96 protein-coding genes and 4 tRNA genes (2 of these 100 only partly in view) are annotated in these 115,343 nt (G+C 34.1%); 50 read left to right on the forward strand and 50 right to left on the reverse strand.

Going from position 1 to position 115,343, the window contains the following annotated elements:
* The 4 genes from ABZP37_RS06440 to ABZP37_RS06455 form a co-directional block, all read right to left on the reverse strand.
* Positions 1-70 carry the 5' end (the start) of an isoprenyl transferase gene (locus ABZP37_RS06440; RefSeq protein WP_366186606.1) on the reverse strand. It extends 671 nt beyond the left edge of the window, so only the first 70 of its 741 coding nucleotides appear in the window; it begins with the start codon at positions 68-70; the stop codon falls past the left edge of the window.
* Positions 71-72: 2 nt separating this feature from the next.
* Complete coding sequence (locus tag ABZP37_RS06445; RefSeq protein ID WP_366186607.1) at positions 73-756, reverse strand: DUF6089 family protein; 684 nt, start codon at positions 754-756, stop codon at positions 73-75.
* A gap of 177 nt (positions 757-933) precedes the next feature.
* Positions 934-1,818 (reverse strand): NAD kinase, encoded by an 885-nt coding sequence (locus ABZP37_RS06450; RefSeq protein WP_366186609.1) that lies wholly within the window; start codon positions 1,816-1,818, stop codon positions 934-936.
* A gap of 58 nt (positions 1,819-1,876) precedes the next feature.
* Entirely contained in the window at positions 1,877-2,533 is a 657-nt protein-coding gene (locus ABZP37_RS06455; RefSeq protein ID WP_366186611.1) for a CBS domain-containing protein, read from the reverse strand.
* A gap of 118 nt (positions 2,534-2,651) precedes the next feature.
* Here ABZP37_RS06455 and ABZP37_RS06460 point away from each other — a divergent pair, with 118 nt between their 5' ends.
* From ABZP37_RS06460 to ABZP37_RS06540, 17 genes are all read left to right on the forward strand, one after another.
* Positions 2,652-3,365, forward strand: a complete 714-nt coding sequence (locus ABZP37_RS06460; protein WP_366186613.1) for a pyridoxine 5'-phosphate synthase — start codon at positions 2,652-2,654, stop codon at positions 3,363-3,365.
* A 163-nt stretch (positions 3,366-3,528) separates the two neighbouring features.
* On the forward strand, positions 3,529-4,290 hold the full coding sequence (locus tag ABZP37_RS06465; RefSeq protein ID WP_366186615.1) for an alpha/beta fold hydrolase: 762 nt from the start codon (positions 3,529-3,531) through the stop codon (positions 4,288-4,290).
* Positions 4,291-4,407: 117 nt separating this feature from the next.
* Complete coding sequence (locus tag ABZP37_RS06470) at positions 4,408-4,749, forward strand: phage holin family protein (protein WP_366186617.1); 342 nt, start codon at positions 4,408-4,410, stop codon at positions 4,747-4,749.
* Positions 4,750-4,820: 71 nt separating this feature from the next.
* Complete coding sequence (locus ABZP37_RS06475; RefSeq protein WP_366186618.1) at positions 4,821-5,195, forward strand: hypothetical protein; 375 nt, start codon at positions 4,821-4,823, stop codon at positions 5,193-5,195.
* A gap of 192 nt (positions 5,196-5,387) precedes the next feature.
* Positions 5,388-5,729: a cation transporter gene (locus ABZP37_RS06480; RefSeq protein WP_366186620.1), complete on the forward strand. Its 342-nt coding sequence runs from the start codon at positions 5,388-5,390 to the stop codon at positions 5,727-5,729.
* 134 nt (positions 5,730-5,863) lie between these two features.
* On the forward strand, positions 5,864-9,688 hold the full coding sequence (locus tag ABZP37_RS06485) for an efflux RND transporter permease subunit (RefSeq protein ID WP_366186622.1): 3,825 nt from the start codon (positions 5,864-5,866) through the stop codon (positions 9,686-9,688).
* Positions 9,681-10,901: a TolC family protein gene (locus ABZP37_RS06490; RefSeq protein ID WP_366186624.1), complete on the forward strand. Its 1,221-nt coding sequence runs from the start codon at positions 9,681-9,683 to the stop codon at positions 10,899-10,901. The genes ABZP37_RS06485 and ABZP37_RS06490 overlap by 8 nt, the downstream gene beginning before the upstream one ends.
* Before the next feature lie 2 nt (positions 10,902-10,903).
* The gene (locus ABZP37_RS06495; RefSeq protein ID WP_366186626.1) at positions 10,904-12,673 is read left to right on the forward strand and encodes an efflux RND transporter periplasmic adaptor subunit; all 1,770 of its coding nucleotides are present in this window, start codon (positions 10,904-10,906) and stop codon (positions 12,671-12,673) included.
* Positions 12,674-12,700: 27 nt separating this feature from the next.
* Positions 12,701-13,315, forward strand: a complete 615-nt coding sequence (locus tag ABZP37_RS06500; protein ID WP_366186628.1) for a DUF3347 domain-containing protein — start codon at positions 12,701-12,703, stop codon at positions 13,313-13,315.
* Positions 13,316-13,765 (forward strand): heme-binding domain-containing protein, encoded by a 450-nt coding sequence (locus ABZP37_RS06505; RefSeq protein WP_366186630.1) that lies wholly within the window; start codon positions 13,316-13,318, stop codon positions 13,763-13,765. It begins immediately after the preceding gene.
* A gap of 11 nt (positions 13,766-13,776) precedes the next feature.
* On the forward strand, positions 13,777-14,313 hold the full coding sequence (locus ABZP37_RS06510) for a DUF3347 domain-containing protein (RefSeq protein ID WP_366186632.1): 537 nt from the start codon (positions 13,777-13,779) through the stop codon (positions 14,311-14,313).
* A gap of 279 nt (positions 14,314-14,592) precedes the next feature.
* Positions 14,593-15,153, forward strand: coding sequence for an AraC family transcriptional regulator (locus ABZP37_RS06515; protein WP_366186634.1), 561 nt, complete (start codon positions 14,593-14,595; stop codon positions 15,151-15,153).
* 85 nt (positions 15,154-15,238) lie between these two features.
* Positions 15,239-15,514: a heavy metal-associated domain-containing protein gene (locus tag ABZP37_RS06520; RefSeq protein WP_366186636.1), complete on the forward strand. Its 276-nt coding sequence runs from the start codon at positions 15,239-15,241 to the stop codon at positions 15,512-15,514.
* Between the two features lie 332 nt (positions 15,515-15,846).
* Complete coding sequence (locus tag ABZP37_RS06525) at positions 15,847-16,251, forward strand: hypothetical protein (RefSeq protein WP_366186638.1); 405 nt, start codon at positions 15,847-15,849, stop codon at positions 16,249-16,251.
* Positions 16,252-16,486: 235 nt separating this feature from the next.
* Positions 16,487-16,930 carry a hypothetical protein gene (locus ABZP37_RS06530; RefSeq protein WP_366186639.1) on the forward strand — a complete coding sequence of 148 codons (444 nt, stop codon included), beginning with the start codon at positions 16,487-16,489 and terminating at the stop codon, positions 16,928-16,930.
* A 604-nt stretch (positions 16,931-17,534) separates the two neighbouring features.
* Positions 17,535-20,072, forward strand: coding sequence for a heavy metal translocating P-type ATPase (locus tag ABZP37_RS06535; RefSeq protein ID WP_366187487.1), 2,538 nt, complete (start codon positions 17,535-17,537; stop codon positions 20,070-20,072).
* A 2-nt stretch (positions 20,073-20,074) separates the two neighbouring features.
* Positions 20,075-22,714 carry a multicopper oxidase domain-containing protein gene (locus ABZP37_RS06540; protein WP_366186641.1) on the forward strand — a complete coding sequence of 880 codons (2,640 nt, stop codon included), beginning with the start codon at positions 20,075-20,077 and terminating at the stop codon, positions 22,712-22,714.
* Positions 22,715-22,948: 234 nt separating this feature from the next.
* On the opposite strand, the gene ABZP37_RS06545 is transcribed toward ABZP37_RS06540, so the two are convergent.
* Complete coding sequence (locus ABZP37_RS06545; RefSeq protein WP_366186643.1) at positions 22,949-25,165, reverse strand: nitric-oxide reductase large subunit; 2,217 nt, start codon at positions 25,163-25,165, stop codon at positions 22,949-22,951.
* A 19-nt stretch (positions 25,166-25,184) separates the two neighbouring features.
* A complete protein-coding gene (locus tag ABZP37_RS06550) occupies positions 25,185-25,520 on the reverse strand; it encodes a cupin (RefSeq protein ID WP_366186645.1) in 336 nt (111 codons plus the stop codon).
* A gap of 392 nt (positions 25,521-25,912) precedes the next feature.
* Here ABZP37_RS06550 and ABZP37_RS06555 point away from each other — a divergent pair, with 392 nt between their 5' ends.
* A complete protein-coding gene (locus ABZP37_RS06555; RefSeq protein WP_366186647.1) occupies positions 25,913-26,728 on the forward strand; it encodes an MOSC N-terminal beta barrel domain-containing protein in 816 nt (271 codons plus the stop codon).
* A 67-nt stretch (positions 26,729-26,795) separates the two neighbouring features.
* Here the strand turns inward: ABZP37_RS06555 and ABZP37_RS06560 are convergent, their stop codons facing one another.
* Together ABZP37_RS06560 and ABZP37_RS06565 are read right to left on the reverse strand one after the other, a co-directional pair.
* Positions 26,796-27,188, reverse strand: a complete 393-nt coding sequence (locus ABZP37_RS06560; protein WP_366186649.1) for a response regulator — start codon at positions 27,186-27,188, stop codon at positions 26,796-26,798.
* The gene (locus ABZP37_RS06565; RefSeq protein WP_366186651.1) at positions 27,175-29,586 is read right to left on the reverse strand and encodes a PAS domain S-box protein; all 2,412 of its coding nucleotides are present in this window, start codon (positions 29,584-29,586) and stop codon (positions 27,175-27,177) included. Before ABZP37_RS06565 ends, ABZP37_RS06560 begins: the two co-directional genes overlap by 14 nt.
* A gap of 354 nt (positions 29,587-29,940) precedes the next feature.
* Here ABZP37_RS06565 and ABZP37_RS06570 point away from each other — a divergent pair, with 354 nt between their 5' ends.
* From ABZP37_RS06570 to clpX, 3 genes are all read left to right on the forward strand, one after another.
* The gene (locus ABZP37_RS06570) at positions 29,941-31,266 is read left to right on the forward strand and encodes a trigger factor (protein ID WP_366186653.1); all 1,326 of its coding nucleotides are present in this window, start codon (positions 29,941-29,943) and stop codon (positions 31,264-31,266) included.
* A 252-nt stretch (positions 31,267-31,518) separates the two neighbouring features.
* Positions 31,519-32,193 carry an ATP-dependent Clp endopeptidase proteolytic subunit ClpP gene (gene clpP, locus ABZP37_RS06575; RefSeq protein WP_366186655.1) on the forward strand — a complete coding sequence of 225 codons (675 nt, stop codon included), beginning with the start codon at positions 31,519-31,521 and terminating at the stop codon, positions 32,191-32,193.
* 77 nt (positions 32,194-32,270) lie between these two features.
* Positions 32,271-33,503, forward strand: coding sequence for an ATP-dependent Clp protease ATP-binding subunit ClpX (clpX, locus tag ABZP37_RS06580; RefSeq protein ID WP_366186657.1), 1,233 nt, complete (start codon positions 32,271-32,273; stop codon positions 33,501-33,503).
* Positions 33,504-33,740: 237 nt separating this feature from the next.
* On the opposite strand, the gene ABZP37_RS06585 is transcribed toward clpX, so the two are convergent.
* The 6 genes from ABZP37_RS06585 to ABZP37_RS06610 all read right to left on the reverse strand — a co-directional run bounded on the left by ABZP37_RS06585 (position 33,741) and on the right by ABZP37_RS06610 (position 46,827).
* A complete protein-coding gene (locus ABZP37_RS06585; RefSeq protein ID WP_366186659.1) occupies positions 33,741-34,580 on the reverse strand; it encodes a T9SS type A sorting domain-containing protein in 840 nt (279 codons plus the stop codon).
* A gap of 164 nt (positions 34,581-34,744) precedes the next feature.
* Positions 34,745-35,878, reverse strand: coding sequence for a glycoside hydrolase family 5 protein (locus ABZP37_RS06590; RefSeq protein WP_366186661.1), 1,134 nt, complete (start codon positions 35,876-35,878; stop codon positions 34,745-34,747).
* Between the two features lie 39 nt (positions 35,879-35,917).
* Positions 35,918-37,780: a glycoside hydrolase family 2 TIM barrel-domain containing protein gene (locus ABZP37_RS06595; RefSeq protein ID WP_366186663.1), complete on the reverse strand. Its 1,863-nt coding sequence runs from the start codon at positions 37,778-37,780 to the stop codon at positions 35,918-35,920.
* 29 nt (positions 37,781-37,809) lie between these two features.
* Positions 37,810-39,423, reverse strand: a complete 1,614-nt coding sequence (locus ABZP37_RS06600; RefSeq protein ID WP_366186665.1) for a RagB/SusD family nutrient uptake outer membrane protein — start codon at positions 39,421-39,423, stop codon at positions 37,810-37,812.
* A gap of 43 nt (positions 39,424-39,466) precedes the next feature.
* Positions 39,467-42,478 carry a TonB-dependent receptor gene (locus ABZP37_RS06605; protein ID WP_366186667.1) on the reverse strand — a complete coding sequence of 1,004 codons (3,012 nt, stop codon included), beginning with the start codon at positions 42,476-42,478 and terminating at the stop codon, positions 39,467-39,469.
* Between the two features lie 212 nt (positions 42,479-42,690).
* Positions 42,691-46,827: a two-component regulator propeller domain-containing protein gene (locus ABZP37_RS06610; RefSeq protein WP_366186669.1), complete on the reverse strand. Its 4,137-nt coding sequence runs from the start codon at positions 46,825-46,827 to the stop codon at positions 42,691-42,693.
* A 622-nt stretch (positions 46,828-47,449) separates the two neighbouring features.
* On the opposite strand from ABZP37_RS06610, the gene ABZP37_RS06615 reads away from it, so the two are divergent.
* The 5 genes from ABZP37_RS06615 (at position 47,450) to serB (ending at position 56,583) form a co-directional block, all read left to right on the forward strand.
* Positions 47,450-48,877, forward strand: a complete 1,428-nt coding sequence (locus ABZP37_RS06615) for a carbohydrate-binding protein (RefSeq protein ID WP_366186671.1) — start codon at positions 47,450-47,452, stop codon at positions 48,875-48,877.
* A gap of 101 nt (positions 48,878-48,978) precedes the next feature.
* Positions 48,979-51,261, forward strand: a complete 2,283-nt coding sequence (gene bglX, locus ABZP37_RS06620) for a beta-glucosidase BglX (RefSeq protein WP_366186673.1) — start codon at positions 48,979-48,981, stop codon at positions 51,259-51,261.
* A 205-nt stretch (positions 51,262-51,466) separates the two neighbouring features.
* Positions 51,467-52,930, forward strand: a complete 1,464-nt coding sequence (locus tag ABZP37_RS06625) for a hypothetical protein (protein WP_366186675.1) — start codon at positions 51,467-51,469, stop codon at positions 52,928-52,930.
* Between the two features lie 29 nt (positions 52,931-52,959).
* The gene (locus ABZP37_RS06630) at positions 52,960-55,161 is read left to right on the forward strand and encodes a glycoside hydrolase family 3 N-terminal domain-containing protein (RefSeq protein ID WP_366186677.1); all 2,202 of its coding nucleotides are present in this window, start codon (positions 52,960-52,962) and stop codon (positions 55,159-55,161) included.
* Between the two features lie 183 nt (positions 55,162-55,344).
* Complete coding sequence (gene serB, locus ABZP37_RS06635) at positions 55,345-56,583, forward strand: phosphoserine phosphatase SerB (protein WP_366186679.1); 1,239 nt, start codon at positions 55,345-55,347, stop codon at positions 56,581-56,583.
* Positions 56,584-57,226: 643 nt separating this feature from the next.
* Here serB and ABZP37_RS06640 read toward each other — a convergent pair.
* On the reverse strand, positions 57,227-57,364 hold the full coding sequence (locus ABZP37_RS06640; protein WP_366186681.1) for a hypothetical protein: 138 nt from the start codon (positions 57,362-57,364) through the stop codon (positions 57,227-57,229).
* The gene (locus tag ABZP37_RS06645) at positions 57,361-58,887 is read right to left on the reverse strand and encodes a GH3 auxin-responsive promoter family protein (RefSeq protein WP_366186682.1); all 1,527 of its coding nucleotides are present in this window, start codon (positions 58,885-58,887) and stop codon (positions 57,361-57,363) included. Before ABZP37_RS06645 ends, ABZP37_RS06640 begins: the two co-directional genes overlap by 4 nt.
* Positions 58,888-58,975: 88 nt before the next feature.
* Here ABZP37_RS06645 and ABZP37_RS06650 point away from each other — a divergent pair, with 88 nt between their 5' ends.
* From ABZP37_RS06650 to ABZP37_RS06670, 5 genes are all read left to right on the forward strand, one after another.
* Positions 58,976-59,770 (forward strand): DUF2797 domain-containing protein, encoded by a 795-nt coding sequence (locus ABZP37_RS06650; RefSeq protein ID WP_366186683.1) that lies wholly within the window; start codon positions 58,976-58,978, stop codon positions 59,768-59,770.
* 291 nt (positions 59,771-60,061) lie between these two features.
* Positions 60,062-60,541, forward strand: coding sequence for a hypothetical protein (locus ABZP37_RS06655; RefSeq protein WP_366186685.1), 480 nt, complete (start codon positions 60,062-60,064; stop codon positions 60,539-60,541).
* 146 nt (positions 60,542-60,687) lie between these two features.
* Positions 60,688-60,849, forward strand: coding sequence for a hypothetical protein (locus ABZP37_RS06660; RefSeq protein ID WP_366186687.1), 162 nt, complete (start codon positions 60,688-60,690; stop codon positions 60,847-60,849).
* A 252-nt stretch (positions 60,850-61,101) separates the two neighbouring features.
* On the forward strand, positions 61,102-61,995 hold the full coding sequence (locus ABZP37_RS06665) for an IS1595 family transposase (protein ID WP_366182858.1): 894 nt from the start codon (positions 61,102-61,104) through the stop codon (positions 61,993-61,995).
* Between the two features lie 55 nt (positions 61,996-62,050).
* Entirely contained in the window at positions 62,051-62,638 is a 588-nt protein-coding gene (locus ABZP37_RS06670) for a hypothetical protein (protein WP_366186689.1), read from the forward strand.
* Between the two features lie 230 nt (positions 62,639-62,868).
* On the opposite strand, the gene ABZP37_RS06675 is transcribed toward ABZP37_RS06670, so the two are convergent.
* Both ABZP37_RS06675 and sppA read right to left on the reverse strand, forming a co-directional pair.
* Complete coding sequence (locus ABZP37_RS06675; RefSeq protein ID WP_366186691.1) at positions 62,869-65,502, reverse strand: AsmA-like C-terminal region-containing protein; 2,634 nt, start codon at positions 65,500-65,502, stop codon at positions 62,869-62,871.
* A gap of 84 nt (positions 65,503-65,586) precedes the next feature.
* Complete coding sequence (gene sppA / locus ABZP37_RS06680; RefSeq protein ID WP_366186692.1) at positions 65,587-67,347, reverse strand: signal peptide peptidase SppA; 1,761 nt, start codon at positions 67,345-67,347, stop codon at positions 65,587-65,589.
* 137 nt (positions 67,348-67,484) lie between these two features.
* On the opposite strand from sppA, the gene folK reads away from it, so the two are divergent.
* On the forward strand, positions 67,485-67,994 hold the full coding sequence (gene folK, locus ABZP37_RS06685; protein WP_366186694.1) for a 2-amino-4-hydroxy-6-hydroxymethyldihydropteridine diphosphokinase: 510 nt from the start codon (positions 67,485-67,487) through the stop codon (positions 67,992-67,994).
* A 4-nt stretch (positions 67,995-67,998) separates the two neighbouring features.
* On the opposite strand, the gene ABZP37_RS06690 is transcribed toward folK, so the two are convergent.
* Both ABZP37_RS06690 and ABZP37_RS06695 read right to left on the reverse strand, forming a co-directional pair.
* Positions 67,999-68,535 (reverse strand): RNA methyltransferase, encoded by a 537-nt coding sequence (locus ABZP37_RS06690; RefSeq protein WP_366186696.1) that lies wholly within the window; start codon positions 68,533-68,535, stop codon positions 67,999-68,001.
* A gap of 66 nt (positions 68,536-68,601) precedes the next feature.
* Positions 68,602-69,057 carry a DUF1573 domain-containing protein gene (locus ABZP37_RS06695; RefSeq protein ID WP_366186698.1) on the reverse strand — a complete coding sequence of 152 codons (456 nt, stop codon included), beginning with the start codon at positions 69,055-69,057 and terminating at the stop codon, positions 68,602-68,604.
* Between the two features lie 165 nt (positions 69,058-69,222).
* On the opposite strand from ABZP37_RS06695, the gene mutS reads away from it, so the two are divergent.
* The 4 genes from mutS (at position 69,223) to ABZP37_RS06715 (ending at position 72,715) form a co-directional block, all read left to right on the forward strand.
* Positions 69,223-71,829 (forward strand): DNA mismatch repair protein MutS, encoded by a 2,607-nt coding sequence (gene mutS / locus ABZP37_RS06700; protein WP_366186700.1) that lies wholly within the window; start codon positions 69,223-69,225, stop codon positions 71,827-71,829.
* A gap of 145 nt (positions 71,830-71,974) precedes the next feature.
* Positions 71,975-72,047, forward strand: a tRNA-Gly gene (locus ABZP37_RS06705).
* Positions 72,048-72,168: 121 nt separating this feature from the next.
* Positions 72,169-72,254: transfer RNA gene (locus ABZP37_RS06710), tRNA-Leu, on the forward strand.
* Positions 72,255-72,367: 113 nt separating this feature from the next.
* Complete coding sequence (locus ABZP37_RS06715; RefSeq protein WP_366186702.1) at positions 72,368-72,715, forward strand: DUF1508 domain-containing protein; 348 nt, start codon at positions 72,368-72,370, stop codon at positions 72,713-72,715.
* A gap of 167 nt (positions 72,716-72,882) precedes the next feature.
* Here ABZP37_RS06715 and ABZP37_RS06720 read toward each other — a convergent pair whose 3' ends face one another.
* Both ABZP37_RS06720 and ABZP37_RS06725 read right to left on the reverse strand, forming a co-directional pair.
* The gene (locus ABZP37_RS06720; protein ID WP_366186704.1) at positions 72,883-73,071 is read right to left on the reverse strand and encodes a hypothetical protein; all 189 of its coding nucleotides are present in this window, start codon (positions 73,069-73,071) and stop codon (positions 72,883-72,885) included.
* A gap of 295 nt (positions 73,072-73,366) precedes the next feature.
* Positions 73,367-74,596 carry a glycosyltransferase N-terminal domain-containing protein gene (locus ABZP37_RS06725; RefSeq protein WP_366186706.1) on the reverse strand — a complete coding sequence of 410 codons (1,230 nt, stop codon included), beginning with the start codon at positions 74,594-74,596 and terminating at the stop codon, positions 73,367-73,369.
* A 150-nt stretch (positions 74,597-74,746) separates the two neighbouring features.
* Here ABZP37_RS06725 and ABZP37_RS06730 point away from each other — a divergent pair, with 150 nt between their 5' ends.
* Positions 74,747-75,877, forward strand: coding sequence for a DegT/DnrJ/EryC1/StrS family aminotransferase (locus ABZP37_RS06730; RefSeq protein WP_366186708.1), 1,131 nt, complete (start codon positions 74,747-74,749; stop codon positions 75,875-75,877).
* A gap of 509 nt (positions 75,878-76,386) precedes the next feature.
* On the opposite strand, the gene fabD is transcribed toward ABZP37_RS06730, so the two are convergent.
* The 9 genes from fabD to ABZP37_RS06775 form a co-directional block, all read right to left on the reverse strand.
* A complete protein-coding gene (gene fabD / locus ABZP37_RS06735; RefSeq protein WP_366186709.1) occupies positions 76,387-77,259 on the reverse strand; it encodes an ACP S-malonyltransferase in 873 nt (290 codons plus the stop codon).
* Between the two features lie 308 nt (positions 77,260-77,567).
* Entirely contained in the window at positions 77,568-77,798 is a 231-nt protein-coding gene (locus ABZP37_RS06740; RefSeq protein WP_366186710.1) for a (4Fe-4S)-binding protein, read from the reverse strand.
* Between the two features lie 2 nt (positions 77,799-77,800).
* Positions 77,801-78,208 carry an OsmC family protein gene (locus ABZP37_RS06745; RefSeq protein ID WP_366186712.1) on the reverse strand — a complete coding sequence of 136 codons (408 nt, stop codon included), beginning with the start codon at positions 78,206-78,208 and terminating at the stop codon, positions 77,801-77,803.
* A gap of 28 nt (positions 78,209-78,236) precedes the next feature.
* Positions 78,237-78,479 carry a GNAT family N-acetyltransferase gene (locus tag ABZP37_RS06750; protein WP_366187488.1) on the reverse strand — a complete coding sequence of 81 codons (243 nt, stop codon included), beginning with the start codon at positions 78,477-78,479 and terminating at the stop codon, positions 78,237-78,239.
* 60 nt (positions 78,480-78,539) lie between these two features.
* Positions 78,540-79,256 carry a pirin family protein gene (locus tag ABZP37_RS06755; protein WP_366186714.1) on the reverse strand — a complete coding sequence of 239 codons (717 nt, stop codon included), beginning with the start codon at positions 79,254-79,256 and terminating at the stop codon, positions 78,540-78,542.
* Positions 79,257-79,492: 236 nt separating this feature from the next.
* Positions 79,493-80,068 carry a Crp/Fnr family transcriptional regulator gene (locus tag ABZP37_RS06760; protein ID WP_366186715.1) on the reverse strand — a complete coding sequence of 192 codons (576 nt, stop codon included), beginning with the start codon at positions 80,066-80,068 and terminating at the stop codon, positions 79,493-79,495.
* Between the two features lie 72 nt (positions 80,069-80,140).
* The gene (locus tag ABZP37_RS06765) at positions 80,141-80,275 is read right to left on the reverse strand and encodes a hypothetical protein (protein ID WP_366186717.1); all 135 of its coding nucleotides are present in this window, start codon (positions 80,273-80,275) and stop codon (positions 80,141-80,143) included.
* A gap of 159 nt (positions 80,276-80,434) precedes the next feature.
* On the reverse strand, positions 80,435-80,896 hold the full coding sequence (locus ABZP37_RS06770) for a PA2169 family four-helix-bundle protein (protein WP_366186719.1): 462 nt from the start codon (positions 80,894-80,896) through the stop codon (positions 80,435-80,437).
* A gap of 646 nt (positions 80,897-81,542) precedes the next feature.
* On the reverse strand, positions 81,543-81,908 hold the full coding sequence (locus tag ABZP37_RS06775) for a DUF983 domain-containing protein (RefSeq protein WP_366186721.1): 366 nt from the start codon (positions 81,906-81,908) through the stop codon (positions 81,543-81,545).
* 87 nt (positions 81,909-81,995) lie between these two features.
* On the opposite strand from ABZP37_RS06775, the gene ABZP37_RS06780 reads away from it, so the two are divergent.
* Both ABZP37_RS06780 and ABZP37_RS06785 read left to right on the forward strand, forming a co-directional pair.
* Entirely contained in the window at positions 81,996-82,859 is an 864-nt protein-coding gene (locus tag ABZP37_RS06780) for a helix-turn-helix transcriptional regulator (RefSeq protein WP_366186723.1), read from the forward strand.
* Positions 82,860-83,110: 251 nt separating this feature from the next.
* Positions 83,111-83,407, forward strand: a complete 297-nt coding sequence (locus ABZP37_RS06785; RefSeq protein WP_366186725.1) for a Dabb family protein — start codon at positions 83,111-83,113, stop codon at positions 83,405-83,407.
* Positions 83,408-83,742: 335 nt separating this feature from the next.
* On the opposite strand, the gene ABZP37_RS06790 is transcribed toward ABZP37_RS06785, so the two are convergent.
* The 3 genes from ABZP37_RS06790 to ABZP37_RS06800 all read right to left on the reverse strand — a co-directional run bounded on the left by ABZP37_RS06790 (position 83,743) and on the right by ABZP37_RS06800 (position 86,969).
* Entirely contained in the window at positions 83,743-84,252 is a 510-nt protein-coding gene (locus tag ABZP37_RS06790) for a hypothetical protein (protein ID WP_366186727.1), read from the reverse strand.
* A 360-nt stretch (positions 84,253-84,612) separates the two neighbouring features.
* Positions 84,613-85,803, reverse strand: a complete 1,191-nt coding sequence (locus tag ABZP37_RS06795; RefSeq protein WP_366186729.1) for a pyridoxal phosphate-dependent aminotransferase — start codon at positions 85,801-85,803, stop codon at positions 84,613-84,615.
* Between the two features lie 68 nt (positions 85,804-85,871).
* Complete coding sequence (locus ABZP37_RS06800; protein ID WP_366186731.1) at positions 85,872-86,969, reverse strand: acyl-CoA desaturase; 1,098 nt, start codon at positions 86,967-86,969, stop codon at positions 85,872-85,874.
* A 112-nt stretch (positions 86,970-87,081) separates the two neighbouring features.
* Between ABZP37_RS06800 and rsmG the strand changes: the two genes are divergently transcribed.
* Positions 87,082-87,711 carry a 16S rRNA (guanine(527)-N(7))-methyltransferase RsmG gene (gene rsmG, locus ABZP37_RS06805; protein WP_366186733.1) on the forward strand — a complete coding sequence of 210 codons (630 nt, stop codon included), beginning with the start codon at positions 87,082-87,084 and terminating at the stop codon, positions 87,709-87,711.
* Between the two features lie 27 nt (positions 87,712-87,738).
* A complete protein-coding gene (locus ABZP37_RS06810) occupies positions 87,739-88,449 on the forward strand; it encodes a glycosyltransferase family 2 protein (RefSeq protein WP_366186735.1) in 711 nt (236 codons plus the stop codon).
* A 76-nt stretch (positions 88,450-88,525) separates the two neighbouring features.
* Here ABZP37_RS06810 and pruA read toward each other — a convergent pair whose 3' ends face one another.
* The 13 genes from pruA to ABZP37_RS06875 form a co-directional block, all read right to left on the reverse strand.
* Positions 88,526-90,154: an L-glutamate gamma-semialdehyde dehydrogenase gene (gene pruA / locus ABZP37_RS06815; protein WP_366186737.1), complete on the reverse strand. Its 1,629-nt coding sequence runs from the start codon at positions 90,152-90,154 to the stop codon at positions 88,526-88,528.
* 450 nt (positions 90,155-90,604) lie between these two features.
* The gene (gene apaG / locus ABZP37_RS06820; protein WP_366186739.1) at positions 90,605-90,991 is read right to left on the reverse strand and encodes a Co2+/Mg2+ efflux protein ApaG; all 387 of its coding nucleotides are present in this window, start codon (positions 90,989-90,991) and stop codon (positions 90,605-90,607) included.
* Between the two features lie 82 nt (positions 90,992-91,073).
* Positions 91,074-92,333, reverse strand: coding sequence for a DUF5103 domain-containing protein (locus tag ABZP37_RS06825; RefSeq protein WP_366186741.1), 1,260 nt, complete (start codon positions 92,331-92,333; stop codon positions 91,074-91,076).
* Between the two features lie 205 nt (positions 92,334-92,538).
* Positions 92,539-95,445, reverse strand: a complete 2,907-nt coding sequence (locus ABZP37_RS06830; RefSeq protein ID WP_366186743.1) for an SNF2-related protein — start codon at positions 95,443-95,445, stop codon at positions 92,539-92,541.
* Positions 95,446-95,593: 148 nt separating this feature from the next.
* Positions 95,594-96,358, reverse strand: a complete 765-nt coding sequence (locus ABZP37_RS06835; protein ID WP_366186745.1) for a methyltransferase domain-containing protein — start codon at positions 96,356-96,358, stop codon at positions 95,594-95,596.
* Between the two features lie 75 nt (positions 96,359-96,433).
* Positions 96,434-96,796, reverse strand: coding sequence for a GxxExxY protein (locus ABZP37_RS06840; protein ID WP_366186746.1), 363 nt, complete (start codon positions 96,794-96,796; stop codon positions 96,434-96,436).
* Between the two features lie 283 nt (positions 96,797-97,079).
* Positions 97,080-97,898: a type I methionyl aminopeptidase gene (gene map / locus ABZP37_RS06845; protein WP_366186748.1), complete on the reverse strand. Its 819-nt coding sequence runs from the start codon at positions 97,896-97,898 to the stop codon at positions 97,080-97,082.
* Between the two features lie 42 nt (positions 97,899-97,940).
* Positions 97,941-99,350 (reverse strand): TolC family protein, encoded by a 1,410-nt coding sequence (locus ABZP37_RS06850; protein WP_366186750.1) that lies wholly within the window; start codon positions 99,348-99,350, stop codon positions 97,941-97,943.
* Positions 99,350-100,705, reverse strand: a complete 1,356-nt coding sequence (locus ABZP37_RS06855; RefSeq protein WP_366186752.1) for a biotin/lipoyl-binding protein — start codon at positions 100,703-100,705, stop codon at positions 99,350-99,352. Before ABZP37_RS06855 ends, ABZP37_RS06850 begins: the two co-directional genes overlap by 1 nt.
* Before the next feature lie 4 nt (positions 100,706-100,709).
* Positions 100,710-102,368 (reverse strand): ATP-binding cassette domain-containing protein, encoded by a 1,659-nt coding sequence (locus tag ABZP37_RS06860; RefSeq protein WP_366186753.1) that lies wholly within the window; start codon positions 102,366-102,368, stop codon positions 100,710-100,712.
* A gap of 6 nt (positions 102,369-102,374) precedes the next feature.
* Positions 102,375-103,055 (reverse strand): TetR/AcrR family transcriptional regulator, encoded by a 681-nt coding sequence (locus ABZP37_RS06865; protein WP_366186755.1) that lies wholly within the window; start codon positions 103,053-103,055, stop codon positions 102,375-102,377.
* 122 nt (positions 103,056-103,177) lie between these two features.
* Positions 103,178-104,695: a 2,3-bisphosphoglycerate-independent phosphoglycerate mutase gene (gpmI, locus tag ABZP37_RS06870; protein WP_366186757.1), complete on the reverse strand. Its 1,518-nt coding sequence runs from the start codon at positions 104,693-104,695 to the stop codon at positions 103,178-103,180.
* A gap of 123 nt (positions 104,696-104,818) precedes the next feature.
* Positions 104,819-107,224, reverse strand: a complete 2,406-nt coding sequence (locus ABZP37_RS06875; protein WP_366186759.1) for a DUF5916 domain-containing protein — start codon at positions 107,222-107,224, stop codon at positions 104,819-104,821.
* Positions 107,225-107,413: 189 nt separating this feature from the next.
* Between ABZP37_RS06875 and ABZP37_RS06880 the strand changes: the two genes are divergently transcribed.
* The 3 genes from ABZP37_RS06880 (at position 107,414) to ABZP37_RS06890 (ending at position 108,525) form a co-directional block, all read left to right on the forward strand.
* Positions 107,414-108,136: a murein L,D-transpeptidase catalytic domain family protein gene (locus ABZP37_RS06880; RefSeq protein ID WP_366186761.1), complete on the forward strand. Its 723-nt coding sequence runs from the start codon at positions 107,414-107,416 to the stop codon at positions 108,134-108,136.
* 201 nt (positions 108,137-108,337) lie between these two features.
* Positions 108,338-108,410: transfer RNA gene (locus ABZP37_RS06885), tRNA-Gly, on the forward strand.
* Between the two features lie 42 nt (positions 108,411-108,452).
* Positions 108,453-108,525, forward strand: a tRNA-Gly gene (locus ABZP37_RS06890).
* A gap of 35 nt (positions 108,526-108,560) precedes the next feature.
* On the opposite strand, the gene pepE is transcribed toward ABZP37_RS06890, so the two are convergent.
* Positions 108,561-109,268 carry a dipeptidase PepE gene (gene pepE, locus ABZP37_RS06895; protein WP_366186763.1) on the reverse strand — a complete coding sequence of 236 codons (708 nt, stop codon included), beginning with the start codon at positions 109,266-109,268 and terminating at the stop codon, positions 108,561-108,563.
* A 137-nt stretch (positions 109,269-109,405) separates the two neighbouring features.
* Between pepE and ABZP37_RS06900 the strand changes: the two genes are divergently transcribed.
* From ABZP37_RS06900 to ABZP37_RS06915, 4 genes are all read left to right on the forward strand, one after another.
* Positions 109,406-110,149 (forward strand): hypothetical protein, encoded by a 744-nt coding sequence (locus ABZP37_RS06900; protein ID WP_366186765.1) that lies wholly within the window; start codon positions 109,406-109,408, stop codon positions 110,147-110,149.
* Positions 110,150-110,245: 96 nt separating this feature from the next.
* On the forward strand, positions 110,246-110,998 hold the full coding sequence (locus ABZP37_RS06905) for a hypothetical protein (protein ID WP_366186767.1): 753 nt from the start codon (positions 110,246-110,248) through the stop codon (positions 110,996-110,998).
* Between the two features lie 94 nt (positions 110,999-111,092).
* Positions 111,093-111,419 (forward strand): twin-arginine translocase TatA/TatE family subunit, encoded by a 327-nt coding sequence (locus tag ABZP37_RS06910; RefSeq protein ID WP_366186769.1) that lies wholly within the window; start codon positions 111,093-111,095, stop codon positions 111,417-111,419.
* Positions 111,419-111,985 carry a phosphatase PAP2 family protein gene (locus tag ABZP37_RS06915; RefSeq protein ID WP_366186771.1) on the forward strand — a complete coding sequence of 189 codons (567 nt, stop codon included), beginning with the start codon at positions 111,419-111,421 and terminating at the stop codon, positions 111,983-111,985. Before ABZP37_RS06910 ends, ABZP37_RS06915 begins: the two co-directional genes overlap by 1 nt.
* Before the next feature lie 187 nt (positions 111,986-112,172).
* Here ABZP37_RS06915 and ABZP37_RS06920 read toward each other — a convergent pair whose 3' ends face one another.
* Positions 112,173-112,814 (reverse strand): O-methyltransferase, encoded by a 642-nt coding sequence (locus ABZP37_RS06920; protein ID WP_366186772.1) that lies wholly within the window; start codon positions 112,812-112,814, stop codon positions 112,173-112,175.
* A gap of 82 nt (positions 112,815-112,896) precedes the next feature.
* Between ABZP37_RS06920 and rlmN the strand changes: the two genes are divergently transcribed.
* The gene (gene rlmN / locus ABZP37_RS06925) at positions 112,897-113,940 is read left to right on the forward strand and encodes a 23S rRNA (adenine(2503)-C(2))-methyltransferase RlmN (protein WP_366186774.1); all 1,044 of its coding nucleotides are present in this window, start codon (positions 112,897-112,899) and stop codon (positions 113,938-113,940) included.
* A 64-nt stretch (positions 113,941-114,004) separates the two neighbouring features.
* On the opposite strand, the gene ABZP37_RS06930 is transcribed toward rlmN, so the two are convergent.
* The gene (locus tag ABZP37_RS06930; RefSeq protein ID WP_366186776.1) at positions 114,005-114,841 is read right to left on the reverse strand and encodes a hypothetical protein; all 837 of its coding nucleotides are present in this window, start codon (positions 114,839-114,841) and stop codon (positions 114,005-114,007) included.
* A gap of 211 nt (positions 114,842-115,052) precedes the next feature.
* Between ABZP37_RS06930 and ABZP37_RS06935 the strand changes: the two genes are divergently transcribed.
* Positions 115,053-115,343 carry the start of a polyprenyl synthetase family protein gene (locus tag ABZP37_RS06935; RefSeq protein ID WP_366186778.1) on the forward strand. The gene runs 687 nt beyond the window's last position, so 291 of the gene's 978 nt are visible here — the first part of the coding sequence; its start codon is at positions 115,053-115,055; the stop codon falls past the right edge of the window.

Genomic DNA, 115,343 nt, shown 5'->3' on the forward strand with positions numbered 1-115,343 from the left:
CATTACCATCCATGATGATGGCAATATGTTCAGGTAACCGCTTCGTATCTATATTGTCTAGTAAATTCATTTTTAATCTGCGCAATAGCAAGGTTTTTCGCCAAAGGTATAAGTTAATGTTACACCCGAAAAAACGTACCAATCATTATTATTTATATTGCCAAAATTAAGGTGACTTAGGTTTTGGTTTTTAGTTTTGCTTCCGTCTAAATCATCTGCAAACGTATATCTTGCACCTACTTCTAATCCTAATATAAAGCTTCGATTCAATTTTGATTTAATTCCTATTGTCATCGGAATAGCAATAGTACCACGTCTTGAATTTGTTTTCTCTTCTCCATTGATAAAAAACAAACTGCTATACCTCGTATAACTTACTCCGCTATACACATAAGGTGTTGTTTTATTCCCTATTTGATGAAGATTGAAGTCGAAAAAATTAAATTCAAGGCCTAAAGATACTTCTTTTATATTATTTTCAAAACGATATCCCCTTAGGTTTCTACTGGCTTCCTTTGAATCAAGGTCGTTTGATGTTATGTTTGATTGCATATAGGCAATTCTATAACTGTGTCTTGGACTTTTGTTCCATTTGTAAAGTAAGCCTAGGGCTAGTTTATTTGGCGCTATATGGGTTGTTGGCCCAATGTCACCAATGTAATTACTACCTCCAAGAAAAACACCCACTTCATGAATCTGCGAATACATGGCAGTACTTAGTATTAAGTATATGAATATGCTTATTTTTTTCGTCATTTTAATTGAAAATAGCCTGCAAATATAATAATTATCGATACTAATCAAGATTGAATATGATAAATGTCGTTTTTATTTGGCTTTTAGGCGTTTTTAAATGTTTTCTATCCCGTTATTGATAGAGTAAAAACGAAAAATTGCTTGGATTCGTATAGTTCATTTTGAAAATAGAGGTACTTAATTTCTTTTGTCTTCTCCCCAAAGTAATTTTGAACGCAATGTTTTTAGAAAAGTTTCCTCAGGTATTTCAATCATATTGATTTGAAATGGAGTCTTTTTTATAGTTAAGATTGATTCATTTCCTACTGATGTAATTCGGGAGTCTAAGGAAACCAAATAGTTTTCCTCTCTACCAGATACTTTTAATCTGATTTCAGTATCGTCTGGAATAACCAGTGGTCTTGCATTAAGGTTATGTGGGGAGATAGGTGTGATAACTAAGCTGGTGGTGTCAGGAGTTAAAATAGGGCCTCCGCAACTTAAGGAGTACCCAGTAGACCCAGTAGGTGTAGAGATGATTAATCCATCTGCCCAATATGAATTTAAATATTCACCATTCAAATAAGTCTCAATAGTAATCATCGAAGTAGTGTCTTTGCGGCTAACAGATACTTCGTTCATGGCAAAATTAATATCTTCCAAACTTTCGTTTTTAGGAGAGCAAGTCAAACTCAATAAGGTTCTTTTAGATAGACTGTGTTTTTTGTCGATTACAATTTGTAAAAATTCACTAATATTCTCTTTTTGTACAGTTGCCAAAAAACCCAACCTTCCAGCATTAACTCCTAGAATAGGTACACCTGAATCTCGTACGTAAGTAGCTGCTCTTAAAATGGTTCCGTCGCCACCAATGCTTACTAACATGTGAAAACTGGAGTCGATTTCAGTATGTGTAGAGAAGGTTTTGTGTCCTGATGAAATCATTTTTTCAGCTAATAGAATCTTGTAATAATTCGCTTCAATCACTAATTCAATTTCGTTTTTAGAGAAATATTCTAAAATTTCCAAAATGATGGGCTCCGTGCTATCTTGATAATATTGACCGTAAAGGGCTATTTTCATTAGTTCTTTTTATCGTTTAAATGTTTTTTTTATTTCTCGCTTGCCTATGAAACGATAATTAAATGTTTAGGTATTTATCTAAATAATCAGAACGCTCTTTTAGATTATTGATGTAATTGTCTTCATGGTGTTCTGATGTAATTTCGTAATTGTATCTTCTGAATGACTGCACAATTTCATTAATTGCGCCAAGGCTAATTTTTAGCGTTATTTCCACGGTACTTATATCCGATTCTGAAATGAATAAACCTAATAGTTTTCCATTGTTGCTTTCCACAATTTGAGTGATTTGACTCATAGAATAATCTAAAATACCTTTTTTAATTTTAATAATCCTTCCAGGTTCTTTTAAAAAAGGTGTCTGGTGGAAAAAAGTCATGATTTCCTCTATTTCATAATAGCCTACATATTTGTTTTCTTCATCAAGAACTGGAATTAAATTGCTATGGTTTTTAGCAAATATTTCTAAGACTTCGAGCCAAATAGAGGTTGTTCTAGTAAAGAAAGTTTCGAGAGTGTATTTATAATCAATTACTTTTTTATCACCATCAAAGGTCTCAATGTCGTCAGAGGCGATGCTTCCTATGTATATACCTTCTTCTACAACAGGGAAATGTGAGAAATGTAATTCCGCAAAAAAGCCCTTAACGGTCTCGATAGTTTCCTGACAGTCAATGGCTTTGTGGTCGTTAGTTATGTAGTCTGTAATTTCCATCGTAAATAAATCCTCAAATTTTATGCAAAATAATCAAAAAAAGGCAAAATCACCTACCTTTTACTTTGTATTTTTGTCCTCATTATTCTTTAATAATACCGAAACAAAAAGTATTCCAATGACAAAGTTAAGTGTAAATATTAATAAAATAGCAACTTTACGTAATGCACGTGGTGGGAATGTGCCTGATTTATTAAAAGTAGCGACCGATATTCAAAAATTTGGTGGGCAAGGAATCACCATTCACCCGCGTCCTGACGAGCGTCACATTCGTTATCAAGATGCACGTGATTTAAAAACTATCGTTTATACCGAGTTCAATATCGAGGGAAATCCGCAACATAATTTCATCGATTTAGTCTTAGAATGTAGGCCTGAACAAGTGACTTTAGTGCCTGACGCTATTGGAGCGATCACTTCATCTGCAGGTTGGGATACAATAAATAACCAAGCCTATTTGACTGAGATGATTCAAGAGTTTCAACGCAACAATATTCGTACGTCAATTTTTGTTGACCCGCAACTCGATATTATTGAAGCTGCCAGAAAAACAGGAACAGACCGAATCGAATTATACACCGAGGCTTTTGCGCACCAATACAGTCTAGGTAATCAAAACGGAATCGAACCCTATATCAAAGCGGCCGAATTGGCAAACGAATTAGGACTAGGAATCAATGCCGGTCACGATTTAAGTTTAGACAATATTCAGTTTTTCAAACAAAACATTCCAGGACTATTAGAAGTTTCTATCGGTCACGCATTAATCGCCGAGTCCTTATATTTAGGTCTCGAAAATGTAGTGAACATGTATTTGCAAAAATTAAAGTAATAGTTGTTTCGCAAAGATGCGCAAAGCTTTCACAGAGAGTCGCTAAGAAAAATAGTAATTGTTTTCGCAAATAAAAAATAAAAAAGTAGCCTGTTAATCTCTTTGAGTAGCTCTGTGTTTACTTTACGAGACTTTGCGGAATAATTTTCTAAAATCTAATAAAATGCTATATTCAAAAATAGAAGGAGAAGGAAAACCCCTTTTAATCCTCCACGGATTTCTAGGAATGTCAGACAACTGGAAAACAATCGGAACACAATTCGGTGCCGCAGGTTTTCAAGTTCACATGCTCGATATGCGCAACCATGGACGCAGTTTACAATCCGAAGATTTTAGCTATGAAATCATGGCCAAAGATATTTATGAGTATTGCCAAGCCAACAGTTTAGAACAAGTTGATGTTATTGGTCACTCAATGGGCGGGAAAACAGCCATGCTTTTTGCTTGTACTTATCCCGAAAAAGTCAACAAACTAATTGTTGCCGATATTGGGCCAAAATTCTATCCCCAACACCACCAAACCATTTTGGCAGGACTTAATGCTGTTGATTTTTCCAAAAAACCAAGCCGTGCAGAAGTCGAAGAAATAATTGGCAACTTCATCACCGATTTTGGAACCCGTCAATTCTTGATGAAAAGCTTGTTTTGGGCAGAGCCAGGACAATTGGCTTTCCGTTTTAATCTTGCGGTATTTAATGAAAAGATCAGCGAAATTGGCTTAGCCCTTCCTGATGAAGCCGTTTTCAATAAACCAACACTTTTCATTCGTGGTGGTAACTCTAACTATATTTTGGATTCTGACATTGAAAATATCAACATTCATTTTCCGCAAATGCAGTTAGAAACTATTCCAAACGCAGGACATTGGCTTCATGCCGAAAATCCTAAATTGTTTTATGAATTCGCAAGCTCGTTTTTAAGCTAATTTTGCTCACGACCGCTTTTAACAATTTTAGATTTAAAAAAATCAGTTGTAAAAGTGAATAAATTACTGTTTTTAGCAATAAGAAAAAGAATTATCTTTGTTAATAAAAATATCAATATGAAATTAATATTCAGAATGCTTATTACCGCTGTTTTGGTAGTAATCTTATCACACGTTTTGAAAGGCGTACACATAGCTGGATTTACAACAGCATTAATTGTTGCCTTTGTTTTAAGTTTGTTAAATACGTTTATCAAACCTCTTATTTTGATTTTCACACTTCCTATTACCATATTGACTTTAGGATTATTTTTATTGGTAATCAACGCCGTAATGATTTTATTTTGTTCTGCCATTGTAGGCGGATTTGTAGTAGATGGGTTCCTTGTAGCGCTCTTGTTTAGTGTGATTTTGTCTATTTCTCAATCTATTATGTTTGCGGTTTTAGGCAAAAACTAAGCTTGTTTTAACATAATATTTCGTGTAAAACAAAAAAGTTTTAGTAATTTTGTTTTCAATATTGTTTCTCAATGAAAAAAATACACATATATATTATAGTTTTATTAGGTGTCTTCTTGATGCCTAGTAGTGCTATAGCTTGTGGTAATTCTAATTCATCAAAGGAAACTTGTTCCAAAGAAATGACCGCAAAAGCAACTGAGAAAAAAAGTTGTTGTGGTACCGATTCTTGTTCTAAAAAAGAAAAGAAAAAAAGCTGTGATGGAAAATGTGGACATTCTATGTGTAGCACTAGCTCAGTAAATTCAAGTTTGTTTGTAGTTTTTGCATTCGAAAATCATTTAAGTAATTTTATTTTTGCTACCAAAAAGCAAGCGTTTTACACATCAGTTACTTTTTTATCTGATGGATATTCTTCTTTATGGCTTATTCCTAAAATAAGCTAGATTTATTCCTTGACAGCCATTAGTGTGTCAATTTTATAGCTTTGCTATTCCCTTAACAGTTTTTCGAATAAAAATTTCATGTTCCTTCTTAACTAGGTCTCGGATTTATTTGTTGCTGTTAATCAATCAAAATATATTTAAGAATAAATCAAATCCAAAAAAAGTTTTCTTTGGATGCCAAAATCGTGTAAAATGAAAAAATCATTATTAAAAATAATGGTAGCAATAGTTGTATTGTTATCAACATCAGTGGGAGCACAAACTAAAAATACTAAAACAGAAAATGTCGTTATAAGCGGAAACTGTGGAATGTGTAAAAAAACTATTGAAAAAGCAGGTAATGTCAAAGATATTGCGGTAGTAGAATGGAATAAAGACACAAAAATAGCAACAGTAACCTATGATGAAACTAAAACCAATAAAGAAGAAATACTAAAACGTATTGCTAAATCAGGATATGATACTGCACTATTTAAAGCTAAAAAAGAAGGGTATGACAACCTGCCAAGTTGTTGTCAATATGATAGAGAATAATGAGGCTTTAAGAAATTTTAATTAATCAGTTCCACCGAAGTAACAATTCTTTGGAGGGATATTTGAAAAATGGAAACTAATAGTCTTTATTAGTTAAATGACCAGTTTTCATCGGTTATAAATGTTGTATTGAGATGTTAAATAAAATAATAAAATATTTCTTAGAGAATAGATTAATAACAGTACTAATTCTTATGGTACTGATATTGTGGGGAATTGCTACGGCTCCTTTTAGTTGGAAATTACCCTTTTTTCCTTCTGATCCGGTTGCAGTAGATGCAATTCCTGATATTGGCGAAAACCAACAAATTGTTTTTACCCAATGGCAAGGTAGGTCACCTCAAGATATCGAGGATCAAATTTCCTACCCATTGACGACCTATTTATTGGGGATTCCTGGTGTAAAATCCATTAGAAGCAATTCAATATTTGGGTTTTCAAGTATTTATATCATTTTTGATGATGATATAGAATTTTATTGGTCACGTTCTAGAATTCTAGAAAAACTTAATTCTTTACCCAATAGTCTACTACCCGAAAATGTAAAACCGTCATTGGGTCCAGATGCAACGGCATTAGGCCAAGTGTATTGGTATACAGTAGAAGGTAGAGATAAAAATGGTAATCCAACTGGTGGATGGGATTTACAAGAAATTAGAACGGCCCAAGATTTCTATATAAAGTATGGCTTAAATGCTGTGAGAGGTGTCTCTGAAGTAGCTTCTATTGGAGGATTCGTAAAAGAATATCAAATTGACGTTAACCCTGATGCTTTGAAGGCGTATAATATAAGCTTGATGCAGGTTATGACTGCGGTGCAAAAATCGAACAAGGATGTTGGCGCTAAAACAATTGAGATCAATCAAGCCGAATATTTGGTTAGAGGTCTTGGTTATGTCAAAAAAGTAGAAGACATAGAGTTAGCAGTTGTTGCTGTAAAAGATAATGTGCCAATACGCATCAAAGATATTGGTGTAGTTGCATTAGGTCCAGAAACTAGAAGAGGGATTTTAGATAAAGGAGGAGCAGAAGCTGTTGGGGGAGTGGTTATTGCTCGTTATGGTTCTAATCCACTAGAAGTAATCAATGGTGTAAAGTCTAAGATTAATGAATTAGCTTCGGGTTTACCCAAAAAAACATTGTCCAATGGGGTTGTGAGCCAATTAACGATTGTTCCTTTTTATGATCGAACAGAATTAATTCAAGAAACAATAGGAACATTAGAAACCGCTTTGTCTCATGAAGTACTCATCAGTATCATTGTTGTTTTACTGTTGGTTTTAAATTTAAGAGCTTCTTTGATTATCTCAAGTTTACTGCCTGTAGGTGTGCTTATGACTTTTATTGTCATGCGTTATTCTGGCGTAGATGCAAATGTAGTTGCGCTCTCTGGTATCGCTATTGCCATTGGTGTAATGGTTGATGTAGGTGTTATTTTTGTAGAAAATATTATCCGACATCTTGAGATGCCAGAAAATCAGGGTGCTAAAGGTGCAAAATTAATGCAAGTGATTTATGAAGCAACTACCGAAGTTGTTTCGGCTATTACAACTGCTTTGGCGACTACAATCGTTAGTTTTATACCTGTTTTTGCCATGGAATCTGCCGAAGGGAAATTATTTAGACCTCTAGCTTTTACCAAAACGTTTGCTTTGTTGGGAGCTTTTGTTTTAGGTTTAATTGTACTTCCTTCTTTGGCACATTATATTTTTGGAATTGATTACGACAAAAAAAGAGTAAAACGTTTTTGGGGTTATGTATTTATTTCGGGTGGAATTCTACTAAGTATTTATTTCGAAATTTGGCTTCCTTTAGCCTTAACAATTATGGGACTATATGATTTATTCAATCATAAAATCCCTCAGAAATATCAGTCCTATACGAAGCACTTTAACTTGGTAGTAGTCTTATTTATAGTTTCTTTTTTCTTAACCCAAGAATGGATGCCGTTAGGCCCGCAAATAAGTGTTGTTGGTAATTATCTATTTGTAATTGCTTTGTTAGGTATTATATTATCTGCTTTATTAGGTATTGTGAAATATTATGAACAACTGCTTCGTTGGTGTTTGGAAAACAAAGGGAAGTTTATGTTACTGCCACTTGTTACTTTGTTTTTTGGTATTCTAGTATGGATTGGTTTTGATAGTACATTTGGTTTTGTTGCAAAAGGTTTTGATAAAATAGGATGGGATATTAGAAGTTCCAAAGTTTGGTCAGCACCTTCACATACTTTCCCAGGAATTGGTTCAGAATTTATGCCAACACTTAATGAGGGTAGTTATTTATTGATGCCAACTTCAATGCCGCATGCAGGTATAGAACAAAATAGGAAAGTAGTTGGCCAACTTGATATGATTCTAAATCATATTCCAGAGGTAGATATGGCCGTTGGTAAATTAGGTCGCGTAGAAAGTGCTTTGGATCCAGCACCAATTTCTATGTATGAGAATATTATCAATTACAAACCAGAATATATTTTGGATGCTAAGGGGCATCGAATGCGATTTAAAACAGATAAAAATAATCGGTTTGTGACTAAATCTGGAGATAGTTTGACTCATGAACAAGCTTTGAAACAAGCCATTTCTATTGAAAACTTAATCCCAGATGAAGACGGTACTTTCTATAGAAATTGGCGCGATATAATTAAATCTCCAGATGATATTTGGAACGAAATTGTAAAAGCAGCTAAAATACCTGGTGTAACATCAGCTCCAAAATTGCAGCCTATAGAAACCCGTTTGGTAATGCTTCAAACAGGAATGAGAGCGCCTATGGGAATAAAGGTGTTTGGTCCAGATTTAAAAACGATACAAGATTTCGGTTTAGAACTTGAATCTATTATTAAAGATGTACCTTCTGTAAAAAAAGAAGCCGTATTTGCTGATAGAATTGTTGGTAAGCCTTATTTACATTTAAACATAGATCGTGAGAAAATATCCCGTTATGGTTTAAGTGTAGAAGATATTCAGCAAACAATTGAAACAGCTATTGGAGGGATGAAAATAGCATCAACAGTAGAAGGAAGGGAGCGTTACCCAATACGGGTACGTTATCCTAGAGAATTAAGAGATAGTCCTGAAGCTTTAGGTAAAATTTTGGTTGCAACACCTACTGGAGCACAAATTCCGCTTGGTCAATTAGTAGCATTTGAATATAAAAAAGGTCCACAAGCAATTAAAAGTGAAGATACCTTTTTGGTTGGATTCGTACTATTCGACAAAAATGATGGTTTTGCAGAAGTGGATGTCGTTAATGATGCTCAAAAAACAATTCAGGCTAAAATCGATTCGGGGGAGTTAAAAGTTCCACAAGGAATTAGTTATAAATTCTCGGGGAGTTACGAAAACCAAATTAGAGCAATGAAAAGGCTATCCATTGTAATTCCGATTTGTTTAGTGGTTATCTTTTTGTTGTTGTTTTTTCAATTCAAAACCATCATAGCGTCGTCAATCCATTTTTCGGGTGTGTTTGTTGCGTTCGCAGGAGGCTTTATCATGCTTTGGTTATACGGACAAGATTGGTTTCTGAATTTTTCAATTGCAGAAGTTAATATGCGTGATTTATTTCAGGTACACCCCATAAATTTAAGTGTGGCAGTTTGGGTCGGCTTTATCGCGTTATTTGGTATTGCAACCGATGATGGTGTAATTATGGGATCTTATATCCATCAAGTGTTTGAAGAGAAAAATCCGCAAACGGTTACCGAAGTTCGGGATGCAGTTGTCGAAGCTGGAAAAATGAGGGTTAGACCTGCGGTTATGACAGCAGCGACAACGATTATTGCATTGCTTCCTGTGCTAACTTCTACGGGTAAAGGTTCAGATATTATGATTCCAATGGCTATACCAACATTTGGTGGGATGACAATACAAATCATGACCATGTTTGTTGTGCCTGTATTACAAGCCTATTGGAGAGAAACGGTAATCAAAAATAAAGAAAAGAGAGATGCGTAAAATACTAATTATAACGGTTTTGTTGTTGGCTTTCAATGCTAGTGGACAATCAATAAACGATTACTATACTATTGCGGCCGAAAATAATCCGGAGCTAAAAGCGAAGTATAAAGAGTTTGAAGCCGCATTGCAGCGGATTCCACAAGTGAGTTCATTAGCAGATCCAAGTCTATCAATGGGGTATTTTATTTCCCCTGTAGAAACCAGGCTTGGGCCGCAAAATTTGCGTTTTTCGCTTTCGCAAATGTTTCCTTGGTTTGGAACTTTAAAAGCACAGAAAAATGCAGCAACCTTAATGGCAGAAAGCAAATATCAAGCTTTTTTGAATACCAAAAACCAGTTGTTTTATCAAGTTGCTACAGTATATTATCCCTTGTATGAGTTGCGAAACCTTATGGAGATTGAGCAAGAGAATATCAAAATTTTAACATCTTATAAAAAAATTGCCAATGCAAAATTCCAAAATGGCAATGGGAATTTAGTAGATATACTGCGTGTAGATATTATGTTAAAAGACGCCGAAACTAATTTAGGTATTTTAAACAAAAAAGAGCCGGCACTCAAATCATGGCTCAACAGTATTTTGAATCGAAAATATGATGAGGCAATTGTCGTTTCTAGGGAGATTACCGTAAGTGATTTGCCTGTTAATTATCGTAAGGATGCTATAAGTACTAATCCAATGTTACAAGAATTGGAATTAAAAAAGCAAGCCTCTGAAGCAGGAATTGAGGTGGCAAAAAAACAAGGTTCGCCTAAACTAGGTCTGGGACTAGATTATGTTTTTGTAGGTACAGGAATGAATAACTCTCCAGATTCGGGTAAAGATGTTATTATGCCCATGGTAACGGTTAGTTTACCCATTTTTAGAAAAAAATATAATGCTGCCATTAGTGAAGCTAAATTAATGCAAGAGAGCTATTCGTTCCAAAAAGAAGCAGTCGAGGATAAATTAAATGGGACTTACTACAAGTTTGTGTTTGAACTTGAAAAAGAACGTGATTTATTAAAATTATACGAAGAACAAGTAGTCACGCTTTCTAAAAGTTTGAACCTATTATTAACTTATTATAGTAATGCAAATAAAGATTTTGAAGAAGTTTTGCGCATGCAACAAGAACTTTTAAAATATCAAAAAATGCAATTGTCAAGTCGTACTTCTTACCATATCAAGCTAGCTGAGTTAGATTATTTAACAGCAAAACAATTTTAATCATGATTATAGATAAAAAAACGAAAATAGTAATACTAATCACTCTGATTTTTGGGGTTTTACTTGGTGCTTTGCTGTTTGGCGGAGATTCAAAAGAAGAAGAAAAAACAGAAGTCAGTTCAGAAGTAGAGGTTTGGACCTGTTCGATGCATCCTCAAATTAGACAGCCTGAGGCTGGTGACTGTCCTATTTGTGGAATGGATTTAATTCCGTTAGAGTCAGGTAATGATAGTGCTGATCCAGATGCGATCAGCATGTCAGAGTCAGCCATGATTATAGCGGGAATTTCAACTTATAAGGTTGGAAATACAGATGGAATTAAGGAAGTTTCTTTAAACGGTAAAATTGAAGTCAATGAAAAAGCTGTTTACAGCCAATCTTCACACATTCCAGGAAGAATCGAAAAAATTCAAGTTTCATTCGTAGGTGAATATGTCAAAAAAGGACAAGTAGTTGCTTATGTATATTCCCCTGAATTGGCCAGTGCCCAGCAAGAATTAATTGAAGCTTACAGCGTAAAAGACATTCAGCCACAATTATTTGAATCGGTAAAAATTAAATTGAAAAATTGGAAAGTAGCCGATGCGACCATCAAAAATATAATTTCAACGGGAAAAGTTCAAGATAAATTCCCAATCTACGCCGATGTTTCGGGTTATATAATTAAAAAAAATGTAGAGCTTGGAGATTATCTCCAAAAAGGACAAACCTTGTATGATGTTGCCGATTTATCCAGGGTATGGGTGCTTTTTGAAATTTATGAATCGGATTTGGGTTTGGTAAAAAAAGGGAATAAAGTCAACTATACAATCGCTTCTTTTCCTGGAGAAAATTTCTCTGGCACTATAGCTTTCATAGATCCTTTTATTAATCCAATGACTAGAATAGCAAAAGCAAGGGTTGAGGTTGCGAATAGTGGATTAAAATTAAAACCAGAAATGTTTGTTTCGGGTACTGTAAAAACAAAAGTAGATGTGAGTAAGTCAACGTTAAGCGTGCCAAAATCGGCTGTAATGTGGACAGGTAAACGTTCTATTGTATATATAAAAAACGAATCTGAAAAAGGAATTAGTTTCAAATTAAGAGAAGTCACTTTAGGTCCGTTATTAGGAAATGATTACATAATTGAAGAAGGTTTGGAAGAGGGCGAAGAAATAGTCGCCAATGGAACATTCAATGTAGATGCCGCTGCCCAGTTAGCAGGGAAACCTAGTATGATGAATCTTGAGGCTAGTAAAGCAAGTACGGAACATAATCATGATAATGCGACTATGACAATGAATGAAAGTGTACAAAAAGTAGCAAAAAATACTAACAGTTCAATTACTACCGACGCAAAAAATGATTTACAACCCTTATATAGAAGTTATTTCGAATTAAAAGATGCTTTGACGAAAGATGATTTTAAAACGGCACAAAAGACTTTTCTTGAATTTGAAAATGCGTTAAATAAAATTAATATGAATGTTTTCAAAGGTGGTGCCCATACTGCATGGATGAATTATCAAACACAATTGAAAAAACATACTCTTCATGCTGCAGATTCAAAAAATATTAAAGAAATAAGAACTTCTTTCGAGCCAATTTCTAATGTGATGATCGCCATGACAAAGGCTTTTAAACCTTTAAACGAAAGTACATACGTTCAATTTTGCCCGATGGCAAATAGCGATAAAGGCGCTAATTGGTTAAGTAAAGATGATAAAATAGTAAATCCTTATTTTGGAGTATCAATGTCAAAATGTGGAGAAGTAAAAGAAACCCTAAAGTAATTTAAAAATAAATTAAAATAAAAAATCATGAAAAAAGTAATCGGAATTTTAGTAGTAGCTTTAATAAGCATCACCATTTCTTGTAAAAATAATAAAGAGCAAGAGCACGATACCATGGGTAACGAAGAGATGTCCACAGAAATGCATGAGGGACACGATCATTCTGATATGAAAGACATGGGTCAAAGAAAAATAACTCAAAATACCACTAAAAACACAGCTACTGCTGCAATACTAGATGCTTATTTTGAAATCAAAAATGGTCTAGTTGCTGATGATAAAGACAAGACAGCAAAAGGTGGTACCGCACTTTTAGCCGCTTTTTCTAAATTTGATATGACTCAGCTTTCTGATGATACTCATAAAGAATACATGGAAATTCAAGAAAGCGCAAAAGAACATGCAGAACATATTATAAAGAATCCTATTGATCACCAAAGAGAACATTTTGAGTCATTAAGCACGGATATTAATGATATTATAATATTGTTAGGAACTGATAAGGTAATTTATCAGGATTATTGTCCAATGGCAAGTAACAACAAAGGAGCAATGTGGTTGAGTGAGGTAAAAGACATCAAAAACCCCTATTTTGGTTCAAAAATGCTAAATTGTGGTAGCATCAAAAAGCAAATAAACTAAATGAAAATTTTCAAAATCATTTTATTGGTTTTATTGATTGTGTTTGTGGGGATTCAATTTATTCCCACAACGCGCAATAAAAATGATAAAGTACCCAAAACAGATTTTATGATAGTGAATAACGTTCCTCAAGGAATTAATACTGCTATACAAACTTCTTGTTATGATTGCCATAGCAACAATACGCATTACCCTTGGTATAGTAGTATTCAACCCGGAGCTTGGTTTATGGAAAGCCATATTAAAGATGGTAAAGCAGAATTAAATTTCAATGAATGGGGTGAATTATCAAATCGCAGGAAAAAGAGTAAGTTGAAATCAATAATAAGTCAAATCGAAGATAACGAAATGCCTTTGAGTTCCTATACCCTTATTCACAGAAATGCTATATTTTCTGAAACTCAAAAACAACGAATAATTCAATACTTAACAGCATTAAAAAATAACTAAACACAAAAAAAATGAAAAATTTAAAAATAAGTATAGCAGCAATGCTATTGTTAGTATTCAGTTTTACCAGTGCGCAGGAAAAACATAAAATGGATCACAGTAAAATGAAAATGGACAAAATGAAAGACAGCAAGGCAGAAGCCATACTTTCTGATTTTTTTATGTTAAAAGAAGCTTTAGTCGCAGATGATTCTAAAAAGGCCGCTCAAGCAGGTTTAAAATTAGAAGCTTCATTAAAGATGTTTGACAAGTCAACTTATACAAAAGGTCAGCAAAAAGAATTAGCAGACATCATTGATGATGCAACAGAGCATGCGGAGCATATTGCAAAAAGCCAAATAGATCACCAAAGAGAACACTTCAAAACATTAAGTCAAGATATTACTGACATGATGGCAATTACTGGAACAAAAGATGCTCTTTATGAGTTTTTCTGTCCAATGTATGATGGAGGTAGTACTTGGTTGAGTAATAGCAAGGAAGTTCGTAATCCATACTACGGTAGTCAAATGTTGAAGTGTGGGAAGGTGAAACGCGAAATCAAATAGATTAGGAAGGTACAAATCACAGCAATCTTTATAATGAGTGTTTTATTTGCTTACAGTTTGTTCTCCCGCCAGAACGTATCTACAATGTCACTGCTCCAAGTGGATGTTTGTAGTATTAAATAATATTGTTCTAAGGAGTTGTGAACTATTGAAATCTGTAATTATGTTTGTCTTAATGTCCATATTTAGTACAATTTAGGGATGGTTTTTTCCATTTCTTATTGAAAATGAATAAAAAGTTAATTAATCTATTTCTAGTCAAATTACACATCATAAAAAATGAAAATCTACATCAAGAACATGGTTTGCAATCGCTGTCTAATGGCAGTTCAGTCCTTATTAGAAAAGATGAAATTGCCTGTTATTTCGATCAATTTAGGAGAAGTGGTTTTAGGAAAAGAGTTATCTATTGAAGAGAAGGAAACCGTAGAAAAGAATCTCACTACCCTTGGATTTGAATTACTAAATGATAAAAACAGCCAGTCGATTGAGAAAATTAAGAATCTCATTATTGATTTAGTGCATTATAATGGCGATAAATTAAAAATCAATTTGTCCGATTATTTGGTGTCTGAGTTGCATCAAGATTATAGTGCTCTGAGTAAACTCTTTTCTGAAATTGAAGGGAAGACAATCGAGCATTATTTGATAAGTCAAAAAATAGAAAAAGTGAAAGAGCTATTGGTTTATAATGAATTAACCTTGAGTGAAATTGCAATACAATTGAATTATAGTAGTGTCGCTCATTTGAGCAATCAGTTCAAGAAAAATACAGGACTTACACCCACACAATTCAAAGTATTGAAGGATAAAAAGAGAAAAGAGATTGACGATATGTAATCTTACAACCTTTATCCTTAATTGTGTAACTTCTTAAAGTAGATGTGTTTGTATATTTGAGATACTAATTTAAAAATACAAAAAAATGACACACTCTTATAACATTACCGGAATGAGTTGCGATGGTTGTCGTAGCAAGGTTGAAAAAACATTAGATGCTATAGTTGGAATTGATGCCAGAGTTTCTTTAGACCCGCCGGTAGCTACTATAACAATGGTAAACCATATTCCTACTGAACAATTACAGGAAGCTTTAACCGCAGCTGGAAATTATGCCATAACTATGGCTAACCCTTCTAATAAAATACCCCAAACAGAAGGGAAACCAGTAAAAAAATCATGTTGCGGAAACGGAAACTAAGACCAAACAACTAAGCTTGGACAAGGAAGAAATCTCTCCAATTTTTGGGAGGGGTTTAATTCCGTTTTAACGCACATAGCGTGAAAAATAATGGAATTATGACTTGTTTAAAAGTTTGGTCAAGCTTAAATTCAAATAGCTTATTAATTGTGCAATTTTTTGAATTTAAATAACTAATCAGTTTAAGGATCAAAAATACTACTGTAACCTATTGTTCCCCTTACTGCATGTTCATGATGAAGGATATTGCAAACAAGCATTTACCGCTACGAAACCCTAATCGTTCGCATTCGAAATAATGAAATAATCATAAAAATTAAAACACCATGAAAATGCTACAAAAATTTTTATTTGCATTTGGATTAATTGGACTATTACATTCCTGTCAATCAACGAATCAGATACTGTCAAAATCAGATAAAAGAGCCGAAATTATGACCACTATTGCCAATGACGAAACGATGTCAAAAGAGATGATGGGAATATTGATGAAGAGCAAAAGCGGAAAAATGATGATGATGAAAGAACATCATGCCAAAATGATGGAAAAGATGAAAGAAGATCCTGAAATGATGAAAAACATGATGTCAGAAATGATGGAAAAAGCTAACAATGATGATGCAATGATGTCTGGAATGTGTAAATCTTTGATGGAAAACGAGAAAATGATGAATATGATGGAGAAAATGAAAGAGAAAAAAATAGAAAAAAAAGAAGATCATAAAGAACATCATTAATATTTAACTCTAATACGAAAAAATTATGAATGATCATGGAATGAACGGTGAAATGCATATGAATGATTACTCTTTCATGGGAGCACATATGTACTGGTGGGTCGCAATATTGGTTATTATACTACTGTTGGTATTGATTCTGCAACAGTATAGAAAAAGAAGATAAGTGAAGATTTTCTTAAATCTACAAATTAATCTTAAAATGAATAATAATTTTTAATCAAATTCAAACAATATGAAAACAAATGTAATTATTTTATCACTAATGGTGTTTGTGACTTTAAGTAGTTGTAATTCAAAAACAGACCCCAAAGCAATTTTAGAAAACCCTAATTCAAGAAAGGAACTTTTTAGCACTATTGCAAACGACCACGATTTAATGACGGAATTCATGGTAAACATGCAAGGGAATAAAATGATGATTGGTAATATGATGGGGGGGAACGGAATGCAAATGATGATGAAAGACAGCACAATGTCCGTAAGTTTAATGCAGGGAATGATGGGTAACCACGTTATGATGCAATCAATGATGACTGAAATGATGAAAGATCCTAAGATGTTGCAGTCGATGATGCAGATGATGCAGCAGGGTGGAATGATGAGTAAAGAGTGTATGCAGTCTGGTATGAAAATGATGGGTAGCAAAGGAATGGGAATGATGAACGAAAATAAATAAATTAATAACTACTAGCAGCAGGTGTTTTATATTTATCTGGTTTTGTATTAGGACCTGCCCTAGGAGTTGTTTTTATGAGCTTAAGTTCTATTATTGTAGCGATTAATGCACAACTTTTAAAAAGAAGTATAAGTAAGAAATAAGATGTTATTTTTTAAAGTAAACAATGTAAATTGTAAGTGAAATGTGGATCGTGGATTGAGAAAATCAAGAACATCATTATTGATGTAGTTCATTATAATGAATTAACGTTAAATGAAATTGCGATACTACTCAATTTTAATAATGTTACGGATTTAATACCAAACGAATTCATAATTGAGTCTACGAGTTACTGGTATAATACCGATAGACTATGCCGATTTATCGGAATAGGATGAAAATAGTATAATGGAATTTGGGCTATATTTCATATACAATTGGTATATGCAACCAGTTAAAAACACACATAGGACCTACACCTACAAATTTTAAAATTTTAAAAAATCAGAAGCGCAATCAAATTGATGGTTTGTAATAATGATGCAAATCGTATCCATAATTGTGTAATGCCCTAGAAAGAAATAAGTCGGAAATTTGTTTCAGTACTTTAAATAAAAAGATGATGATACATAGCTATAAAATAACAGGAATGTCTTGCAATGGTTGCAGAACCAAAGTAGAGAAAACGCTCAATGAAATAAACGGAATTGAAGCAACAGTTACTCTTGATCCTCCACAAGCGATTATCACGATGGAAAAGCATATTACGACAGAAAAAATGCAGGAAGCTTTATCAGCTGTGGGTAAATATTCCATTGAAATGGAAAAAGAGCCACATAAGGGAGTAAACGTTGAGGAACCAGTAAAAGCAAAATCATGTTGTAGTTCAGGAGCAGCACACGATCATAAAATGTCAGACTCACATACTGTTGCAGCCGGCAAATATTATTGCCCTATGTTTTGTGAAGGCGATAAAGTCTATGACAAAGCGGGCGATTGTCCAGTTTGTGGAATGGACTTAGTGCAACAACCTGTCTTAAATACAAAGCAACAGTATACTTGTCCCATGCATCCCGAAATCATTCAAGATGCTCCTGGTTCTTGCTCAATTTGCGGAATGGATTTGGTACCTATGGAACCGTCAGACTCAGAGGAAAATAAAACCTACTTGGAATTGGTTCGAAAAATGAAAATTGCAGTGGCTTTTACATTGCCAATTTTTATCATCGCCATGGTCGATATGATCCCGAATAATCCTTTGTTAAAACTTTTTAATCATACTACTTGGAACTGGATACAGTTTGGACTTTCCATTCCTGTGGTTTTTTATGCCACTTGGATGTTTTTTAAACGTGCTTGGAAATCGGTATTAACATGGAATCTCAATATGTTTACCCTTATCGGTATTGGTGCTGGGGTAGCTTTCCTGTTTAGTATATTTGGATTGTTTTTTCCAGATGTTTTTCCGGCTGAGTTTAAAACTGAAATGGGTACAGTCCATTTGTATTTTGAAGCAACAACCGTTATCCTAACATTAGTATTATTAGGGCAGTTGTTAGAAGCCAAAGCACATAGCAAAACCAGTGGCGCCATCAAAGAATTATTGAAATTAGCACCTACAGAAGCCACTTTGGTAATTGATGGAAAAGACAAAGTAATTTCGATTCACGATATAAAAAAAGGCGATTTACTCCGAGTAAAACCAGGCGATAAAATTCCGGTAGATGGTAAAATTACACAAGGGGAAAGCACCATTGATGAATCTATGATTTCGGGTGAACCCATTCCTGTTGACAAAAAAGTAGCAGATGCAGTTGTGGCTGGAACCATCAACGGAACGCAATCTTTTGTGATGGTGGCAGAAAAAATTGGTTCAGAAACTTTGCTTTCGCAAATTGTACAAATGGTGAGTGATGCCAGTCGTTCCCGTGCACCAATTCAAAAATTAGCAGATAGAATCGCTAAGTATTTTGTACCTATAGTAGTTGCGGTTGCTGTAATTACATTTTTTGTTTGGGCAAAATTTGGCCCAGAACCCAATGCCTTAATCTACGGATTTATCAATGCTGTGGCAGTATTGATTATTGCTTGTCCATGTGCCTTGGGATTGGCAACACCTATGTCAGTGATGGTAGGAGTGGGGAAAGGAGCACAATCAGGAGTTTTGATAAAAAATGCCGAAGCCTTAGAAAATATGGATAAGGTTGATGTATTAATTACCGATAAAACAGGAACGCTTACTGAAGGAAAACCTTCGGTAGAAAAGGTTTTATCGACTCAAAATAACGAGGATGATTTGTTGCAAATGATAGCTTCAGTTAATCAATATAGTGAACATCCTTTGGCACAAGCCGTAGTCAATTTTGCGGAAGCGAAAAAAGTAGTTTTATTAGAATCGAATGATTTTGAATCCATCACAGGAAAAGGAGTTGTTGGAACAGTAAACGGCAAAAAAGTAGCACTGGGGAATAAAAAATTAATGGAGCAATTTGCTTCAATAATCTCAGACGATTTAGAGTCGAAAATCATAGCCGAACAAAAACTAGGAAAAACGGTCTCTTATATTTCAGTTGATGGTGTTGGCGTTGGTTTTGTGTCCATTTCAGATGCTATAAAAGCAACTAGTAAAGAGGCGATTGTAGAATTGATGCGTCAAGGAGTTGAAGTAATAATGCTTACAGGCGATAATGAAAATACAGCCAAAGCAGTTGCAGACGAATTGCATTTGACTTCTTTCGTAGCAAGTTGTTTGCCAGAAGACAAACTGAAAGTGATTAAAAAACTGCAAGCCGAAGGCAAAATTGTAGCCATGGCTGGTGATGGTATAAATGACGCACCCGCTTTAGCGCAAGCCGATATCGGAATAGCGATGGGGACCGGCACTGATGTAGCGATTGAAAGTGCCAAAATTACTTTGGTAAAAGGCGATTTGCAAGGAATTGTAAAGTCGAAAAAGTTGAGTCATGCGGTGATGAAAAATATCAATCAAAATTTGTTTTTTGCCTTCTTTTATAATGTACTCGGTATCCCAATTGCAGCAGGAGTGTTGTATCCGTTTTTTGGGATTTTACTTTCGCCTATGATTGCTGCTTTGGCCATGAGTTTTAGTTCTGTTTCGGTTATAGCAAATGCATTGAGATTAAAAAATTTAAAGTTATAAAAATGAAAAAATTAATTGTATTAGTATTCATTCTAAGTATTTATTCCCTTGCAGAAGGACAGGGCGTGAAACAGATGAATAGTTCAGAAAAAGTACAGCCAACATCATACACTTGTGTAATGCATCCCGAAATTCATTCTCTCACACCGGGAGAATGTCCAAAATGTGGAATGACATTAGTAAAGGAAAAGACCAAAGTTGTCAAGAAATCTGGAGTTAAGAAGAGTGAACCAATGCCCATGAAAAAAACCGACATAAAGGAGGGCAACATGAAAATGATAAAGGAAGAGGATCATAAAGGGCATGAAGTGAACAGCGTGGACTTGCCAAAAACAAAGACAGAAACCATAAAAAAAGTAGTGAGTAATACACCGCCAAGGACTGTTCGCTACGACTTGTACGTTCGAGATACCATAGTTGATTTTACGGGTAAACCCAAAAATGCTATTGCTGTAAATGGACAAATTCCAATGCCAACTTTGACTTTTACCGAAGGTGATATTGCCGAAATCCATGTGTATAATGAATTGAAAGAAGGTACGTCTTTGCACTGGCACGGTTTGTATTTGCCCAACAAAGAAGATGGTGTTCCTTTTTTGACTCAAATGCCCATAAAACCAGGAACGGAACACGTGTATCGTTTTCCAATCATTCAATCAGGAACACATTGGTACCACAGTCATAGTGGTTTGCAAGAGCAAATAGGGATGTATGGTTCTTTGATTTTAAAGAAAAAAGCAGACGACCCGACCTTTCGTAAAGGCATAGATGATATTCCACAAGTTCCAATTATTTTAAGCGAATGGACCGATTATAAACCTGAAAATGTGCATCGAATGTTGCATAATGCATCGGATTGGTTTGCAATCAAAAAAGGTACTACTCAAAGTTATGCCGAAGCTATAAAAGCAGGGCATTTTAAAACAAAAGTGAACAACGAGTGGAAACGAATGCTAGCAATGGATGTTAGCGATGTGTATTATGACAAATTTTTGATTAATGGAAAACCGCAAAGTCAATTATCAGAGTTTAAAGGAGGTGATAAAGTACGATTGCGAATTTCAAATGGGGGAGCCTCCTCTTATTTTTGGTTGAATTATGCAGGTGGAAAAATTACAGTAGTGGCTAATGACGGTAATGATGTGGAGCCAGTTGAGGTTGATCGTTTGATTATTGGCGTTTCTGAAACCTATGACGTGGTGGTTACGATTCCAGAGAACAATACAGCTTACGAGTTTATGGCTACACCTGAAGATAGAACCAAATCAACTTCGGTTTTTATAGGTCAAGGTGTAAAAAAAGCAGCTGTTCCAATGCCAAAACTAAATTATTTTGCAGGAATGAAAATGATGAATGGCATGATGAACATGGATGGTTCTATGGATGATATGGGAATGAGTATGAGCATGCAAAAAATGGATATGAATACCGTTATGTATCCGGAAATAACAGGTAGTGCCATGAAAATGGATCATTCTAAAATGAATCACGGTGCCATGAAGAAAGAGGGGGCTAAAAAGGATGAAATGAACTCCATGAATAGGGACCATTCAAAAATGAATCATGGAGATGATCAAGATCAGAAAATGGATCATTCAAAAATGGACACGAATCCTAAAAAAGCCAAAATAGTAACGTTGAATTATGGCATGCTAAAATCTCCAACAGTAACCACTTTGCCAAAAGAGGCGCCAGTTCGCGAACTTCGTTTTGAATTGACAGGAAACATGAACCGTTATGTTTGGAGTATGGATAACAAAGTGCTTTCAGAAAGTGATAAGATTTTAATAAAGAAAGGCGAAATTGTTCGTATTACATTATATAATAATTCCATGATGCGCCATCCAATGCATCTTCACGGTCATGATTTTAGAGTATTGAACGGAAAAGGGGACTATGCTCCATTAAAGAACGTTCTAGATATTATGCCAATGGAAACTGATGTAATAGAGTTTGAAGCAAATGCTGATGGCGATTGGTTTTTTCATTGTCATATTTTATACCACATGATGGCGGGAATGAATAGAGTATTCAGCTATGAAAATTCAGAACCAAATCCGCTTTTGCCAAATAAAGAAAAAGCATATAAAAAGTTACAGGCCGAAAGTAATGAACCTCATTTTATGGCAGAAAATGATTTTTCTAGCAATGGAAATGATGGACAAGCAATGCTGCAAAATGCGCGTTGGAGTTTTGGAACCGAATGGCGTTTGGGGTATCATGATGAACACGGTTACGAGTCAGAAACACATATAGGTAGGTACATCGGAAAAAATCAGTGGTTTATGCCTTTTATTGGTTTAGACGCTCGTTACAGGAAATTAGGGCATAACGAAGTGGAAAATAATATTTTTAATCAAACAAGCACTAAAGACAAACGGATACAAGCTAGTTTGGGTTTCAATTATACGTTGCCAATGTTGGTAATTTTTCAAGCTGAGGTTTTTCATGACGGAAATATAAGAATGCAATTGATGCGTGAGGATATTCCATTAACCAAAAGATTACGAATGGCATTTATGGTCAATACTGATAAAGAATATATGGGCGGACTCAAATATATTATTGGCAAAAACTTTGGCGTCACGACACATTATGATAGCGATATGGGAGTTGGATTTGGAGTTAATTTGAATTATTAGACCACTATTTGTTATATAAGTAGAACTAGTCTAATTCATGGTTAAGTTGCCTTTTTTAAGTACTACATGATGACTTAAATGGATTGTAGCATGTAAAATGGATTGAATAATTTAGAAGACACTAAGTCTAACTAGAAAAGTAGTTGTAGTGCTCGTTTCATTAAATTAAAAAAGCCTTTATAGAGAATTGCTATTCTCCATAAAGGCTTTTTATTACGAAATAAAAAGAAGTTGTTAATCTTTTCTTTTCAAGTTATAAATGGTTTCACTTACCGTAAACCAACAGAAGTAGAAAATACCCACCGAGAAGATTATATCTCCAACCATTCGCATCCACTTTAATGTTTGGATTGTTGGTGAATAAAGTAATTCTGAATCTCTAGCAAAAGAATATCCTTTGGTGATAGAAGTATAGGCTTGAATAATTCCGATTGGTAATAAACTAAGAACAACCATGGCGATAAGACCAATATTCAATGCCCAAAAAGCAATTTTTAATTTCTTCTCATTCCAAACTCTATCAGAATAGAAGCGCAAGCAAATCAAAATGAATCCCATTCCCAACATTCCGTACACTCCAAACAATGCCGTATGTGCATGGACAGCCGTCGTGTTCAATCCTTGTATGTAATAGAGAGCAATAGGAGGATTGATGATGAAACCAAATACTCCAGCTCCTAAAAAGTTCCAAAAAGAAACCGCAATAAAGAAGAAGATAGGCCATTTGTATTTTTGCATCCAAGCCGTACTTTTTAATAAACTCCAGTTTTCTCTAATTTCAAATCCCATTAAAGTAAGTGGAACTACTTCTAGAGCACTAAAGGTGGCGCCAAGCGCAATTGCTTTTACAGGTGTTCCAGAAAAATACAAATGATGTAAGGTTCCAAGGATTCCTCCAGCTAAAAAGATGGTTGCTGAAGCGACAGAAACTCTTCCCGCAGTTTTTTCTGAAATGATTTTTAATTGAGAGAAAATGTAAGCGATAACTACCGTTGCAAATACTTCAAAGAAGCCTTCTACCCAAAGATGAACCAACCACCATCTCCAATAATTAATTACGGGCAAACTACTGTTTTCTCCATACATTAAACCAGAGAAAAAGAACATTCCAATTGCCATTACAGAAATTAATAATATCGTTAGCAATGATTTTGAATTGTCATTTCTACGAATAGCAAGTAGAATGTGTTGACTTACCATAAGTACCCATAAAACGAGTCCTACTCCCAATAAAATCTGCCAGAAACGGCCTAAATCCATGTATTCATACCCTTGGTGACCAAAGAAAAAGTTGGTAGTTAAATCCAAAAATTGATGAACCCCTAACCATTCTCCAAACATAGACCCTAGAACGATAATCAATAATGCAATGAATAGAAAATTAATTCCCAAAATATGATACTTCATTTCTTTGCCAGAAATCATTGGCGCCAAGAATAATCCTGTGGCTAACCAAGTAGCTGCAATCCAAAAAACGGCCAACTGAGTATGCCATGTTCTCGTAATTGAATACGGTAGAAATTGTGAAATCTCAAAGCCAAAAAAGGCTTGCCCTTCAACGGTATAATGCACGGTTATGATTCCTAATACAACTTGCAGTGCAATTAGAAAACAGATAATAAGAAAGTATTTTAAAACCGCTTTTTGAGACGGTAATAATTTCAGATTGTCTAAAGGATCTGATTTTGGTTTGGTAACGATATCTCCTTTTTCATGATTAAGAAGGTAGTAATACGTCAATATTCCAATGAATAATAACAACAATACAATTGATAAACCAGACCAAATAATAGAACTATCAGTAATGTTGTTGTCTATTAAAGGCTCGTGTGGCCAGTTCGAAGTATAGGTGTAATCAAGATTTGGTCTATTGGTACTAGCTGCCCAAGAAGTCCAGAATAAAAAGGCATTTAGTTGCGCTAATTTTTTGGTATCTGTCAATGCACCTCTCGGAATCGCGTATTCCTCTTTACCCTCCGAGAAAATTTTAGTGTAATGTTCCGTATTACTCTTAATGGCATTCAAACGATCCGCTGATATAGTGAAGTTTTTTGTACCTTCATCATAGGTATTTGTTTTAATGTCTTTTATTAATCGTGCTTTTAGAGCGGCTTTCTTTTCAACATCAAGTTGATCATAAGGCATGTTGAATTCTGTTGCCCAATGTTCAAGCATAAAAACGGCCTCTTTGTGTATCCAGTCGGCGGTCCAATCGGGCGCTACGTAGCTACCGTGTCCCCAAATGGATCCCACTTCCATTCCACCAATAGATTCCCAAACATTCTGACCTATTTGGATGTCTTCTTTAGTGTAAACAACTTCTCCTGTACTTTGGAGTATTACTTTTTCGGGAATGGGAGGTTGTGTTTGGTAAACTTCTTTACCAACTCCTATGAGGACTATAAATGAGATTGTTACCACACTTATAAATGCTATCCAGGTTTTTTTCATTTTTGTTTGTTTTAATTTATTATAGAATTGAATTAATACGTTCAATAGTGTCTTGTTTGTGAATGGTAAGACGAATTATTGAATCTGTAATGCCTTTTAAATCGTGGGGAACTGAAGCATCCAGCGTGATTATGTCTCCTCTGTTGAGTATTTGATTTTCTCCGTTGATACCAAATTCTATCGCGCCATCAAAAACTTCAATTACGATCGGAAATGGAGCCTGATGTTCTTTCATTAGCTGGTCTTTCTTTATTAAAATCCGAACTTCACTTGAGTAAGGAGTTTTTAATAATGCTTTAACGGCTGGTTTATGGTCGTTAAATTCTAGGTCTTCAGATAGAGAAACTTTTTGCATGAGCTTTTATGTTTAATTTTTATTAAATGATAAAAAGGTTTTTTTGTCCTTTTTTAAATATGATTGGGTCGAAAGTATTACTGTTTTTTTATTAATTGAAAATTTTAATTAGAACTTCTATTTTTAATGATTCTAATTAAATGTTGATGCAAAAGTAGCGTAAATTTAATAAAAGACAACCATGTCTTTTATTAAATTTGCTTTTATTTTAAGTAGGAATATATATTGAATGGTAGTTTACATATCCTGTTATTGGTGAAAGCATTATGATAGAGTTGTTTGTGTTGTTTTACGTTGCTTTTATTTATGAATTCAAAGCTAGGTGCTTTAAATTTCTAACTTTCGATTACTAATGAAAAAATCTTTGTTAATTTTGAAATAAAATTTAGAATATGCTTCAACTTTCAGAATTGTGGATTTATCCCATAAAATCACTGGCAGGGATATCTTTAAAACAATCTCAAGTAACTGCTCGTGGATTAGAGTTTGATCGACGATGGATGTTGGTTGATGATGAAGGGATTTTTATTAATCAAAGAAATTATCCCGAATTAGCCTTGTTTCAAATTAAAATAGAAGATGATTTTCTGGTAGTAACTCATCCTAATAATTTAGAATTGAATGTGAGAATTTTGCTTTCGCAAAAGAATAGCAATTCTAAAACGAATGTTATGGTTTGGGAGGACACTGTTGAAGCCGTTATTATAGAAGAATCCGTTTCAAATTGGTTTTCGCAAATTTTAGGTTTTTCTGTTCGACTGGTTTATATGCCAGATGAAAGTCAACGAAAAGTAGATCCTGATTTTGCTATTACCTCTGACGATATTACGTCTTTCTCAGATGGTTTTCCATTTTTGATTATTGGACAATCATCTTTGGATGATTTGAATAGTAGATTGGTAGATGTAGTTACCATTCAACGATTTCGACCCAATTTTGTTTTCACAGGAGGAGAAGCTTATGAGGAAGAAAGCTGGAAGGAATTTAGTATTGACAGGCTTTTATTTCAAGGTGTAAAACCCAGTGGACGTTGTGCGATGATTACCGTAAACCCGGAAAAGGGTGTTTTTTCAGGTAAAGAACCTTTGTTTACTTTGTCTCAATATAAAAAAGCAGGCAATAAAGTGATTTTTGGTCAAAATGCAATTGCCAAGGAAAATGGATCACTACAAGTTGGAGACACTATAAAGTTGCTGTCTAAAAAATAAGCAACGCCTCTAGTCTGTTTTTGAGGAATAAGAAAAGAGGAGTTGCTTTTTTTGAATTTTATAGAAATTATAATTCTTGTAATATTGCTTTTATTTCGCCAAGGGTGATAGGCTTGACTAGGTATTTACCGTTAAGGTTGAATTTCTCTGCATGAATTTTATCTTCAGAATTTACAGAACTGGTTAATATAAAAATGTTAATCTTTGATTCTATTGGAATTTTCAGAAACTCTTCTAAAAATTGCCATCCATCCCAAATAGGCATATTAAGGTCTAATAATATAATTTCAGGTAGTTTTTGTGAGGCAGTAATAATAGCTTTTAATTGATCGTAGGCTTCTTTCCCGTTTTTATAAACCATGATATTCTCCACTAATCCTGAAAGTTCTATATATTTTTTGGTAATAAATAAATGAGTTGGGTCATCTTCAATAATGCAAACTTGATCAATTTTTTTCATATTCTAAATATATTTTAAAAGTAGTACCTACGTTTATTTCACTTTCAACTTCAATTTTACCATTCATCGCATCAATTTGGTTTTTCGTGATAAATAAACCAATACCTCTTGAGTCAGCATGGTTGTGAAATGTTTTATACATACCAAAAAGCTTTTCGCCGTGTTTTTCTAAATTAATACCAAGTCCGTTATCAACGAATTTTAATATAATGTAGTCATTTGACTTTTCAGAAATGATTTTCAAATAGCTATCTCTTTCGGTTGAACTGTATTTTATAGCATTAGTCATGAAATTCATAACAATACTATCCAAATAGGCAGGTATTGCCTTTACCATTGTAGTAGTGTCAACTTCATTAACAATTGTAATGTTAGCCTTTTTTGCTTGAGTCATTAAACTGTTAATGTTGCTCTCTAGTACAGGGTGCAAATAAGTGGAGATCGATTTTTCTTTGTTAGATAAATTGATCTGAACTACTTCTGTAAGGTGTTTGATGGTTTCCGTAAGGTTTATAGATGATTTTCTTAAATATTCAAAAATTTCTGTTTGGCTAAAAGTTGGAAATTCCGACTCGATTAATTCAATTAATGAGGAGATTCCTCCTGAATGTGAACGTAAATTGTGTGAAACAATATAGGCAAAGTTTTTTAATCGATCATTTTGAGATTTTGCAATTTCTAGAAGGTCCTGTGTCTCTTTTTCAGATTTTTTAGTTTCAGTAATATCAACAGCTACACCAAGAAACCCTGTAATGTTACCTTCGTGTTTGATAGCTGTAATGGATAATAATATAGGGAGAGTAGTGCCGTCTTTTCTTTTGTAGGTCCACTCTTTAGTTTCAGGGATTCCTTTTTTAGCTTTTGCTACAAATACATCAAGTCCTTCTATTTTTTCTCCTAATTCATTAGATAGTTCTAGAGCGGAGGCTCTTACTTCCTCTTCTATATAAAGGATTTTAGGATTTTGTTTATTAATAAGTTCCACCGCACTGTAACCTAACATTTGTTCGGCACCTTTGTTGAATAAATTGATCGTTCCCTCTAAGTTTGTTCCTATAATTGCCACTTGTGTATTAGCATCTAATATGGCTTGTGTATTTGATAGTATATTCGCTAATTGCAGTTCAGTCTGTTTAAGGGCTGTAATGTCGATAATCTGTGAGACAAAGTACAAGAGTTTGCCTTCATCATTTTTCACCATAGAAACGGCTAATATTATATATACGATTTGTCCATTCTTATGAAAATAGCGTTTCTCTAAAGTATAGTTGTCGCGTTTACCCTGAATTAATTCTCTTAATAAAAATAAATCAGAAGCTTTGTCTTCGGGGTGGGTAATGTCTTGAAACGTAAGGTCTATGAATTCTTTATCTGAATAGCCTAAAATTTGACAAAGTTTTTTGTTTACTTTTAGCCATCTCCCTTTCTCATCAAGTAATGCCATTCCAATAGCACCATGTTCAAAGTTTCCTCTAAAAGCTTCTTCACTTATACGAAGTTGATCTTCGGTGTTTTTACGTTCAGTGATGTCTTGAAAAATACCAATAAGTTTGGTTGCTTTATCTTTTTCTTCCCATACTCTTCCAGAAGAACGTACCCATTTTAAGTTGTTTTTTGCTGAAATAAAACGGCAAATAACGTCATAAGGCTCTCCTGTTTTTATCGTTTCTTCAATTGCGTTAAGAATAATGTGTCTATCCTCAGGGTGGTAATAGTTGATTGCTTTGTCTTTGTTAGGATCAAAATCGTCAGAGACTTCATATATAGCATACACCTCTTCAGTCCATAAGGTTTGTCCTGTTTCTAAATCTAATTCCCAAGCTCCTACATGATTCGTTCTTTGACTTTCTTTAAAGAGCTCAGTGATTTTTTTTAACTTAGTGTTTTGCTCATCGAGTACTAATGTTTTACGTCTTAAATCAAGTAATTTCATTACTTGATTTGAAAGCATTTTTAGAGAGTCAATTTGATTTTTAGTAAGTTTCTTAGGTTTGTCGTCAATAATACATAATGTGCCTAAAGGAAATCCATTTTCGTTTACCAATGACATTCCAGCATAAAAAATCACTTTAGGTTCACCCGTTACTAAAGGGTTGTCAAAAAATCGCTCGTCTTTGGTAGCGTCTTCAATTAGGAATAATTCGTTTGGAGTATTGATGGCATGCCCGCAAAAAGCAAATTCTTTTGGTGTTTCTCTAGCGTTTACACCATGATGCGATAAAAACCATTGTTTGTCTTCGGTGATTAAACTTATTAAAGAAATTTTAGTGCCACAAATTTCAGCAGCCATATGGGTCAAAAAATCATAATCAGCACTTTCAAGCTCACCAATGATTTTGTATGAATCAAGCTCATGTAGCCTTTCTGTTTCATTTTTCGGGATGTTAGGCTCTTTCATAATTTATTGTAGTGGTATTTATGTTATAAAAGTAAGATTATTATTGTGCGAATCAAATTTTTTTTAAACTTTAAGGTTATTTTAAGTTGCGATTTTGGTATAAGTTTTTTTTTTATGTGAAGAGTGTAAGGTTGAAGAGAAGTGCTTTTATAGTTATCTATAAAAATTAAAGGATGTTTTGATGCTTAATTCGTTGTAGAAATATGGGAGCTGAATCCCTCTAGATCAAAATTGAATTGAAGGAAGATTCCTTGAGGTAAACTCCTTGAAATTCAATAAATAAAAATGCTTGTTTGGGTTGCAAAAATTTCTTAAATTTGCAACCCAATTTTATTATGTAAATTAAAGAAGAAGATGGATATTAAAAGAGTAGCAATAGACGCTGTAAGCGAAACGATTGTAATGAATGTGGTACACATGGATTACAAAGGTCAAGTAGCTAAAAGAATCAACGAAAAAATGCCTTTGGCGCAAGTAAAAGGATTTAGAAAAGGAGCTGTGCCTAAAGGAGTTGTTGAAAAACAATACGGAAGAGAAATCAAACAAGAAGAAATTAAAAAAGTTGTTGATTTAGCTCTTGAGCGTTACATTCAATCAGAAAGATTGAATCTTTTAGGAACTCCACTTCCTGTTGTTAATGAAGGATTAGATTGGTCTGCTGAAGAATTGACTTTTGAATTCGAAATTGGTTTAGTGCCAAACTTCGAATTGGATTTAGAAGCTGAGAACCAAATCGTAAAATATGTAGTTACTGCTGACGATAAATTAATTGACGGTCAAGTTGAGCGTATCCAAAAACAATTTGGCACAGCAATTCCACAAGAAGCAGTTACTGAAGGTGTTGATTTGAAAGGTATTTTTACCAACGAAGCGGAAGGAATAGGAAATACTACAACTATCGCATTGTCTGCTTTCAAAGACAAAGCGACTGCTGATAAATTTATCGGTAAAAAAGTAGGTGACGTAGTTACTGTTAATACAAAAGACTTGTTCGAAGACGCACATCAATTGATGGATTACTTAAAAGTAGCACACGATAATGTACATGATTTAGCAGTTGATGTTGATTTTACTATTGAAGAAATCACTACATCTGAGCCAGCTGAATTGAACCAAGAATTGTTTGATAAATTGTTTGGTGAAGGCACTGTAGCTTCTCTGGAGGAGTTGAAAGCTAAGATCAAAGAAGATGCTGAATCTCAATTTGCGCAACAAGCAGACCAAAAATTATTAGGTGATGTTACTGAGTTTTTAATTGAAAGTACAAAATTCGAATTGCCAGCAACTTTCCTTAAAAAATGGTTGCAAACGGTAGGTGAGAAAAAATTATCTCCTGAAGAAGCTGAAGTTGAATATACTCGTTCTGAAAAAGGATTGCGTTTTCAATTGATCGAAGGTAGAGCAATGTCTCAAACTGACATCAAAGTTTCTTTTGAAGATTTGAAAACTTTTACAACCAAAAATATCCGTCAACAAATGGCGCAATTTGGTCAAACAAATCCATCTGACGAAGAAGTTCAAGGAATTGTAGCTAGAGTGTTGTCAAACCAAGACGAAGTGAAAAGACTTTCTGAGCAAGTAGTTGCTGAGAAATTGTTGGAAGTGTTCAAAGAAAAAGCAAAACCAACTATCAAAGAAGTTACTTACGATGAATTTATTGCTGCGTCTTACGGAGAATAATTTGAAGTTAGAGGTAAGAAAGTTAGAGGTAAGAAGTTAGATGTTGAATGTCGATTGATTTGAGAAAATCGTAATAAGCACCAACACCTGATAACTTTATAATTTTATTACTAAAACTAAATAATAAAAATTAAGTATATTTGAGCGTCAGAAAAATATTTTTTGACGCTCTTTGTTTTTTAGTTTAAGGTTTTATGTTCAAACTAGAACAACCTTAAGCTTTAAACTTTAAACTTTAAACTTTTTTAAAAAATGAATTACGGTAAAGAATTTAAAAAATTTGCTACAAAGCACCAAGGCGTAAATGCAATGTATTATGATAAAATCATTGCTGCTATGAATCCTACCAATATGACTCCTTATATTATAGAAGAACGTCAATTGAATATTTCTCAATTGGATGTTTTTTCGAGATTAATGATGGATAGAATTATATTTCTAGGTACAGGAATCGATGATCAAATTGCAAATATTGTACAAGCACAATTATTATTCTTAGAAAGCGCAGATGCTTCAAAAGATATTCAAATTTATTTGAACTCTCCAGGAGGAAGTGTTTATGCAGGTTTAGGGATTTATGATACCATGCAGTACATCAAACCAGATGTAGCAACAATCTGTACAGGAATGGCTGCTTCTATGGGAGCGGTATTATTATGTGCTGGTGCAGAAGGAAAACGTTCTGCTTTGCCACATTCAAGAGTAATGATTCACCAACCATCAGGAGGAGCACAAGGTGTCGCTACTGATATGGAAATCAACTTACGCGAAATGTTGAAATTGAAAGATGAATTATATAAAATCATTTCACAACATTCTGGACAAACTTTCGAGAAAGTACACAACGATAGTGAACGTGATTACTGGATGATTGCTGATGAAGCAAAAGAATACGGAATGATTGATGAAGTGTTGAGAAGAAGTTAAATAAAAGTTAGAGGTTAGAAGTTAGAGGTACGTATGGTGACCTCTAACTTCTAATTTCCAACTTCTAAGCTTAAAAAATGGCAAAAGAAAAATTAGAATGTTCATTTTGTGGACGAAAGAAGCCCGAAACCAATTTACTAATTGCTGGGATTGATGCACACATTTGTGATAAATGTATCGAGCAAGCACACGGAATTGTACTTGAAGAAATAAAATCAGGTAAAGGGACAAATGCAGTGGGAGATTTGATTTTGCAAAAGCCGAAAGAAATTAGAGCTTTTCTAGATCAATATGTAATTGGACAGGATCAAACCAAAAAAGTAATGTCGGTTGCGGTTTATAATCACTATAAACGTTTGATGCAACAGCAACAAGACGATGAGGTAGAGATTGAAAAAAGTAACATCATCATGGTTGGGCAAACGGGAACTGGAAAAACATTGGTTGCAAAAACAATTGCAAAAATGTTAGATGTTCCTTTGGCAATCGTTGATGCAACTGTATTGACAGAAGCCGGTTATGTAGGTGAAGATGTTGAGAGTATTTTGACACGTTTATTGCAAGCTGCAGATTATGATGTTGCCAAAGCAGAACGCGGAATCGTATTTATTGACGAAATCGATAAAATTGCTCGTAAGAGTGATAATCCATCTATTACTAGAGATGTTTCTGGTGAAGGGGTGCAACAAGCCTTACTTAAATTATTGGAAGGAACAGTTGTGAACGTACCCCCAAAAGGTGGACGTAAACACCCAGACCAAAAATTTGTTGAGGTAAATACACAAGATATTTTGTTTATCGCTGGTGGTGCTTTTGACGGAATCGAAAGAATTATTTCGAAACGTTTAAATCGTCAAGCAGTTGGATATTCGACTTCAAAAAATGAAGACAATATCGATAAAGACAATTTGTTGCAATACATCATTCCAAAAGATATTAAAGATTTTGGATTGATTCCAGAAATCATTGGTCGTTTACCAGTATTGACACATATGGATCCGTTGGATAGAGAAACGTTACGTTCTATTTTAACAAAACCAAAAAATGCGTTAATCAAGCAGTACCAAAAGTTATTCTTGATGGATGACGTTGAATTTACAATTACCAACGAAGCTTTAGATTTTATAGTTGACAAAGCATTAGAATACAAATTGGGAGCACGTGGATTGCGTTCTCTTTGTGAAGCTATCTTAACCGATGCGATGTATGAATTGCCAAGTTCAGAAGATAAAATTCTAGAAATTGATGTCGATTATGCCAAGGAAACTTTGAATAAAAACTTATTGAAACGATTGGAGATTGCTTCTTAAGTAGCCTTAAAGTTTTAAATATACTAAATAAAGCTCAAAAACAACTGTTTTTGAGCTTTATTCGTTTACAAAGGTGCTTTAGTAGAGACCATTACTAAAAGTGTGAAGTTGAAAAGAAAATGCCCCCTTTTTTTATAGTCTAAAAAAAAACAGTAGTAAACTATTGCTTACTACTGTTTAATAATTGTACTCCAATGCGGTATTAATTATGATGTTTTTGAACTATCATTACACTAATTATTTTTTAATGAATTTAGTAGTGTATTTTTTTTCTTCGGATTCAATATTGATAATGTATGTTCCATTATTTAATGAAGAAACATCAATGTTTTCCATAGAATTTTTAGAACTTTTTGCTAAAACAGTTTGGCCTAATAAATTATAGATTTTTATTGATTTGATAGTCTCTAATGAATTTATATTTAAAACATTGGTAGCAGGGTTAGGAAATATCGAAGCGGTTAAAGTATTTTTTTCGTTAATTCCTAAAGTAACCATATTTGCTGAAGCATATGCATTGTCAAATGCGAAGTTATTATTTGGTGATACAACAACACCAGTAGCATCATTACTTCTGAAAACCAATATTTCTGATATTAAAGCCTTGCTAAATGCAATATTCTCGGGAATAAAATCAGCGAAAGGAATAGACATGAAATGCCATTGATTATCATTCGTAAATCCATAGCTATTTGAGGCTGGGTTAATGAGTACTTTTGCAGTAACTCCATTTCCTCTCATTCGAATAAAAAACTGAGTCGCTGAACTTGTTTTTATTGCTATGTTATAATAAGAGTAAGCAGATAAATCTACAGTTACATCAGCGGAATTAGTACTATTTCGAGGAAAAAATATGCCGTGAAAATAGGTTCCAGCGGCAGTATACGTTAGTAAGTAATTTTTGGTTCCTTCATAAGATGAAGTTGTTGATTCTGAGCCTGAAAAACCAGCTCCATTGTTAAACCTAAGGCTGTTAACTCCTGCTCCTATAGAAGCATCTTCTGTGTATATAGCATACGTTTGTGCATTTGCTATAAATGCAATTAAAAATAGTGTAATTAAGGTAATTTTTTTCATGATTAAATTATTTTAGTTATTAATTATGTAAAACTACATTCACACAATTGGTTTTCAGGGGCTGTTTATTCTTTAAAAGGGGGAGAATTGTACAAGGCATAAAAAAAGCAAGAATTTCTTTTTATAGAAATTCTTGCTTAAAATTATTTAGTAATGCAATAGGGTTATTGCAACATGTTGGGTACAATGTTGTTTGTGAAACTTGTACCTGCAGTATTTATTAAGGCAAACCATCCACGATCATCCCAAACACTATAAGACATAGATTGTGCTATGGTGGTCTTTGCAATTGTACGGTAAAAACCTCTTACAATATCTGTATTTCTTTCTCCTGCATTGCTGCTTCTACCTACTCCAAATTCTCCATAATGAATAGGAACATTTAGTTTAACTGATTGTATTTTGACATTTTGGATTCCAGTTTCAATAAACGAAGTCCCAGGAAAGGCAGCATTACTACCTGTCTCTCCACAAAACGCCCATGGATTATAAGTGTGTACTTGAATGGATATATAATTATCAGTACCTGCTCCTGGTAAACTAGCTTTGTCAGGATAAACGTTGGCAATATTCAACGCATTCCCTTGACCGTTTAGTCCAACCATTATAATTCTAGTGGTGTTATTTCCGCCAGTTGCTCTTATGGCATCATAACCTATTTTGTTTACTTTTCGAGTATAAGCTAATGCCGTTGCATTTGTAGGGTCAGGAAAAGGTCCAGAGCCATCTAATTCTCCCAAATTTCCTTCTGGTTCATTAAGAACTTCAAAAATTAATTTTTTTGAATGGTCTTTAAAATGGGTTGCAATCCCTGTCCAAAGTGTTTTGAATTTAGTGTCAAAAGCTTCCGAACCATCATAATTGTCTTTTAGCCAACTTTCGTGATGTGTATTTAGAATCACATACATATTTTGGCTTAGTGCATAATCGATTACTTTTACGAGTTCGATAAAACGTGCATTTTGCAAGTTGATATTTCCGTTAGCGTCAGCCAGTTTGTCTGTAAATCGGTCCATCCAAGTAGTTGGAATTCGAACATGTTTCATGCCTGCAGTTTTGTACAAATCAATTATAGGCTTGACACTTGCGAAAGTAGCCGTGTGTATATTAGTTTCAAAAGTATTTCCTAGATTGAAACCTGGTCCTAGTTCAAGTATTACTTTTTGAGCTGTTAAGGCATCCGTTGTTTCCGTATTGCCTTTGGATTCTCCATTTACAAATACAGCTTTGTCTTGGTGTGTACATGACAAAGAGCAAGCTATAGCAAGTACACCAAAAAATTTATAGATATTTTTCATTTTTTCATTTTTTTTAAATTAACAATAGTGCTACTTTGTTTAATTCATTTTTTTTGTTTCGTAATATTTTTGTAAAACATAAAAAGCTTTTTTCTTTATTCCTGTTTCAGAAATAAGCCCTTTTCTATTCCAAAAATTTTGATATATTGGGTTTTGACGTCGTGGGGACTTGAAGTCAACAAGAATCCAAGGAGTCATTCCTCTTAGTCCATCAATTTTTTCTAACATTTCCAGTTGTTTGATATAGAACAACTCCTGTAATTCTTCGCTCCACATGGTATCTTCATCTCCGTGAAAGCCAGCCAGAGCACCTGCACCAAATTCAGAAATAACAACTGGTTTATTGAATTTGATATCAAATGTATATTTAGGTAATTCTTTAGGCTCAGACCAATACCATCCGCCATATTCATTAAAGCTAGCCAAATCTAATTTGTTACCCAAAACGTCATCAACAGTTACGGTATAGCCATGGCGTTCCAATTCAAGAGCTGCCGCTACCAAGCGTGTATTGTCAATACTTCTCACTTTGTCTACCAGTTTACCCATGAAAATGTTTCTGTCTTTATTGATGGGAGTTTCATTCCCAACTGACCAAATAATGATACTGGCTCTGTTTTTATCTCTTTCAATCGCTACTGCCAATTGATTTTCAGCATTGTCATAGGTTTCTTGATTTGTCCAAGAGATGGTCCAATAAACGGGTACTTCTGCCCATACTAATAAACCAACTTCATCTGCCAACCTTAGCATTGTTTCATTGTGCGTGTAATGAGCTAATCTTATGTAATTACAGCCCAATTCTTTTGCCCAATTAAGCATCATTCGCATATCCCCTTCAGAACGGAATCTTCCACCTACAAGCGGGTTTTCGTCATGGACAGATATTCCTTTTAGAAAGATCGACTTACCATTCAGGAAAATATCTTTGTCAATTGTTTTTATAGTTCTAAAACCAATTTTATCGGTTACCTTATCTAATTTCGAAGAAACAATAACATTATAAAGTTTTGGAGTTTCTGGAGACCAGTACTGCACTTTTTTTACAGGGAAATTAAATTTAGCATACCCGTTCTCATCTACAGTATAAGTAGATTTGATTTTTAGCTCAGGAATTTCTACAACCACAGTCTCATTTTTCGCAGCATTTTTTAATTGAATAAAACCTTCTATTTGATCTTTATTATCCTTTGCAAGTTGCACTTTGTAATCTTCGATATAAATGCTAGGTGTGGAGATTAATAATACATCTCTAGTTATTCCACCATAATTCCACCAATCAGTATTAATGGTTGGGACAGCATCCTTTTTACGAGTATTATCTACCATTACTACGATAAAATTGTCACCGTCTTTTAGTTTTCCTGTGACATCAAATTGAAACGGAGTAAAACCACCCTTGTGAGTTCCGATTTTTTTTCCATTTAAATAAACGTGTGATTCGTAATTAACAGCAGCAAAATAGATAAAGTAGTTTTTGTCTTTTTTTGGTGTAACTACAAAGTCTTTCTTATACCATAGTGTTCCTTCATAAAATAAAAGACGCTGGTCTTGAGAGTTCCAATCACCAGGCACTTGTAATGATGGCTCAAACTCAAAGTTGTATTCAACTTTTGTTTTCTTATCAGTTGGATTCAAATTTTCATAAAATCCACCTGTACCATCTTTACTTTCATCAAATGGTTTCTGTCTGTAATCTAGATAGCCCATTTGATAAGGGTCAATGATGTATTTCCACTGACCGTTTAAACTTAATTTTTCTCTATTGAATACGTTTTGAATCGTTTTTTGACTATAGGTATTTAATTGAATTACCATAAAAGTCAAACAGACTAAAACCATTTCTTTATAATTCATTTTTGACATAGAATAATGTTGTTTTACAGATAGAAAAATATTCATAATAGATAATTTGTACTACTATGTTTTTCTTAATATCCAATATTAAATTGAGATGCATTTGCACCTATAATATCAATTTGACTTTGTGGTACTGGACAATTGATATAATGAGACCTCCAAGGAGTTATACTGCTATTAGCATCATTGGCTTCTGCACCAGTGTTATCACCATTTCTATAATGAAGCACAATTCTTTCACCAAGAAGTCCTAGTCGTTTTAATAAAAACCAACGGTTATTTTCGAATGCTAATTCTCTAGCTGATTCATCTAAATAAGTGTTTAAAGTCCAAGTTGTAAAATCGAAAGCTGATGGTGTGTTTGGATTTAATCCATAACCTCTACGTCTTACTTTGTTTATGTATCCTAAAGCTGTAACATCTTGTCCCAAATTATGATGTGCTTCAGATGCCAACAAAAGTGTTTCGGCATATCTGTAATAGATGTAGCTTTTATAGCTGTTTTCTGTCCCTACAAGCTTAGTCTGAAAATCAGCATATTTTTTTAAACTCCAATGGAATCTTCGGTAATTGTCTTCAGGAGCTGTAATAGGTTGCCCAAACCTAGGGTGTTTAGGATTGTTAACAAGATAAGAGGTATGGTTGTCAGGCCAGTAATATGTTGTAAATCTTTTGTCGTTTGTTTTGTCATAAAGAGACTTTAAGTAATTATTAGGGAAGAACCAGCCTAAAGATTGGCCACCATAATTAACATCCAAAATAACTTCGTTTCCAGCAGTTGCATCTGCTCCTGATTGTTTTTCATAAAGCCTTTGCGTAAAGACACTTCCTAACCAAAAACCACCTCCACCAGCTAAACCATCTCCATCTCCTAGTGATTGATTTTTTTGGTACACAAACAAAGCTTCACTATGGTTTACATTTTCTCCAAAAACTTGGTTTAAATCTACTAAATCGTGAGTTGTGTTTGTTATTATTGCATCAAATTGATCAGCAGCTTCTTGCCAATCTCCTGTCCACATAGCAGCTTTCCCTCTTATATGTCTTGCTACTCCTTGTCCATAACGGCCTGTTGAAACTTTCCAGTCTAAATTAGCTACAGCAAAGTCAAGATCAGCATTAATTACTCCAAAAACGGCTTCTTTTGTGGCTGCTTTATACTCAATTGGATCATTGAAATTAGTAGGCGTAGTAGGAACTGTATCTAATAAAATGGTTCCATACATGCTTATTAAATCTAAGTATAATTCTCCTCTAATAACTCTGGCTTGTGCAACAAGTTTGTTTTTTGCAGTTTGATCCATTGCAACAGCTCTAGAGTTTGTAATAATTGCAGACGCTCTGTCTATTATACGATAAGCATTTACCCATTTATCGCTTGGGAATCGAGAAGGCGTATGTTCGTTTGCTCCATAAGGAGTAAACCATGTTCTGTGAAGCCCTAAATCAGTAGCGGCAAGAAAAAATACATTAGCCTGTAGGTTCGTATTGTCTCCAGATGGCGCGTTGTACTGACGCATTCTGTTGTAAAGTGCATTCACCCCAACTTCTAATCCTTCAGGTGAATTGTATATGTAATCAACGGAAACTTTATCTATAACTTCTTCATCTAGGAATGACTCACATGATAAGAATGTAAGAGAAACTAAAAGTGTTGATATGATAAAATATTTTATTTTTTTCATAATCTGTTTATTTAATATTTTACTTTTTTAAATAATTTTTATATTAAAATCCTAATTTAAGTCCGGTAACAAGTGTCACTGGTTCTGGATAATCACCAGGGTTTTTCTCTGGACTATACGATTGAAAATCCGTTATAGTTATTAAGTTGCTACCCGTTACATATATTCTTAAATTTGATAATCCTAATTTTGAAGTTATTGTTTTAGGCAAAGAATAACCAAAAGTTATATTTTGTAATCTAACATAGGAAGCGTCTTGCAAGCCTAAATTAAAAATATTGCTAGGGTCATTTCCTTCTTTAGGTCTAGGGAAGTTTCCTCCAGGATTTTCTGGTGTCCAATAGTTTTGTTTAATTCCGTTTTTGATTCCTCTTAATGATCCTCCTTCTGTATAACCATATAGAAAAGGATTGTCTCTTGTAACACCTTGTACCGTATAAAAATCGGCAGACATATCAAATCCTTTGTATTCCATACCCAAAGAAACGGTTCCGTACCAATCTGGAGCTCTTGAAGTAATTACACGGTCACTATCGTTAATTACATTGTCACCATTTACATCTAGCAATTTAATGTCTCCAGGAACAGCCAATGGTTGTGCTGAATTTATGATATTTTCACCTTCTTGGAAAATTCCAGTAGGTTGGTATTGGTAAAAAACACCAATAGACTGACCAATAAATCTTCTATTCAATATATCATTATCTTCTATACCGTCTCCATTTGCATCTTTACCGTATAAACTAATTATTTTGTTATTGTTTTTAGTAAAAGACAAACCTAGATTCAATTTGAAATCTTTTTTTCTGATAATGTTAGCATTTACTGTTGCTTCAAATCCTCTATTTTCGATTTCACCAATATTACTCCATCTATTGCTGTATCCAGAAGACAGGTCTAACTGCTCTTGAACTAATAAATCTTTTGTTCGAGTAACGTAATATTCCAAAGTAGTGGTGATTCGGTCATTAAAAAAGCCAAAATCTACTGCCGAGTTAAATGTTGTTGAAGTTTCCCATCTCAAATCTGGATTGGGTAAAAATGCTCCTGGTATGTAACCTGATACTTGTGTGCCATTAATTACATAATTATTTTGATTGGCATTACTCTGACTTAGTCCAGGAGAAATGGCTTCATTACCAACACTTCCGTAACTAAAACGTAATTTTAAATTATTAATTTCATCAATATTACTCATGAAATTTTCTTTGTGTACATTCCAACCAATATTTGCAGAAGGGAAAAATGCCCATTTATTATTTTTTCCAAATACTGTTGAGCCATCAACTCTACCGGCAACGGTAAAATAATATTTATTATCATAATCATATTCTACTCTTCCAACACCAGATACAATCCCTCTTTTGTATGCTGAAAGCGTTGGTGTGTTTAATAATGCCGATTCAAGTCCGTTTATGCCTAGTATGTCATTAGGGATTCTGGTAGATGAATTTTGAAAATTATTGTTCGTTGTTTCAGAAACACTTTGAACAGCAGTAAAACCAAAATGATTTACTTCTTTAAGGTTGAAATTATAGGTAAAGATGTTTTCAATTTGCCACTCTACTTCATCTTGAAATTGTATAGCACCACTACCTTGTCCAGCATTCGCAATTCCAGTAATCGATTTTGTAGTATTGTATGATGCTCGTTTGTAATTCCAAGATCTTCTACTAGTATTCAATCTGTATTTGAAGCCTTTAAAGGGAGTAACATCTAAAAACACATTTAAGATATCATTTCTGTTTTCGATAAAATTAGTCGTTTGTTCTAGATCTATTAATGGATTTTTATTCTCTGCAAATCCACCAGGTAAAAAGCGCAACGAACCATCATCATTAAAGGCTTTTCCAAGGGGAGCCGTTGTAATAGAACTAAGGATAACACCGCTCGTATTAGGACTATTTGATTCAGAAAATTGAAAAGAGGTATTGATTCCTACTTTCATCCAATCATTTATTTTTTGATCGGCATTCAATCTCAATCCTACTTTATTAAAGTCTGAATTTGGGATGACTCCTTTTGTATTAATATAGTTTACACTGCTGAAAATATTGAAAGTTTCAGTCCCAGAAGAGATATTAAGAGCATGATTTTGAGTTTGTCCTGTTTGTAGCACCAAGTCTTCCCAATTTACATAATTTCCAGATTGAACACTTTCTAGTTCTAATGCAGAAAATATCTGATCGTCTGGTCTGTAAACTCCTCCGTTGTTGGTTCTGAAAGCTTCTCTTTTTAGCTGTGCAAATTCTTCACCGCTATAGATGTCAAAATTTCTGTTGATAGTCTGAATTCCAGAGAACCCGTTATAAGAAATTTTTGCTTTACCATCTTTACCTCTTTTGGTTGTAATCAATATGACACCATTAGCAGCTCGAGCTCCATATATAGATTGAGCAGCAGCATCTTTAAGTACTTCCAATGATTCAATGTCATTGGCATTGATGTCATTGATACTTCCAATTCGTACACCATCTGCAATTACAATTGGATCGTTTCCTCCACTTATAGAACGTTGACCTCTTATTTGAATAGATGATGAACTTCCAGGTGCGCCACTTGCCAATGAAACTTGAACTCCAGCAGCTTTTCCTCTTAGCATTTCTCCAACATCGGAGGTTGCTACTTTAGTTAAATCTTCTGCTTTTACACGTACTACAGAACTAATAATGTCGCTTTTCTTTTTTACACCATAACCTACAACAACCACTTCTTCTAGTTTGTTGTCTGAAATTAATGTTGCATTAATAGTGGTTTGGTTACCCACCAAAATGGTTACTGTTTTGGTACCTACATACGAAAAGGTAAGTTTCTGATTTGGTGTAGTACTAATGGAATATTTTCCGTCAATATCTGTTGAGGTTGCAAAGGTAGTTCCTTCAATAAGAATAGTAGCCCCAGGAAGTGGTAACCCTATATCATCGATGACCGTTCCTTTTACTGTTTTTGTTTGAGCATTAACTGTTAAAGAGATCATGCTTAATAATACAATAAAGCCTAATCTCCTTTTAAGATTAAATTGCTTAAAAGCATTTCTTTGAATATTTATTTTCATATTTATAAAAAGGTTAGTTAAAATAATTTGTTTAGTTAATACAAATATCAATTTTAATACAACAAGCGAAGGGAGGTATACATTCGTTTATAGGGGTGTGAATGTATCTGTAAGATTAATGCCTTTAAAATCAGGGATTTTTGAGAGGAATATAGCTAAGAATGCTTTTGAGAATTAAAATTTCAAAAACATTCCTAGCCTATTTAAGGGAATTATTCAGTTGGACTGTTTGTGTTTTTATAAACAGAAGGAGATGCTTTGTATACTTTTTTAAACTCTCTGCTAAAGTGTTTTCTATCACTAAATCCTACTAAGAAGGCAACTTCAGAGATTGGATAAGAAGTGTTTAAAATAATATCTGAGGCTTTTTTAAGTCTCAAATGCTTGATTAAACTAGCGACAGAATGATTGGTTAGGGTATTCACTTTTTTGTATAAAATAGTTCTACTCATTCCAATTTCATTGACCAACATATTAACATCTAATTCAGGATTTTCAATATTCTCTTCAATAATTCTCATTAACTTTTTAATAAAAATTTCTTCTGGAGTAGTTAACTTATCTAAGTCCGAGTCTACAATAAAGTTACCGCTGTATTTAAGCTTTAGAATTTCTTTAGAGGATAAAAGGTTCTGAATACTAAGTTTTAAAATTTGAGTACTAAAGGGTTTGGATATGTAAGCATCTGCACCAGTCGATAGTCCTTCAATCTTGTTGTCAATCGAAGCTTTTGCAGTTAGTAAGATAACAGGGATATGATTCGTACTTTCATTTGTTTTAATATAAGCACATAATTCAAGGCCGTCCATTTCGGGCATCATTATATCACTAATAATTAAATCTGGAATTTCTTTTTCCATGAAACTTACAGCTTCTTTACCATTTGGAAAATCAATAATATTATATTCTTCGTTTAAAACATTAATAAGAAACGTGCGTACTTCATCATTGTCTTCTACAACAAGGAGTGTTTTTTTGTTAGTATCGAATTCTTCATTTGAATCTTCTCCTATTGATGTATTATCGGTTTCAATTGTTTTTTTGGTAGTGATAATCGGTTCATTGTTGGTGCCGTCACTTTTTAGAATTTGATCCTGTGTTAAATGTTTATGACCTAGGAGTAATTCAATTTGGAAAACTGTATTTGTCCATGATTCTGTTTCATTAAGAATGGTGATTTCTCCTTTGTGAAGTTCAACAATACTTTTGGACAAGGCCAAACCTACACCACTTCCCATATTGTGAGTACCTCGATCATCGACTTGGAAAAAATTGTTAAAAATATTATCCTTACTCTCCTCAGGAATACCAATTCCGTTATCCTTAATTTTGATAAATACTTTTTTTTCTGCAGCTGTGCCTTCTTCTACAGCCAATACAATTTTTCCATTTTTCTTGGTGAATTTAAAGGCGTTTGAAAGCAAATTAAACAATACTTTTTCCATTTGATTTTGGTCAAAGTAAACTGGGATTTTATGAGAATTAAGCACAAATTTATATTCGATATTTTTTTCAACAGCAAGAACTTTGAAGGATTCAAAAATTTCAAAGCAAAACGAAATGATGTCTTGCTTTTCACAGTAGATTTTCATGTGACCTTCTTCAGCCTTTCTAAAATCCAATAATTCATTTACTAGTTTTAATAAACGATCTGAGTTTTGCTGTATCATTTTTAGTTTGGTTTTGGTTGTTAAATCATTGTTTGTTGCGGTTAATAGTTCTTCGACAGGGCCTTTTATGAGGGTTAAAGGGGTTCTTATTTCATGAGAGATATTGGTAAAGAAATTCAATTGCATATTGAGAATTTCTTGCTTTCTTTCGTTTTCTACATGTTCTAAAAATAATTCTCTTTTTAGTTTAATTCGGTTTTGAATAAAACGATATACAGTATAATTAAATAATAGAAATAATATGACGTATAAACTATAGGCCCACCAGGTTTTCCACCAGGGAGGGAGAATAATAATTTTTAAGGTTTTTACTTTCGGATTCCAGCTACCATCATCGTTGGTCGATTTTACAGATAAATTGTAAGTTCCATGATTTAAGTTTGATAAGTTAATTCTGTTTTGCGTGCCTGTAAGGTGCCATTGGTCCTTAGTTGATTCATAATCTAATTTATAAGCATAGTTGCTTTTTTTAGGGTTTACAAAATTTAAACTACTGAATTCTAGTCCAATATATCCTTGGTCATAATTGATGGTAATTTGAGAAGTTTCAGAAATAGGTTTGTTTAAAATAGTGCTTTCCTGGCCTGATTCAATAATTTCATTATTGACAATAAGTTTTGTAAAAACAATTGCACTATTATTAGAAGCTTTAATTAAAGACTGAGTATTAAACAACAATAGTCCTTTGGAAGAACCAAAAGCTAATTTGTTTTCATTAATTTGAATACCGGAATTATAGGAAAACTGCTTAACTGATACACCGTCACTTACAGAGAATCTGGTGATTTCAAAATCAGAATCTTTTAAGTTAATCGAATCATTTTTTATTTTTATTTTAAAAAGAAAATCTTCGGAACTCACCCATAGGTTCCCTTCTGCATCCTCGGTTACACTTTTAATGGTTGCGTCGGTTAATCCTTTGGCTTTATTTAGGGTTAAGAAAGTGTCATTTGATTCGTTTAAATAATACAATCCATCGTAGTCTGCTCCAATCCATAATCTATTCTTAGAGTCTGTAAATAGTGTAGTTAAGCTATTATTGTCAATCGGTTTTTTAGTTTTAGATCTAAAAAGTTTGGATACTTTTTCAAGTTTTTTATCAAAATAATTTAAGCCATTTGTAGTTGTTATCCAGATTCCCTCTTTTCTGTTTTCCAAATCCATGATGAAATTATCTGAAAGAGAATTTGGGGAACGATTTTTTCTGTAATTTTCTACTTCACCATTTGGAGCTATTTTTTTTAAGCCGTTTCCATTTGTTCCCACCCAAATAGTTCCATTATCCATTATTAATGATGTTATAGGGCGTTCATCTTCAATAAGTCCGTTGGCGCTAAGTGGAATTTTTTTAAACGTTTTAGAGGTTTTGTTGAACTGAAACAGCCCATTAAATGTTCCGAATACTAAGGTGTTGCTGTCTTTGTTAATTATAGCAGTAACTAAATTTTTTGTCTTTTTGTCGTCATTGTCAATTTTGTACGATGTAGAAATATTGTTTTTTAAATCTAGATAATTTAGTCCACCACCATAGGTTCCAACCCATAATGCATCATTATTTTCTTTTACAATAGCATGTACTAACGCATTGTTTAATCCAAATTGCGGCTTTAATGTTTCTCCTATTTTAGAGAAATTGGTGTTTGATTTGTTATAGAAATTGATTCCTCCAGCAGTTGTTCCAGTCCAAATGCAACCGTTATTATCTTTTAAAAAACAATTCAAATCATTGTCACTCAGGCTGAAATTGTTCAATGGATTGTGTTTGTAATTCGTAAAATTATTTTTAATACTATTATAGACACTCAGTCCATCTTTTGTAGCAAACCACATAGTACCGTTGTTGAGCTGAACTATATCGTTTATCCAATTGGAGGCAATTGAGTTTGCATTTTTGGAATCGTTTTTATACTGAATAATTGCATTCTTTGATTTAGAATACAAAAAAGCTCCCATGGTTTCAGAAGCAAACCATAAGTCTCCTGTTTTGGTTTTAACAATTTTCCAGATTTTTGCTTTCAAAAAATCAGGATTATTATAAAATACGTTAGGTAGTTTTTTACTTTTTAAAGTGGTGGGATCAAAGTGTTTTAGACCTTGTGATGTGCCTGCTAAAAGGCCCCATTCCTTATCGTAAAAAAGTGAAAGTACCCTACTGCTGTTTAATTCAAAATTAGGATTGTCATTTATATTATTTAACTTATTAGTTTTCAGATTAAGTCTTTTTACGCCACCAAAAGTTCCAACCCAAATCGTTTTATTTTGGTCTTCTGCAAACGAGCTGATGTAGTTTTCCCCTCCTTTAGCACTTGAAATGTCAATAGTTATGAAATTATTTGAATTTTTATTAAAGAAATTTAATCCATGGTTTGTACCGATCCAAAGATTTTCATTCGAATCTTCAAAAATCATATTGATATGATTGTTGCTTAGGCTTCCTTTAATTTGTTTGTTTCTAATGTATCTATTAAAACTGTAGCCGTCATATCGAAACAATCCGTTTTTTGTGCCAATCCAAATAAAACCTTTTTCGCTTTGAAGCATGCTCGAAATCATACTTGGAGAAAAATCCTCATCATAGTTAACTTGGTCAAAATGCAGTCCAGACTCTTGCGCTGATAGTTTACAAAAGCATAGTAAAGTCAATAAAAAAATAAGCGCTTTTTTTATGGAAAGAATCATATTGGATTGAGATTTTGAAGTAAAAGTTACGATAATTATTTTTTAAATTTTAATGGTGAATTTAAAGATTTCTATCCGGTAATTTTATTCCTTATGATGATTAAACAATTATGTAGCAGAATGTTGTTTTTAATAAGCAAATTTTACCATTTTGAAATTTTAGTTTAATCGAGTTGTTTTTTAATGTTTATCAAAATGCAAATAAAGTAATATGTATTTGTATTTTAGAAATATGGACTTTTTAATCATTGGTGTGTTTTAAGAACGGAATTGTCTATTGTGATTTATCTCATAATTCGATTGTGTAGGTTAGTTAATAGTCACAAACTTATCCATATATTATGATATAATAGATGAAAATTGTTTGTAATTAGGGTTCTATATGTGTTTGGTTGTATAAAATGGAATAGCAAAACAATACTATATTTTAAACTCTATGATTTTGATTATTTGATTTTATAGGATGAAAAATTAAGTGTAATAGTTTTAACTTGTTTAAATAGGATTTATTGAATGTGTACAATTTTGCCCCTAAACAGAAATTATCAGATACTTAAAGACTTTACATTATGACTAATTTTGTTAAAATCAAATGACCAATAAATAACTAAAACGTTTAATTATGAATTTTAAAAACATTAAAATATCTAAAAGTACCTATTTAATTTTATTTTTCACCTTCTTTTTACTCTCCTGTGAAAGAGAAGTGGAAAGAGAAGTTGTGCTGTATGATAAAGGGAAAACGGAGGCTACTGCCTCAAAAACTAGTATTGATTTTGGACAATCTGTAGATTTCACAAGTACTTCTTTTAAAGTATTAACCACAAATTGGACATTTAAAGGAGGGTCTCCAGCTACATCTATCAATCCTAATGTTAAAGTTTCGTATAGTACACCAGGTACATTTGATGCTACCTTAGTTGTCAAGTACATTGATAATACTGTTGAGACGGTAAAATTTACTATTGTAGTAAAAGGTATTGACGCAGCGTTGCCTTATAGCGGTACTGCAGTTGCAATTCCGGGTACATTTGAAGCCGAAAATTATGATAAAGGAGGAGAAGGAGTAGGGTATCATGATAATGAAGTTGCAAATCTAGCCGTCGCCAACGGAAGTACTAGATATAGAACGGATGACGGTGTTGATGTCGAAGTAGGTACGCCAACAAAGATTAGCTATACTAATGCGGGAGAATGGGTAAATTATGCAGTGAATGTTGCCAATGATGGTTTTTATGATTTTGAATTTAAAGTAGCTTCAGGAAATGCTGCCGGAGGAAAATCAATTAAACTGCAATCTGTAAATATAAGTACAGGGCAAGTTACTGATCTTGGTCAAAGTGGAAATTTTTCATTTACAGGTGGGAACAATGTCTTCGTTAGTAAAAACATAACAGGAATTGCATTGAGCAAAGGTCTCAATACATTACGATTGTTTTTTACAGGTAGTGATACCAACCTTGATAAGGTAAATGTTATTGTAAGTTTGCCTCCAGCACCTATTGATGGTGTCGGTATTTATACCGAAAGAGATATTGTAAGTACTAATGCAGGAATTGCTCCACCACCTAATAACGGAAATTTTTCAATTACAACTGTGAGTACCAATACCAATCATGGAAGCAAAAGTTTATTTTATCATTATGATCCTACAGGAAACGGAAGTCCGCAAACTGGTTTTGCATTGTCACACATGGATTTGACAACCTCACCTTATAATGCATCTGCCTACGGTTTCTTAAATATTGCTGTTAAATCTACGACTCCCAAAAATGTAAGGATTCGTTTGAATACAAATGCTGGGAATTTTTGGGTAACTTTAAAACCAGCGGTACCAGCTTACGGAATGCTTTGGGATGGTGCTTGGCATGAATTAGTGATTCCTTTTTCTGATATATTGTTAAATGGATCAGGTGCTGGTTTATCAGCTACACCAACTGCACTATCTAGCATAAAGCAATTTACAGTAAGAACGGATGACAGTGATTATACAACTGCACCCGATTCATTTGATTATTATATTGATGATATTTATTTCACGAAAAAATAAATAAAAAAATTAGTTAGTTTTTTTTTCAAAACCGTGGGGGACTATTTCTTCACGGTTTTTTAATAATTAAAATAATCATAAACACTTCAAATATTATTATAATGAAAAGTAGAAACACTATTATTGGACTGTTTTCACTGTTTGTAGTTGCCAATGCATACGCTCAGCGAAAACCACATTTGGATAGTAAAAAAACTATTGAGGAGCGCATTACTTTGTTGATGAATGAAATGACAGTCGAAGAAAAAGTTGGACAAATGAATCAGTACAACTGGTCCTGGGACGTGACTGGTCCGGCGCCAAAAGGAGGTGTCTCAAAATTAAAATTAGACCATCTACGCCAAGGTTGGGTTGGTTCCTTATTGAGCGTTCGAGGAGCAAAAGAAGTTCGTGCGGTTCAAAAGATTGCGGTGGAAGAAACACGTTTAGGGATACCATTAATCATCGGGTTTGATGTCATTCATGGGTACAAAACGTTGAGTCCAATTCCATTAGCCGAAGCCGCTAGTTGGGATTTAGAGGCCATACGAAAATCGACTGCTATTGCGGCAGCTGAAGCTTCGGCAGCTGGTATTAACTGGGCGTTTGGTCCAAATGTAGATATTTCTCGTGATCCTCGTTGGGGACGTATTATGGAAGCGGCGGGAGAAGACCCTTATTTAGGAAGCAAAATCGCCACGGCACGTGTCAAAGGATTTCAAGGTGATAATTTGGCAGAAAATAATACTATTGCAGCTTGTGCCAAACATTTTGCAGCCTACGGTTTTGTAGAATCTGGACGAGAATACAATACGGTTGATATTAGTAATGCTACACTTTACAATGTTGTTTTACCTCCTTTTAAAGCAGCCAAAGACGCAGGCGTACGAACAATGATGAATGCATTTAATTTGCTAAACGGAATTCCAGCCACTAGTAATTCTTTTTTACAAAGGGATATTCTAAAAGGAAAATGGGATTTTGATGGATTTGTAGTTTCAGATTGGGCTTCAATAAAAGAGACAGTGACGCATGGTTTTGCAAAAGACGGAAGCGAAGCTGTTCAAAAATCAGTGATGGCGGGTTCTGATATGGATATGGAATCGTATTTGTATGTCGCAGAATTGGTAAAGTTGGTCAATGACAAAAAAGTAAAAATCGAGTTGGTGGATGATGCTGTTCGAAGAATTCTCCGTGTCAAATATGAGCTAGGTTTGTTTGATGATCCGTATAAGTATTGTGATGAAGCAAGGGAGAAAACCACCATTGGAAGTCAATTTAATAATGAGGGAGTTTTGGATATGGCCAAAAAATCAATTGTATTGCTGAAAAATGAGAATCAGCTTCTTCCTTTAAAAAAATCAGGGCAAAAAATTGCACTTATTGGTGCTTTGGCAAATGATAAAACGAGTCCGTTGGGAAGTTGGCGAATTGCTTCAAATGATAATACCGCTGTTTCTGTTTTGGAAGGAATGCAAAAATACAAAGGAAATCAACTGACTTACGACAAAGGGACTGATGTAACAGTTGGTAAAACTACTTTTGTACAGGAATTAGAATTTAATACCACGGATAAAAGCGGATTTGAAGCAGCCAAAAATGCAGCTCAAAATGCAGATGTTGTGGTAATGGTTTTAGGTGAACATGGTTTTCAAAGTGGAGAAGGAAGAAGTAGAACCAATATCGATTTGCCTGGGAATCAACAGGAATTGTTAGAAGAAATATTTAAAGTGAATAAAAACATTGTATTGGTTCTTAATAACGGAAGACCATTAACGATCCCTTGGGCAAGCGAAAATATTCCAACAATTGTAGAAGCTTGGCAATTGGGAACGCAATCTGGTAATGCGATTGCAGAGGTACTTTATGGAGACTACAATCCAAGTGGAAAATTACCCATTTCGTTCCCTAGAAATGTGGGTCAAATTCCAATTTACTACAACCATTTTGGTACAGGTCGCCCTGTGAATTCTGATACTAATGTATTTTGGTCTCATTATTCAGATGTAGAAAACACCCCTTTGTATGTTTTTGGTCATGGGTTAAGCTATACTTCCTTTGGGTATTCTAATCTAAAAATTAACAAAGCTGTTTTTGAAAAAGACGAACCTGTAAAAGTATCTGTAACAGTTACTAATACTGGCAAATATGAAGGAAAAGAGGTTGTACAATTGTATATTAGGGATTTGAATGGTAGTTTGGTGAGACCAGTTAAGGAGCTAAAAGGATTTGAATTGGTCAATCTAAAAATAGGAGAAACCAAAATAATCAATTTTACATTGACCAATGCCGAGTTGGGATTTTTTGACAACAATGGCAATTATTTAGTTGAATCAGGAATGTTTAAAGTATTTGTTGGGACCAATTCTAATGACGTACTGGAAAGTGAGTTTGAATTGAAATAATTTTTTTTTTTTTGAAAGAGGCTGTCTAACTATTTAGGCAGCTTTTTTTGTGCTTACAATAGTCGGTTTTTGTTTTTTATTTCTAAATAAAAACTTTTTATAAATACAAATCAACCCTTATATAAGCATGTTTGTGACCTTGAAAATTCAGAGAATTATCAATCTTTGAATTATCAATAAAATCAAAATTATAAAACTAATTGTCGTGGAAAGTAAATTAAAAATCTCAGGTAAAATCACTTTTTTATTGCTAATCGTTTTTGGTAATACGGTATCGTTCGCTCAAAACAATTGGAGTACAAAATCTTCTTTGTCTCAAGACGATCAAGGTTTTTATAAAGTGATGGCTAGGCAAAATGCCGACGATACTGTTTGGAAAGAATACACCGCAAAAACTATAGATAAGCTACCGGATTTTAATTATACTAAGGATCCTCAAACAAATCAATACGGTGGCTGGAACGTATTTAATGTTAAGGCGACAGGTTTTTTTAGAACAGAAAAAATAGACAATCGTTGGTGGATAATTGACCCCAATGGAAATCCATTTATACATAAAGGAGTCGCTGTTTTAAACCCAGGTTCATCCGAGGGTCAAAATAAAGCTTTAGAATCAAAGTACGGAAATAAGTCCAATTGGATTTCAAAGGAAACTACTTTTCTAAAAGAGCAAGGTTTTAATGGAGCTGGTGCTTGGTCAAATGTTGATTTAATTAGAGAGGAGAAAACGCCACTGGTTTATACCGTAATTGTAAGTCCGATGGGAGCATACAAATCACAGCATCTAAAGAAATTTAATGGGAAGTATGAGAAAGCAGGCTGGCAAGGGTTTCGGTACGATTTGGCGATGGTTTTCGATGCCGAATTTGATGTTTATGTTGAAAAAGAGATTTCTAAAATTCAAAAATATAAAAATGATAAATTCTTGTTGGGATATTATACAGATAATGAATTACCATGGGTTGATGACGCCTTAGACAGACATTTGAATTTTTTAGGTAAAGAAGAAGAAGGGTATAAAGCTGCCAAAAAATGGTTGGAGGCTAGAAAAGGAAAAAACGCTACTGTTGCTGATATTACTGACTTAGATCGACAAGATTTTACCGGCTTTTACTTTGAAACCTATATGAAAAAAGTAACTAAAGCCATTAAAAAATACGATAACAATCACCTCTATTTAGGGTGTCGATTTAATCAAGAAAAGGATGAATTAGACAATCCAAAAATATTTGAAGTAGCTGGAAAGTATATGGATGTTATCTCTATTAATCATTATCGAAAATGGGAACCTGTACAATCTATAATGGACAATTGGGAAGGTTGGTCCGGAAAACCATTCTTAATTACCGAATGGTATACCAAAGGAGAAGATTCTGGCTTACCAAATAAAACAGGAGCTGGATGGAATGTTCCAACACAAAAAGACAGAGGTTATTTCTATCAAAATTTTACCATCGAACTTTTAAAAAGCAAAAGCTGTGTGGGATGGCATTGGTTTAAATACCAAGATAATGATCCAAATGATTTGACTACCGATTTTTCGAACAGAGATTCAAATAAAGGAATTATAGATAGTAATTACGAGCATTACTCGCCTTTGATTGAAAATATGAAGCTGATTAATAACCATACTTATGAGCTTATTCAGTATTTAGATGCTAAGAAATAAGTTAAAGTTACAACATGATATTCCTCAAGATGAAAAAAATATTTTTAACACTTACAGCCGTGGTTATTCCTTTTTTAACGGGAACAGCACAAATTAAAAATCCGATTTACAAGGACAAAAAAGCACCTATTGAAGCACGCATCGAAAACCTAATAAGTCTTATGACTTTGGAGGAGAAAATCATGCAAATGAATCAATGGACCTATGGGAAAAATGCCAATCCAAACAACATTGGCGAAATAATGAAAGCGGCTAATCCCGAAATTGGTTCTTTATTGTATCGAAGTACCAATCCAGAATACCGCAATCAAATTCAGAAGAAAGCGATGACCGAAACAAGGTTGGGGATTCCAATTATTTTTGGTTTTGATGCTATTCATGGGTACCGAACCGTTTTTCCTATTCCGTTGGCGCAAGCATGTTCTTGGAACACGGAATTGGTCAAACAATCCTGTGCTATTACGGCTAAGGAAAGTTGGTTGTCGGGTCTGGATTGGACTTTTTCACCCATGCTGGATGTCGCTAGAGATGCCCGTTGGGGAAGAGTTTCTGAAGGGTACGGAGAAGACACCTATGCCAATTCAGTTTTTGCTGTAGCTGCAGTTCAAGGATATCAAGGCGAAAACTTAGCCGATAAATACACCATTGCCGCTTGTTTGAAACATTATATTGGGTATAGCTTATCCGAAGGAGGAAGGGATTATCATTATAGTGACATTTCAAATCAAACACTTTGGGAAACTTTTATGCCTCCATTCGAAGCTGGAATAAAGGCTGGGGCAGCAACAGTAATGTGTGGTTTTAATGATATATCTGGAATTCCTGCTTCGGCCAATCATTATACTTTGACAGAAATATTGAAAAGAAAATGGGGACACCAAGGATTTGTAATTTCTGATTGGGGTTCGATTCGCAATTTGGTAGAACAGTCTGTAGCTAAAGATTTAAAAGAAGCCGCGACTAAATCGGTGCTTGCAGGAGTCGAAATGGATATGGTGGATAATGCTTATTTGGACTACTTACCGGAATTGGTAAAAGAAGGGAAAGTACCAATGGCTACAATTGATGAAGCGGTAAGAAGAATAATAAGAGTAAAAATGAAATTAGGGCTTTTTGAGAATCCGTATGTAGATGTGGTTCCAGAGAAAAAGCGCTACTTACTGCCCGAATATTTGAAAGTAGCCGAGGAACTAGCGGCAGAATCGATGGTTTTGTTGAAGAATAAAAAACAAACATTACCGATAACCGATAAGTATAAAAATTTGGCAATTATTGGTCCAATGGTAAAAGATTCTGTTCATATCATGGGATTCTGGGAAGGAATGGGAAGACCAGAAGATGTAGAAACAATTTTTGATGGATTGCAAAAAGAATTTAAAAACAAAGCAACGCTAAATTATGCTTTGGGATGTAATTTTGAGGGAGAAGACAAAAGTGGTTTTGCAGAGGCTTTGGCAGCAGCCAAAAAATCAGATGCTGTAGTTGTATTTTTGGGAGAGAAAAGAAACTGGAGTGGCGAGAATGGTTCGCGTTCTACCATTGCATTGCCAAAAATCCAGGAGGAATTGGTAGCTGAACTTCAAAAAGCAGGAAAACCTATCATTTTGATGCTTTCGAGTGGGAGACCTTTAGAATTAATACGGCTAAATGAAATGGCTGATGCTATTGTAGAAATATGGCAACCAGGTACTGTAGCAGGTTCCTCTGTTGCGGGAATATTATCTGGGAGACACAATCCATCCGGTAAATTATCGATTACTTTTCCGCAAACTACAGGGCAAATTCCGATTTATTACAACATGCGTGAAGCTGCAAGACCTGACCTTGGACATTATCAGGATATTCCGAGAGATGCTTTATATTGGTTTGGACATGGATTAAGTTACACTACTTATGAGTATAGTCCAATCAAATTATCAAAAACTAAAATTCAAAAAGGAGAAAAAATAATTGCAGAAGTTGAAGTTACAAATGCCGGAAGCAGAGACGGAAAAGAAACCGTACAGTGGTTTGTAAAAGACCCGTTTGCAACTATATCAAGACCGATGAAGGAGCTTAAATATTTCGAAAAGAAAGAAATAAAATCAGGAGAAAAAGTTGTTTATCGGTTTGAGATTGATCCAATGCGAGATTTGAGTTATTTGGATAGCGTTGGGGTAAGACATTTAGAAGCGGGTGATTTTTATGTGATTGTAAATAATCAGAAAATCAAATTTGAGCTTGTTGATTAGTTTTGAAATTTATTTTTAAGGATTAAATTATACTATTCCTAAACCTGTTCCTTAGTTGGAACAGGTTTTTTTATGTTTAAAATCCAAGGTGTTTTATAGCTTTATAAAAAATCCCCTAATATCCTTTTATATAAACAATAGTTTACCGATTTTTGTTGCTTCGAAATCAATAGAGATACTAAAATGGCAATAGAAGATAAAGAGATTATTTTATTAAAAGTTTCTGGTCAAGACAAACCAGGGGTAACCGCTGGGTTAACGGAAGTATTGGGGAATTACAATGCTATCGTTTTAGATATAGGGCAAGCTGATATTCATGATACTTTGTCATTAGGGATTTTGTTCGAAATTGAAGCAGGTTCTTGTTCGGCACCCGTTTTGAAGGATTTGCTGTTTAAAGGATATGAACTTGGAATCAAAGTTAAGTTTATTCCCATTTCAATTCCAGATTATGAGAGCTGGGTAAAAACACAATCTAAGCAACGCTACATTATCAATATTTTGGGAACAACGTTAGCAGCAAAACAAATTGCTGCGGTAACCAAAATAATGTCTGATCAACAATTGAATATCGATGCGATCAAAAGATTAACAGGAAGAACTTCGATTATCGAAATAGAAGAAAATCCTCGTTCTTGTGTGCAATTATCCGTTTCGGGTAATATTGTAGATAAAAAAGCTATGGCATCGAGTTTTATGGCTATTTCAAGAGCGTTGGACGTTGATATTTCGTTTCAAGAAGATACTATTTACAGAAGAAACCGCCGTTTGGTGTGTTTTGATATGGATTCGACTTTGATTCAAACTGAAGTGATTGATGAGTTAGCTGACTTAAATGGAGTAGGAGAACAAGTAAGAGCAATCACCGAATCAGCGATGAATGGCGAAATTGATTTCTCTGAAAGTTTCAAACAACGCATGGCATTGCTAGAAGGATTGAGCGAAGAGGTGTTGCGCAATGTAGCCATCAATTTGCCAATTACCAAAGGTGCTCACCGATTGATGAAAGCCTTGAAATATTACGGATATAAAACAGCGATCCTTTCTGGAGGTTTTACTTATTTTGGAGAATACTTGCAAAAAGAATTAGGGATTGATTATGTACATGCCAATCAATTGGAAATTATAGATGGCAAGTTGACAGGTAAATACTTAGGTGATATTGTAGACGGTAAAAAGAAAGCCGAATACCTTCAAGCTATTGCTGATAAAGAAGGGATTAATATCAATCAAACTATTGCCGTAGGTGATGGAGCAAATGATTTGCCAATGATAAATTTAGCTGGATTGGGAATAGCTTTTCATGCAAAACCAACGGTTAAAGAAAGTGCAGAGACTTCGATTTCTAGTTTAGGACTAGACGGAGTACTTTACTTATTAGGTTATCATGACAGACATATTGATATGATGGACGAAATCTAAAATCAATATAAATTTTATACAAACGGTAGTACTGTAATGGTGCTACCGTTTTTTTTTTTTAAATTAATATTTACTTTAATCGTGAATGGTACACTGATAAAATGGATTTGATAATAAAAAAACGATCAATTAAAAGGACTTTAAAATAAACAAATATTTTTAGGAGTGGTTTTTAGGAGCACAGATTGGAGAGAATTTTAAAATTTAAAGAAATAAGAAAATGTAAGTTGGCACTGTTTCATCAATGCTGTAATCACAAAAAAAAACATATAATTAATTTCGACGATTCGGGATGTTAATCCCTTCGTTTGCGAACCTTGCGAGAAACTTAGTGCTCTTTGCGGTTAAAAACACAATCCATCTCTTTGTAACTTTTACTAATTCATTTCTTGATTTTAAATCAAAAATCAGCAATCGTTAATCGAAAATCGTTAATTTTTTTTGTAGTTTGATTAAAATTCATTTGTTAAACGTCCTGTTTTGAAAACGAACTTATGGAAAACTAAATATCTTGAATAGCCCTGATCGTCCCGAAGTTTCGGGAGGCATCCTCTTGTGGAGCGATAGCGCAACATGAGATATAGTGTTCCCGAAGTCTCGGGAGCAGGAGCAATCGTTCTTGAGAATAAGATTCGTTCTGCTTCTAACTGTTTTTTAAATCAATAGAGGTTGTTTTTTCGATACTAACGGCTCTAGGGCCACCTTTACCTCCGCAAATGCGTTTGCTAGAGCAGGAACTAAATATAAGTAGAATCAAACTAAGGTAGATAAAGGATTTCATGCCGTAACTTTTATTTGCATATTTAACAACTGCTCGAGGTAATCTCGGCTGTTGGATAAACGTGGGACTTTATGTTGTCCACCTAGTTTGTCACGGTCTTTGAGCCAGTCGTAAAATAAATTATTACGTGCCACATTGATGATCAGTGGGTTCAAAGTCATATTGTTGTGACGTTTGGCTTCGTAGTCAGAGTTGATGCCTTGCAGACTTTCGTCTAATATGTTTCTGAATTGAGCGATGTCTTGCGGTGGCGTTTTGAATTCAATCATCCATTCGTGAGCACCTTTTTCTCTGTCTTTCATGAATATAGGAGCCACTGTGTAATCTATAATTTCGCTATGAGTCACTTTACAGGCTTCGGCAAGGGCTTTGTCTGTGTTTTCAATCATGAGCTCTTCGCCAAAAACGTTGATGTGGTGTTTGGTGCGGCCAGTCACTCGAATTCTAAAAGGGTTCAACGACGTAAAACGCACCGTATCGCCTATCAAATAGCGCCACAAACCTGAGTTGGTGGTGATGACTATTGCATAATTTTTGTCCAATTCGACATCTGCCAACCGAATCGCTTTTTGATTTTCGGTACCAAAAACGGTCATCGGAATAAATTCATAGAAAATACCATAATCCAGCATCAGCAACAAATCATCAGAATAATTCAAATCCTGAATGGCAAAAAAGCCTTCCGAGGCATTGTATATTTCGTAGTATTTAAAATCTTTTTTAGGGAGAATATTTTTGTATTGCTCACGATACGGTTCAAAACTCACGCCACCGTGAAAATACACTTCGAGATTGGGCCAGATTTCCAGTAAGTTACCTCTGCCGGTTTCTTCGAGCATTCTATTCATCAAAACTAGCATCCACGAAGGAACACCAGCAAAACTAGTTACATTTTCTTTTTTGGTTTCGTTGATAATCGCCTCAATTTTGGATTCCCAATGACTCATCAATGAAATTCGGCTATTGGGCGTACTACTGAATTCGGCCCAAATAGGCATGTTTTCAATCAAAATTGCTGATAAATCACCAAAATAGCTATTGTTGTTCTCGTAGATTTGAGAGCTACCGCCTAAGCGAAGACTTTTGCCCAAAAACAACTCTGAGTCCTCGTTATTATTCAAATACAAACACAACAAGTCTTTGCTGCCTTTGTAGTGGCAATCTTCCAAGGCTTCGTTGCTCACCGGGATAAACTTGCTTTTGGCATTGGTCGTTCCGCTGGATTTTGCAAACCATTTGATGTGGGTATTCCAAAACAAATTTTGTTCGCCGTTGCGCGTGCGCTCAATCATGGGCTGAATTTCTTCGTAACAGCTGATGGGAACACGGTTGCAAAAGGTGTTATAGGACAAAATCGAATCAAATTCGTACTGCCTACCAATTTCGGTGTATTTGGCCGATTGAACCAAATCCATAAGCAGCTCTTCTTGAACCTCATTGGGGTATTTCAAGAAAAGTTCTATTTGATGGATTCGTTGTTTTAAAACCCAAGAAGCAAATGAATTGATGATGGTTAACGGCATTTTGTGAAATTGGGATTATGAATTTTGCATTACGAATGATAACTTTACCAAAAATAGAAAAAATAGTCAAATATCAAACCATAAATCAATGCAATACGAAGGTGTACTAGCAAAAATGCAAACCGAATACGGAAACCCAATTCAGTATTATTTGGTTTTTGAAGATAGTTTTCTCAATATGAACCAGATTCTTAACCAAGAAATCGAAATTCAGTTTGTAGGATACCAATGTTTGAACTGCAACAAAAAGAAAAAAATATTTCGCCAAGGTTTTTGCTACGACTGCTTTTATTCTAGCGCTGCCGTGGGTGATTGGATTATGAGACCCGAGCTTAGTACCGCACATTTGGGAATAGCCGATAGAGATTTAGACTACGAACAAAAAGTACAGCTCCAACCGCATATCGTTTATTTGGCATTGTCAAGCGAGGTAAAAGTAGGAGTGACCCGTAAAACCCAAGTACCCACCAGATGGATTGACCAAGGCGCCAACGAAGCCATCTCTATCATCGAAGTTCCCAATCGCTACCTAGCCGGAATTACCGAGGTCGCCCTCAAAAATCACTTTGCCGACAAAACCAATTGGCGCAAAATGCTCACCAACGACGTTCCGCCAGCCGACTTGATTGCGGAGCGAATGAAACTAGAAGCCGTAATTCCTGAGGAAGCTAGAGAATACTTCGTCCTAGACAAAAACGATTTGTACCGCATGGATTATCCTGTCTTGCAATATCCTACCAAAGTAAAAAGTTTAAGCTTAGACAAAACACCCACCTTCCAAGGGAAACTAACAGGCATCAAAGGACAATACCTCATTTTTGAAGACGGTACCGTTTTTAATGTCCGAGGTTCTGAGGGGTATGTGGTGCAGTTGAAAGTGTAAGTGTTATTTGGGCGTGCCACCAGTAGTCAAAGGGGCTTACCGTAGTTTGCGCTCATAAAGCCCCTTTGGCTGCTGCTGTCCTGCTATCCGCTCCGCCGCGGCAGATAGCTCCTATCAGTCACGCGGGATTGTGGTGGTATTTGGAAATTAAATATACAAAATGAGGTAAACCGTAAAACAGTTGTCATTATATGATTTAGTTTTGTGTTTATAAAAAGACAGAAAACGTAGGGACTTGCGTGAATATATAAGTTATGCCTCAGTTTGGTAGAACTGAAAAAGAACATAAAAATGAATTATCAAATTAATGAACTTATTGATTTTAATCTTAGTTTAATTCACAACGGAAAAGATATTCGTAAATTAGAACTAAAAGGGCTTGATAATAAAACATTAAGTAATTCTATATGTTTAACATTGTACGAAAAGTTATTGTCAGAATCATTAATCGATACTGACAAATATGGAAGAATGTATTTGTTATCAAAAGCTCATGAAATTATAAACTATGGGGGTTGGGTAAAATACTTAAAGTCTGAAAAACTAAAAACAGAATCAAAAGTAAACTTAGACAACGATCTAAAAGTATTACAAAAGGAAAGTTTGCAATACCAAAAGACCATTAGAAAACAATCTGATAGAATTAGATATTTAGACGAACAAATTAAAACTATTAATTTATTAAAAGAATACTGGTGGTTTATAGTTTTTTGCATAATACTTGGAGGATTGTTAAAAGAATTTATGGAAAGAATAGGATTGTTAACATAAATATAAAGCCTATCCATGCAAAAAATAGTTTTTGAAATTTCAGTAATATATAAGAATTTATTATTTTTAAAAATTGACATAATAATATAATTTAAAATACTTTCACCTAGAATAGGTGGGAAATAAACTTTTAAAAAAAAATAAACATGGAATTTATCGTTGGATTAATATTAATTGTTGCATTTGTTTTTTTAATTAGAATGTTTGGAGCCTGGATGTTGAGAATTGATGAAGTAATTGAACTTCAAAAAGAACAGACAAAACTATTGAGATATATATCCGAAAATATAAAAGAAAAATCAAATTAATAAAAAACCGAAGGCATCACAGCCGTTACACAATATGCAAGTTTTAGTGTAATTAGCGTTTCGCGATCAATTTTTCGTTGTGCGGAAAACACCTGCTTTCCATAATTTGCACATCGTGTAGCGCCAAGACTTTAACTGTAATGTTATGTATGACTATAAGAAGGGTGAAAACAAATCATTAGGAGATATAAAAAACTATTTTGAGGTCAGTAGATAATTTCATGTCTTAGAAGTCAATAAAACAAAAGAATTATGGATTTATTTACAGGACAAAACCTTTTAGATTTTGCTGAACGGTTTAAAACAGATGAAAACTGCAAGGAATATTTAGCAAATTATAAATGGGAACAAGGATTTATTTGTTTAAAATGTAAGCATACAAAGAGTCAAATCCGTAAAGATTTTTCCAGAACTTGTAATATTTGTAGTCATACAGAAACCGCAGCTGCAAATACTTTATTTCATAAGGTTAAGTTTGGTTTACGTAAAGCCTTTTTTATATGTTTTGAGATGTCAACCACAACTAAAAGTTTATCTGCTAGCTATATGGGAGTTCGCTTTGGAGTTACAGAAAAAACAGCACGTTTATTTATGCATAAAGTTAGAGAAGCCATGAAGTCTAGTGAGAATCATCCAATGGATGGAACCGTTCATGTTGATGAATTTGTTATTGGTGGAAAGGAAAAAGGCAAAGTAGGAAGGAGTTATGACAGCAAAAAGAAAAAGATTGTAACCGCAGTAGAATTAACAGATAAGGGGAAAGTTAAAAGGATGTATGCCTTAAAAATTGATAATTATTCAGCCCAAGAATTAGAGACAATATTTAACAAGCACATTGATAAAAGCGCAAAAATAACTACAGATAAATGGAAAGGCTATCGTCCTTTATTTGAGCATTACAATATCACACAAATAGAAAGTAATAATGGGATGAATTTTATGGCATTACACACGATGATACATCAAGTAAAATCATGGGTTAGAACAACATATTCTTCAGTAAGTGATTTTAATATAAACAGGTATCTTGATGAATTTTGCTATCGAATTAATCGTTCTCAAAGCAAAGACACAATATTCAATAATTTAATAGTACGAATGGTTAAGTCGGATAAAATATATCAGTCTAAAATCATATGTTCGTAACTACTGACCTCAAAAACTATTAATAGAATTTGTTAAAATTTAAATAATCCAATAAATGAAAAAAATTACAATTCTATTAATGATATTTAACATCATATTTCTTTCGTGTAAATCCGACAAGGAAAAACAAGATGAAATTAGGTCTGATTTTCTTTTTGAAAAATCAATAGCAAGTATCAAAACATCATTATACTATACAAATACGGATTCAATTATTTTAATTTTTATGGAGATTAATGATCCTGAATTAAAATTAAAATTCGCTAATGAAATTAGTGATTATTCAATCAAATTAAAAATTAAAAGTGATGAACTTTCAAAAGAAATTAAAAATGTAGATAAACAAAATCTTAAAGTCATAGAAGTTAACGAAAAAAAAGCTAATATTGAATGGTATAAAAGTAAAGCAGGGAAAATTCAAAAAAAATATCCAGAATGGTCTAGAGAAGATTGCGAAAATTTAGTTGATAGAAAAATATGGATTGGAATGACCTATGAAATGCTTATTTATCAAAGAGGAAAACCAAATACAATAAACCCATCTAATTATGGAAACGGCGTAAATTATCAGTTTTGTTGGGATGATTATACTCCTTCTTGTTTTTATAGTAAAGAAGATAAAGTTATAACATCATATAACTAAATGGTTACTGAAAGGGGAAGTCAAAATTATTTACTTATAAAAAACACACTTCAGTTAACCCCAGCTGGCTCAGATATGTCATCTCGACAACGATAGCGCGGATTTGCAATCCGTGCCCGCAACAGTAAGTCGCAAACAAAATCAAGGTGCCACTAAACTATTCATTTTACATCCGATCTAAAAAAAAAAGCCGTTTCAAGATTTAATTCTTAAAACGGCTTTGTTATTTTTTATTCTTCAGGTTTAGGCTCTTCGGCTGGTTTCTTCTTATTGAATAAGCCTTTTATTAAGGTCGAAGCTTGTTTTTTAACCTCTTCTTTAGCTTTTTCTTGAACTTCAACCTTCGTAGTTGGAATTACTGTTTTGGTAGTGTCTCCAGGTTGTTTGTTTTTGTTAATCAGGTCAGTCAATTTTGACGTTCCTTTGCTGATTAAAGCTGCTTTTTGTTGCTGAATCAATTGATTGGTCAAATTAGTAAACGCCGTTTTCATATCCGTACTTATTTTAGGATTCGAAAAATTTCCTGTCATCAAGGCGTTAATCGGAATATTTTCTAATTTGGCTGCATCTACAGGTGTTAACTTGGCGATTAAAGCATTGGCTTCAGTTCCTAAATATTTGGCTGGTACATCAAATTTTAAACTGTAGTTCATACTTTGGTCAAAACCATGTGAACCTCCAATAGTTGCTTTGATATCTTGGTATTTGATATCAAAAGGTCTTACGTTTACTTTTCCATCTTTGAATGTTATTGCAGCTTTTAAATCGTTTAGATTGATTTTGCTCATGTCCAAAAATTTGATATTAGAAGTTAGCGCCGTCAATAAGGTAGATTTCTCAGAATTAATCGTTGTTGACAATAATTGCCCTAGTAAATCTCCTGTAATGGTTGCTAAATCAGGACTCATGTCATCCGTTAGATTTCCGTTTAATTTAATGGTGGAGTTCAGTTTTCCGTTGATGATTCCTGCTATCGGAGCAATTTTTTTCAACATATCCAGTTGCGTGAACGATTGCGCAATATCTACTTGCGTAAGCCCTAAGTTCATGTCAAAAACGGGCGTTTTTCCTTTGGTAGAAACCGAACCATTCAATCCGATATTTCCACCAAAAATAGATGTTTTTACATTTTCCATCGTCACTTTTTCGTCTTTCACGATAAGTTTACCCGAAACGTCTTTAAGCGTAAGGTTGTCATACAAAACCGTATTCGCTTTAGCGGTAAGCGTACAATTTAAAAACGCTGGTATTTTCATGGCATCAGCAGGTTTTGCAGCTTCAGTTGTAGCTTTCGCTGGTTCTTCTGGAGTCATAAAATCGCTTACGGCTAATTGATTGGAGGTCAGGTTGAAGTTTCCTTTTAGTTCTTGATTTTTAAAGATAAAACCATAGAAGTTCTCTAAAATCCCAGTGACACTCATATCACTTTTCCCCGTAGTTGCGTTGAATTGTTTCAGATTCACCTGACTTGGATTAAACTGAACTAAAGCGTTACTAATGTTCATCGCTTTTCCGTTTTCGTCGGTGTATTTAAAACCCGAAAGGCTCATTGTTCCAGAGTTGTAAATGTTTTGATATTGACTATTTGTAACCGATTCCATGTCAAATTTAGTTTCTACATCAGCTTTTAAAATCCCAGATAAAGGTTTGTCCAATTTGATTGGATACGCTTTTGATAAATTCCCCAAGTTGATAGTTCCTTTCAGCATCGCGTCTACCAACGCATTTTGAGTAACATTTTTGATATTCGCTTTGGCATTGAAAACATCTTGGTCAATCTTGAACGAAAGTTTGTCAAGATTCACATAAGTATCATTTAGAATTCCTGTTTCGTTGATGATTTTGGTATCGATAACAATATTTTGAACTGATTTTGGTAAGTCTGGATATTGAAAAGAAGCATTGTTGGATGCGATTTCAATATTGAATTTAGGGACTGTTTTGTCGGTATAAGTACCTTTTGCAAATCCTGCAACTGAGAAATCTCCTGTAGTTTTTACATTGTCTAAACTTGATGAATAGGCAGAAGGAATCAATCCTAGGAAGTTTTTGAATGACGAAGTAGGTGTTTTAAATTTCAAATCATACTCTTGCCCTGCTTCTACTAATTGGATAAATCCATCAAATTCTAATGGGAGTTGGTTGATTAATGCTTTGTTTTCTTTAAAAGTATATTTGCTTTGGTCTAAATCAATACCTAAAACGGCGTCTAATGTCAACGCTACATTTTTCATGTAGTTGACTTTATCCATTTCTAAGGAGATTTTAGCTGTTGACTTGGTCGTTAAATCCAATTTGGAAGCGGCAAAATCTCCAGTTCCTTCGTGGTTCAAGCTGTCAATAACCATTTTAATTTTTGAAGCTTGATCAGTATAACGAAATTGGAAATTTTCAATACTATATTCTTGGATCTTTAAGGATAAAGGTTCGCTTTTTTTGTCATCAGCAGGTTTGTCATCTTTCAATGCAATATCGTAGTTTCCTAAACCGTCTTTGTTGAAGATGATGTTTATCAAACCGTTTTTGGAACTCAATCCTTGAATATTGATAGCTTCGTTGCTTTCTTTAAAAAGTTCTTTGATAGACATTTTTAAATTCAATTCGCCTAATGAAACCAAAGTATCACCTTCAAAAGGAGCTTTGTTGATAATTACTAAAGAATCTAAAGTAACTGTAGCGTTTGGAAAACTTTTGAATAAACTCAAATCGGCATCGGTAAAACTAACTTTAGCATCTACTTTTTCATTGATGGCTTGAGCAATTTTGGCCTTGATTTGGTCTTTAAAAAAATAAGGAATGGCAAATAAACTTCCGGTAATGAGAAGTAGAATTCCTCCAATTATAAGTGCGATTTTCTTAACCATAGTGTTTCGTTTTGTTTTTGTGAATACTGTCAAAAATGTTGCCGTAATCTAATTCTAAATGTACGGTTTTATCCCGAGTATTATTTATTGAATATTTATCTCATAAGGCATAATGGTTTGAATGCCTTTGCGAGCTTGTAATCGTTTTAATTGTTCCAGAATTTTGAAGTTTTCAGTTCCAATTTCTTCTTTTATAAAAGATTCTCTAGATTGTCCAAAAGGAAGTTTGCTCAACATATCTTCAAAACTTTTTTCGTATTCTGGAAAGTTTCTGGTTGAATAATCATTAGTCTTAGCCATTTTAGCGGCAGCTTTGATCGCGTCATTTAGACTTCCGATTTTATCCACCAATCCAATTTTTAAAGCTTCTTCACCAGTCCATACACGGCCCTGTGCAATGCCGTCTACTTGATTGAAAGTCATCTTTCGACCTTGAGCTACATGCGCTACAAAGGTTTTGTAAATGTGTTCTACGCCTTCTAGGGTTACTGCTTTGAATTTGTCGTCAATAGGGACAAAGGGACTGTATTCAGGAGCGTTTTCATGTGTTTTTACTTGTTCGATATTAATTCCAATTTTTGCCGTCAATTGACTAAAGTTGGGTAAAATCCCAAATACTCCTATAGAACCTGTGATAGTGTTTTTTTCTGCAAAAATTTGGTTGGCATTACAGGCAATATAATATCCGCCAGAAGCCGCATAATTCCCCATAGAAACTACTACTGGTTTTACTTTTTTGGTCAATTCCACTTCTCTCCAGATTAAATCAGATGTCAAAGCATTTCCACCTGGACTATTGATGCGGAGTACAATTGCTTTTATTTTTTTATTTTTTCTAGCTTCTTGCAAAGAACGATTCATAGAAATTTCTCCAATAGTATTTACGTCGCCTTCACCAGATTGAATTTCGCCTTGAGCATAAATTACCGCAATCTGATCATTTGCCTCTGAGAATTCGGACTCTAGTAAATGTTTTTTTGTGTAATCTACTATTGAAACTTTTTTGTAATCATCCTCTTTTTTTACTTTCAATGCTTTTTTTATTGCGTCATGATATTCATCTTCATAGGCAATAACATCTATTAATTTGTTTTCTTTAGCAAGGACGGGAGTTCTAGCCAAAAGTCCATTCGCAATTTCATTTAGTCTTGTTACTGATATATTACGATTTTTTGAAATGTCAGTTACTGCCGTTCTCCATACTGATTCTAATAAAGCAGTGATTTGTTCTCTATTAGCGTCACTCATTTTATTGTCTAAAAATGGTTCTACAGCGCTTTTGTATTTTCCATGGCGAATGACTTCCATTTTAACGCCTGTTTTTTCTTGTAAATCTTTGAAAAACATCACTTCTGATGATAATCCTTTGAAATCCATGTCTCCTACAGGATTAAGATAGATAGTATTGGCTACCGAATTTAAGTAGTATTCTTTTTGAGAATAGGTATTGGCGTAAGCCATGATGAATTTACCTGATTTTTTGAAATTTTCTAAGGCATCGCGCAATGTTTTGCGCTGTGCCATTCCTATTTCGGAATAGTTGTTTACTATAGAAATTCCTTTAATATTATTATCTGTTTTTGCAGCTTCAATGGCACTAATGATGTCTGTTAATCCTACTTCGCTGTTGTCGGAAAAAAAGCTCATGAAAGGATCTTTGTATTTTCCCGCATAATCATTTTCTATATCAGATAAATTCAATTCAATTACTGAATTTTTCTTGACTGTCGCTAATTCAGAGTCGCCACCAAACAATAAAGTGATGAATACAATTCCAAAAAGGAACAGTAAACAAAAAATAAATAATCCAATGATGGTGGCTAATACATTTCCTAAAAATTTCATATTGTAGTTTTTTTATAAGAAAACAGAATAATATACAATGTTACTGTTTGCTATGCTTACTTTGTGCAAATATATTCTTAATTCTAAAATTGTTTTAGTTAATTTGGGGTTAAATAATATATTAAGGTTATTATAAGATGAAATTAGAGCAAAAGGTTGTTTTATCATTAGGAACAAATCAAGGAGATAAGTTAGGGAATATATTGTTTTGTATTCAATTGATAAAGGAGAAGATAGGAGTAGTTACTCAGGTTTCTAAATTGTATGAAAGTCCGTCTTGGGGTTTTGAAAGTGATGCTTTCTATAATTGTGCCTTAGAGGTAAAAACGACTCAAAGTCCCTCCGGAATTTTAAAAAATGCCTTGTCTATAGAGCAAGAAATGGGGCGTATTCGTAAAGAACAATTAGGGTATCAATCCCGCATCATTGATATTGATTTGGTTTTCTTTGGAGAAGAGTTGATTGACACTGTTGATCTTCAAATCCCGCATCCATTGATGCAAGAAAGAAAGTTTGTTTTGATGCCTGTTTCGGATTTAAAGATACAATGGAAACATCCTGTTTTTAATCAAACAATAACTAGTTTACTTGAAAATTGTCAGGATCAAAGTGATTGTGTTGTCGTTCAAGAAATCGATTTTGTTTGATTTTTTAATTCGGCCATTTCATTTTTTGAAATAAATCCCAAACGACTATTCCGGCACTTACTGAAATATTTAAAGAGTGCTTGGTGCCTAATTGAGGAATTTCAATACAACCATCACATAGAGCAACTGCTTCTTGAGATACACCAAAAACTTCGTTCCCGAAAACTAAGGCGTATTTTTGGTCTTTTTCTACTTGAAATTCTTGCAAGAAAGTAGCGCTTTCTACCTGTTCAATAGCTAGCGTAAGAATGTTTTCTTTTTTTAATTTTGTAATTACTTCCAATACATTTTCTTGGTGCTCCCATGTTACGGTATCGGTAGCTCCAAGAGCGGTTTTGTGGATTTCTTTATTAGGAGGAGTGGCGGTAATGCCGCACAAATATATTTTTTCTATCAAAAAAGCATCTGCAGTCCTGAATACAGATCCGATATTGTGTAAGCTTCGAATGTCGTCTAAGACTAAAATTAAAGGGGTTTTGTCCGATTTTTTAAAATCTTCAATTGATTTTCGTTCCAATTCGCTGTTTTCTAGCTTTCTCATTTTTAAGAATTTTATTGTAAAAAAAAAGCTTCCAATTAGGAAGCTTTTATAAATTTGAGGTCAAAATTAGCTTTTTTTATCGTCATCAGCTAATACAGTACCTTTAATCGTTAATGTTTTTGTAGCTTGTCCTTCAGCATTAGAAGTAACCGTTACTGTTTTCGTAAATGGACCAACTCTGTCAGTAGCATATTTTACTCCAATCACACCTTTTGCCCCAGGAGCAATAGGTTCTTTTGGTGTAGTAGGAACAGTGCAACCACAAGATCCTTGAGTGTTAGTGATGATTAATGGCTTGTTGCCATTATTAGTAAATACAAATTGACGATTACCGTCAGCGTTGTGAGCAATTGTTCCGTAATCGATAGTTTCGTTTTCAAAAACCAAACCTGCACCGTCAACTTTTGGTAATTTTGTGGTTACAGTTTTAGCAACTGCTTTAGATTTTTTTGAAGTTTCTTGTGCGTTAGAATTAGCAATTCCAAATACAGTTAGTAGAGCAAGTAAAATTATCTTTTTCATTTTATTAGATTTTTAAGTTGATAAAACAAAACTAAAGAAAATATCATGCCAATACCATAATATTTCCTTAAAAGTGAAGTTTATTTTTTTAACTATTTACATTTTCGCTTTAAAATCTATAAATTCGCTCCTATTTCAAGTTAATCATAAATCAAACACAATATTTTGGCAACTAAAGATAAAGTAGTAAAAGAAACCCCGTTAATGAAGCAATACAATGAAATAAAAAGGAAGTATCCTGATGCTTGTTTGTTGTTTAGAGTGGGGGATTTTTATGAAACTTTCGGAGAAGATGCGGTTCGTGCTTCTAAGATTTTAGGAATTACCTTAACAAAACGTGGTGCAGGCTCAGCTAGTGAAACTGCATTAGCGGGTTTTCCGCATCATTCGATTAATACCTATTTGCCAAAATTAGTAAAAGCAGGATTGCGTGTGGCTATTTGTGATCAACTCGAAGATCCTAAAATGACCAAAACCATCGTTAAACGTGGCGTGACCGAATTAGTGACTCCCGGAGTTTCGATGAATGACGAAGTTTTGAATTCTAAATCGAATAACTTCTTAGCCTCGGTTTACTTTACAAGTAAGAGTATTGGTGTTTCTTTTTTGGATGTTTCTACGGGTGAATTTTTAACGGCTCAAGGAAATGGAGAATACATCGATAAGTTGTTGCAAAATTTCAGCCCATCTGAGATCTTGGTTCAAAAAAATCATAAAAATAATTTTAAGGAGCAGTTCGGAAATAATTTTCATTGTTTTTACTTAGAAGATTGGATCTATAAAGAAGATTACGCTTTTGAAACCTTAACCAAGCATTTTCAAACGGTTTCCTTAAAAGGTTTTGGGATTGAAGAATTGAAGGACGGAATTATCGCTTCTGGAGCTATTTTATATTATTTGTCCGAAACACAACACAATAGAGTACAACATATTACTTCTATTCAGCGAATTGCAGAGGATGCTTATGTGTGGATGGATCGTTTTACGATTCGTAATTTAGAATTATATCACAGTTACAATCCAAACGCCGTGACTTTGTTGGACGTAATAGACAGAACGCTTTCGCCAATGGGAGGCCGTCTATTGAAACGCTGGTTAGCATTGCCTTTGAAAGATGCTAATAAAATTAGAAACCGTCATCAGGTGGTTGCTTATTTGAAAGAAAGTCAAGAGGTATTGCAAAAGATGCAATACCAAATCAAACAAATATCAGATTTAGAACGTTTGATTTCTAAAATTGCAGCAGGAAAAGTATCCCCTCGCGAAGTGGTCTATTTGAAAGAATCGCTAGATGCTATTATTCCAATGAAGACTTTAGCATTAGAAAGTCCGCAAGAAGCAGTGAAGGTAATTGGAGATAGTTTTCATAGTTGTGAATTGCTTCGAGAGAAAATAAAAATCACGTTGAATCAAGATGCGCCAGTAGCTATTTCTAAAGGGAATGCAATTGCAAAAGGTGTAAGCGCGGAATTGGATGAATTGCGTGCGATTTCAACTTCAGGTAAAGAATATCTGGAAGGTATAGAAGCTCGTGAATCGCAACGAACAGGGATTACGTCCTTGAAAATATCGTTTAATAATGTTTTTGGGTATTATATTGAAGTTAGAAATACGCACAAAGATAAAGTACCTACAGAATGGATAAGAAAACAAACACTTGTCAATGCGGAACGTTATATTACTGAAGAGTTAAAAGAATACGAAACTAAAATTCTAGGTGCTGAAGAAAAAATTCAGAAAATAGAATCCGATTTATTTGAGCAATTAGTTGCTTGGATTACCACTTATATTAAGCCTGTTCAGTTAAATGCTAATTTAGTGGCGCAATTAGATTGTTTGTGCTCCTTTACACAATTGGCAATAGAGAATCAATATGTATGTCCGCAATTGGATGAAACTTTTGAACTCGAAATTAATAACGGAAGACACCCAGTTATTGAAAAACAATTACCCGTAGGAACGCCCTATATTGCTAATGATGTTTTTCTAGATAGAGAGACGCAACAGTTAATAATGATTACAGGTCCTAATATGTCCGGTAAATCGGCAATTTTGAGACAAACAGCTTTGATTGTGTTGTTAGCTCAAATGGGAAGTTTTGTTCCTGCTGATAGCGTTAGAATGGGAGTAGTGGATAAGATATTTACTAGAGTGGGGGCAAGTGACAATATCTCCATGGGTGAATCGACTTTTATGGTCGAAATGAATGAAACGGCTTCTATCTTGAATAATCTCTCCGAAAGAAGTTTGGTCTTGCTTGATGAAATTGGTCGTGGTACAAGTACTTATGATGGGATTTCCATTGCTTGGGCGATCGCTGAATTCCTTCATGAACATCCCGCTAGACCGAAAACGCTTTTTGCAACACATTATCATGAGTTAAATGAAATGAATGAGTTGTTGCCTCGCATTCAAAATTACAATGTTTCTGTAAAGGAATTGAAGGACTCAGTTTTATTTATTCGAAAGTTAGTCAAAGGAGGAAGTGCGCATAGTTTTGGGATCCATGTCGCTAAAATGGCTGGAATGCCACAGATTGTGATTCAAAAAGCACAAAAGCTTTTAAAGAAATTAGAGAAAGATCATAGTAGTGATGCTTTAAACGGAATAAAATCTGAAAAAGAAGAAATGCAAATGAGCTTTTTTAACTTGGACGACCCTTTATTGGAAGAAATAAAAGAGGAAATACTAAGTTTAGATATTAATACTGTAACACCAGTAGAAGCCTTGATGAAGCTAAATGAGTTAAAAAGAATGTTGACTAGAAAATAATTTCACATTTAAAGTTTTTGTTATCAGAAGGTTATAAAATAATTCAAAAAAATATTCAAAAACCGCTTGTTTAACTCAATAAAAGTCTTAAATTTGCATCCGCAATACAGAACAAGTATCGCGGTTCTTTTTAAGGATTGAAAATGCGAAAATAGCTCAGTTGGTAGAGCGCGACCTTGCCAAGGTCGAGGTCGCGGGTTCGAGCCCCGTTTTTCGCTCAAAAGCGTAAAAAGCTCGAAAGGATATAAAAAATAAAATAGTATCTTTGAAAAATATAAAGCTAGAATGGTAAGCTTATTTAATTAATTTTCTCGAAAATTAAATCCATTAATACCAGACGCTCGGATGGTGAAATTGGTAGACACGCTGGACTTAAAATCCAGTGAGCAGCAATGCTCGTGCGGGTTCAAGTCCCGCTCTGAGTACTAAAGCCTCTTCTTTTGAAGAGGCTTTTTTTTGTTTATAACTCTATGAATTTTTTTTGTGTGTAGTTGTTAAAGATTGTATTTTTATTTTTGAAAAATTAAGGAGTTTAAATATGGGGTCTTTTGTGATTAGTAAGCGCTTTAGTGGGGATTATAAGTTTGAATACACTTCCAGAAAAGGGAAGCCTATTTTTACGAGTAATGCTTATGAATTGCGAATGGATTGTGAGGCAGTTGCTGAATTGTTGCGATCAGAGTTTAGTGCGTGTTCTTTTTTAAAGTATAAGACCGCTAAAGGGAAGTTTTATTTCAAAGTAGTGCTTAATGAAGTTTTGATGGCTGTAAGTCGGAAATACAGTACTGTATTGATGGCTCAGAAAGGAATTGATGAAATAGTGAAATATGGTTCGCGAGCGGAGATATTGGATTTCGCGGCAAGCGAGGTCATTTTTGATGATTAGAATTTAGAAGCGTATAATAAATAAAAAAAAGGAAGTGAGGGCAAAACGCTCTCACTTCCTTTTTTTGGTTTTGTAAATAATTAGAATATCGATTGGATGTTTTTAAATTATAAACAAAAAAAAGCCATCATAAAGATGGCTTTGATTTTTCTTAGAATAAATTCTAATTAGTGAGCAGCAGGAGCTTCAACAGCAGCTGAATCAACAGCTAATGCAGTAGTATCAACAGCTACAGAATCAACAGCAACAGCAGTTGAGTCAACAGCTACAACTTCTTCAGCAGCAGCGTCAGCTTTTTTACAAGATACAACAGTTAAAACAGCAACAACAGCTAAACTTAAAAATACTTTTTTCATCTTACTTTAATATAAAAGGTTAATTATTAATTCGAGGCAAAGATATAAAATTTTTGATATGTAAAATTTTTTTTCAATTTATTTTTAAAAATATTATTCGATTTATATTTTTTTAGTTTGTTTTGGAGTCTAATATCCTTAATTATAGTGGTTAAACGGGGACTTATTTATTAAATGGTTAATCGAAATCGATACTAAAAGCAGTTGTTTTATGTAAGAATTAAGAGTTTTTTGGCTTTTATTTTTTTGGATAATGATAGTTCAGAATATTATTTAGGGATTAATTGCTGTGCTATTACTTTATTGTATCAAGAATAATGTCTGTTGCTCCTTTATTGTCTATTATAAATTGACTGCAAATAGCTCCTTTTTCTTTTTGAATTAGATCATTGTTGAGTAATTCATCTAAAGTAGTTTGTAGTTCTGTTTCATTTTTAATTGAAATACATCCTTTTAAAGAAACGAGTGCAATGGCTTCAGCAAAATGAGAATAATTAGTTCCAATTACAATTGGGACGCCAAATGTAGCAGGTTCGAGTATGTTGTGAACGCCAGGATTGCCAAATCCACCACCTACATAAGCAATGTCAGCATAGCTGTAAATTTTGGTCAAAATACCTATGGTGTCAATGAGGAAGACTTCGTAGTCGGCTAAGTTCTTACCCTTCATTTCTGAAAATAGTAGTGTTTTCTTTGTTATACTATTTTTTAATTGAAGGATTTGTTCGGGTTTGATATTATGAGGAGCAATAATGAATTTAACTTTTTGATTGACTGTGTTAATGTAGTCTGTTAGTAATTCTTCGTCTTTGGGCCAGGAGCTTCCAATCACAACGGTTGGAGTGTTATTTTTGAATTGAGAAATGAAATCGAGTGTGTTGTCTTTTTCTACTATAGCTGCAACTCGATCAAAGCGTGTGTCTCCGGAAACGTAGACATTCTTTTTTCCAAGGCTTAGCACTAATTGTTTTGAAGCTTCGTTTTGTACAAAAAAACAGGTAAAAGCGTCTAAAGCCTTTCTGTAAAATCCACCGTACCATTTAAAAAACAACTGGTTTTCTCTGAAAATCCCCGATATAAGATAGGTTGGGATATTTTGTTTCTTTAAAACGTGTAAATAATTGATCCAAAATTCATATTTTATAAAAAACACCATATCGGGATGTACTAATGCGATGAATTTTTCGGCATTATAAGAGCTGTCCAAGGGTAGATATAGAGTAACGTCAGCTACAGTGTTATTTTTTCGAACCTCAAAACCTGAAGGAGAAAAGAAGGTTACTATAATTTTATGAGTTGGAAATTTTCGTTTTATTTTTTCAATAACGGGTAGTCCTTGTTCGTATTCCCCTAAAGAAGCGGCGTGAAACCAAATGGTTTTGTCGGAGGTTTTTATTTTTTGCGAAAGCGTATCAAAAACAGTTTTTCTTCCAGATACAAACAAGTTTATTTTTGCATTGAATAATGCAATTATTTTTAATAAAAATTCCGCAATAGCTATTGTGAGATTGTAAAGAAAGTGCATTCGATGTTTTTTTGGGCTAAAATACGTTTTCTTTGGGTTAAATTCATTGGTTTGAAATCAATAATACCTATTTTTGTTTTCCTTTTAGGAAAGATATGAGAGGAAGTATTTGTACAAATCGTTGTCTTTCTAATTATAAATAATGTGTACATGAAGAAAATTCAAATGGTTGACCTTAAAAGTCAATACGATAAAATTGCCGTTACAGTAAATGCTTCTATTCAAGAAGTTTTGAATACCAATGCCTATATCAATGGTCCACAAGTGCACCAATTTCAAAAAGGTTTGGAGGATTATTTAGGAGTCAAACACGTAATTCCTTGTGCAAATGGTACCGATGCTTTGCAAATTGCAATGATGGGGCTAGGCTTGAGTCCTGGTGATGAGGTAATTACTGCCGATTTTACATTTGCAGCTACTGTTGAGGTAATTGCTTTGCTGCAACTAACTCCTGTTTTAGTAGATGTAGATTTACATGACATGAATATTTCTTTAGAAAGAATAAAAGCGGCTATTACCCCTAAAACGAAAGCAATTGTTCCTGTGCATTTGTTTGGGCGTGCTGCCAATATGGAAGGTGTTATGGCATTAGCCAATGAGCATAATCTTTTTGTAATCGAAGACAATGCGCAAGCTATCGGTGCTGATTTTACCACCAAAGCAGGAAAGCAATCTAAAGTTGGAACAATAGGTCACGTAGGAGCAACTTCCTTCTTTCCTTCTAAAAACTTAGGTTGTTATGGAGATGGTGGAGCTATATTTACCAATGATGATGATTTAGCACATACTATTCGTGGAATCGTTAATCACGGAATGTACGAGCGTTACCATCACGATGTAGTTGGTGTAAATTCTCGTTTAGATAGTATACAAGCGGGTGTTCTTAATGCTAAATTACCTTTTCTAAATGACTATAATACGTCTCGTCGTGATGCGGCGGCTAGGTATAATGCAGCTTTGGCAGGGCATGTAAACATCGTGACACCTTCTTTCGATAATGATGAGAATGATCATGTGTTTCATCAATATACTTTGCGTATCATCAATGCTGATAGAAATGGTTTGATGCAACATTTATTGGATAAAGGAATTCCATGTGCTATTTATTATCCAATTCCATTACACTCTCAAAAGGCTTACATAGATGTTCGATACAAAGAAGAAGATTTCCCGGTTACGAATCAATTAGTAACTGAGGTGCTTTCATTACCAATGCATACCGAATTAGAAGACGAGCAAATTCAATTTATAACCGATAGTATTTTGGAATTTTTGAAATAATAATAGATTTTTAAATAAAAAAAACTCGAAAGCAGCCTAGTTGTTCTCGAGTTTTTTTGTTTAGAATAATTGCAATGAATTATTTATAGTTTTAAATCAATCAAAAAGTTTAATTTTAGCTAAAAACGGAGTAATAGCATGGTTGATTTCGGTGTTTTTTATCTTTTTAAAATTTCCGTGCAGTCTACCTTGCACTGTTATAAATTCTAATTTCAAACCCATTTATTGAAGTTTTTTATATAAACCCACCAATTTATAGATAAGATACAGTAGGGGGTAGCATCACCGTGTACAATAAAAGTAGGAGGGCTCTTTTTTCATAAGGTTATAAAATCGTTCAAGAAGGATAACCAGTTGGAGAAATCAGATATAGTTTCTTTTTAGAAAATGAAAAATCAGATTGGATTAAAATAGGTTGATTATTATTGGATAATAATAAAAAAGTCCCCTCCAAGTACTAATCTTGTGGGGACTTTAAGGTAAGCCAATAACTGCGATTGAATACTAAATTATGCGTTCGCCGTAGCCGCTTCTTTATTGATTTTTCCAATTAAACCAGCCAAAACTTTTCCAGGGCCAACTTCAGTAAATAAAGTAGCGCCGTCAGCAATCATTTGTTGTACAGATTGCGTCCATTTTACAGGAGCAGTCAACTGGATGATTAAATTCTTTTTTATTTCATTTGCGTCAGAAACCGCCGAAGCCGTAACATTTTGATATACAGGACAAGTTGGTGTTGCAAAAGTAGTCGCTTCAATCGCTGCGGCTAGTTCTTCACGAGCGGGTTCCATCATAGGGGAGTGGAATGCTCCACCTACAGGCAATAACAACGCACGTTTTGCGCCTGCTTCTTTCATTTTTTCGCAAGCCAATTCGACCGCTTTGAATTCTCCTGAGATGACTAATTGACCAGGGCAATTGTAATTAGCAGCAACTACAACACCGTCTATAGAAGCACAAACTTCCTCTACAATATGGTCTGCTAATCCTAAAACAGCCGCCATAGTTGAAGGTTTGATTTCGCAAGCTTTTTGCATTGCCAAAGCACGTTGAGAAACTAATTTTAATCCATCTTCAAAAGACAAAGCACCATTCGCCACCAAAGCAGAGAACTCTCCCAAAGAGTGTCCCGCTACCATTTCTGGTTTGAAATCTTCCAAGGTTTTAGCCAAGATTACCGAGTGCAAGAAAACCGCTGGTTGGGTAACTTTAGTTTCTTTTAACTCTTCAGCCGTACCTTCAAACATAATATCTGTGATGCGGAAACCTAATATTTCGTTAGCTTTTTCGAAAAGTGACTTTGCTAATTCTGAATTTTCATATAATTCTTTGCCCATTCCTGTGAATTGTGCTCCTTGACCTGGAAAAACGTATGCTTTCATTTATGCTGAATTTATTTCAGCATCTCAATAATGCTGAAAGGTTATTTATCTGCAAAAATAGTATTTTTTTTAGGAGCACCAACATTTAAGGTTTTAATGACGAGTTGTCCTGCTGTCCATTCTATCTTTACTTGCTTGAAGTAAGTAAGTAAAGAAGGCCTTCCGAGACTTCGGATCCTTCAGGGCTAGGCAGTAAGAGTTGGGGGTTTAATAATATCCCCAAAAGCACTGTAGGGAACAATGCTTTTAATTAATTCAAATGATTGCTTGTCTATCTGAAAAATAGATTACAACCAAGATGTTCCATGTTATTGTTTTTTATTCATATAAAACGATAAAGCTCCTGATGGGCATTTATTAACTGTGTTAATAATTTTATCTGTTGAGGAACCGTCAATCTTAATCCACGGTTGCTCTTTAGGTTGAAAAACCTCTGGATTATTGCGAACACAATTTCCAGAATGAATGCATTTTCCAGATTGCCATACTACGGTTACTTCCCCGTTAGTATATTCTTTTTTGATGTCTTTTGGGTCCATGATTACAATAGGGTGTTAATGGTTACTTTTCCTTTTAAAATTTTAGAAATAGGGCATTTATCAGCAATAATCAGTAATCGTTCTTTTTGCTCAGTGGGAATGTTAGTTGAGAAAGTGATGTTTCGGGAGATTATAGTCTCAAATTCGCCATCTGATTCTTGTGTAGCATTCATTGCAATATTTATTTCGGGAATATCCCACCCTTTTCGATCAATATACATTCGTAAGGTTGCTAAAGTACAAGTCGTCAAGGATGCCAAAAGAGCTGTAAAAGGGTCAGGACCTAAATCCTTTCCGTTATTAGTTGTTGGCTCATCCATATTGAATTTACCATTGCGCCAAGTAATGGTGCATAAATATTTTTGAGTGCCAATATGTCCTAAAAGATCTTTTTCCAATAAATTTTCCATGATTCAATTTTATTAATGCAGTTCTTTTTTAACTCGATTGTAAAACGTGCCTATACTCAGGTGTTTTGTCAAAAACCTTTTTAGCAAAGGGGCATAAAGGTACAATTGTATAGCCTTTTTTTAGGGCAAATGAAACGGCATGTTCAACAAGCTTCTTTCCTAAACCTTTACCATTATACGATAGATTGATTTCAGTGTGGTCTATGATGAATTTCCCAGTTCCTGCATAAACAAAAGTCATTTTTCCTGCTATTTCCTCGTCTATATTAATTTAAAAAACACCTTTCTTGTCATCTTCAGTTCTGGTTATTGTTGGATTCATGACTATAGTTTACAATTGCATTGGAATATCCATAATTAAAAATTTCGCATCTGTTTGTGCCTTAATTTCTATATCTTCAAAATCGGTAATTCCGATAGCGTCTTTGGTTTTTAATTCTTGTCCGTCCACAGTAATTATTCCTGAAATCACCATGAGATATACTCCATTTTCTGATTTTCTAATAGAATAAGTTTTGCTGTATTCGGCATCAAAATCTGCCATATAAAACCAAGCGTCTTGATGAATCCAAACTCCTTCGTCATCTGCAGATGGAGATAGAATTTGAGCAAAGTTGTTTTTCTGTGCGGCTTTGTCTAGCGTAATTTGTTGGTAACGTGGTGTCACATCTTTTTTGTTTGGGAACAACCAAATTTGGAACAACTTCGTTTGTTGGTCAGCATTAGGATTGAACTCTGAATGTTGAATTCCAGAACCTGCGCTCATTACTTGAATGTCTCCACTTTTGATAGTAGAACTAGTTCCCATGCTGTCTTTATGTGCTAAATCTCCTTCAAATGGAATCGTAATGATTTCCATATTGTTGTGCGGATGCGTCCCAAAACCCATTCCTGCCGCAATCGTATCGTCATTCAAAACGCGGACTACTCCAAATTGATTTCTGTCAGCGTTGTAATAATTTCCAAAACTAAAGCTGTGAAATGCATTTAGCCATCCGTGGTTAGCGTTTCCCCTTGTATCTGCTGTGTGTAAAACTGTAGTTGCCATGATAGTATAAATTTAGTGATTTTTATAATACAAATTTACGACAGGAGAAAAGGCTTGGCACTTAACCTAGATTAAGAAAGTAGTTTCAGTCTCAGTTTTCTGTTTTCAATGACGGTCTAAATGAGGAGTCTTTGTGTATTGTTTTAAGTCTTTTCTAATGGCTTCAATAAGAGCTGAATGTTCAAATTATGTGCAACCACAACTGAAAACCCCGACTGTACACTGTACACTGAACACTATTTTCTCAATAAACGACTTTTCATTTTGCTGAAAAACTCAGGTGTTACTCCAATATACGATGCAATCTGCTTTTGTGGAATTTTGTGTTGTAAGTCAGCATATTTTTTTTGAAATTTCTCAAAACGCTCTTCGGCGGATAGGCTGAGGTTGTCCATCAAGCGTTCTTGATTGGCTACTAAGGAATTTTCGATTAAAATTCTAAAAAGGCGTTCGAGTTTAGGAATTTCTCGATAAAGGATTTCTTGATTTTCTTTGGATAAAACCACTAATTCAGCATCTTCTAGTACTTCGATAAATAAATTACCAGGTTTTTGCGAAAGCAAACTATACATATCACTAATCCACCAACCGGCACAGGCAAAACTCATAATATGCTCTACTATATTGTCATTGATATTAAAACTGCGTAAAATCCCTGAATTGACAAAATAGGAGTTTTTGCAAACCGTTCCGCTATTGTGAATAATGGTTTTAGCTTTGAAATGCTGTACTTCAGTTCGGGATAAAAAAAGAACTTCCTCTTCGGGAGTCAATGTGATTTGTTTGGCTATGTTTTCGAGGATAGTCTTCATTTATTCAAAAATACAAATATTTTTCAAAGTTTTACTGGAGTTTTTAGGTGAAAAATTAAGTGTTAATCAATATTAAGACTCGTCTTTTTGGTCGAAATGTTCTGTTTGTTCCAGTTCTTTTTTGCGAGGAGTTTTTTCCTCGTATCCCAAGTTGGTTACTCCTTCTGTTAAAAAATCAATTTTATCCTTTTTTAAATCGTCTATCAAATCTACTGGAATTGTGTTTTTGGTAGGTATTGTTGAGGAAGAATTAGAGTCTCCAGTAGAAATACCTTCGCCCGTTTTTACTTGTTCATGATTTGTCTTTTCTTTGTTTTTCTCGTTGTTGTCTTGGTTTTTTATGATACTTTTTTTAGGTTTAAAAAATTACACTGAAATGCTTTTTGTCAGTTCAATTTTAGCTAATGTGTTTTTAATGCTGATCAATTGTTGCAAAATAAGATTACGTAACATAGGGCTCAGGGATTCCTCTTTCATCGCTAGTTCGTATTCTTCAACGGCAACCTTTTCACCAGTTATGCAAGTGTTAATTATTGCTTCTCTATCGCCACCTGTAAAAAGTGATTTGATGTCAATCCATTTTCGGTGTAACGCTCCCATTGGACCTCCTTCAGTATCCGTTGATTGACCTAATTTGTTTATTTCATCCTGTAACTCAACAATAAGAAGTGATCGATCTCTAGCGTAACCTAAAAAATCTAATTTAGTTAGAGTGTCTTCAACATGTTCAGCTGCATTAGTATATCCCAGTTTTCCGTCATCAAGAATGATAATTAGGGTTTCTAAAATGTCAATTGTAGCTAGAGTTTTGTTATCTGTATTTTCCATGATTACATATTCGTATAAAGTTATATTACAAAGATGGCACAGTTGTCTATTTATCATCTTATACAATTTAAACCGTATCTTATATGATTTCTCTAATGATTGAATTGAACTAGTAACAAAAAAAAAGGGCCTCTATAAAAGGAGGGCACTGAAAAAGTCCCTCTTTTCAAAAAATCATTAAAATATCGATTAAATAAGGGGTTTATTTTATTAGATTTCTTTTTTTTTACACAAATTTGATTTTCTGACATCACAGGGGTTTACAATAATGAAAAAGAGCATAAACACTACTGTTTATGCTCTTTTTTAGTTTTTATCGTTTTTTACTTTTAAAGGACTTTTTCAGTGCCCTCCTATAAAAGAAGCAGTTTTTGCAGTTTATGTTTATTGATTACTCTTCCTCGATTTCTAATTCAGCATCTTTTTTCCATATTTCTATTTCATAAGGTTTACAGTTAAATTTTAGTTTTTATCCTAATTCACCTTAATAAAATAGTGATTAACGGTGGGTTATACCAATAATTTTTATAAAATAGTTCAATTGTCAGTTCCAGCGAAGTCGAGAGCCGCAATTGCATCTCGACAGCGCTTGACGTGACAAAAATTAGATTGGACTATATTGTACTAGTTTTTGGTGTTAATCAAATTATACCGAATAATTCTTAAACATATAAATCCACAACATTCGCGACAACCGAATATTAAACGATGACAGTCCAATAATCACTACGGCAATGATAGGAATAATCCTCAAGTCAAAACGTTCGGTAAAAAACTGTTGCGCAATAACATAAGTCGCAATAGATTGCGCCACTGTTATACCGTAGTTCATGTACATAGCACCGAAAAAGTAACCCGGTTCTTTTTCATATTTATAATTACACTTTGGACAATTTTTATGCATTTTCGGAAAACCGATGCTCAAGAAAGGAGATTTTTCGTCAAAAACTTTGCCTTCATGGCAATGCGGACAGTTGTTGCTCAATATGTTTAAAAAAGTATTTGCCATCATTTCTAATTTTTAACAAAGGTATTTCATGTATTCAAATCAGCTATTTGTTATCTTCGCTAGTTATAGCACAATAAAGACATTTCGAGTATGAAAAAATATCCCATTTATTCAATTCAGCGTTTCAATTGCAATTCGGTTCAGTCGGATTTTTATGTAAATACTTTTCAAAATCATTTGGTTACCCATCCTTTTGTCGAAGAACCGCACCGTCATAATTTCTATCTTTTGGCATTTTTCACCAAAGGTTCAGGGACACATGAAATCGATTTTGATACTTTTGATGTTCGTCCCGGAAGTGTGTTTATGCTCCAGCCTGGGCAAATGCACCATTGGAGTTTGTCTGAAGATATTGATGGCTATGTCGTGTTTTACTCGCCAGAAATGTACAATCTCTACTTTGGCGAAAAAGACCTTGACATTTTTCCTTTTTACTTTTCCAATGCCACTAAACCCGAGATTGTGCTGTCAAAACAAGAAGTGGAAGGTTTGTCCCCTTATTTTGAAATGATTTTGAAAGAAAGTGAATCAAATGAACTTTTTAAGAAAGACAAAATTATTAATTTGTTAGACGTCATTCACATTGATTTGGCGAGAAAATATCAGGAAACCGTTGCGCCCGAAATTCATTCTTATAATTCCAAACTAAAGCAATTTAGTCAACTTTTAGAAAAGAATTTCAGTACTGAAAAATCAGCAGCTTTTTATGCCGAAGCGCTTCACATCACGCTCAAACACCTGAATCGTATTTGCAACGAAACCGTAAATAAAACCACCACCGAACTCGTCAGCGATCGAATTATTCTAGAAGCCAAACGCATGTTAATAGATAAAAAACTATTGATTAACGAAGTAGCCACCAAATTGGGCTATGATGACTATTCTTATTTCGTCCGCTTTTTTAAGAAAAATACGAGAATGACTCCAAAGGAATTTCGGTTGAGTAGGAGTTAGGAGGGACTCAGTAGTAGGGTTAAGAAGTAGTATGAATTAATAATGCGATCAAAAAATGTTTAGGTTTTTTATTAACGGTTCGAGTAGTGGGTACGCTAATTCTTGAATGTAGCCGTAAAAAGATTACTGTAGATGGACATCTTTTCGAAAATCTTTTTTTAACTTGTGAGTTTATAGCGAAAGAAATTGAATCAGATTTTCGTGGAGGAATATATGAAAGTAAATAATTAACTCATTTATAAAAATAAAATATGATTCGCCATACCGTTTTTTTTAAGTTTAAAGTAGGTATAAGTGAAATTGAAAAACAAGAATTTTTTAAAGCTTGCAATCAGTTATCTTTAATTCCTGGGATACAAAATTTTGAAGTAGTCAAAGAAAAAAGTCCTAAGAATGATTTTGAGTTTGGTTTGTTAATGGTTTTTGATAACTCAACAGTTTATGAAAACTACAATACGCATCCTGATCATGTTTTGTTTGTACAGAATTATTGGTTGAAAAAGGTAGAGGATTTTATAGAAATTGATTTTGAGCCTGTTGTTGAATAAGTCGGGCTTTTTTGATGGTATGTCTGTAATGCAAATTGATTTTTTTTTACCATATAAGTCATACAAGTTTTTTATCTTGAAAGTCTGCTTAAATGTTTTACTAAATAGAAGCTCATATAAGTTGTTTTATGCAAGCATAAAATCAAGACAATCATGTTATTCTGAAAGAATCTCACGCACATTTAGCCAACAAACAGTCACAATCTGGGTCATTCGAGGAACGAAGTAATCACGTACAGGGTATCATTTACTATGTGTGAGAAATTTGATTTTGCAAAGCTTGACGGTCAATAGTAATGTGTTCGAAGTCAGGAGACTTCGAGCAGCGGTGTTTTTTACATTTTTATATTCAAAAGATTTTTTCTGTAATCTGTAACTATTTTTTTGATTTCAAATAAGTTCCATTCATTATTAAGAATTTCTAATCCTTCAAAAATTGGAGAATTATCTATTACGTTTTCACTATTATGGTCTAAATTAAATGATTTCAAAATTTCAACTGTTCCATTATGAAATTTTGAATCTTTATGCTTATAATAATTAGCAAGTCCAATTATTAATTCAATTTGAGTTCTCTCAAAATCTTTATGTTTTTTGTCCGCTTTATAATATTGTGCTTTATTATCAGGTTTGTCAAATAAATCATTTATGCTTCCATTTATATAATTTTGAAAAGCAATAAAAGCCAATCCATAAATTGGTTCGCTATCTTCTCTCATCCAAATTCCATCGTACCAATCATTTTCTTTATTTTTTTTGACTATTGTTTGAATTGAATTTTCAAGTCCTATTATTATTAAATTTAAACTTCCTGCTCTGTCGTCAATTTCTAACAAATTCATCATTTCAATTTTTCTTAATTAGGTTTAGTAAATAATTTTTCAGTTTAAAAACATATGATATTTACTACTAATCAGTAACATTGCCTACAACTAGTATATATGTGCAAGTTTATGAGTTTTTTCTGAATCCGCAAAACTTTAGGGTTACCATAGACTTGAATTTATCCGCATTTGTGCGTGAGGGATAGAGGTGGTATCCTCGTCGTGAAACGAAGAGATGTAGCCGAAAGCCCGACAGCAGTAGCGGAAGGGGCTTTATGACCGCAAACAATAGTAAGCCCCTTTTGATACTGCTGGCACGCCCAAAAAAAATGCCTCAAGAACTAAATCCTGAGGCATTGTAATTTATAATTGAAAAAGGAATTAAGCTGCTAGAGCGTCTTTGATTCTTTTTAAAGCTTCTTTCAAAATGTCATCACTTGTTGCGTAAGAGAAACGGATGCAGTCTGGGTTACCAAAAGCGTCACCTGTTACAGTTGCTACGTTTGCTTCGGCTAAAAGGTACATCGATAAATCCATGGCGTCTTTGATTTCAGTTCCTCTCAATGTTTTTCCAAAGAAAGATGAAACGTCTGGGAATACGTAGAAAGCACCTTCTGGAACGTTGATTTTGATTCCTGGAATTTCTTGTAACAATCCAACAACTAAATCTCTACGGCTATGGAAAGCGTCCACCATGTGTTTCAATACAGATGGGTCTGCATCTACAGCGGTAATCGTAGCGCGTTGTGCAGGAGAGTTAGGTCCAGAGGTAACTTGACCTTGAATTTTGGTACAGGCTTTTGCAATGAATTCTGGTCCACCAATGTAACCAATACGGTAACCTGTCATTGCAAATGCTTTGGCAACTCCATTTACGGTGATGGTTTTATCAAACATTCCTGGGATTGATGCAATACTGCAAAAAGTTCCAGAGAAGTTGATGTGTTCGTATATTTCGTCAGCTACTACGTAGATGTTTGGGTGTTTTGCCAAAACTGCTGCTAAAGCAGTCAATTCTTCACGGCTGTAAACAGATCCTGATGGGTTACAAGGAGATGAGAACCACATCATTTTTGTTTTTGGTGTGATGGCTGCTTCTAGTTGTGCTGCTGTGATTTTGAAATCGGTGTCGATAGAAGTAGGAACTGCAACTGGTACACCACCTGATAATTTTACGATTTCGAAGTACGAAACCCAGTAAGGTGCTGGCAAGATCACTTCGTCACCATCGTTTAACATTACTTGTGCAATGTTGTATAGTGATTGTTTTGCTCCTGTAGAAACTACGATATTGGCTGGTTTGTAATCCAAGTCATTATCTCTTTTGAATTTTCTGCAAATAGCGTCTTTCAACTCACCGTATCCATCAACTGGAGAGTATGTGCTATAGTTTTCATCTACAGCTCTTTTTGCTGCTTCTTTGATGAAGTCTGGTGTATTAAAGTCAGGTTCTCCTAAACTTAAACTGATAATGTCTTTTCCTTGTGCTTTTAATTCGCGAGCTAATGCTGCCATTGCTAATGTTTGCGAAGTAGCCAAATTGTTAATTCTGTCTGAAAGAATATGGTTCATTAAAGTTGATTTAAAAGGCTTTAATTTCCGTAGAAAATTGAAGCTGTTAATGATTTATTTTTGTTTTGTTATTGCGTAATTTCGGGTTGCACTCCTAAGTCTTTCAAATGTTTGACGTGAGCTATTAAGGCACTCAACATGGTTTTGTACTCAAAATACGGAAGGTTGCATTCGCTTGCGGTTTGTTTTACAAATTGGGCGATTTTTCCGTAATGAACGTGACTAATGTGCGGGTATAAATGATGTTCAATTTGGTGGTTTAATCCTCCAGTATAGTAGTTTACCAACCAGTTTTTTGGCGCAAAATTAGTAGTGGTGTACAATTGATGTATTGCCCAAGTGTTGTCCATTTCGTTCAATTCATTTGGAGATGGATTTTCTGTTTCTTCCACAACATGTGCTAATTGGAAAACCATACTCAAAATCAATCCTGCAGTATAATGCATGATAAAAAAGCCAATCAAGACTTTCCACCAACTGATTAATAGAATTGGAATTACTAACCAAAAAGAGAAATAAACGATTTTAGAAATCACCAATCCTGTCCATAATTTTTTAGGATTAGCGGGCCCACCGTAGGACAATTTTCTTTTTAAGTAACCGCCCATTTGTTTGAAATCGGTCGTTAAACACCAGTTGATGGTTAATAACCCGTAAGCAAACAAAGCATAATATTGTTGGAATCTATGAAAACTGTACCATGTAGCATGTTTAGTAAAACGAATGATTCTTCCTGCTTCAAGATCTTCATCGTGTCCAGGAATATTGGTGTAGGTATGGTGCAATACATTGTGTTGTACTTGCCAGTTATAAACGTTTCCAGCTAAGATATAAATACTACCTCCCATGATTTTGTTTAGCCAAGGCTTGGAAGAATAAGAACCGTGATTTCCATCGTGCATGACGTTCATTCCAACGCCTGCCATTCCAACTCCCATGACAAAGCTCAATAGAAGATGAATTCCAAAAGGCATTGTAGGTAATAATAAAATAACAAAATAAGGGATGAATAGTAAAGAAAACATAATTGCTGTTTTGATATACAATTTCCAGTTCCCTGTTTTTTTGATATTGTTATCTCTAAAATATTCGTTCACACGCGAGTTTAAAATTTTAAAAAATTTTAAAGCATCATGTCTTGGAAAAGTTGGCGCGTTCGAAATCATAAAATAGTTTAAGTTGTAATAGTTTGCAAAGGTAATTATTAAAATTCTCTATTTGATAAATTCGGTTAATATTTAAGATTTAAAAATAGTACTTTTGTTAAAAAATTAGATAATGGACGAGATTTTGAAGTATTTTCCTGATTTGACGGATATTCAGAAAGAACAATTCGAAAAATTGGATTTTTTATACCATGACTGGAACGAAAAAATCAATGTGATTTCAAGAAAAGATATTGATTCCCTATACACTAAGCACGTATTACATTCATTAGGAATTGCCAAGATTATGAAATTTGAACCAGGAACTTATGTTTTGGACGTAGGAACTGGTGGTGGATTCCCTGGAATTCCATTAGCTATTTTGTATCCTGAAACTCGTTTTTATTTGATTGATATCATTGCAAAAAAAATAAAAGTAGTGCAAGGAGTTGCGGAAGTTTTGGGATTGAAAAATGTGAAAGCAGAGCAAATGCGAGCAGAAAATGTGAAAGGCGATTTCGATTTTATCGTAAGCCGTGCCGTGACCAATATGCCTGATTTTGTTTCATGGGTAAAAACCAAAATTAAAAAACAACACAAACACCAATTGAAAAACGGAATCCTTTACTTAAAAGGGGGCGATTTGACGGAAGAGTTAGCTGCTTTCCCGAGAGCGACAGAATATAATTTAGCAGACTTTTTTGCGGATGAATTTTTCGAAACTAAAAAAGTGGTGCATGTACCGTTGAAGTTTGTGGTTTAATATGTTTGATTATTAGGTTGCATCATTATGATTCAAAAATTATCGATTGTTATTCCAGTTTATAACGAAGAGAAAACGATTCATCTTATTTTAGATAAAATAAAGGGTGTTGATTTGTTGTCTAATATGGTCAAAGAATTAATTATTGTTGACGATTGTTCATCGGATAAATCATTAGTAGCTTTGAAGGAGTATCAGTTGAATAACACTGGTATGGATATTTCAATAGAAAGTCATAAGCTGAATAGAGGTAAAGGAGCCGCTCTACAGACCGGTATCAAAAGAGTTACAGGTGATGTTGTGATTATTCAAGACGCTGATTTAGAATATGATCCTAACGAGTATAATATTCTTTTAAAACCTATTTTAGACGGTGTTGCCGATGTGGTTTATGGAAGCCGATTTATGGGTGGGAATCCGCATAGGGTTTTATTCTTTTGGCATAGTATTGGAAATAAGTTTTTGACTTTTTTGAGTAATATGTTTACCAATTTGAATTTGACAGATATGGAAGCCTGTTATAAAATGTTTAAAAGGGAAATTATCCAGTCCCTTGAGTTAAAAGAAAACAAATTCGGGTTTGAGCCAGAAGTTACCGCTAAGATTTCAAAAATTAAAGGGATTCGAATCTATGAAGTAGGAATCAGTTATTACGGAAGAACTTTTGAGGAAGGAAAGAAAGTAAGTTGGAAAGATGGTTTTAGAGCTATTTATTGTATTGTAAAGTATGGAATGTGATTACTATTTCAAAACAAAAAGACAAACCCCCATAAGATTTTTGAATCTTGTGGGGTTTGTCTTTTTTGTAGGGTTCTTATTCTCCTAAAAAAGGATATTTATAACTTTCTGGAGTAACGAAAATTTCTTTAATAGTTCTTGGTGAAACCCAACGCAATAAGTTTAATGGAGAACCTGCTTTGTCATTAGTTCCTGAAGCTCTTGCGCCTCCAAATGGTTGTTGCCCTACTACTGCTCCTGTACATTTGTCATTGATGTAGAAGTTACCAGCGGCATTTTGTAATTTTACTGTTGCAACCTCAATGGCATAACGATCTTGACTGAAAACAGCTCCAGTTAGTGCATATTCAGATGTAGAATCTACTAATTCAAGTGTTTCTTCCCATTTTGCATCCTCATAAACAAAAATAGTCATTACTGGTCCAAACAATTCGGTTTCCATTGTAGTGTAATGAGGATTTGTTGTAACGATGACTGTAGGCTCAATAAAGTATCCTACTGATTTATCGTAGTTTCCACCAACGATAATTTCAGCGTCAGTATCTTTTTTAGCTTGGTCAATAAAACGAGCCAATTTATCAAATGAACCTTCGTGAATTACGGCGGTAATAAAATTGCCAAAGTCTTCAGGTGATCCCATTTTCATTGATTTTACATCAGTGATAATTTGCTCTTTTACAGCTGGCCACATACTTTGTGGTACGTAAGCTCTTGACGCGGCTGAACATTTTTGACCTTGAAATTCGAAAGCACCACGTACAATTCCCGTAGAAACTTGTTTAGGGGTAGCACTTGAGTGAGCGATAATAAAATCTTTCCCTCCAGTTTCCCCTACGATTCTAGGGTATGTTTTATAATGGTGGATGTTAGTTCCAATTTTAGCCCAAATGTCTTTGAATACATGAGTGGATCCTGTAAAGTGTAATCCTGCAAAATCACGACTTGCTAAAATAGTATCTGTAATCATTAAAGCATCTCCAAAAACAACATTGATAACGCCATCAGGAACTCCTGCTTCTTTGAATACCTCGATAATGATTTTTGCTGAAAATACTTGGCTGTCACTTGGTTTCCAGATCACAACATTTCCCATCATAGCAGCACTAGCAGGAAGATTGGCCGCAATAGCTGTAAAGTTAAAAGGGGTGATCGCATATATAAATCCTTCAAGCGGACGGTATTCTAAGCGATTCCAAGTTGAGGAATCAGAATTAGGTTGATCGGCGTAAATTTGTGTCATGAATTCTACGTTAAAACGTAAAAAATCAATCAACTCACAAGAAGCATCAATTTCTGCTTGATGAATATTTTTGGATTGCCCAATCATGGTTGCCGCATTGATTCTAGCTCTGTAGGGACCTGCGATTAATTCAGCTGCTTTTAGGAAAATGGCTGCGCGTTGTTCCCAAGCCATATTTGCCCAAGCTTGTCTAGATTCAAGGGCGTTTGCAATGGCTTTTTCTATATGTAATTTTTTGGCAAGATGGTAAGTTCCTACACAATGTTGGTGATCGTGAGGGGCTGTTATGTTTCGTGTGTTTCCTGTCCTGATTTCTTCACTTCCAATGTATAAAGGGACATCAATTTTTGAATTCCACATTTTGGAATAGACTTCTAAAACTGCTTTCTTTTCAGGGGAATTTGGAGAATAGTTCTTTACAGGTTCATTAATTGCTTTTGGTGTTTTGAAAAATCCTTTTAACATAGTAATGTGTTTTTTTAATGTCTATTTGTTCCACTTAAGATAAGTTTTGATGTAGAAAATAAAAGATTTGTATAATACCAATTATGATTATAAATAAGTCTTATTATCAGTTCGAGCGCAGTCGAGAATCACAACAGCATCTCGACTGCACTACCTATGACGTTTTAGTTTAAATACCTGATTTACAGATACTTAAAAAAAAACACACCCCTAGCCCCTCTCAAGAGGGGAATTAGAAGTGCTAACATTCAAATAACGTCATTTTATATTGCTTTTTTTAGAATAAAAATTATTCCTCGATGTGACAAAAACAAACAGTAGACTATTATATGTTTATAAATGGTATAACTTGTAAATCAGATGCTTTAATCACAAAAATACGTAGATTAATCTGAAAAGGCCAGACTTTTCAGGTAAAATAAAGGTTTTTTCTTCGTTAAGGAAGCGTTTTTAATTCAAGGCAAATGGAGCGCAAAGTTTAAACGTAGGTATGAAAACCTTGAAGGTTTTTGCATTACTAAAATTAATCATATTAAAGTGACCTTGCATAGCTCCATAAGGCGAAGCGAGTAAACACCCGGAGGTATATATGTGTAGTTCTCCAGGTTTTAATACTGGTTTTTTGCCAATTACACCTTCTCCGTCAACAATTTCTAATTCATTTAAAGAATCAAATATTTCCCAATGTCGTGAGCTAAGTTGAACAGAATCTTTACTGTGGTTTTCAATGGTAATCTCGTAACTAAAGGCAAAATGAATCTTGTAGTTTTTGAAGTAAGTACCTTCAAAACTAGTCAAAACTGAAATTTTTATGCCTCTTGTTATTTGAGAAACCATGATAAACTAGTAAATAATGATTTGATTATGAAACAAAAATACAAAAAAAGGATTTGTTTTGATCTTTTTGCCTAGTGTTTTTTTAATTGACAACATTTGTGGAATTGGCATTTCCTTTTCCGATGATTCTGTCGTATCTTCCTGTGTTGTTTTTATAATATACAAGGATAGTGTATTCGTTTTCAGTTTGATGAAAATTTCCGTCAATAGCATTTTCATTATCGATTTCACTCTTACTATCTGCAATAATGTACTTGTAATTAGTGAATCCTTGTTTTATTAATAAGGCTTTTTCATAAATTCCTTTTTCAGGATTATAATCCATTTTATTTTCAGGGCTTAAGGCGTAATTGTTGAACATACCGACTACATAAATATCTTTTTTGAGCCTGAAACTAGGGGCCGATAGACTAAAATAAATCCAAGAATAATCTGTTTCGAGTTCGTTGTTTTCAGCATTGGCATTCAAAATAACAAAATTTCCATTGACATCTTGGTAAAATAAATAAGGTGAATTAGCCCTAGCATTATTCGTGTATAGATAGCTACCGTAAATATCCGTACTAGAATCTACTTTTGCTATGTAGTTAGCTGGAAATCGAATGTTTTTGTTCTCAAAATACATGAACTCATTTCCTGCCCAAAATTGAGTTTCTCTATCATATTTGTAAACCAAATTATTACCTATTGTATATTGTGGAACAATATTTTTGATAGCATTATTAAAAATGCCATTTTGGAACAAGGCTATTTTTACGTTTTTAATAGGATTTTGAAAGGTTATCGTGTTGGAGTTGATAGAAAAATCCAAATTGTGTTTAAAATTCAGGTTGTTAATTGTTCTTGCTCTTTTAACTTGAATAGGAACTGTAGCTAAATCTTCATAAAGAATAAAACGTCTGCTAAAAACAATTTCTTTGCTTTCATTCAATATTTTTAAAATATAATTTCCACTCAATTTTAATTGTGTTGTGTATTGATTAGGAATTGGTAAGGTAAAGTGAGAGTAAATCTGCAAGGTGTTAAATGAAGTCGCAATAGTCTGAATACGTTGATTGTCAAAACCAGAAAGGTACTCGTTCTTAGGGATTTCTGAGGGAATCCAATTGTAATCACAATGAACTATTTCGAAAAAATAATCACCATTGTTGCCATACAAATCATCAAATTGCAATTGAAACCCAGAACCTAATTGGAAAACGGGAACCACATTTTGATTGTTTTGAACAAAGGAAATTGTTTTTATATTGAATGGAGGGATTACTTCTTTTTCTACTTGTGCTAATAATGAAGTGGTCAGAGACAAAAAAGAAATAATTATGGATGTGATTTTCAAATACATGTTAGTTGTTTCAGGGCTAAAGTGTAAATATAACGAATTATATTTTAGATTGTTTTTGTTTTAATTCGAATATACTGACGTTCTAGAACGTTCCATTTTTTAGGTCAAAAAAAAATAATATAAATATATCAAGTAGTTGCACGTCCAATCTGAAAATTTTGACTTATTCCCGATAGCTATCCCGATAGAAACTAAGAAACAAAACCTACTCCAAAATATAACTCAAATTTGTCTCAATATCAGGACTGATGCTATTGTCATCCAATAGTGAATCGGATAGTAGTTTTTTACTTTCCTGCAAACGAATGATTTTTTCTTCGACCGTGTTTTTGGATATAAATCGTACGACATTCACTTTGTTTAGCTGACCAATTCGGTGCGCGCGTCCAATTCCTTGTTTTTCAGCAAAAGGATTCCACCAGGGGTCTAAAAACAATACATAAGATGCTTTTGTGATATTCAATCCAACACCACCTGCTTTTAACGAAATGAAAAACAACAAAACCTCTTCTTGTTCTTGAAAGCGATTTACGGCGATTTCACGGTCCTTTTGTTTGGTTGCACCTGTGAGTTCACAAAACTTAATCTTGTTTTCGATGCACCAATCTTTATAGAAATCCAAATTAGAGACAAAAGAACTAAACACTATTGTTTTCTGCTTGGATTGAATCAAAGTCGTTAGATAATCGGTTACGGCATTGTATTTTCCAGAGTCCAAATCAGATTTGGCATCAATCATTTTAGGATGATTACTCAATTGACGTAAACGCATCAACGTATTGATGATATTGATTTTGTCAGCTCTGGTTCCGTCCGTTCTTAGTAGTGCATTACGTGCTTTGGATTTTTCTTCCTCGTACAGTTTTTCTTGTTCTTTTTCCATGTCGCAGTAGTAAATCTGCTCGGTCAACTCTGGCAAATCATCTAGTACTTGCTCCTTTGTTCGCCTCAAAATAAAGGGACTAATCAAGGTTTTGAGTTCTGTCAAAACCGTTTCGTCTTGGTTTTTCTCAATCGGAATTTTATAGTTTTGAACAAAAAAAGCATGACTCCCCAAAATATCAGGATTGATAAATTCCATTTGCGACCACAAATCATCCAGCGAATTTTCGATAGGAGTACCACTCAATGAAATTCGATTTCTCGCTTGAATTTGGTTAATCGCCTTGAATATTTTGGAGTTTTTATTTTTAATGTATTGACTTTCATCTAAGATTAAAAAGCTGAATTGATACTTCTCTAATATCGCAATGTCTCGTGAAGCAATAGCATAACTGGTAAAAACCAAATCGTATCGCGCCAGTTTTTTGGCAATCAATTTACGGTCGTTACCAATGTATTGAATGCGTCGCAAATGAGGTGTGAATTTCCGAGCTTCGTTGTACCAGTTAAAAACTAACGAAGACGGTAAAACTACCAAAACCTTCAAATACTCCTTGGTTTGTGGAATTATATTTCCAAACAAATCCAATTGCTCGGCTTCGCGCTGTTGGTTTTCGAGTTGTTCTTGTACCGCTACTAAAGTAGTCAAGGTTTGGATAGTTTTACCCAATCCCATATCGTCTGCCAAACACGCGCCCATGCCGTTTTGATAATGCTCCAACAACCATTTTACACCTTGTTTTTGGTACGGTCGCAAAGTGGCTTTTACCAAAGGAGAAATTATAAATTCCTTTTGAGGTTCTGGTTTTGTTTCTAATTGAAGTTCTGGAATCGCATTTAGAATCGCGAAATTACTTTTGGGCAATTGCAAGCTATCGTTGCTTACTTTGGCAAGTTTGGCCAAAGGAGCATATTGTACCAGCCATTCTTTCGGAATCAAAAAACAACTGCCGTCAGGTAATATATATACTTGATTTTGCTGTTTTAAATTCGGAATGATTTCGGCGAAATTAAAAGCGAATGCTCCACAACGAATCGTAATTTTAATATCAAACCAATCATTCTGAATCTGATTTGAAAACTGAATAGCAGGTTTTTGAGTTTGGATTTTTTTGCCTTCCAAAGTGAAATTATCTAGCTGAAAACCTAAGGTGTGCAATTGTTCTTGATTTTCTAAAACCCACTGTACAGCATCATGTGCAGTACTATTTTCTAACTTTAGCGAAAGCTTGAAAAAACCATTGTCCGTTTTCTCAAAGCCTAGGTTTATTAGTTTTTGTTCTAAAATAAATTCGGCATCCAAATTCCGTTTGTATTGAATGACTTTGATTTGTTCGGGATTTTCTAAGTCAATTTCCGAATGGCTGTTTTTTGTTTTCGAACCATCAAAAAGATAGCCGTTGTAATCGAATTTTAGATTTAGATAATAGCAGTTTTTGAAAAAATCATGCACAGTCTCCAATTGGCATGCTTGTACTTGATTGCGCTGAATGATTTCGAAGCCCTCAGCAGTTACATCCACTTTCTTAACGATGTCTTTGATGAATTTTTGAAAATAATCAGTGACCATTCGTGATGGAATATTGATGGTTTTCTTAGTCAAAAACGGTTTGATTTTCTGGGCATCAATCGGATTCAGTTGGACTAAATTGTTTTCTACAACCAACCAAGCAGGTTCATTCAAAAGAATGGAAACTTGTTTGTCTGAAGGATGAAATAGGTATTCATTAGACTGTAATTGTAAATTGTATTCAATACCTTCTTCCGTTTTTAGAAAATGAATTTTGGTTTCTAAAGGCGTGTTTTGAGTGGATATTTTACTTTTTTGAAAGTCTTTGTCTTTGTTAAGAGAAAAGCAAATAGGGAAATTATTGGTGTTGACCAATTTCAAAAATTCGGCTAGTTGTATGTTTTGATACAGCTGAATTCCAATGGCGACTTTTACATCTTTGAAAAGTTCATCTAGACTCTTTTTTGCTTTCCCTGAATTGAATTTTTTAGAAAGCGCTTCGGCTTGTAAATGGTCACAAATAGCCAATGTTTTTTGTGCATCTTTTGGTAAAGTAGTCATTTCGATTCCGTAGCTTTTTAAAACTTCGGAATTTGCTTTTTTGCCTAAATAGCCAATCGGTAGCCCTTCAGAAACTACATAAGCGGAGGGGATGTAAAAATTACTTTTGGCATCCCAACTCAAATCAAAACAAAAAGGGTGTTTTGCTACAGTTGTCACAATTTTTCGTAAAGTTTTTAAGATATTATTGAATTGAAATTATTTTCAAGCATTAAGGAATTAAGTTTATTTAGTTCAGTGCTTAATTTTCTTAATTCCTTAATGGTAAACTTTCAATTTGAATGTTCAACTAGTTATAGTTTTGTAGTTATTTAAAACAAACAGGAATCACTTCGCCTTTGGCCAAACAATATTTTTCTACCAATTCTGGTGCGATTTTATTGGTGTAATCTTCTTCAATGACTGTAAAACCTATAGAACGTAATTTGTCGAAATAGTCACGCCCATAGATACGCACGTGATCGTATTGTCCAAATATTTTAGCACGTTCTTTCTGATCGGTAATGGTATCGTCTGCAAAAGTAACTTCGCGTTTCAAATCTTGCGGAATTTGTAAAATAGCCATTCCGCCTGGTTTTAATACTCTATATAATTCGTGCATCGCTTTTGTGTCGTCCGGAATGTGTTCCAAAACGTGGTTACATAATATTACATCATATTGATTGTCCTCAAAAGGCAAATCACAAATATCCGCTTTGACATCTGCCAATGGCGAAAATAAATCAGTCGTGGTGTAATCTAAGTTTTTTTGCTTTCGAAACAGCTTATAAAAAGCCTGCTCTGGAGCAAAATGCAATACTTTGTGCGGTGCCGTAAAAAAGTCTGTCTCTTCATTCAAATACAACCACAACAAACGGTGTCTTTCAAGAGATAAAGTACTTGGCGAAAGGACATTGTTTCGCTGCGTTTCGTAGCCATAAGGCAACATCGACTTGAAACTTTTCCCATCAATCGGGTCGGTAAATTTGTCTCCCTTTAAGGTAAAAGCAATTATAGGACGCGCCAAATAACTTAAACGAATAAGTAGGGGGCGAGGGATGGTGTTGAGTATAAGTTTAAACACGGATTTCATTGGATAAAAATTTTGACACGAATTTCACGAATTAGCACCTATTGTTTGGGCTAAAGGATTTTCACTAATTTGAGTTTATAATATAATTCGTTTGTACTTTAGGCTGTCTTCCCCAAAGTTGACTAACAAGCCTAATTTGTTATTGGATGACGCTAAATAATTTAATGTCTGTCTAGTGTCACTATTGGTTAATTGAGATATCGCTATTATTTCACCGTAAACAACAAAATCAGCTATATATTTTCTGGGTAAAATAATTTCTTTGTATTTAATTTCAAATGCTTTTTCTCTTTCAAATGGAATAGAATTTAGTTTAAATTCATATTCTAAAGCATCTTTGTAAACGACTTCACTATGACCTTTACCTAGAATCCGATGAACTTCCATGCAAATTCCAACTATTTTATAGGATTCTTCTTTTAAATAAATAGCTTCCATAGTTAAAGGATATTAGTAAATTTTTATCACAAACCATTCGTGTAAATCCGTGCAATTCGTGTCTAAATGATAATCACGATTTTCTATTTCGTGCAATTTTCACCGTATAGGATTTGTGCTAATCCGTGCAATTCATGTCTAAATGACAATCACGATTTTCTATTTTGTGCAATTTTTACCGTATAGAATTTGTGCTAATTCGTGCAATTCGTGTCTATAAAAGTAATTCTATTTCGTGCAATTTTTACCGTATGAAATTTGTGCTAATTCGTGCAATTCGTGTCTAAAGTACTAACGGCACTTTTCTAAACTCATCTTCCTCATTACTCACAATCCCTAAAGCTTGGTACACATAAGCAAACGTAGATAGTAATTCTGGTTTTCCATCTACTAGAGCGATATCGTGTTCAAAGTGGGCACTTGGTTTTCCGTCGGCAGTAAGGATTGTCCAACCGTCTTTAAGCTGTTTGATGTTTCTAGTCCCTTGATTAATCATTGGTTCTAGTGCGATCACCATTCCTTCTACGAATAATTTACCACGACCACGTTTTCCGTAGTTTGGCATTTCTGGGTCTTCGTGCATTTTTTGGCCTAAACCATGACCAACAAGTTCACGAACAACGCCGTAACCATGACCTTCAGTATATTTCTGAATTGCATTTCCAACATCTTCAACACGGTTTCCTGCTTTGAATTCACGGATTCCTACGTATAAAGACTCTTTGGTAACTTGCAATAATTTTTTAGTTTCGGGAGCGACTTCGCCAATTTCAAAAGTGTAGGCGTGGTCACCATGGTATCCATTTTTGAAAGCACCACAATCTACAGAGATGATATCTCCGCTTACTAATGGTGTGTTATTCGGGATTCCGTGCACTACCTGAGCGTTGGGGCTCATGCATAAAGAGTTTGGGAAACCGTATAGCCCAAGAAAACTTGGTTCGGCGCCAAGGTCACGAATAAATTCTTCGGCTAATTTGTCAAGGTATAAAGTAGTTACACCTTCTTTTATTTCAGAGGCAAGCATTCCTAATGTTTTAGAAACAATAAGGGCACTTTCGCGCATCAATTCTATTTCTTCACGAGATTTTACTATAATCATAGTTCTAAATTTTGAGTTGGCAAAAGTACAATTTTAATTGATTTAATCAGGATTTGCTAAAATTTTATAAAGCTCCGAATTTGAAATGTAAAACTCATTTCGCAACGCTATTGCTGTCAGTTGTGCCGTTATCAAACTACTTTCCCTACTATTGATTAAAAACAGGGAGCTTTCGCCAAAAGTAAATAAGCGTTCTTCCGACTGTAACATGGTTTTATAGTTGCCAACCAAGTCTTTTGCCATGAGGTGTTGTTTGTTTAAAGAACTAATCACTTCCTTCTGCGCTTTAATTTTATTCGAAAGCTGTAATCGTTCTAAATTTAGGTTGTTGGTTGTTTCTTGAATTTTATACTCAGCTAATTTTATACCACCTCTTTCTTTTCTTAAAAAAATAGGATACAAAAAATTAACCCCTATTTTGTAGTTGTCAAATTTGTAATTATCAATGTATTGTGGTTCTGATAAATAGGAGTAGGAAAGGTCTATTTTTGGCAAAAGGGAATTTGCTTTCAGTTTGCGTTCTACTTCTAGCATATCAATTTTAGTTTCCAATGCATTGATTTTTGGATGATTGTCAATCGTGAAATCTTGCGCCAATAAATCATTGGTTTTCAATGTTTCTTGAATCGTGTTCTCTATTTGTAGCTCCGGAAAAAGCGAGTCAGTCAATTCCATCGGAATCGAATTGTCCATCCACAGGAAATTAGAAAGTTCTAGTTTCGCTTTCAGTAATTTCAATCGAGAATTTTCCAAACTCAATTGGCGACTTTTCAAACTGATTCCAGCCTCGATACTGTCAATTGCTCTTTTGTCTCCTTGTTTGATTAAAGATTGAACTGCTTTGAATCTGATTGTTGCATTGGTATTGTATTGCGTGTACATTTGGAATTCTTCGTGGTTCTTTTTCCAATTAAAATAAGCTACCGAAGCATCATAGAGAATAGCAACCGCTTGTAGTTTCCGTTCCGCTTGACTCAATTGCAATTGCATTTTTGCCTTACGTAAATCGGCCATTCGTTGGTTGATGAATAATCCTTGACCAATGGGCACGGAAATTCCAAAGGAGGTTAGTCCAGGATTTGGTACTGTGTTTTCGGGATTCAAATAATAGCCTTCGTTTTGGTCAAAACCCGCTTTGATTTCGATTCCGTACCAAGTTGGGATTTTGAAACTACTATTCAAAATAGAATAATATTCTTTGCCTTTGAATTGTTTTTTATCGAAATCTACTTCAATTTTTGGGTCGAAAGCCCCTCTTGCAGCCATCAAATTGGCTTGCGCTTTATTGATTTCTAGATTAGCAGTTTTCACCAATGGATGAAACTTTTTTACATACCCCAAGTACTCATTAAATGTAAACTCCATTTTCTGAGTTAAGGCCGCTTCATCTGTCAGGTTTTGAGACTGAAGATTCCAAACAAAAAGCAGTAAAAAAAGAATGTTATATTTCATTATTTTTTCTCTTTAGTTTTAGTCAATTTTTCTTTTACTTCATAATAATCAGGAGGGAAACCATTTAGGGTTCTCCAGATTTCAAACCAAACGGGAACGGTATTTAGCAGTGCAATGGTTTGTGCGCCAGAACCCATACTTAATTGTTTTGGCCAAGGAGCTTCTTCGGAGTCAGGAGCTATTAGGATTCTGAATTTTCCGTTGTCACTAATAAATTTTTCCACAGCTACAATTTTTCCGCCAAAAGTCCCATAAGACATATCTGGCCAACCCGAAAACACAATAGTTGGCCAACCGTCAAACCAGATTCGGACTTTCGCATCTTTCGATATCAAAGGCAAGTCTAAAGGGTTTACGTAGGTTTCTACGGCTACGTCATATTCAGAAGGCATGATTGTTGCTATAGGAGTTCCTTCTTTAATAGTTTCGCCAATTCCGGCTTGCAAAGCACGGTTGATGTAGCCATTTTGTGCCGCTTTGATGTAATACATTCCGTTACGAATGCTATAGTTGGCATATTGATTTTTCAATTTGTTTACCTGCGCTTCCGTATCATATTGATTGCTACGAGCAGTGAACTGGTCGCTTTCTGCTTTAGCTACTTTTTCGTTGTACTCGGCTACAATTCGATTCAGTTCTACTTTGGCATTTAGAAATTCGTTTTTGGTAGTCAATAATTTGTTTTCCTGAGTGATTATTTTGGCTTCAACTTCTTGTTGTTTTAGGCGTTTTTCTTCCACATCAGTCAACGCTTTTAGACCTTCATTATTCAATTGAACCACCCTGTTGAATTGGGTATTTGCAATTTTTAATTGTGTTTTTACAGCAACCAAATCAATCGAATCACTTTTGATTTTAAATTGAGCTTGTTTTAGTTTGTTTGCTGCTTGTTCTAATTTTAGATTTTTTTCACTTTGAATCGATACAATTTGATTAGCTAATGCTCCATATTTAGAACTATAAGAATCCAATGCATGACTCTTGGCATCCAATTGATTTTTGGTATTTTCGACCAAATTGGGGTCCATGTAATCTTCTTTTATTTCAGAAATAAATAAGATAGTGTCTCCTTTTTTGACAAAATCACCCTCTTGCACATACCATTTTTCTATTCGACCCGAAATTACACTTTGAATCGATTGTGGTCTTTGGTTTGGTTTAAGTGTTGTTACAGCTCCTTTTCCCGAAATATTTTGCGTCCAGGGAAGGAAAAGGGTAAAAAAAGCAATGATTGCAATAATCGTAATTATTCTATTCAGGATTTTATAGTGTGGCCTTGTTCCCAAACCCTTTACCGTTTTGTAGCGGTCTAAATGTGCCATGGCATGTTTGTTATTGTCGGATATGTTTAGCATACTATTATTTTTTTTGGTCTAAAAGAATTTGTCCGTTTTTCATGGTAATTTGTCTGTTGCACTTGGTTTTCCAGTAAGGGTTTTTGGAAGAAACAATAATGGTCCAATTGTGCTCTTTGGCGGTTATGAAGTCTATGATTTCATTTGCCACTTTGTCATCCATTGTGTCTGTTGGGTCTTCGTAAAACAACATTTTAGGTGTGGTAATTATACTGCGCGCTAACAGAATTTTTTGCGCATTTGAAGAGGATAATTGTTTTCCTTCGGGAAAAATCGGACTGAGTAATCCTTGCGGTAATGATTTTACAAAATCGGCTAATTGCATTCCTTCGATAGCCCATTTCAGAGTGTCATCTTTAATTGATGTGTTTTTAAAAGTAATATTATCAATAACGCTACCTTCAAAAGGGGTTTCTCCATAAATGATACTTTCAATCTGTGATCGGTATTGATTGATGTTTATTTTTTTGAAACTATCATCGTTAATGTATATTGCTCCTTCAGTAGGTTGCATTAGTCCTGATAATATTCGCATAAATGTAGTTTTTCCAGAGCCATTTTGACCATCAATAAAAATGCGTTCTCCTTGTTCTATTTTTAGAGAAATTGTATCTAATATTTTGTTTTTAGAATCAGGAAATTTAAAACTTACTTTTTCAACATCTAGTGCGATAGAAGTATAGCAGTTGTCATAATCTGCCGGAAATTCTTCTTCCAAAGCCATGTCAGTAATTAATCCTATTTTTTCTACTGAAGTTAGTACATCATAAAAGGTTTCCAATCCCAAGACTATTTTTTCAACTGAATTGATAACTAATAAAATGATAATCTCCGCAGCTACAAATTGCCCAATGTTCATTTGTTGTGATAGGACCAGATAACCACCTATAGAAAGTAAACTAGCCGTGATGATGATTTTGAAAATAATCAATTGGCTAAACTGTGTTTTGATTACAGAAAAATGCTTTTCTCTTGAAAGTAAATATTCGGAAACTAAATTGTCGTTTTTTCCTAATGCGTATTCATGATGTAATTGATTCCTAAAACTGTAATTATTTCGAGCTAATTCCTGCAACCATCCAGCTACTTTGTATTTGTATTTGGACTCTTTCATACTGGTGTCTAATCCTGGATTGTATGAGAATTTGAAAATGAAATACAATAACAATAATAATAACATTCCAAAAAAGATGAAGTAGTTATGATACAAAGAGAGTAAAATGATTCCAAAAATAATTTGAAGTAAAGCTGCTGAAAACCCTACTAATAATTTTGCCATTCCTTTTTGGATGATTAAAGTATCAAAAAAACGATTAGCGAGTTCTGGTGGGTAACTGTCATAATACTCTTCAAATTTTATTTTGGGTAATCTAACGGCAAATTCAAAGGAGGAACGGATAAATATTTTCTGTTGTAAATTTTCCATGATGCGCAATTGCATTAAGGAAAGGATTCCAACTAACGCCACTCCAAAGACCACCATTACAATTAATACAATCCATGAAGCACTCGCTCTTCCGGATTGAATAAAGTTGGTAATAGCTTGGATTCCTAGAGGCAAGGATAAACTAATCACTCCAGAAAGTATTCCGTAAAAAAACAATTGGTACACATCTTTTTTGTCTAATTCCAGTAAATTATAAAATCGTTTTAATGGTTTCATATGGTGTTATTTGTTATTTTTTAAAATTGAGAGAAGTAGGTTAAGGTAAAAATCGGTTGGTGAAATTTGTTCGTTGCAATTGGTAATGGTTTTTAAATGGTCTTGCAAGAAGTATTGGTGCAAAGCTCCTTCAATGATTGATGATGCTAAACTTTTTGGGTACCGATAATCAGGGTTTATTTCTATTATCAATAGTACGATACGGTTGATTACACTTTTGTAAATTAAAAAAAAGCCTTCTTTATTTTCATCATCAATCTCTTTGGTGTGGAGTGTTTTTGTGAATTCAGTTATGATAATATTGTTCAAAACAGCTTCGTTAATATGTGGAATAGATTTGTCTTCTTCTGCTTTTTCAGTAACGACTATAATGGCTCTTTTTAATCGTTCCATAGGGTCGTCAATATTTGTCATTTTGAAAACCATTCGATATTCAATCCAACTCCAATACCAGGAGCATAAATATACCAATAGCTTGTGTTTATTTTCGAAATAACGATAGATAGAGCTTTCATTAGAGCCTATTCTCTCTCCTAATTTTTTGAAAGTAAAAGAGTCAAATCCTATTTCGTCAATCAAAAAGATGCTTTCTTGAAGAATTTTTTTGCCTAAAGTTGATGTTTCAGGATCTTTGACATAAATTTTTTCGTTGACTTTTATTTTTATATTTGATAATATTGATTGCATAATGAATGTTATTTGTGCAAATATAATAGCATTACTATCATTAAGATGAAATTTAACATTTTTTAAACAAAAAAAGCTACCCGATTGAGGTAGCTTTAGGATATGTGATTATTTGTAGTTGACTATAACAAAGAATGTTGTGTCATAACTGTAGGTTTTGCAACTCCCATAAGTTCAAGAATAGTTGGTGCAATATCACCAAGTACTCCGTCATTTACTTTCTTGATTTCTTTATCAATTAAGATAAAAGGAACAGGGTTAGTTGTGTGTGCTGTATTTGGACTTCCGTCAGGATTAATCATGGTTTCACAATTTCCGTGATCTGCAATTACTAATACAGTATAGTCATTAGCGACCGCAGCATTGATTACTCTTTCCACACATTTGTCAACAGCTTCACAGGCTAGGATAGCTGCTGCCATAATTCCGGTATGCCCAACCATATCTCCGTTGGCAAAGTTCAAACATACAAAATCAACATCGCCTTTTTCGATTTCAGGAACTAAAGCATCTGTCAATTCATTTGCACTCATCTCTGGTTGCAAATCATAAGTAGCTACTTTAGGAGAGTTTTTTAAGATACGGCTTTCGCCAATAAAAGGCTCTTCACGACCTCCGGAAAAGAAGAAAGTTACGTGAGGATATTTTTCAGTCTCAGCAATACGAATTTGTTTTTTACCTGCTTTTTCCAAAACTTCACCCAATGTTTCTGTGATGTTGTCTTTATTGTAAACCACTTTTACATTGCTGTAAGTTTCGTCATAATTAGTTAAAGTAACATAGTACAAGTTCAATTTGTGCATGTTTTGCTCGTGGAAATCTTGCTGCGAAAGCGCCTCAGTCAATTCACGACCTCTATCAGTTCTGAAGTTGAAGAAGATAACGACATCATCTTCTTGAATAGTAGCGATTGGTTTATCATCAACACCTACAACACAAGTTGGGTGGATAAATTCATCTGTAACATTATCATTGTAACTTGCTTCGATTGAAGCAACAATATCTTTTGAATGAGTTCCTAGTCCGTTTACCATTAGGTCGTACGCTAATTTAACTCTTTCCCAGCGTTTGTCTCTGTCCATTGCGTAGTAACGACCAATAACGGAGGCTATTTTTACTGAAGTAGGAGCAATGTAATCTTGTAAGTCCTGAATATATTTCTTTCCTGATTTAGGATCAACGTCACGTCCATCTGTAAAGGCGTGTATGAATACATTTTCAAGGCCGTAATCTTGTGTCGAATCAATCAAACCGCGCAAATGCGAAGTATGAGAGTGAACGCCACCATCAGATACTAATCCTAAAAAATGTACTTTTTTATTATTGTCTTTCGCAAATTGAAAAGCGTCTTTAAGTACTTGTTCTTTCGCTAAGGTTTTATTGGCTACAGCCAAATTAATTTTAGCTAAATCTTGATAAACAATTCTTCCAGCGCCAAGGTTCATGTGCCCTACTTCACTGTTTCCCATTTGTCCTTCAGGAAGTCCAACATGTAAACCGTCTGTGCGAAGTTGTGCGCTAGGGTATTTTTTGTAAAGACTGTTTATAAAAGGTACGTTAGCGTTGTCAATTGCGGATACTTTTGGGTCAGGAGATTTTCCCCAACCATCTAATATCATTAAGATTACTTTTTTGTTCATTTTCTTTAGTTTTGTGCAAATATAAAACTTTTATAAATTTTGCAGGCAATCCTGGTCGGGATAATCAATATATAAATTTAGACCTCACAAAGTTATAATGTTTTGTTGCAGAATAATACCTTGTTATCTTGCTAAGGAATTGTAGTCAATGAAATAACGTAATCTAATAGAAAAAATATTGGTCACATTGCCTTCAAAAACATTAGTAAAATTGGTTCTCAAATTTCGTTCAACAATATCACTGTTTACTTGAGAATAGTTTCTGTATAAAAGGGAGATTTCACTTCCAGGGGCAAACCACCAAGAGTATGATAAATCAAAATTCCAAGAATTAAAATTTCGATTTTTATTCATTGAAAAACTGTTGTTTGTAATCAGTTCTCCGTCGTTTTGTAAAGTTGAAAACTCATGAATATCGGAATAGGACCAATAATAACGAGCCGTTAAATTTAAGGTCATTTTATTGCTTATGGCATATTTCCCGGTCAAGTCATTTTGCAATAGTTGACGATCTCTTTTTCCATAAATGATGTCACTGTTGTTAAATGCAGCCCAGCCTCTATCGTTTTTTTTGTTCTCATATTCAGATGTTATTGATAAAGAGAGTCTTGTGTTAAAACGATACTTAAATACAGAATAAAACCAATAGGAGATGCGGTCTTTTTCGTTATATTTGGTTATTGCAGGTTGGAGTACAATTGAAAAGGGTCTATTCTCATTAGAGCTATAGTTAAAAACACCATAGACGTTTTGGGGAACATATGAATATCTTGCGGTTGTTCTGGGTTCGTAAAAATCGTAAGTTTTTATAGGGTTGATGTCAACTATTAATTCGAAAAAATCATTTTTTAAATTGGATGCTTTAAGCTCCGTTGCAATTGTTGCATTCTGAGGTTTGTCAGTAGTGTTTTCAAACTCGATGTTGGCGTATTCTTTAATTTTAAAGGTATTTAATACTTTGGTTGGGTTTACAATTCGGTAGCTTCCCTCTAAGTATCCACTGTGATAGTTTGTGAAATAGAGGAGTCCTAGATCATTCGAATCAAAGTTTTTAGAAACGTATTTTGATAAAAGTCCGTAACGATATTGTCCACTTGTTTTGGAAAAACCTAATTGTGACCTAAGTCCATTTGTGTCTTCAAAGTCGTTGATGGTACTGTATTTTAAATCTCCATATAGATTGTAGGTGTTTTCTCTTGTGTTTAGGTCAAATAATAAAGCCGAAACATTAGCGTCTCTATAATGTCCATCTCTAACTGTGTTTGTGTTTAGGAATGTCACCGATGAGTTTTGTCTAAAACGTTGGTCTAAAACTAAAATATTGTAATTAGTTAACGGTTGAATAACTGTTTCTCTGTCGTCATTTGTGCTATTATTGTGAACCTTTGCAAATGTTTTTTCTGTTACTGCGTTTAAAATACCAAGTCCAAGTCCTTTTTTTGTTCTGCCTGAAATTTTCACGGCATTTATTAGATTAACAGTGCTAGGGAAGTTCGTGACTTCTTCATCATTTGAGATTTGACTTTCCAAGGTTTCTTTTTCAATGACAGGGCTCCCTCCAATTCTTCTGGAATAAAATAAGTTTCCTGTGCTGAATAAGTTTGTCCCTTCAGTAAAAAAAGGTCTGTTTTCTTCTAAAGTTTGTTCAAAAGGGTCGAGGTTCAGTATCGCATTGTCAAATTTAGTTTGACCAAAATCAGGTACTAATATAGCGTCAAGTGTAAAGGAAGCGTTAATCCCGTATTTAATATCTAATCCAGCTTTTAGCACTCTGTCAGAAGCGGTATTGTCTTCTTGATAATAAGCAGATGTATAAGGAATTAAGAAAAGACGCGTTGGAGGGGAGATGTTGTTGATTCCGTTTAAAATACCTGCTTGATTTATGATGTTGCCAATTCTAGTATCTATGTAGTTCCAAGTATATTTTTGAACATTACGTTTAATTTCCCGCATGAAATTAATCCCCCAGATTTGGTTTCTTGTATCAGAAAACCGTAAGGCGGCATATGGTATTTTTATTTCTACGACCCAGCCAAAATTAGTTATTTTAACTTTACTTTCCCAGATGGCGTCCCAGCTAAAGTCCTCTGTGTCTTTGGTTGCAAGGCAGTCCATTTGAACACCTGCAGCACTTACATAAAACCTATAATCTTGTTGTCCGTCATTAAAGCCATTAATAAAGATTGAAAAATGATCTGAAGCACCAAAGACGTCTCGATTCGTAACTTCTCTTAATATTTTATTGGGTTCGTTATCATAAAGAATTGCTGAAATGTATATTGCGGTATCATCATGCAGGATTTTTACTTCTGTTTTTTTTTCGTTAGGAATTGGTTTCCCATTATCGGGTTCGTACATGATGAAATCTGAAGCGATATTATCGTTCTCAAACCATACATTTTCACTTATTTTTCCATCTATTGAAATGTCCGATGTAAGGAATTTGGAGGTGAGTTCCTTTTTTTGACTGTAAATAGTACTGCTTATGACCCAGCATATAAGAATAAATAAATAATAATGTTTTGTCATAAAAAGAATATTGTCCGAGCAAAAATAACATAATTTTAACCACTTGCAAATAAATAGAGTATGCTTTTGTAGTACTTAATGTGTGAAAAATTGTTAATTGTTCGCTTTGGCGGTTTAGGTGTTTGTTTAATCAGGAAACATATCATATATTTGCCATCCCGTTTCTATTGTGTAATTTAATCTAAATCAATGCGTTATAAAATTTTTGTTAGTTGTTTGTTGTCCTTTTTTTTATTATTAATAGGTGGTTCATTCTTCATTGGAGCTAAAGAAACAAAAGAGAATAAGGTTAAAAAAATAGCATATGTAACTCCAGTTTCAAATGAAGAAAGGGTATATGAAAGTTTGCAATCAAGCCAATTTGAATTGCCTAAATTTGATATTTTTACAAAAGCTTTAAATGGTTTTTATCTTCTTAAAGAAAAAGGATTAATTCAAAAAAATATTTTGACGTTAATAGACTTTAGTCTTTCTTCCAATATTCCAAGACTTTGGGTGATTGATTTGGAGACCAATACCGTTTTATATAATTCCTTAGTAGCTCACGGAAGAAATTCGGGTAATGAATTTGCGGCAAGTTTTTCAAATACTCCTGAGTCCTTTAAAAGTAGTTTAGGGTTTTATGCTACTGGCGAGATATATACAGGTAAGCACGGAAAGTCTTTAAGATTAGATGGGTTAGAAAAAGGAATTAATGATAACGCCAGAGAAAGAGCCGTGGTGATTCATGGAGCAGATTATGTTTCGAAGTCTTTTATATCGAATAATAAAAGATTAGGAAGAAGTTTAGGTTGTCCAGCTATTCCCGTAGAATTGACTAATAAAATCATACAAACCATAAAAGATAAATCCTGTTTATTTATATATCACCCATCAAATGAAGAAGAAGTTATGTCTCATTTGATTTCTTAAGGCTAAAATTAAGTAATTAGGTCAAGTGATATGAAGTGTTTTTTAGTAGAAAATACTTTCTTAGTTAGAAAGTGATGAAAAAAAGTACTTAGCTAACATTTTAATTTTAAAAAGGTTAGGTGCTGATATTGATTTTTTATAAAAAACATTAAAAAAAAGTTGTTTCAAATTGAACTTATTGTATATCTTTGCGCCAGTAATGCGAAAGTAGCTCAGTTGGTAGAGCTCCAGCCTTCCAAGCTGGTTGTCGCGAGTTCGAGCCTCGTCTTTCGCTCTAAGAGCAGTTTAGTAATTGCTAGAGTATCATAATTTTAATGCGAAAGTAGCTCAGTTGGTAGAGCTCCAGCCTTCCAAGCTGGTTGTCGCGAGTTCGAGCCTCGTCTTTCGCTCTTTAAAAAACCGAAACAGAAATGTTTCGGTTTTTTTATTTTAAATCGGTTAAGTTACTGTCGCTTTCCAGTTCGGTTGGATGTTCTCCTTTTCTAAAAAGACGTGCCGTTAAGTTTCCTTTCAAAGTGATTTTGTTGTTTTTGACCTCAAGCCAACTTCCTTCTCTTAAGCCTAAAACGGGAATAGTATTGAAGGCGTGAAATTCATTAATTCTAGTTTCTCGGGTCTCTCCCATGTGTGTAGATTGTTTTTCGGTATCTAGGTAATGTGGATTGATGTTAAATGGGATTAATCCTAAGGTTTGAAAACTTGGTGGGTAAACAATAGGCATGTCATTAGTAGTTTGCATGCTTAGGCCGCAAATATTGCTTCCTGCGCTAGTGCCTAAGTAGGGTGTTCCTTTTTTTACTACTTCAGATAGTTTGCTCATAATTTGATTTGAATACAATTGAGAAACTAATAAAAACGTATTTCCTCCCCCTGTAAAAATACCTTCAGCTCCTTCAATAGCTGCAGTTGGATCTTTGAACTCATGAATTCCTTTTACATTAAGATTGATTTTGGCAAAAGTTTGTGCCGCAATTTTGGTATAGTCATTATGTGAGATGCCGCCAGGACGAGCGTAAGGAATAAAAAGAATTGTTTTGCATTTTTGGAAAAGAAGGGTTAATTCAGGGAGTAAGTATTCTAAATGTTTTTCGCCGTGTACTGTTGAGGTGCTGGCGATAAGTACGTTCTTCATGCTGTTTTTAGGATAAAGGTATAAAAAACAGATCAGTAGTTATGAGTAGTTTTTAGGTTTATTATTAACATATTATTATCAAGGCCTTAGGAATGGTTGTGAGGTCTTATAGGTACTTTTACCAATATCACGATAATATGAAGTTGTTTTGCTGTTTGTTCTTATTTGTTTGTTCGATTGCTATTGCTCAACAATCTCCAAAGATTCAGGTCAATGGTAGAGTAAGCAGTACCATGGTAAATTTAGAAGGGGTTTATGTGATAAATCTTAAAACGGAACAAATGGTTCAGACTGATAAGAGCGGAGATTTTGTAATCCCTGCTGTGAAAGGAGATACGCTTGTTTTTTCGATGTTTCAATACACTCGAGTGAAAGTGGTATTGACTGATGAGAACCTTGCGGGTCAAAAAGTAATTGTAACTATGCTTCCTGTTATGAATTATCTTGATGAGGTAGTAATTAAAACCTATAGTCACGTAAACGCAGTCAGCTTGGGGATAATTTCATCAAGTCAGCGTTCTTATTCGCCTGCAGAGCGAAAGTTGAAAGCAGCATCAGATTTTGGAGGGTCTGGTGGTGCTTCGGTAGGGTTGGACCCTTTGCTTAATTTAATTTCTGGTCGTACAGCAATGCTTAAAAAGGAATTGGAAGTCGAAAAGAAAGAAAAGTTTATCCGACAATTAGAGTATATGTTTGAGCAAGCTCATTTTGTGGGTAAATTAAAGATACCTTTATTGTATGTTAAAGGGTTTATTTATTATGCCGTAGAGAATCCAAAATTCACAAAAGTTTTGGAAACCAAGAACAAAGTTAGTATTGAGTTTTTGTTAGCGCAATTGGCTGAAATGTACAAAGAGAGTATTGCCGTGCAAACTAAATAGGATTTGCCTTTATTTTTTGCAATGAAACCCGTAACTTTATACAAATACGCAGTTTGTTTTTTTAAGGTTAATAATCTTTTCAAATTAAAATTATAGATGAAAACTAAAATCGGAATACTATCAATCGCTTTGCTTTGTGGTCAGTTAATTTTTGCTCAAATAGCAACCAGTAAATTGATAAAAGGTCAAGTTAGGAATGCATTAATTCCTGTAGAAGATGTAATTGTATTTAATACTAAACATAATTTGGGTACCGCTGTAAACGCTTATGGATCTTTTGAAATTAGGGCTAGTGTTAGTGATACCTTGGTTTTTTCCAGTTTAGTTTTTAAGTCTAAAAGAATTATTCTGACCGAAAAGGATTTTTTAGCGTCACATGTAATAGTTCCTTTAGATGTTTTTACAAATGAATTAGCGGAAGTAATAATTTTAGCCAAAAAAGAGATGAATCCTATTTCGGGAAGTACTCAAAAAATTGTTGATTTACAATTTTTTGATGATGCTAAGTCCTCACCAAAGAATACAGCCATGCTTTCTGATCAAACAATTGATAAAGGGATGGATTTTGTTAGGATTTATAAAGGTATCTTAAAAACAATGCGAAAAGACAATCCTGGTAAACAAGATTTTTACAAAGACACTACTTTTGCGGACTACGTTATCAGTCATGTTAATTATTCTTTCTTGTCAAGCACTTTGGGGCTAAGAGATGATGAAATTAAATTGTTTTTAGTTTATTGTGAAAACGATTCTAAATCAAGAACATTAATGGACCCAGCGTTAGAGTTTCAATTATTGGATTTTCTAAGTAATAAGAATAAAGAATTTAAGCGAATTACAGCAAATTAAAGATTTAGAGGTCGATTTATAGCGTATTTTTATGAAAAAATTAAAAGACAAGGAATCAAAAAATGATATCTTTGCAGTATAAAACAGTATAATTATGTTTGGTATAGGTGGAGGAGAATTAGTTTTTATTATGTTTATAGTGTTAATGCTTTTTGGTGCGGATAAAGTACCTGAAATAGCACGTACGCTAGGTAAAACAATTGCGCAGGTGAAAAATGCGACCAATGATATCAAAAGTGAAATTCATAAAGGGATAGAGGACAACGGTCTTGATGCTAAATCTTTAACGGATATGTCTGGAAGTATTAATTCTAAAATTAATAAAGCCACTGAGGATGTTTTAGGAGATACTGTTACGCAGGCTAATAAAATCAAGGAAGATATCGAAGACGTGTCTGGTCCAGTAAAACGTCAAATGTAATGATTGAAAAGTTACTTTCTCTAGATACCCAATTACTGATTTTTCTTAACGGCTTGGGTTCAGAAACTTATGATGGTCTTTGGTTGTTTATAACGAAACAAACAAATTGGATTCCATTATTTTTATTTCTTTTATACCTTCTTTATAAGAAAATTGGAGGTAAACAAACACTGTATGTTTTGTTATTTATGGCTGTTTTGATTACATGGTCAGATCAGGTGACCAATTTATTCAAGTACGGATTTGAACGGTTACGTCCTTGCAGTAATCCTGAAATCAATACTACAATTCGAGTAGTGAAATCAAGTAATTCCTTTAGTTTCTTCTCAGGACATGCAGCCACTAGTATGGCAACAATGATGTTTCTTTATGAAATATTACGAACGTACTACAAGCATAGTTATTTGATTTTTTTATGGTCTTTAATTTTTGCGTATAGTAGGATTTACTTAGGCTTACATTATCCAATAGATATTTTGTGCGGCTTTTTATTCGGCCTCTTGTCTGGTTATGTGATTTTCAAGATTTACAAAATAGTACAAGTGAAATATTTTCCAATAGTTTAGCTTTTTGGAGCAATTTCCAGCACTACATTGCAATCTTGCACTCAATAACGGTTTTTTCTAAGCCCTAAAAGGAGCTTCCTTCGGTCGCTCTTTTAGAACAAGAAAAAATCCATTTTAGAGTGCAAGGATTTTCATTTCGATCTGGGCTAATGGATGTGGGTTGAAAAAGACTTAGCGTCTTTAAATATTATAACACTCTACTCACCGTCAAACCATCACGTATCGGCAATAAAACCGTTTCTACTCTTGTATCGTCTCTTAGTAAATTGTTGTATTTCACTAATATTTGTGTACTGATGTCATTGGGGTGAATTTCTTGAACCACCTTTCCGCTCCATAATACATTGTCCGAAAGGATAATTCCGCCTTTATTCATTTTAGGAACAATCATTTCAAAATAGTTGATGTAGTTTTCCTTGTCAGCATCAATAAAAACCAAATCGAATTTTTCATTCAAAGTAGGGATGATGTCAGTCGCTTCGCCAAGATGTTGAACGATTTGAGCTCCCCAAGGTGATTTGTCAAAATGTTTGCGTTGAAAATCAACTAACTCTTCCTTGATGTCAATCGTATGCAAGACACCGTTTTCCTGTATTCCTTCACATAAACACAATGCAGAATAACCTGTATAAGTGCCTATTTCAAGAATATTCACAGGACGGATTAATTTAGAAAGCATACTTAAAACCCGACCTTGAAAATGACCGCTAAGCATTCTTGGAAGTAAAATTTTTTGATAGGTTTCTTTATTTAGTGCCGCTAGTAAAGCAGGTTCTTTTTCAGAATGTTGTTCGATATAATCTTCTAAATCTTGGGAGAGGAAATGCATTGGTTTTGATTTTTTATCAATTTCGCCAAAGTTATTAAATTATCAAAACAACAAATCGATAAATAGTCATTAAATTTGCACCATGCAAATAGAGAAAAAAGACATACGAGCTTTAAGTAAAGAACAATTGCGAGATTTTTTTGTTGCCAATGGCGATAAATCGTTTCGCGGTAATCAAGTCTATGAATGGTTGTGGAGCAAAGGAGCACATAGTTTTGATGATATGACTAATCTTGCCAAAGATACAAGAGCCATGTTAGAGTCAAATTATGTGATTAATCACATCAAAGTGGATACTATGCAAAGGTCTGAGGACGGGACAGTTAAAAATGCCGTTCGTTTACATGATGGACTAGTAGTTGAATCTGTTTTGATTCCAACTAAAACAAGGACTACCGCTTGTGTTTCTAGTCAAGTGGGCTGTAGTTTAGATTGTAATTTTTGTGCAACTGCTCGTTTGAAAAGAATGCGTAATCTTGAACCGGCCGAGATTTATGATCAAGTTGTTGCCATAGATAGAGAAAGTAAATTATACTACAATCATCCGCTTTCTAATATTGTTTTTATGGGAATGGGTGAGCCTTTAATGAATTACAATAATGTAATGAAGGCGATTGAAATGATTACCTCTGAGGAAGGTTTGGGGATGTCTCCGAAACGAATTATGGTTTCGACTTCTGGTATTCCTAAAATGATTAAAAAACTAGCTGATGATGATGTGAAATTTAAATTAGCAGTTTCCTTACACTCGGCTATTGATGAAATTAGAGCACGAATCATGCCTTTTAGTGCTAATTTTCCTTTAGCAGATTTAAGAGAATCGTTAGAGTATTGGTATCGAAAAACAAAATCAAAAATTTCCTACGAGTATGTTGTTTGGAAAGGAATTAATGATAATCAGGAATCGGTAGATGCTTTGGTTAAATTTTGCAAATACGTTCCTTGTAAAGTGAACTTGATTGAGTATAATCCTATTGATGACGGTGAGTTTCAACAAGCATCTGAAGAAGCCACGAATGCATATATTAAAGGATTACAAAATATAGGTATCGTTGTAAAAGTAAGGCGTAGTAGAGGAAAAGATATTGATGCCGCTTGTGGTCAACTGGCAAATAAAGAAGCTTAAAAATTAAAAATCCCTTTTACATAATTTTGTGAAAGGGATTTTTAACTTCAAACATTTTATGTTTTTATTGTAATGTAAAGGGAATCGTAATTCCTTTGATAGTGAAAGTAGCAAATTTGTCACAAGTGCCGTCTCCAAAATCAATTACTCCTTCATTACCATTTTTAACAATTGTGACGCTTCCTTTTACAGGAAATACTATTTTGCAGATCGCTTTAACGATTAATGCTGTAGTTACTGTATTGGTGATTTCAGCTCCGGTAGGAAGTGTCGTTGTAGTTTTTCCGGTAATAGAAAGGACGTTATCTTCCCAGTCGAAAGGAGTAGTATATCCTTCAGTAAATTCTCTTGCGATAGTTCCTGTTCTAGAGTATTTTTGGCCGTTTGCAAAAGTGATGATCATGTCAACATTATGAGTACTTACAGGTTGTGCTGTGTTTAATTTTGTAAGAACTAAATTTTTATTACCTATTATAAGGTTACCGTTATGGTAGAAGTTTTCAAAAGCATATGATAAGGTTTTACTAGCTTCTGCAGTGCTTTTCGAAAAACTAACAGTAATTTTTCCTTTTACTACGTTTCCATTTTTCAGGGTACAATTACTAGTTCCAAAATCAATTACGCGTATATAGCTGTCTGTAGTTGTTGAAGTGCTTACTGAGGCGCAATCAGGCAAGTATTGTGGGCTTATTGAGCTAGGTTTTGTTGTTGTAGTTTGATGAGCAGCATATTGATTTTCAACCAGATTAGATACGTCTTCAATAGCGGCGTCAATTTTTGATTCATTAGTTAAGTCTTCTTGAGATAAAGTCGTGTTGTCAGTTGTTTTGTCATTTGAATTACAACTAATACATAGCCCTAACACTAGGAAAGTAGCTAAAATTATTTTTTTTGTTTTCATAGTAATAGAAGGTTTTGTGTTGATTTTAAAGGTTTGATAGTTAATTAACTAAATGGTTTAATCATTGTGTAAATGAGCGCCAATATACGAAAAAAGGAATAAATAAAACAAGCCAAAATCAATGAAAGACGTTTAAGATGCTTTTTCATGATTTGACTAAAACGAATTATATAGTTGTTTTTTTATTAAAAATAGTATATTTGAAATCGAAATGAATGTTACTTCCCAAATAAAACAACCCATCTTTGATGAGATGGAACTTTTTGAAAAAAAGTTCCACGAGTCTATGACTTCACAAGTGGCCTTACTTAATAGAATTACTTATTATATTGTAAATCGTAAAGGAAAACAAATGCGTCCGATGTTTGTTTTTTTATGTGCCAAGATGGTTTCAGAAGGAACAGTTAATGAACGAACGTATCGAGGAGCGAGTGTAATTGAGCTCATTCATACCGCAACTTTGGTTCATGATGATGTTGTGGATGATAGCAATCGCCGACGT

It is taken from the genome of Flavobacterium ovatum (genome assembly GCF_040703125.1).
Lineage (GTDB): Bacteria > Bacteroidota > Bacteroidia > Flavobacteriales > Flavobacteriaceae > Flavobacterium > Flavobacterium ovatum.

Excerpts from the sequence above, each read along its gene's own strand:
- ABZP37_RS06445 (WP_366186607.1), bottom strand. The coding sequence starts at position 756 with ATGACGAAAAAAATAAGCATATTCATATACTTAATACTAAGTACTGCC.
- ABZP37_RS06450 (WP_366186609.1), bottom strand. The coding sequence starts at position 1,818 with ATGAAAATAGCCCTTTACGGTCAATATTATCAAGATAGCACGGAGCCC.
- ABZP37_RS06455 (WP_366186611.1), bottom strand. The coding sequence starts at position 2,533 with ATGGAAATTACAGACTACATAACTAACGACCACAAAGCCATTGACTGT.
- ABZP37_RS06460 (WP_366186613.1), top strand. The coding sequence starts at position 2,652 with ATGACAAAGTTAAGTGTAAATATTAATAAAATAGCAACTTTACGTAAT.
- ABZP37_RS06465 (WP_366186615.1), top strand. The coding sequence starts at position 3,529 with ATGCTATATTCAAAAATAGAAGGAGAAGGAAAACCCCTTTTAATCCTC.
- ABZP37_RS06470 (WP_366186617.1), top strand. The coding sequence starts at position 4,408 with ATGAAATTAATATTCAGAATGCTTATTACCGCTGTTTTGGTAGTAATC.
- ABZP37_RS06475 (WP_366186618.1), top strand. The coding sequence starts at position 4,821 with ATGAAAAAAATACACATATATATTATAGTTTTATTAGGTGTCTTCTTG.
- ABZP37_RS06480 (WP_366186620.1), top strand. The coding sequence starts at position 5,388 with ATGAAAAAATCATTATTAAAAATAATGGTAGCAATAGTTGTATTGTTA.
- ABZP37_RS06485 (WP_366186622.1), top strand. The coding sequence starts at position 5,864 with ATGTTAAATAAAATAATAAAATATTTCTTAGAGAATAGATTAATAACA.
- ABZP37_RS06490 (WP_366186624.1), top strand. The coding sequence starts at position 9,681 with ATGCGTAAAATACTAATTATAACGGTTTTGTTGTTGGCTTTCAATGCT.
- ABZP37_RS06495 (WP_366186626.1), top strand. The coding sequence starts at position 10,904 with ATGATTATAGATAAAAAAACGAAAATAGTAATACTAATCACTCTGATT.
- ABZP37_RS06500 (WP_366186628.1), top strand. The coding sequence starts at position 12,701 with ATGAAAAAAGTAATCGGAATTTTAGTAGTAGCTTTAATAAGCATCACC.
- ABZP37_RS06505 (WP_366186630.1), top strand. The coding sequence starts at position 13,316 with ATGAAAATTTTCAAAATCATTTTATTGGTTTTATTGATTGTGTTTGTG.
- ABZP37_RS06510 (WP_366186632.1), top strand. The coding sequence starts at position 13,777 with ATGAAAAATTTAAAAATAAGTATAGCAGCAATGCTATTGTTAGTATTC.
- ABZP37_RS06515 (WP_366186634.1), top strand. The coding sequence starts at position 14,593 with ATGAAAATCTACATCAAGAACATGGTTTGCAATCGCTGTCTAATGGCA.
- ABZP37_RS06520 (WP_366186636.1), top strand. The coding sequence starts at position 15,239 with ATGACACACTCTTATAACATTACCGGAATGAGTTGCGATGGTTGTCGT.
- ABZP37_RS06525 (WP_366186638.1), top strand. The coding sequence starts at position 15,847 with ATGCTACAAAAATTTTTATTTGCATTTGGATTAATTGGACTATTACAT.
- ABZP37_RS06530 (WP_366186639.1), top strand. The coding sequence starts at position 16,487 with ATGAAAACAAATGTAATTATTTTATCACTAATGGTGTTTGTGACTTTA.
- ABZP37_RS06535 (WP_366187487.1), top strand. The coding sequence starts at position 17,535 with ATGATACATAGCTATAAAATAACAGGAATGTCTTGCAATGGTTGCAGA.
- ABZP37_RS06540 (WP_366186641.1), top strand. The coding sequence starts at position 20,075 with ATGAAAAAATTAATTGTATTAGTATTCATTCTAAGTATTTATTCCCTT.
- ABZP37_RS06545 (WP_366186643.1), bottom strand. The coding sequence starts at position 25,165 with ATGAAAAAAACCTGGATAGCATTTATAAGTGTGGTAACAATCTCATTT.
- ABZP37_RS06550 (WP_366186645.1), bottom strand. The coding sequence starts at position 25,520 with ATGCAAAAAGTTTCTCTATCTGAAGACCTAGAATTTAACGACCATAAA.
- ABZP37_RS06555 (WP_366186647.1), top strand. The coding sequence starts at position 25,913 with ATGCTTCAACTTTCAGAATTGTGGATTTATCCCATAAAATCACTGGCA.
- ABZP37_RS06560 (WP_366186649.1), bottom strand. The coding sequence starts at position 27,188 with ATGAAAAAAATTGATCAAGTTTGCATTATTGAAGATGACCCAACTCAT.
- ABZP37_RS06565 (WP_366186651.1), bottom strand. The coding sequence starts at position 29,586 with ATGAAAGAGCCTAACATCCCGAAAAATGAAACAGAAAGGCTACATGAG.
- ABZP37_RS06570 (WP_366186653.1), top strand. The coding sequence starts at position 29,941 with ATGGATATTAAAAGAGTAGCAATAGACGCTGTAAGCGAAACGATTGTA.
- clpP (WP_366186655.1), top strand. The coding sequence starts at position 31,519 with ATGAATTACGGTAAAGAATTTAAAAAATTTGCTACAAAGCACCAAGGC.
- clpX (WP_366186657.1), top strand. The coding sequence starts at position 32,271 with ATGGCAAAAGAAAAATTAGAATGTTCATTTTGTGGACGAAAGAAGCCC.
- ABZP37_RS06585 (WP_366186659.1), bottom strand. The coding sequence starts at position 34,580 with ATGAAAAAAATTACCTTAATTACACTATTTTTAATTGCATTTATAGCA.
- ABZP37_RS06590 (WP_366186661.1), bottom strand. The coding sequence starts at position 35,878 with ATGAAAAATATCTATAAATTTTTTGGTGTACTTGCTATAGCTTGCTCT.
- ABZP37_RS06595 (WP_366186663.1), bottom strand. The coding sequence starts at position 37,780 with ATGAATATTTTTCTATCTGTAAAACAACATTATTCTATGTCAAAAATG.
- ABZP37_RS06600 (WP_366186665.1), bottom strand. The coding sequence starts at position 39,423 with ATGAAAAAAATAAAATATTTTATCATATCAACACTTTTAGTTTCTCTT.
- ABZP37_RS06605 (WP_366186667.1), bottom strand. The coding sequence starts at position 42,478 with ATGAAAATAAATATTCAAAGAAATGCTTTTAAGCAATTTAATCTTAAA.
- ABZP37_RS06610 (WP_366186669.1), bottom strand. The coding sequence starts at position 46,827 with ATGATTCTTTCCATAAAAAAAGCGCTTATTTTTTTATTGACTTTACTA.
- ABZP37_RS06615 (WP_366186671.1), top strand. The coding sequence starts at position 47,450 with ATGAATTTTAAAAACATTAAAATATCTAAAAGTACCTATTTAATTTTA.
- bglX (WP_366186673.1), top strand. The coding sequence starts at position 48,979 with ATGAAAAGTAGAAACACTATTATTGGACTGTTTTCACTGTTTGTAGTT.
- ABZP37_RS06630 (WP_366186677.1), top strand. The coding sequence starts at position 52,960 with ATGAAAAAAATATTTTTAACACTTACAGCCGTGGTTATTCCTTTTTTA.
- serB (WP_366186679.1), top strand. The coding sequence starts at position 55,345 with ATGGCAATAGAAGATAAAGAGATTATTTTATTAAAAGTTTCTGGTCAA.
- ABZP37_RS06640 (WP_366186681.1), bottom strand. The coding sequence starts at position 57,364 with ATGAAATCCTTTATCTACCTTAGTTTGATTCTACTTATATTTAGTTCC.
- ABZP37_RS06645 (WP_366186682.1), bottom strand. The coding sequence starts at position 58,887 with ATGCCGTTAACCATCATCAATTCATTTGCTTCTTGGGTTTTAAAACAA.
- ABZP37_RS06650 (WP_366186683.1), top strand. The coding sequence starts at position 58,976 with ATGCAATACGAAGGTGTACTAGCAAAAATGCAAACCGAATACGGAAAC.
- ABZP37_RS06655 (WP_366186685.1), top strand. The coding sequence starts at position 60,062 with ATGAATTATCAAATTAATGAACTTATTGATTTTAATCTTAGTTTAATT.
- ABZP37_RS06660 (WP_366186687.1), top strand. The coding sequence starts at position 60,688 with ATGGAATTTATCGTTGGATTAATATTAATTGTTGCATTTGTTTTTTTA.
- ABZP37_RS06665 (WP_366182858.1), top strand. The coding sequence starts at position 61,102 with ATGGATTTATTTACAGGACAAAACCTTTTAGATTTTGCTGAACGGTTT.
- ABZP37_RS06670 (WP_366186689.1), top strand. The coding sequence starts at position 62,051 with ATGAAAAAAATTACAATTCTATTAATGATATTTAACATCATATTTCTT.
- ABZP37_RS06675 (WP_366186691.1), bottom strand. The coding sequence starts at position 65,502 with ATGGTTAAGAAAATCGCACTTATAATTGGAGGAATTCTACTTCTCATT.
- sppA (WP_366186692.1), bottom strand. The coding sequence starts at position 67,347 with ATGAAATTTTTAGGAAATGTATTAGCCACCATCATTGGATTATTTATT.
- folK (WP_366186694.1), top strand. The coding sequence starts at position 67,485 with ATGAAATTAGAGCAAAAGGTTGTTTTATCATTAGGAACAAATCAAGGA.
- ABZP37_RS06690 (WP_366186696.1), bottom strand. The coding sequence starts at position 68,535 with ATGAGAAAGCTAGAAAACAGCGAATTGGAACGAAAATCAATTGAAGAT.
- ABZP37_RS06695 (WP_366186698.1), bottom strand. The coding sequence starts at position 69,057 with ATGAAAAAGATAATTTTACTTGCTCTACTAACTGTATTTGGAATTGCT.
- ABZP37_RS06715 (WP_366186702.1), top strand. The coding sequence starts at position 72,368 with ATGGGGTCTTTTGTGATTAGTAAGCGCTTTAGTGGGGATTATAAGTTT.
- ABZP37_RS06720 (WP_366186704.1), bottom strand. The coding sequence starts at position 73,071 with ATGAAAAAAGTATTTTTAAGTTTAGCTGTTGTTGCTGTTTTAACTGTT.
- ABZP37_RS06725 (WP_366186706.1), bottom strand. The coding sequence starts at position 74,596 with ATGCACTTTCTTTACAATCTCACAATAGCTATTGCGGAATTTTTATTA.
- ABZP37_RS06730 (WP_366186708.1), top strand. The coding sequence starts at position 74,747 with ATGAAGAAAATTCAAATGGTTGACCTTAAAAGTCAATACGATAAAATT.
- fabD (WP_366186709.1), bottom strand. The coding sequence starts at position 77,259 with ATGAAAGCATACGTTTTTCCAGGTCAAGGAGCACAATTCACAGGAATG.
- ABZP37_RS06740 (WP_366186710.1), bottom strand. The coding sequence starts at position 77,798 with ATGGACCCAAAAGACATCAAAAAAGAATATACTAACGGGGAAGTAACC.
- ABZP37_RS06745 (WP_366186712.1), bottom strand. The coding sequence starts at position 78,208 with ATGGAAAATTTATTGGAAAAAGATCTTTTAGGACATATTGGCACTCAA.
- ABZP37_RS06755 (WP_366186714.1), bottom strand. The coding sequence starts at position 79,256 with ATGGCAACTACAGTTTTACACACAGCAGATACAAGGGGAAACGCTAAC.
- ABZP37_RS06760 (WP_366186715.1), bottom strand. The coding sequence starts at position 80,068 with ATGAAGACTATCCTCGAAAACATAGCCAAACAAATCACATTGACTCCC.
- ABZP37_RS06770 (WP_366186719.1), bottom strand. The coding sequence starts at position 80,896 with ATGGAAAATACAGATAACAAAACTCTAGCTACAATTGACATTTTAGAA.
- ABZP37_RS06775 (WP_366186721.1), bottom strand. The coding sequence starts at position 81,908 with ATGATGGCAAATACTTTTTTAAACATATTGAGCAACAACTGTCCGCAT.
- ABZP37_RS06780 (WP_366186723.1), top strand. The coding sequence starts at position 81,996 with ATGAAAAAATATCCCATTTATTCAATTCAGCGTTTCAATTGCAATTCG.
- ABZP37_RS06785 (WP_366186725.1), top strand. The coding sequence starts at position 83,111 with ATGATTCGCCATACCGTTTTTTTTAAGTTTAAAGTAGGTATAAGTGAA.
- ABZP37_RS06790 (WP_366186727.1), bottom strand. The coding sequence starts at position 84,252 with ATGATGAATTTGTTAGAAATTGACGACAGAGCAGGAAGTTTAAATTTA.
- ABZP37_RS06795 (WP_366186729.1), bottom strand. The coding sequence starts at position 85,803 with ATGAACCATATTCTTTCAGACAGAATTAACAATTTGGCTACTTCGCAA.
- ABZP37_RS06800 (WP_366186731.1), bottom strand. The coding sequence starts at position 86,969 with ATGATTTCGAACGCGCCAACTTTTCCAAGACATGATGCTTTAAAATTT.
- rsmG (WP_366186733.1), top strand. The coding sequence starts at position 87,082 with ATGGACGAGATTTTGAAGTATTTTCCTGATTTGACGGATATTCAGAAA.
- ABZP37_RS06810 (WP_366186735.1), top strand. The coding sequence starts at position 87,739 with ATGATTCAAAAATTATCGATTGTTATTCCAGTTTATAACGAAGAGAAA.
- pruA (WP_366186737.1), bottom strand. The coding sequence starts at position 90,154 with ATGTTAAAAGGATTTTTCAAAACACCAAAAGCAATTAATGAACCTGTA.
- apaG (WP_366186739.1), bottom strand. The coding sequence starts at position 90,991 with ATGGTTTCTCAAATAACAAGAGGCATAAAAATTTCAGTTTTGACTAGT.
- ABZP37_RS06825 (WP_366186741.1), bottom strand. The coding sequence starts at position 92,333 with ATGTATTTGAAAATCACATCCATAATTATTTCTTTTTTGTCTCTGACC.
- ABZP37_RS06835 (WP_366186745.1), bottom strand. The coding sequence starts at position 96,358 with ATGAAATCCGTGTTTAAACTTATACTCAACACCATCCCTCGCCCCCTA.
- ABZP37_RS06840 (WP_366186746.1), bottom strand. The coding sequence starts at position 96,796 with ATGGAAGCTATTTATTTAAAAGAAGAATCCTATAAAATAGTTGGAATT.
- map (WP_366186748.1), bottom strand. The coding sequence starts at position 97,898 with ATGATTATAGTAAAATCTCGTGAAGAAATAGAATTGATGCGCGAAAGT.
- ABZP37_RS06850 (WP_366186750.1), bottom strand. The coding sequence starts at position 99,350 with ATGAAATATAACATTCTTTTTTTACTGCTTTTTGTTTGGAATCTTCAG.
- ABZP37_RS06855 (WP_366186752.1), bottom strand. The coding sequence starts at position 100,705 with ATGCTAAACATATCCGACAATAACAAACATGCCATGGCACATTTAGAC.
- ABZP37_RS06860 (WP_366186753.1), bottom strand. The coding sequence starts at position 102,368 with ATGAAACCATTAAAACGATTTTATAATTTACTGGAATTAGACAAAAAA.
- ABZP37_RS06865 (WP_366186755.1), bottom strand. The coding sequence starts at position 103,055 with ATGCAATCAATATTATCAAATATAAAAATAAAAGTCAACGAAAAAATT.
- gpmI (WP_366186757.1), bottom strand. The coding sequence starts at position 104,695 with ATGAACAAAAAAGTAATCTTAATGATATTAGATGGTTGGGGAAAATCT.
- ABZP37_RS06875 (WP_366186759.1), bottom strand. The coding sequence starts at position 107,224 with ATGACAAAACATTATTATTTATTTATTCTTATATGCTGGGTCATAAGC.
- ABZP37_RS06880 (WP_366186761.1), top strand. The coding sequence starts at position 107,414 with ATGCGTTATAAAATTTTTGTTAGTTGTTTGTTGTCCTTTTTTTTATTA.
- pepE (WP_366186763.1), bottom strand. The coding sequence starts at position 109,268 with ATGAAGAACGTACTTATCGCCAGCACCTCAACAGTACACGGCGAAAAA.
- ABZP37_RS06900 (WP_366186765.1), top strand. The coding sequence starts at position 109,406 with ATGAAGTTGTTTTGCTGTTTGTTCTTATTTGTTTGTTCGATTGCTATT.
- ABZP37_RS06905 (WP_366186767.1), top strand. The coding sequence starts at position 110,246 with ATGAAAACTAAAATCGGAATACTATCAATCGCTTTGCTTTGTGGTCAG.
- ABZP37_RS06910 (WP_366186769.1), top strand. The coding sequence starts at position 111,093 with ATGTTTGGTATAGGTGGAGGAGAATTAGTTTTTATTATGTTTATAGTG.
- ABZP37_RS06915 (WP_366186771.1), top strand. The coding sequence starts at position 111,419 with ATGATTGAAAAGTTACTTTCTCTAGATACCCAATTACTGATTTTTCTT.
- ABZP37_RS06920 (WP_366186772.1), bottom strand. The coding sequence starts at position 112,814 with ATGCATTTCCTCTCCCAAGATTTAGAAGATTATATCGAACAACATTCT.
- rlmN (WP_366186774.1), top strand. The coding sequence starts at position 112,897 with ATGCAAATAGAGAAAAAAGACATACGAGCTTTAAGTAAAGAACAATTG.
- ABZP37_RS06930 (WP_366186776.1), bottom strand. The coding sequence starts at position 114,841 with ATGAAAACAAAAAAAATAATTTTAGCTACTTTCCTAGTGTTAGGGCTA.